Source organism: Mesorhizobium sp. LCM 4577, from assembly GCF_001854795.2.
GTDB classification, from domain to species: Bacteria; Pseudomonadota; Alphaproteobacteria; order Rhizobiales; family Rhizobiaceae; genus Mesorhizobium; species Mesorhizobium plurifarium.
This window is the reverse complement of sequence record NZ_MDDU01000056.1, coordinates 1-110,614: the sequence shown is the minus strand read 5'-3', so window position 1 is coordinate 110,614 and position 110,614 is coordinate 1. Positions and strand designations below refer to the sequence as shown.

Below are 110,614 nucleotides of genomic sequence, written 5' to 3'. Positions count from 1 at the left end.
CCGGCCCGCTCCTGCTCGATCCCCGCGGCGTCGCCCAGGCCGTTGATGGTGACGTTGGCGCCTTCGGCGGCGAAGGCGCGCGCGATTGCGAGGCCGATACCGCTGGTCGAACCGGTGACGAGCGCATTCTTCGAAGACAGGGAACCCATGGGAGATCTCGCGACAGGAGGACAGGAGGGAAGAGTATGAAGGCAGACAACCCGGAAGGCACACGATTTGTGCGCCGCAGCATCACAATGCCACACCCATATGTCGGCGCTGTTACAGCGCCGTGACTGCGTTTGCCGGCTCCAGGAAGCGCCGTCCTGGCGCTGACACGGCACTGTCATGCTGCCATGCAACATATTTGCCAGCGCATTCGCGCGGGGTCATTTCAAACCTGTTTTGGGGCACCAGCCATGGAAATCGCCGACGTCGTGAAGCGCGCCAATGCGATGCCGCTCACCAACCCGTCCTTCCCGCCCGGCCCTTATCGTTTCTTCGACCGCGAATACATCATCATCACCTACCGCACGACGCGCGAGGCGCTGGAGGCGGTCGTCCCGGCGCCGCTCGAGATCGACGAGCCGCTGGTCAAATACGAGTTCATCCGCATGCCGGACTCGACCGGCTTCGGCGATTATACCGAGACCGGCCAGGTCATTCCGGTGCGCTACAAGGGCCAGCACGGCGGCTATGTGCACTCCATGTATCTCGACGACGACGCGCCGATCGCCGGCGGCCGCGAGCTCTGGGGTTTCCCGAAGAAGCTCGCCAGCCCCAAGATCGTGCATGAGGGCGAGGTGGTGGTCGGCACGCTGCATTACGGCAGCGTGCTCTGCGCCACCGGCACCATGGGCTACAAGCACCGCGAGGCCGATCACGACCAGGTGCTGGCCTCGCTCGCCGCGCCCAATTTCCTCATCAAGATCATCCCGCATGTCGACGGCAGCCCGCGCATCTGCGAGCTGGTCCGCTACTATCTCACCGACGTCACGCTGAAGGAGGCCTGGACGGCGCCCGCCGCGCTCGACCTGCGCCCGCATGTCATGGCCGATGTCGCCAAGCTGCCTGTGCTCGACATCGTCTCGGCCGTTCACTTCACCGCCGACCTGACGCTCGGACTCGGCGAGGTCGTGCATGATTATCTCGCCGACCACGGCCGATCGGCTGCCGGCGCGAAGGAGTTGGAGAAAGCCGGTGCTTGAGCGTACCCGCAACAAGGCGGTTGCCGCCACCATCCAGGAAATCACCGCGCAATATGACCGCATCGCCCTGGTCTTCCAGGGCGGCGGCGCGCTCGGCGCCTATCAGGCCGGCGTCTATCAGGCGCTTRCCGACGCCGGCTGCGAGCCGACCTGGCTTTCCGGCGTCTCGATCGGCGCCATCAACGCCTCGATCATCGCCGGCAACGAGCCGAGCCGCCGCCTGCAGCGGCTGGAGCAGTTCTGGCAGACGATCTCGGGCCGCAAGATCTGGGCCTATACGCCCGAAGGCGACGTGTATCGCGATATCCGCAACCAGACCTCGTCATTGATGACGATGACCATGGGCCAGCCCGGCTTCTTCAAGCCGCGCAGCCCCAACCCCTGGTTCCAGCTCTCGGGCGCGGAAGGCGCCACCAGCTTCTACGACACCGCCGAGCTCAAGGACACGCTGGAAAGCCTGATCGACTTCGACGTCCTGAACGACGGCAAGAAGCGGCTGAGCGTCGGCGCGGTCAATGTCAGGACCGGCAATTTCGTCTATTTCGACACCGACAAGGTGCGCATCGGACCTGAGCACATCATGGCGAGCGGCGCGCTGCCGCCGGCCTTCCCCTCGATCCGCATCGAGGGCGAGTATTACTGGGATGGCGGCATCGTCTCCAACACGCCGCTGCAATATCTGCTCGACCAGGAGGAGGACCGCTCCTCGCTGGTGTTCCAGGTCGACCTGTTCAGCGCTCGCGGCGTGCTGCCGCGCGGCATGGCCGACGTCCTGTCGCGCCACAAGGACATCATGTATTCCAGCCGCACGCGCCAGAACACCGACAACTTCCAGCGCATCCATGCGCTCAAGATGAAGCTGCTCGACGCGTTGAAGCGCGTGCCGCCGGACCAGCTCAAGGACGGTGAGAAGGAGCTGATGGCCGACTATTCCGACGCCGGCGTGGTCAACATCGTCCACCTGATCTACCAGCACAAAGGCTATGAAGGCCACGCCAAGGACTATGAGTTTTCCGGCACCTCGATGCGCGAGCACTGGGAGATGGGCCTGGAAGACACCGAGCGCACCCTGCGCCACAAGAAATGGCTGATGCTGCCCGACAACGCCGACGGCGTCACCATCCACGACCTGCACCGCGAAGACCCGACGTAAGGTCCGCGACGGGCCGTTCCATCGACAGGCACCCCTCGTCGAGTTCCGTCACACACCCCTCTGTCCTGCCGGACATCTCCCCCGCAAAGGGGGAGATCGGATGTTGCGCGGCATTCGCCAATTGTCGACGTCGAAAGGGGGTGCAGCGCCTGAGCTGCCAATCTCCCCCTTGCGGGGGAGATGGCCGGCAGGACAGAGGGGGGTGCTGTCCCGCCAGCGTTTTGAGGGTGGGCATCAAACAAAAGGCAGCGCCGGCGACCGGCGCTGCCTTGTTTGGAAACGCTTCCGCCGCTCAGAACACCTGGCGGAAGATCACGAACAGCACGAAGGCCAGCGCGATCGAGCAGGGCAGCGTCAGCACCCAGGCCAGCAGAAGGTTGCGCACGGTCGACCACTGCAGCCCGGAGCCGTTGGCCGCCATCGTGCCGGCGACGCCGGACGACAGGACATGCGTGGTCGAGACCGGCAGGCCGAGGCGGTCGGCCATGCCGATGGTGATCATCGCCACCAGCTCGGCGGCGGCGCCCTGGCCATAGGTCAGGTGGCTCTTGCCGATCTTCTCGCCAACGGTGACGACGATGCGCTTCCAGCCGACCATGGTGCCGAGCCCGAGCGCCAGCGCCACGGCGATCTTCACCCACAGCGGAATGAACTTCGTCGCGTTGTCGACCGCCTTGTGGTAGTCGGTGACCGCCTTCAAATCGGCGTCCTGCATCGGCAGCAGTTTCTTCTTGTCGATCAGCTTCAGCGCTTCGCCGATCAGGTAGATGTCGTTGCGCGCGTTGCTGACCAGATCGGTCGRCACCTTCTCCACCGTGGGATAAGGACCAAGCTCGGCAGTGGTGTTGTGGATGTAGGTCTGCAGCGCGAGCGTGGTCTGATCATTCCAGGACTTGCTGCGCACGGCTTCCTGCACGGCCGCCTTGGCGGCATTGGCATCCGCGACGGTGACGCCGGGCTTGACGTATTTGCCCAGCGCCTGTTCGACGGCGACCGATGCCGATTTGTAGGCGTCGAGATAGTTGATATCGGGCGTGCGGTTGAGCGCGTAAGCCGTCGGCACCACGCCGATCAGGATCAGCATGATCAGGCCCATGCCTTTCTGGCCGTCATTGGAGCCATGCGCGAAGCTGACGCCGGTGCAGGTGAAGATCAGCAGCGCGCGGATCCACCATGGCGGCGGCGTGTTGCCCTTCGGCGCCTCGTAGAGCGCCGGGTTGCGCACCAGGAGCTTCATGGCATAGAGCAGCGCCGCGGCAGCGAAGAAGCCGACGATCGGCGAAACCAAAAGGGTGGTGCCGACATTGGTCGCCTGACCCCAATCGACCCCGCTCGTGGCGCTTCCCGCCGGAGCCATGAACTGGTTGGCGAGGCCGACGCCGATGATCGAGCCGACCATCGTGTGCGAGCTCGAGGCCGGCAGGCCAAGGAACCAGGTGCCGAGGTTCCACAGGATGGCGGCGACCAGAAGCGCGAACACCATGGCGAAGCCGGACGACGAGCCGACCTGCAGGATGAGCTCGACCGGCAGCAGCGACAGGATGCCGAACGCCACCGCGCCGCTAGAGGTCAACACGCCGAGGAAGTTGAAGACGCCGGACCACATGACCGCGAATTCGGCCGGCAGAGAACGCGTGTAGATGACGGTGGCGACCGCGTTGGCGGTGTCGTGAAAGCCGTTGACGAACTCGAAGCCGAGCGCGATCAGAAGCGCGATGCCGAGCAGGATCCACGGCACCGTCTTGGCGATGGCCAGATCCTGGCTGAGCGCATAGCCGACATAGATGATGCCGACGAGCACCAGCACGCCGAAAGCCGGCAGGAACCATTTGGCCCCGCCCGATTGTTCTAGGGGATGATCCGGTCTCGGGATCCCCGCCTCACTGGAAACTGCGTCCACCATTGTCCCACTCCATTTGCATTGCAGCAAAGAACCGGGAAGGACGCTATGTCCGTAGGATGAAGCTGGTGTGACGCTCTTAACCGTTTGGTCACCACCAAACAGTTTGGTCACCACCAAACAGTTTGGCCACTGCCAAACAGTTTGGTGGCTATCCGGCTATCTTCAGGAGCGAGGACACAAGCAGCTTGTGCTCGTCTTCCGAAAGCACGTCTGAATCGAACAGATTCATGCTGCGCATCCCCTCGATGGCGAGAAAGCAGACCAGCAGCGAGCCGAGGTCCTGCGTCTCCCCCTTCAGCCGTTCGAACAGCTGGTGTTTGAAGGCCTTTATCGGCGTCAGGAAATCGGGATCCTCCGCGATCGCCGAGAATATCCAGGACGCCGACGGTTTCGGCTGCTCGCAGTCGTCGGCCGACAGCTTGATATAGGCCGAGAGCACGCTTTCGTGGCCGGCCTCGGCGGCGCGTGCGTCCAGCGCCTTCTGGAAGTCGCTGAGATAGCTTTCGACCAGCCCCTGCATCAGCTTGGCCTTGGTCGGGAAATTGTAGAGCAGCCCGCCCTTCGATACCCCGGCGCGGCTGGCGACCGCATCGAGCGACAGGCTTCCCGGGCCTGCCTCGCGCGCAACGTCGGCGGCGGCGGCAAGTATCTTTTCGCGTGAGTTTGCCCTGGGTGCTCTCATCGCGCCTCCCCCTACATTAGCCTAGGCGGAATTGACAAGACCGTCCAGCCGGTACAGTAAGGCGCGCCATTTGAAATCGGGACCTGTCGTCGATATGTGTCCCGGCATCGATTGATTTGCCGGTTGCCGGCTCGAGGGGACCATCCGTGAAGCGCTTTTTCATCATCGCCGGATTCTTGCTGCTGCTCGCCTTGGTGTGCGTCGGCATCGTTGGCTTCAACTTCATGCGCGACGCCGGCATCAAGCAATTTTTTGCCACCATGAAGCCGCCGGCCGCTACGGTCTCGACCGTGATCGTCAAACCGGCTGAGTGGACGCCCGGCGTCGAGGCGATCGGTACCGTCAATGCTGTGCGCGGCGTCGACCTTACCGTCGAGACCAGCGGCATCGTCAAGGACATCCTCTTCCACGCCAACCAGAAGGTTGCCGCCGACGCGGTGCTCCTGCAACTGGACGACGCGGTCGAGAAGGCCGATCTGGTGGCGCAGAAGGCGCAGGCCGCCTCGGACCAGGCGGCGCTGACGCGCGCGATCGAATTGCAGCGGCGCGGCGTCGGCACGGATGCGACGCTCGACGCCGCGCGCGCCGCGGCGGACGCCTCGGCCGCGCAGGTCAACAAGCTGCAGGCGGTGCTCGACCAGAAGCAGTTGTCCGCGCCCTTCGGCGGCACGGTCGGCATTCCGCGGATCGATATCGGCCAGTATCTGGCCCCCGGCAACTCGGTCGTGACGATCCAGGACCTGGACACGATGCGGGTCGACTTCACGGTTCCCGAACAGCAGTTGCCGCTGCTCAAGATCGGCCAGACCATCAAGCTCGGCAGCAGCCTCGCCGACATGTCATTTGCCGGCTCCATCCGCGGCATCGATCCCAAGATCGACCCCGCGAGCCGGCTGGTCTCGATCCGCGGCGAGGTCGCCAATCCCGAAGGCAAGCTGACGCCCGGCCAGTTCGTCCAGCTTCGCGTCGAGCTGCCGCAGGAAAACAACGTCATCTCCGTGCCGCAGACGGCGGTGACGACGAGCCTCTATGGCGATTATGTCTTCGTGGTCCAGCCGGCCAAGCCCGCCCAGGGTGCCGCTGCCGCGCCGGCGAAGCCGGATGAGCAGAAGGCCGGCGCCGATAAGGCATCCGGCGACACCGCCAAGCCCGCCGACGGCGCCTCGAAGCCGKCCGACACAAAGCCGGCCGATAAGGCGGCCGGCGACGCCGCCAAGCCGGCCGAGGCCGCGCAGCAGCCGGCGCTCACCATCTCGCAGGTGTTCGTGAAGCTCGGCCGCCGCAACAACGGCATGGTCGAGATCGTCGAGGGCCTCAAGGATGGCGACCAGGTCGTAACCGCCGGCCAGAACCGGCTTTTCAACGGCATGTCGGTTGCCGTCGACAACACCATCGACCCCAGCAAATCGGCGAACAAGCAGGTTCAGCAATGAGCTTTTCCGACCTCTTCATCCGCCGGCCGGTGCTCTCGACGGTGCTGGCTTGCATGATCCTGCTTCTGGGCTTCCAGGGCATCTTCGGCTTGTCGATCCGCCAGTATCCGAAGGTCGACGAGACGGCGATCACCATCACCACGGCCTATCCGGGCGCCAGCGCCGACCTGATCCAGGGCTTCATATCGGCGCCGATCGCACGCGCCGTCGCCTCGACCGAAAACATCGACTACGTCACCTCGTCCAGCCGTCCGTCCTCCAGCACGGTCACGGTGCAGATGAAGCTCGGCTCCAATCCGGACGTCGCGCTCGCCGAGGTGTTGTCCAAGGTCCAGGGCGTGCGCGGCACCTTGCCGGACGCCTCCAAGGATCCGGTCATCGTCAAGGGCACCGGGCAGCAGTTCGCGATGATGTACATCTCGATGCAGAACCCGAACATGACGAAGGAGCAGCTCACCGAATATATCGAGCGCGTCATTCGGCCCCGCATCTCGACCGTTGAGGGCGTCGCCGACGTCCAGATCTTCGGCGCCCAGGAATATTCCATGCGCATCTGGATCGACCCGGTCCGGCTCGCCGCGCGTGGCGCGACGGCGGTGGACGTGCTCACCGCCATAAACAACTCGAACTTCCTGTCGGCGCCAGGCAACACCCAGAACGAATATGTGGTGTCCTCGATCACCGTGCACTCGACCCTGCAGACGCCCGAGGCCTTCGCCCAGCTCCCGATCCGCTCGACGAACGGTGAGGTCGTGCGCCTGCGCGATGTCGCGCGTGTCGAGCTCGGCGCGGAGAATACCGACACCAGGGTGAGCTTCAACGGCAAGCCGGGAACCTTCCTGGCCATCTTCCCGACGCCGGCGGCGAACCCGCTGACGACGGCGGCAGCGCTCACCAAGCTCGTGCCGCAGATCCAGGACACGCTGCCGAAAGGCATGACGATCGAGATCGTCTACGAYGCCACCGGCCAGATCAGCGCCTCGATCGAGGAAGTGTTCAAGACCATCGGCGAGGCGGTCGCCATCGTCATCGTGGTCATCCTTCTCTTCCTCGGCTCGTTCCGCTCGGTGATGATGCCGATCGTCACCATCCCGCTGTCGCTGATCGGCGTCTGCTTCCTTTTGTTCGCGGTCGGCTACTCGATCAACCTTCTGTCGCTGCTGGCCATGGTGCTGGCGATCGGCCTTGTCGTCGACGACGCCATCGTGGTGGTGGAGAACATCCACCGCCACATGGAGGAGGATCACATGTCGCCGATGCAGGCGGCCTTCAACGGCATGCGCGAGATCGCGACGGCCATCGTGGCGATGACCATCACGCTGGCCGCCGTGTTCGCCCCGCTGGCCTTCACCGGCGGCCTGACCGGCGCGCTGTTCCGTGAATTCGCGGTGACGCTGGCCGGCTCCGTGGTGCTGTCGGGCCTGATCGCCATGACGATCACGCCGATGATGTCGGCGCGTTTGCTGAAGCCGGGCCAGCACGGTCGTTTCCAGCGCATCGTCGACGGCACCTTCGCCCGCGTCGAGCGCGTCTATGAACGGGCCGTCACCGCTTCGCTCAGGAACCGGCCGGTGACGCTGATCATCGTCGTCGCGCTTGTCGCCCTCACCGGCTTCATGTTCACCAAGACATCGACCGAGCTGGCGCCCGAAGAAGATCAGGGCTTCCTGCTGTCGCTGGTGACCGCGCCGCGCTATGCGACGTCGGATTACACCGAGACCTACGTCAACCAGATCCTGGGGCTCGTGAGGGACATCCCGGAGACCCGCGCGCAGTTCTCGGCCGTTGCCTTCGGCGGCGCCACCAACAGCGCCTTCGTCGGTTTTGCCTTCAAGGACTGGGCGGACCGCAAGCGCAATTCGAAGGAACTGCAGGCCGACATCACCGCACGGCTCGCCAAGGTCGCCGGCGTGCAGGCCTTCGTCTTTGCGCCGCCGACGCTGCCTGGTTCCGGCGGCGGCCTGCCGATTTCCATGGTCGTACGCTCCACCGGTGACCCCTCGGAAGTCTTCGACCAGGCGGAGAAGATCAAGAACAAGGCGCAGGCCTCGGGCCGCTTCATCGTCGTGCAGAACTCGATGGCCTACGATGCGCCGCAGGTGACCGTCACCATCGACCGCGAGCGCGCGGCGGCGTTGAACCTGCCGATCGCCGATATCGGCAACACGTTGACGCTGCTTGTCGGCGGCGCCGAGGTGGCGCAGTTCGATCGTGATTCCAACAGCTACGACATCATCCCGCAGGTGCCGCAGGAGTTCCGCGACAATCCCGAGAAGCTCGGCGAATATTTCGTCCGCAGCGTCGACGGCAAGATGGTGCCGCTGTCGGCGGTCGTGAAGATTTCGACCAACGCCTCGCCCGCGGCCATCGAGCAGTTCAACCAGTTGAACTCCTCGACGATCTCGGCCCTGCCTCTGCCCGGCGTGACCACCGGCGACGGTCTGAAGGTGCTGGAGGATATCGCCAAGGAGACACTGCCCGACACCTTCTTCGTCGACTATTCGGGCCAGTCGCGGCAGGAGAAGGAACAGGGCAACACCATCCTGATCGCCTTCGCGGCGGCCGTGATCGTGATCTACCTGGTGCTGGCGGCCCAGTTCGAGAGCTTCCGCGACCCGCTGATCATCATGATGGCGGTGCCGCTGTCGATCTTCGGCGCGATCGTGCCGCTCAACATCGGCCTGGGAACGCTCAACATCTACACCCAGGTCGGCCTGATCACGCTGATCGGCCTGATCACCAAGCACGGCATCCTTTTGGTGGAATTCGCCAACCAGCAGCGTGAGATCCACGGCATGCGGCGCCGCGATGCCATCATCGCTTCGGCCAAGGTGCGCCTGCGGCCGATCCTGATGACCACGGCGGCCATGGCGCTTGGCGTCGTGCCGCTGATCGTCTCGAGCGGCGCCGGCGCCGCGGCCCGTTACTCAATGGGCCTGGTCATCTTCACCGGCATCCTGGTCGGCACCATGTTCACGCTCTTCGTCGTGCCGATGTTCTACACCTTCATCGCCAGCAAGGACCTGCCGCATCTCGCCGAGAAGCCCGATCCGAAGCTGATGCCGGCGCTGCCGACCTAGAGCAATTCCAGGAAAAGTGTGAGCGGTTTTCCGTGGGAATTGCGTAAAACAAGGAGATAGAGCGGTTCGCCGTTTCTGTGAAACGGTGAACCACTCTAAGGCGGCAAACGAAGCGAAAAGCAAAAGAGGCCGGAAATTCCGGCCTCTTTTTTTGGCGGTTGCCTCACGGCTTCGGCGCTGAGCAATTCCAGGAAAAGTGTATAACGGTTTTCCGTCAGGAATTGCGTCTCAAAAATTACGCGGAAGGCGGCAACCTGCCAGCTACTTTATCCCGGCGTTACTTCACGATCACGATGCTGGTGTTGCCGGGGCCGAAGACCTCGACGAGCTGGTAGAAGTCGGCCGCCGCATCGGGATGCAACCGCACGCAGCCATGCGAGGCAGGACGGCCGAGCCGGCTGATGGCGTAGGTGGCGTGGACGGCATAGCCGCCGCTGAAGAACACCGAATGCGGCATCGGCGCATTGTCGTACTTCTTCGAATACCACATCTCATGCATGCGGGTCGGCTTGAACGAGCCGGTCGGCGTGATGTGGCCCCTCGCGCCGGTCGACACCTTCCAGGTGTAGGTCGGACGGCCGTCGACCGTGACTTCCATGATCTGCTGCGACAGCGAAACCTTGGCGACGATCTGATTGGCGTGGGCGGCGTTGCCGGCGCCGAACAGCAGCGCCGCACCGGTGAGCGCGGCGGCGGTGATATTGATGAGCTTGGCTGAAATGGCGGTGTGCATGACGATCCCTCTCTGTTTCTTGCCGGTCGCGCCGGCTTCAATTCGATGGGGGTCTTATCGTGTCCGCCCGTTTCAGGCCTATTTCGCTTGACGCTCGTTTCTGTTTCGAATTCGTTTCTAAATATTAAGGAGGGTCTGGCCGGACGGACTGCGGACCGCTTTCGGGGGCGCCGAGATCAGGCGTCGCACAATGAGCTTGGATCAAAAACGAAAGTTCATTTCAGGCGTATATGAAAGGCTGGGACCCACTTTCGAAACCAATTTGCAACAAAATGCGTCTCCGGCGGCATGATCTGGATACAGGCCGGCGGCAGATTTGACGCAACGGGAACAGACATCTGCAAACGAAAATGGGCAGGAAATCGAAACCCCGCTCCTGGCTTCTCGGGATCAGCGTCGCGGCCATCGTGCTCGGCGGCGCCGGCTCGGTGGCCGGCAACCCGGCGACGACGCCGGCGGCGATGAGTGCCGGCGAGGTTTCGACACTGCACATGGCTCTGTTCATCGCCACGGTCTGGATTGTTTCCAGCCTGCGCGTCCACCGGCTGAAGGCCCTCTGGCGGGTCGGCCGTCGGCTGATGAGGACGCGCGGCCCCTCCGGCTACTTGCTGCCGAGAGGACCGAAGGCCCGCGCCGCAGCGGGGGGCTCCGTCAGCGGCGCGGGCGCTTCGGGAGGTTCCTGAAGCACCGGCAATATCGAGATTGGGGATAGGACATGAAGACGAAACTTGCCGCTTCGGTGCTTTCCGCGCTGCTTTACGCGCAGGGCCTGCTCGGCTTCGCCGCGCTGGCGACGGTGCTGCTGAAGGAGCGCGCCCCGGCCGGGATAACCGTCAGCGCCAACGTTCCAACCGGACCCTCGGTCGTCATGGTGCGCTGAACGCCAGGCGCCGGACCCAAATGATCACCGCTTTCGGGAATTCGATGCTCGATAGCCTCGCCGATCTTGACTCACTCATTGCGCGAGAGCGGCGGATCGAAACGATAGCCGGCGCCGCGGATGGTGGTGATGGTCTCGGTATCGAGCTTGCGGCGCAGCCGCACGATGCGCGAATCGATCGAACGGTCGAAAGCGTCGGCGTTCTCGGCGGGCGCCGCGGCAATGATGTCGTCGCGCGTCAGCACCTTGCGCGGGCTCGCCAGAAACAGCTTGAGCAGCGCTACCTGCCCGGGGGAAAGCTGCTCCTCCGCGCCCGAGCGATGCATCACCATCGCCGACCGCAGATCGACGGTGGCGTTTTCCAGCACGATCAGTTCCCCGGCGGCCCTGCCGCGTCTCATCAGCAGGCCGCCGATGCGCGCTGCAAGCTCGCGCACATTGAGCGGACTTTCGATAACGTCGGCAGCACCGAGCTCAAGCGCCAGCACCTTGTCGACGAGGTCGCGCGGCCGGCAGATCAGGATGAAATCGGGACCGCCCTCGCCACCCCCGCCCTGGCTGCTGTAACGCCTGAGCAGCTCGCGGCCCTCGGCCTGGGTGACCTCGTCGCCGACCACCACGACATCGATGCCGCCGGCCGAAAGCAGCGTCTCCGCCTCCCAGGGCTGGCGCGCCTGCCGCACGTCGTGCCCGCGCCGCTCGAGATGGTCGGCGAGATCGCCGGCCACCACCTCGGCGACGGACACAAGCGCAATGACGGATCGTGCGGCCATTTTCTCCACCCCGCCACAGACAACTCGAGATGAGTGCTGGACATCATGTTTATACCCAATCTACTTTCTGCTGAAAGCGGGAGCGAGCGCGTCGTGAAGGCACGCATCATCGTCGTCGAAGACGAACCGGATCTGAGGGAGGCCGTGGCCGAGTATCTCGCAGCCAGCGGCTATGATGTCGTGACGGCCGAGAATGCCGTGGCGGCGCGCGCGCTGTTCGAGGCGCAGTCCTTCCACCTCGCCATCCTCGACATCGCCATGCCCGGCGAGGACGGGCTGTCGCTCGGCCGCTGGCTGCGCTCGAAAACGCCGATCGGCATCATCTACGCCACTGCCGCCGGCACCGCGCTCGACCGCATCGTCGGGCTGGAGCTCGGCGCCGACGACTACATCGTCAAGCCCTACGAATTGCGCGAGGTGCTGGCACGCGTGCGCAGCGTGCTGCGCCGCGTGCCGCAGCCGGCCGAGCCGCAGGCGGCTAAAGCTGAAGCCGGTAATCGCCGCTTCATGAATTTCGGCGGCTTCCAGGCCGATTTCGACGGTCGCCTGGTCATCGGCGCCAATGGCGCGGTCATCGAGATGGCCAAGAGCGAATTCGACGTGCTCGAGGTTTTCCTCACCCGCGCCAACCGGCTTCTGACGCGGGCGGCGATTTCGGAGGCGATCGGCTTCGTCGAGGATCCGGAATCCTCGCGCGCGGTCGACATCCGCATCATGCGGCTGCGAAAGAAGATCGAGGCCGACCCCGCCAATCCGAAATTCCTGCGCACGGTGCGCGGAGAAGGCTATATCTTCTCGCTGCCGAGCGGCGGCGAAGCCAACTAGGCAATTCCAGAAAAGTGTGAGCGGCTAGGCTCGGCGTCTTTGCCATAGCCTTCCATCCGGAATTGCGTCAAAACAATGCGATAGAGCGGCTCCCCGTTTCCATGAAACGGAGGGACGCTCTGAACGACCGACATCCGGGCCTGGAATGACCATGACTGCTGATGCAGCGCGCACCGATATGCATGGCTCGCGTCCGGGCGGCGCTGCGATGGCGGCTGTCCATGTCGTGCGCCGCCTGCGCGAGGCAGGCGACTGGCAGCGCGAGATGGACGACATATTGGGGACGATGTGCCGCAAGATGGATTGCCAGCGCGGCATCCTCTTCCGCCTGCGTGAATTGCCGGGCGAAGGCTTCGCCCAGTCCGTCGCCGCCTATTGGATCGACCCGGATTTCGGCGGCGAGCTCGCCTCGCCCACCGTCATCGTGCAGTCGATCATCAATTCGGATTCCTTGCTCGAGCGGCTGCAGGAAGACGAGCGGCAAGGCAAGATCTTCTCCGGCCACACGCGCGACCTCGACGGTTTCCTGCGGGCCGACTTCGAGAAGCAGAGCATCAAGTCGTTCCTGTCCGTCTCCGTTTTCGCGCATGGCCACCTTTGGGGCACACTGGCCATCAACGATTGCATCGCCGAACGCGAATGGACCGATGAGGAAGAGGCGACGCTGCACATCATCGCCTTGGCCATCGGCGACGCCATCGAGCGCTCGCCATCGGAAGCGCATGCCAGCGAGGTGATCCGGCGCACCATGCTGCAGGCCTCGCTCGACGCCATCATCGTCATCGACGAAACGGGTTCGATCATCGAGTTCAATCCCGCCGCCGAGAAGATGTTCGGCTTCCAGCGCAGCGCCATCCTCGGCAAGGACCTGCTCGATACCATCGTTCCGGTATACTACCGCAAAGGCTATGCCTCGGGCGCCGAATACATGGCCGGCCGCGGCGCGCCGATGGTCGRCCAGCGGCTCGAAACCGTCACGCAGAACGCCGCTGGCGAGATCTTCCCGATCGAGCTGACGGCGACCGAGATGYGCGTTGCCGACCGCCGCCTGATCTTCGGCTCGATCCGCGACCTGCGCGAAAAGCTGCAGGCCGAGGAGGAGATCAACCGACAGCGCGAGAAGCTGCACCAGAACGAGAAGATGGCGGCGATGGGCTCGCTGCTTGCCGGCGTCTCGCACGAGCTGAACAACCCGCTGGCGGTGGTGGTGGCGCAGTCGACGCTGCTGCATGAATTCGCCGGCGACCCGCAGACCAAGGTACGCGCCGAGAAGGTGCGCGCCGCCGCCGAGCGATGCGGCCGCATCGTCAAGAGCTTCCTGTCGATGGTGCGGCTGCACCCGACCGAACAGGCCGAGACGGATCTCAACCAGGTGATGCGCTCGGCGCTCGAAGTCACTGCCTATGGCGCGCGCTCCAGCGGCATCATCATCGACACCGACTTTGCCGACGGGCCGCTGCTTGCCATGGCCGACGCCGACCACATCACGCAGGTGGTGGCCAACTTCCTCATCAACAGCCAGCATGCGCTGGCCGGCGTGACCGGCGAGCGGCACATCAAGGTGCGGACGTTCCGCAACGAGCACGGCAATCCGGGCTTCTCCGTCGAGGACAACGGCCCGGGCATTCCCGAGGCGATCCGCGCGCGCATCTTCGAGTCCTACTTCACCACCAAGCCGGTCGGCGTCGGCACCGGTATCGGCCTGTCCATCTCGAAATCGATCGTCGAGCGCCACCACGGCAGCATACGGTTCGAGGAAGTGCAGCCGAACGGCGCGCGTTTCGTCGTGCAGTTGCCGGCGATCGCGGGCGGCGGCGCCACGCCTGGCGAAGGGCCGGCGCGTTCGAGCGGGCTGCGCCATGCGCTGGTGATCGACGACGAACCGGACGTCGCAGCCTCCTTGTCCGACATACTCGAACTGATGGGCGTGAAGTCGCGCGTCGTGGCAAGCTGGACATCGGCGGCCGACGTGTTGAACGGTCACATGCCGCCGGACATCGTCTTTTCCGATCTGCGCATGCCTGGCATCAGCGGCATTGCGATCTACCGCGAACTGCTCGGGCAGCAGCCCCCGCTCGCCAAGCGCTTCGTGCTGGTGACCGGCGACATGATCGGCGCCAAGGCCGAGATCGAAGCGCTGCCGCCGCAGCAGCGCCCGCACATCCTGGAAAAGCCTTTCTCGACGCTCGACGTCCGCGGCATCCTATCGACCGTCGCCGACGAAGCCGCCGCCACAGCCGACAACGGCGCCCACATCTGAATCTAAGTTGACTGGCCCAAAGCCGGCGCGGCGCTATCCAAAACCTGAACTCACGCCGCCGCAGGCTCGGCCGAGATTCAGGTCAGGCTGAGTCGAAAATTGTGCCTTCCGAGAACCGGAGCGGAGCGTACTTGAGGTACGCGAGCACCGGAAGCGCAGAAAGGCGCAATTTGCAGACCAGCCTCACCTGAATATCGACCGGGCCTAAAAAAGAGGCTCCCGTCCGACTTAGCGGCGGGAGCCTGACTGGAGCGCAGGAGGGTGCGCTCAGGGGAGCTCTTAAAAAATGTTCGGCGTGTTGGTGAGCGGCGCGGCGTTGGCGATCATGCGCACCGCGCGCTCCCGGTGCCGGCCGGACTGCTCGGCGATGGCGCGCAGGCAATCGAGGCTCTCGGCGCCCCAGTTCTGGCCCTTGCAGGCAAAGTCGACCGCGGATTCCGGCAGACGGGCGGTCTTGAGCGTGGTCTGYGCGCCCTCGACGACGTTGGCGGGCGGATTGATCGAGGCGAAAGCCGGGCCTGAGGCGGGTGCCGCCAGCATGCCGACGAAGGCGCAGGCGCCGATCATCATGAACATCGCCATCGGATGATCGCTGGCGCGCTGGCGCAACGCCAGCTTCGGCCGGCGGTCGTTGCGTTCCGGTCCATGCAGGCGGCGATCGGCATCGGCGGTACGAACTTTCGCAAACATCGCTGTTCCCTTCGTTATCTTTCTTTTGGCTATGAAACGAACTTAATCGCGCCATGTAACGGACGGATGATCGCGGCGATTGTCTGTGTAACAGGATTGCAACAGGCACCGTCCGCGGCGGTATCCCAATCCGCTGCAACCATTCGATCGGCCATCGAAGCTGGTCGGCGCAGATATGCCCCTGTCGCGCCCGGGCGACTGTAAGCAGCCTCACACAGCGGTGCCTCTAATCGAGCGTGTCGCAGCCGTCAGCCGCACGCTCGGCATCGATCGAAAACATGCCCTCCTCGAGGCAGGCGTCGGCGCTCGCAACCGCCGTTCCGCTTCCTCGATTAAGACCCGGATTTTCCGTGATTTTTCCGGTTCAGGCAAGGTCGACCTTGTCACCATGGAATTTTCACATTTCCGCAAACCATTGCATTTCAATGGGAAATATGCTTATATTGAATGACTATTCAACAAAAGAAGAGCCTGCCCATGAACCCGCACCTCCGTGACGTGGCGATCCCCAACGATTGGGACCGGCGGGGTTTGCCGGGGTGGAGCTACCATTCCAACGCCCTTCTCGAGCTTGAGAAGGAATATGTCTTCCGCAATCACTGGCAGATCGCCGGCCATGTCTCCGACGTGCCGAATCCGGGCGACTATCTGACCATGGACGTCATCGGCGAGCGCGCGCTGATCGTGCGCGGCAAGGACGGCATCGTGCGCGCCTTCAACAATATGTGCCGCCACCGCGGCAGCCGCGTCGTCGCCGACAGCCAGGGCACTTGCAAGAACGCGCTTGTCTGCCCGTTCCATGGCTGGGTCTACAATCTCGATGGCACGCTGCGAGGGGCCGCCCGTCCGCGCTCCTTCCCCGAGCTCGACAAGACCGAGTTCGGCCTGATGCCGCTCGACCTCGAAATCTGGATGGGCTTCATCTTCATCCGCTTCCGCAAGGGCGGCCCGCAGCCTCCGGTGGCCGAGCTGCTCAAGCCGATCGAAGCCGAGATGGCGCATTACAACGTAGCCGACATGGTGCCGTCCTGGGGCATCTGGACGCAGAAATCGCCGGTCAACTGGAAGTCGGTGCGCGACGTCGACAATGAAGGCTATCACGTCGCCATGGCGCATCCGGCGCTGCAGGACCTCTATGGCGCGACCTATTTCGACGAGCCCTTCGTCAACGGCGTGTCGCGCTCCTTCGCCACCTACAATCCGCATGCCGGCCGGCGCTGGAGCGTGCGCGAGTACATCAAGCTCGCGCCCGAGGCCACGCATCTGCCGGAACATCTGCGCAAGGCCTGGATCTATTACGGCATCTTTCCCAACAACGCGCTGTCGATCATGCCGGAATCCGTCCAGTTCTATCAGGAGTTCCCGCTGTCGACCGGAGAGACGCTGCTGCGCGGCGCGGTCTACCGCTACAAGGACGAAAGCAGGGAGCAGGCGGCCGCGCGCTACCTCGCCTATCGCATCGACCGCGACACGATGAACGAGGACGTGCAGCTCTCGGTATGGTCGAACGAATCCATGCTGTCGGAGGCCTTCGAGGGCTTTTATCTCTCCGACCTCGAATATGGCGTGCGCACCCACCACGACCATCTGCGCAGGCAGATCCCGGTGCTGAACCTGGAGACGGCGCCCGAGGAAAAAGACATGTGGGGATTGAACGACGCGCTGCGGTCGAGGGGGTAGCTCCTCTCCTTCTCCCCGTTTCACGGGGAGAAGGTGCCCGAAGGGCGGATGAGGGGCAGCGCCAGCGTCCCGCGATTGGCTACCCTCATCTGACAGAGCCATCGTATGACTGAAATCTTGCAAACCGCCCACGGAGGCCGCGAGGCTATCGTCTCAGACGGATGAGTCCCCATACGCGGCCAGCCGCCAACGTCGGCGCCGCCCCTCATCCGCCCGTTGGGCACCTTCTCCCCGTAAACGGGGAGAAGGAAAGGGCTAATCACCCCCTCCACGCCCCTTCCTTCCTGAGATCATCCATGGTCCGCGAAATGCCTTCGCGCAGGATCGCCACCATATCGTCGACCTGCTCTTTGGTGATGATCAGCGGCGGCGACATCACGCACATGTTGATCAGCGGCCGCACCAGAAGGCCGAGCTCGTGGCAATGCGCGTCGATGCGCTTTCCGACATCCTTGTCGAGCTGCAGCGCGTCCTTGCTCTCGCGATCGGCGACGCATTCCACGCAAGCCATCAGGCCGACGCCGCGCACCTCGCCGACCAGCGGCAGCTCTTCCAGCGTCTTGAGCCGCGCCTGGAAATAGGGCGCGATCTCGCGCGTGTGGGCAAGCACGCCCTCTTCCAGCAAGTCGAGGTTCTTCAACGCCACCGCGCAGCCGATCGGATGGCTGGTATAGGTCAAACCATGGCCGAACAGCGCGTCGGGATGGTTGGACCTGCGCAGCTCTTCCAGCAGCCGCTCCGAGATGATGACGCCGCCGAGCGGGAAATAGCCCGATGTGACTCCCTTGGCGAAGGTGATCATGTCCGGATCGATGCCAAACACGTCGCCCGAGGCAAAGACATGGCCGAGCCGCCCGAAGCCGGTCACCACCTCGTCCGAGACATAAAGGATATCGTTCTCGCGGCAGATCTCGCGGACGCGCTTCAGATACCCGTCCGGCGGCACGACGACGCCGCCGGAAGCCTGCACCGGCTCGCCGACAAAGGCGCCGATGCGCTCCGCGCCGACACGCGCGACGGTATCGCGGAACTGATCGACGAGGAAATCGGTGAAGGCGGCGATGCTCATCTCCTTCGGCCGCCGGAACGGATCGGGCGAGGACAGCTTCACCACCAGCTCGTCGGCGCCGTCCATCCAGTCGCGGTCGCGCGGCCGGCCGTTGAGCGAAGCCGACAGATAGGTCGAGCCGTGATAAGCGCCACCGCGGCTGAGGATCAGCTTCTTCTCCGGTCGTCCCCGCACATTGTTGTAGAACTGCATGAAGCGCAGCGCCGTCTCCACCGCCGACGAACCGCCGGTGGTGAAGAAGGTGTGGCTGAGATCGCCAGGTGCCGCATCGGCGATGCGCCGGGCGAGCTCGGCCGAGGGCGCGTTCATCGTGTACCACGGCGTGTTGTAGGAGAGCGCCATTGCCTGGTCGTACATGACCCTGGCCAACTCCTCGCGGCGATGGCCGACATTGATGCACCACATGCCGGCCGGGCCGTCGATCAGGCGCTTGCCTGCGGCGTCGGTGATATAGATGCCGTCGCCCTCGCCGATCAGCGCCCGCGCCTCGTTGCCGACCGAGCCGGCATAGGGCCAGGGCTGGACGAGATGGCGCTTGGCGAGCTCGACCGCGTCGTCATCAGGTCCGATGAGTTCGCTTGCCTTGATCTTGCTTTGAGCCGCCATTTTCGCCTCGCATCGCCAGGTTGCCAAATTTTCACCGAATATCAAACGGCGCGGAAAGCCGTGGGAATTCGGCTTTTCATCACCTCATTTTGAATATCCGTTCAATCAATATCGCAGAAATAGCGCTTGATTTCAATCGGCGGATGCGCTCATGATGAAAGAAAGCCGGCAAGCCAGGGAGCGATCGCGCTCCAAGCATAATTCGGGAACAGGCGACCGGCTCACGAATGGGAAGGCCGCATGGCGGGACAGTCCGAGCCAGCTACCGAAATCACGCCTGGAGCACTGCAATGACGGTTGCGGCGGAAGGGTCGCCCCCGTTGCGCTTGGCGGGATCCAGACGAAGTCCCCTTCTGCAGTCGGAAGCCGTCCAGGGCTTTGCCCTGATCAGTCCCACCTTCGTCTACGCCCTTATTCTCCTCGTCCTGCCGATCCTGGTCGTCATCGCCCATTCCTTCTGGACGCAGAACTATCTCACCATCGACCACACCTTCACGCTGGAGAACTACCGGATCGCGCTGACCGAGCCGATCTATCGCGACCTGCTCTGGCGCTCGCTCTACATCTCGCTGACGGTCAGCCTGCTGACGGTGGCGCTTGCCTACCCGATCGCCTATTTCATTTCCTTCCATGGCGGCCGCCACAAGAGCCTGTGGCTCTTCCTCATCACCATCCCGTTCTGGACCAGCTACCTGCTGCGCGTGATGTCGTGGAAGGTAATCCTCGGCTACAACGGCGTGCTCAACTCCGGCCTGATGGGCCTCGGCATCATCGACGAGCCCTCGACGGCCCTGCTCTACAATTCCAGCGCCGTCATCATCACGCTCACTCATGCCTGGGCGACCTTCGCCATCCTGCCGATCTTCGTTTCCCTGGAGAAGGTCGACCGGACCCTGGTCGAGGCGGCGACCGACCTCGGCGACGGGCCGCTGCGCTCCTTCCTGCGCGTGACCCTGCCGCTGTCGGCGCCCGGCGTCATCTCGGCCGCGTTGATCGTCATGATCCCCACCGTCGGCGACTATGTCACGCCGAAGCTCGTCGGCGGCAAGGACGGCGTCATGATCGCCAACGCCATCCAGGCGCAGTTCGGCAAGGCGTCGAACTGGCCGCTGGGCGCGGCGCTCTCCGTCACCACCATGATCATCGTCTCGCTGATGGCCGGCGCCACCGTGCTGGTCATCCGCGCCCTGCAGAGGCTGGCGCGATGACGGCGATAAGACGTTTCTTGCCCGGCTGGCTTTCGACTTACGCCGTCCTCTATCTGCTGTTCCTCTATCTGCCGGTGATCTTCCTGCCGATCTTCTCGATCAACACGGCGGCGACGCCCAAATTCCCGCTCTCGGGCGTCACCCTTCACTGGTACGAGGACCTGCCGCGCACGCCGGCGCTGATCGACGCCACCTGGAACAGCCTGATCGTCGGCATCTCCGCCTCGATCCTGTCGACGGTGCTGGGCATCCTCGCGGCCCGCTCGATCACCCGCTACCGCTACCCCGGCCGCCGCGCCATCAACGGCCTGATCATGGCGCCGCTGGTGCTGCCGGAGGTGATCGTCGCCATCTCCATGCTTTTGGTCATGCTGCAGCTCGGCCTCAGCCTGTCGCTCTTCACCGTCGTGCTCGGCCATGTGCTGGTCTGCATCCCCTATTCGATGACCGTGCTGACCTCAGGCTTCGAAGGCTTCGATCGCAGCCTGGAGGAGGCTTCCGCCGATCTCGGCGAGAGCGCCTTCGGCACTTTCCGGCGGGTGACGCTGCCCATGGTAGCGCCGGCGATCATCTCCAGCCTGCTCGTCTGCTTCACCATCTCGCTGGACGAGTTCATCATCGCCTTTTTCCTCACCGGCACCGAGGCGACGCTGCCGATCTACATCTGGGGCCAGCTGCGTTTCGCGGCCAAGCTTCCAGGCGTGCTGGCGCTCGGCACCTTGCTGCTCTTCGCATCCTTCGTGCTGATGACGATTGCCGAAATCCTGCGCCGCCGCGCGGCGAGACGCACCCAGAACGAGGGAGGCCTCTATGCTTGAGCGGGTCCAATCCGAGCGTGTCCAAGCCGACCGGACCATGATCGAGATCCGCGACGTGACCCGCAGCTACGGATCGTTCAAGGCGCTGGACAACGCCTCGCTCTCGATCCGCGAAGGCGAGTTCTTCTCGCTGCTCGGGCCTTCCGGCTGCGGCAAGACCACGCTGTTGCGCATGATCGCCGGCTTCGACACGCCGACCAGCGGCTCCATCGCCGTCGATGGCCAGCCGATGGACGGCATTCCCGCCAACCGCCGCCCGACCAACATGGTCTTCCAGAGCTATGCGATCTTCCCGCATCTCAATGTCGAGCAGAATGTCGCCTATGGTTTGAAGCGGCTGAAGCTGGAGGCCGGCGAGGAGAAGCGCCGTGTCGAGGAGGCGCTGGCGCAGGTGTCGCTGACGGGCCTCGGCAAGCGCCGTGCCACCGAGCTTTCCGGCGGCCAACGCCAGCGCGTGGCTTTGGCCCGCGCCCTGGTCATGCGCCCCAAGGTGCTGCTGCTCGACGAGCCGCTTTCGGCGCTCGACAAGAAGCTGCGCGAGCAGATGCAGGTCGAGCTGCGCCGGCTGCAGCAGGCGGTCGGCATCACCTTCGTGCTGGTCACGCATGACCAGTACGAGGCGCTCGCCATGTCGGACCGCATCGCGGTGATGTTCGGCGGCCGCATCGCGCAGGTCGCCTCGCCCAAAGAGATCTACCAGCGCCCGGTCAACCGCCAGGTGGCCGATTTCCTCGGCGGCATGAACTTCGTCAAGGCCGAGATCGTCGAGGAGAACGGCGCTTCGCTGGTGCTCGACACGCTGGGCTTCGGCCGCGTCAGGACCGACAAGCCGAAGGCGTTCGTGCGCAATGGCGGCGCGGCGACGCTTGGCATCCGCCCCGAGCGGCTGCGCGTTTTGTGGGACAATGCGACGGCGAAGTTCGAGGTCGCCGGCAAGGTCGTCGAGCGCCACTATTTCGGCGAGATCACGCATCTGATCGTCGAGATACCGGGGCTCGAAAAGCCGCTCTCGGTCACCGAGACCAACGATTTCGGCGCCGACGACATTCCGGTCGGCGCGCCGATCCGCCTCGCCTATGATCCTGAAGCTCTGGTGGCGATGGCCGACTGAATCTTGCCGGCCGCGATGCGGCCGGCGACGATCGCGCCTTCGACATAACCCGGGAAAGACGGCGAGAGCTCCGAAGCGGCGAAATAGACCGGCGGCGCGCCGGCCAGGATGACGCGCTCGGCATCGCGCGCCGTCACGTCGATGATGAGGTCGCTATAGGCGCCGCCGCTCCAGCGGTCATGCGTCCAGTCGCGCGCGCTGAAATCGACGATGTCGGCGGCCTCTGGCCCGAGCGCCAGGACAAGCCTCGCTGTGATTTCCGCCCGCAACGCCGCCGCGCTGACCGGATGCCAGCGCAGCGCCAGCGGTCCGCCGACAAAGACGACAAGCGCGGCGTGGTCGGCATCCGTGCTGGCGTCGCAGGCAAACAGGCCGGGCTGATCGCGCCACATCACCATGCCGCACAGGCCTTGCTCGCGCCAGAACGGCTTGGCGTAGCGCACCAGGATCTTGATCACCGCGCCGCTCTCCCAGACGCCGAGCGCGCTTGCGAGCTCCGCCGGCAAAGCCGGCGCGAAATCGAGCTTCGCGGCCGTCGCCGGCGGCAGCGCGATCAGGACCTCGCGCGCTTCGATCGTAGCCGCGCCGGTGCTGACGCGAACGCCTTGCGGGGCGCGCTCGACACGCGCCACCGCTTCGTTCAGTCGTAGCCGGTCGCCGAGCGCGGCGGCGAGGTCCTCGGCCAGCAATTGCATGGTGTCGCCCAGAAAATACTGCAGCTCGAACACCTCGTTGGTGATGCGGCGGTCATTGTCGATCAGGTACCAGAGCGGCACCCTGTCCAACGCCAGGCACCACAGGCCCTCGATCATCGAACAGAAGGCTGCCTTGGCGTCAGCCGTGTCGCTCTGGCGCTCGAGCCATGTCGCGACGGTCAAGCCGGCGATCGACGGATCGTCCGGCTCGATCTTGTTCATCCGCTCCCGGATCGCCATCGCGACCTGGTAGGTCCGTTCGGCTTCGTCGACCGACATCGACGGATGAGTGATGAACTCCCCTTCGATATAGGTTTCGACGAAGGTCTTGCCGCGTGTCTTGGCCATCGCCATCAGCTCGGGCATGTCCTGGCACAGGAACTGGCCGCCGCTGTCGATCAGCTCGCCGAGCCCGTTGCGGACGGCCTCCACCCTGCCGCCGACGCGCTCGCGTGCTTCAAGGACAAGGAAATCGATGCCGGCGCGCTTCAACTCGAGCGCGGCCGACAGGCCGGTGAAGCCGGCGCCGACGATGACGACGTCGGTTCTTTCGATGCCGCTCTTCAATAGCCGGCCTTGATCTTCTCGAACTCGGCGACCATGCGCTGCTTGAGGTCCGGCGCAACCGGCTGCTGGAACAACGTTTTGTCGAGGAACTTGTCGAGATTGTCGAAGCCGCGCTCGGTGAGCAGCTTCTGGTCCATCGCCGCCATGCCGGCGCTGTTGCCGTGGCCGTAGCCGAAGGTCTTCACCATATACTCCGAAACACCCGGAGCGTTGACGGCGCTCAGGAAATCATAGGCCTGGTCGAGCTTGCCCGGCGCATCCTTGAGCAGCACATAACCGCACACCCAGGTCGAGATGCCTTCCTTGGTGTCGCGGTTCATGGCGATCGGCATGCCCTGGCCCTTCAACGTCACATAGGTCTCGTTCCAGCCCCAGACCAGATCGACTTCATTGCCCGTGAAGGCCTGGTTGAGGTCGGTATCGTCGGTCCAGTAGAAGCGGACATTCTTGTGCACGTCGCGCAGGAAGGCGGAGGCCTGTTTGAACTGCTCGTCAGTCATCTTGGTCCAGTCTTTCAGGCCGATGACCAGGCTCGCCAGCGCATAGGCGTCGTCGACATTGTCGCCGATGGTAACGCGGCCCTTGAACTTCGGGTCGGCGAAGATCTTCAGCGACTGCGCCTCCTCCGCCGTAACCTTGTCGGTGCGGTAGAGCAGCGAGGTGTTGCCCCAGTCGAAAGGCATGAACCAGGCCTTGCCGTCGGCGGTGGTGGCGAGGTCCTTCATCGCCATGATGCCCGGGTTGAGGTCCTTCCAGCCGACGATCTTCGAGGTGTCGAGCGGCTGCAGCAAGCCGGCCTCGCGCCATTTCACCACGCTTTGCGAGCAGGGGTGCGCGACATCGGCCTTGAAGCCGGCGCGCATCTTCTCGAAGGCCTCGTCCTCGTCGCCGAAGAAAGAGAAGGTCGGCTCGGCATTGTATTTGGCGGTGTAGACCGGATGCAGCAGCGGATCCTCGTAGCCGGACCAGTCGAAGACGACGAGGTCGCCGCCGCCTTCGGCAAGCGCATGGGCGGAGCCAGCGCCGACGGTGACGACGGCAGCCAAGGCAAGACGGCGAAGCATGGTTTTCATGGCGCGAGAAACTCCCCCATCGCGGACGATGGGAGGAAGTTAGGAGAATTCAGAAGCTTTGGCGAGCCCGCTCACTTTGCTCTGCTTGGCAAGTAAGCGGGCCGCTAGAATTCAGCTCAATAGCCGGCTTTGATCTTCTCGAATTCGGCGATCATCTTCAGCTTGAGCTCGGAAGGCAGGGGCTGCTGGAACAGCGTCTTGTCGACCCATTTTTCGACGTTGTCGTAGCCCTTTTCCTTCAGCACCGCCGGGTCGACGCCGGCCATGCCCTTGGCGTTGGCCTGGCCGTAGCCCCAGTCCTTGACCAGCGTCTTGGCGACTTCGGGGTCGTTGACCGCATTGAGATAGTCATAGGCCTTGTCGATGTTGCCCGGCGCGTCCTTGAACAGCACATAGCCGCACACCCAGGTCGACATGCCCTCGTCGGTGTCCTTCTTGGACTTGATCGGCACGCCGGCCTTGACCGACTGCACCGTCGCGTCGTTCCAGGCCCAGGCGAGATCGACCTCGCCGCCGGAGAGCAGCTGCACGATGTCGGTGGTGTCGGTCCAGTAGGAGCGGACATTCTTGTGCACCTGGCGCAGGAAGTCGGACGCCTGTTTGAACTGGTCGTCCGTCATCTTGGTCCAGTCCTTGAGCCCGATGGCGAGGCTGGCCAGCGCGTAGGCGTCGTCGACATTGTCGCCGATCGAGACCCTGCCCTTGTATTTCGGATCGGCGAAGGCCTTCAGCGACTGCACGTCCTTCTCGGCGATCTTGTCGGAATTGTAGGTAAGCTGGGTGTCGCCCCAGTCCCAGGGCATGAACCAGGCCTTGCCGTCGGGCGTGGTGGCGAGGTCCTTCATCGCCATGATGCCGGGATTGAGGTCCTTCCAGCCGGCGATCTTCGAGGTGTCGAGCGGCTGCAGCAGCCCCGCCTCGCGCCACTTCACCACGCTCTGCGAGCACGGATGGCCGAGATCGGATTTGAAGCCGGAGCGGATCTTTTCGAAGGCCTCGTCCTCGTCGCCGAAGAAGGCGAAGGTCGGCGAGTCGCCGTTCTTCTCGACATATTTGCCGTGGAAGCTCGGATCCTCATAGCCGGACCAATCGAACACGATCAGGTCCTTGTCGGCGGCGACGGCGAACGCCACCGCCGAAGCCGCGATCACGCTCCCAAGCGCCAGGGTCAGTGTCAGGCGTCGGCTGAGTTTCTTCATGCTGTTCCATCCTCTTTTGGTTGCCGGTCTTGTTTGGCCGGCTGTTGCTAACCGTAATGTTTCGGAAAGGCGGCGGCCAAAAACGCGTTCGCCGCCTGCAATGCGGTCTCTCGCGTGGTGTCCTCCGTCCCCATCATCAGCCGCAGCCACAAGCCCTCGAGCATGGCGCTGAGCGCCAGCGCGATGACCTGGGGGTCATAGCTGTAGTCGCCGCTTGCCTTGAGCGTCGTGCAGAGATCGATGAAGACCTGCTGGTAATAGGCGTCGCGCGAGCTGCTCAGCGCCTGGTAGGTCGGCCGCGACTTGGCCTCGCCCCAGAAGGCGAGCCAGGCGGCGAGCTTGCGCTTGTTGCAGATCGAGCGGTCGAAATCGGCCCACACCAGCTGCCGCAGCTGCCTCGCCGGATCGTCGCCCGCCTTCTGCAGGGCGGTGCGCCAGTGCGCCGAATACTCGTCATACATGTGCTGCAGCGTGGCGATGAGCAGCTTTTCCTTGCTCTCGAAATGGAAATTGACGATGCCGCGCGACAGGCCCGCGCCGTCGGCCACGTCGGCCATCGTCGTTTCGGCATAACCGCGCTTGGCCAGTGAATCGATCGTCGCCTCGATCAGCTGCAACCGCCTGACCTCCTTCGAGGCCTTGCGGCCGCGCTTTTCGGCGTCGCCTTTTCGTGCCGATTCAGCGACGTTGTCGGTGGCAGCTGCTGTCTTCATAAGGGTGACGGTCTCCAGCATCGCCGGCTATCCAACCGGCTTCCAACCGCGCAGATGAGTGGGGCGGTGCTCGCCACTGTCAAGCACCTTCTGCATCGCCTCCCAGGTCTTGATGTTCTTGTCGACATAGGCCGCGCCGACCGCTGCCGCGGCCTTCGCGTAGAGCGGCCCCTTGAGCCGTGCCAGCTCCTCCCGCGCCACCTCGCGGTACCACGGATTGCGGTCGCGCACGGCGATGCCGGTGAAGCCGGCGCGCCGCATCGCTTCGGCATAGCGCGCCGGTGAGGCCATGGCGAAGGAGAGCCCTTCGGCCGCTACATAGGCCTTCATCTCAGGCGACGGCTCCGCGTCATGCCCGATCATCCAGTTCGACGCGGCAAACACCCCGCCCGGCTTCAGCACGCGGAAGATCTCGGCGAACAGCGCGTCCTTGTCCGACACATGCAGCAGCGCGTCCTTGGAGAAGACCACGTCGAAGGAAGCATCCGTGAACGGCAGCGGCCCCGGCGGCGCCTGGACAAAACTGACACGATCCTCGAGGCCTTGCGCTGCCGCTCTTCGCCTTGCCTTCTCGATCACCGGCCTTTCGACGTCGAAGCCGGTGGCTCGAGCCGCGCCGTGCGTTGCCACCAGATGCAGCGTGATGCCGCCGGCGCCGCAGCCGATATCGAGGATCGTCTTGCCCTTGAGCGAGAGGCCTTCGACCACCCGGTCGACCTCGTCCGGCCCACCCGGCGACAGGTAGCCCTCGCCCCACAGCGCTTCGAGGAAGCGAATGGCGGTGTCGTCATATTCCGGCTCGGCGTCAGYCGTTTCGATCATCGGACCCTCAACCCCAAATGCCGATGCGGATCAGTCCAGAATGTCGGCAAAGCGTAGCGCATCAACAGGAAAACGCAACATCATTTGTTGAACATTCATTCAAAATGGCTAGACAAAAATCCGTGATCCGTGCCAAATTCGGGCAATCGGGGAACAAAAGCACAGAGCAATTCCAGGAAGAGCGTGAGGCGGTTCTCCACCCGGAACTGCACAAAAACAAGACGATAGGGGCGACCGAATGAAGGTTGAGCGCGCATGAAGGCATGGGACGCGATCGTCATCGGCGGCGGCCATAACGGGCTGGTCAACGCCTGCTATCTGCAGCGCGCCGGGCTGGACGTGCTGGTGGTCGAGAAGAACGACTGGGTCGGCGGCGCGGCCACCAGCCGCGAGCTGACGCCGGGCTTCCTCTATTCCAACTGCTCCTATGTCTGCTCGCTGTTTAGGCCCGAGATCATGCGCGACCTGGAGCTGCCGCGCTTCGGCCTGCAGGTGATCTCCTATGAAGGCGGCGCGGTGTTCACGCGCGACGGCGACTATCTCGCCAACTATCGCGACCATGACGCGCATCGCCGCGAGTTCGCCCGCTTCTCGAAGCGCGATGCCGAGGCCTATGACCGCTACTCGCGCGACGTCACCAGGCAATGTCGCTTCATCCAGCCGCTCTTGATGCGCACCGCCCCCGACCCGACCAGTTTTCGGCCGCGCGACCTCGGCGAGCTCATCTATCTCGGCAAGAAATTCGCCGGGCTTTCAGCCGAGGAGCGGGCGCTGACCCTGCGCTTCTGGACGATGTCGATCTCCGACTTCCTCGACGAGTATTTCGAGACCGACGTCATCAAGGCGAACTTCGCGCTCTCCGGCATTATCGGCACGGCGCTCGGGCCGATGTCGCCCGGCACGGCCTATGTGCTGCTGCACCATTACATGGGCGAGGTCGACGGCTCGGTCGGCGCCTGGGGCTATGCGCGCGGCGGCATGGGCGCCGTCACCAAGGCGCTGGCCGCCTCCTTCAAGGCCTCCGGCGGCACCATCCGCACCGGCGCCGAGGTCGACCACGTGCTGATCCGGAACGGCAAAGCCAAGGGCGTGGTGCTGGCCGGCGGCGAGGAGATCCACGGCAAGCTCGTGATCTCCAACGCCGACGTCAAGCGCACCTTCCTGAAGCTGGTCGAGGAGAAGGAACTGCCCGATATCTTCCTGCGCCGCGTCCGGAATTTCAAAATCCGCGGCTCGTCCGGCAAGGTCAACATCGCGCTGGATTCGCTGCCCGAATTCCCTGCTCTGCCGAAGGACTCGCCGGTCTATCGCGCCGACATGCATTTCACCGATTCCATCGAGCGCATGGAGCGCGCCTATGACGACTGGAAGGCCGGGCGCTGGTCGGTCGATCCCTTCCTCGACATGATGATCCCGACCACGCTCGACCCGACCATGGCGCCGCCGGGAAAGCACTTCATGAGCTGCTTCGTGCAATATGCGCCGCCGAAGATCGACGGGCGTGACTGGACCGATGCCGATCGCGACGGCTTCGCCGAGAGCGTGATTTCCCAGATCTCGCAATATTCGCCCGGCTTCCGCGACCGTATCGTCCATATGGAAGTGCGCACGCCGCGCGAGATCGAGGCCGAGGTCGGCCTCACCGAAGGCAACATCTTCCAGGGTGAGCTCACCTTCGACCAGTTGCTCTTCAACCGCCCGGTGCCGGGCTACGCGCAATACCGCTCGCCGGTCGGCGGCCTCTATATGTGCGGCTCCTCCACCCATCCGGGCGGCGGCGTGATGGGCGCGCCCGGACGCAACGCCGCCGCAGAGATCCTGCGCGACCTCGCCAAGCCAACCCTGCATATGAGCCCGGCCCATGACGTCATCTGATTTGAACCGGGACGCCATCGTCATCGGCGGCGGCCATAACGGCCTAGTCGCCGCCGCCACACTGGCGAAGTCGGGTCGCAAGGTGCTGCTGCTCGAAGYCGGCAACGAGGTCGGCGGCGCCGCGCGCACCGAGGAATTCGCGCCGGGCTTTCGAGTCTCCGCGGTTGCGCATCTGCTCAACCGCCTGCATCCCGACGTGGTGACGACGCTGGAGCTGGAGCGGCACGGGCTGACGATCGAGCGCGGCGACTTCGTGCCGTCGGTGGCGCTGTCGAAGGACGGCCCGCTTACGCTGCACGGCGCCTATGGTGAGGTGCTGACCGGGGCCAGCTCGGCGGAGCAATCCGCCTGGAAAGAGCTGCGCGCGCAATTGCTGCGCTATGCCGGCGTGCTGAAGTCGTTCCTGTCGCGCAGGCCGCCGGACCTCGGCGACATGTCGCTCGCCGAAATGACCGGGCTCGGCCAGACCGCGCTGGCGCTGAAGCGGCTCGGCAAGGAAGACATGCGCGACTTCCTGCGCGTGCTCCTGATGAATGTCTACGACCTGCTCGACGAGCAGCTTTCCGACGACCGGCTGAAGGGCCTGCTCGCCTTCGACGCGACGCTGGGCAGCCACCTCGGCCCGCGTTCGCCGACCTCGCTGCTCGGCCTCTATTACAGGCTTTCCGGCGAAATCGGCGGCCTTGCCGGCGCGCAGATGCAGCCGAAAGGCGGCATGGGTGCCGTCGTCGCCGCCATCCGCGCGGCGGCGGAAAAGGCCGGTGTCTCGATCCGCCCGGCTTCGCCGGTCGCCAGGGTGATCGTCGAAAAGGGCCGCGCCGTCGGCGTCGTCACGCAGGACGGCGAGACGCTGCGGGCAAGGACCGTCGTTTCCGCGGTGAACCCGGCGACGACGATCCTCGATCTCGTCGGCCCGCGCGAGGTCGATACCGGCTTTGTGCGCAAGGTCCGGAATATCCGCATGAAGGGCGATGCGGCGAAGCTCCATCTGGCGCTTGACAGGCCGCCGCAATTCTCAGGCGTCGACGCCGCCGGCCACAAGGGCCGCCTCGTCATCGCGCCTTCGCCCGACCATGTCGAGCGCGCCTTCAACCCGTCGAAATATGGCGCGTTCTCGCCCGAGCCGGTGATGGAGATCACGCTGCCCAGCCTGGCCGATCCATCGCTCGCCCCGTCCGGCGCCTGCGTGCTGTCGGCCGTGGTGCAATACGCGCCCTATGCGCTGAAGGAGGGCTGGGTCGCCGGCAAGCCGCGCTTCCTCAAGGCTATCATGGCGCAGCTCGAAGCCTACGCGCCTGGCATCGGCGCGACCGTGCGCCACGCCGAGCTTCTGACGCCCGCCGACATCGAGGCACGCTACCGCATGCCGGGCGGCCACTGGCACCATGGCGAATTGCAGGCCGACCAGATTCTGATGTCGCGGCCGGTCTCCGGCTGGTCGGGCTACGACACACCGCTCGAAGGGCTGTTCCTTGCCGGCGCCGGCTCGCATCCAGGCGGCGGCATCTCCGGCGCGCCCGGCCTCAACGCCGCGCGCCGCATCATCGCGATGAGGGCATGAGATGATTTCGCTATTCACAAACGCTGCGCTCTACGGCGCCCCCCTCTGGCCTGCCGGCCATCTCCCCCACTTGGGGGGAGATGAGCAGTTCGATTTGTCGGCGCCCTTTCTGCAACGCCGGAGATTGGCGAAATCGCCGGCGACGGCCAATCTCCCCCCTTGTGGGGGAGATGTCCGGCAGGACAGAGGGGGGCGCGAAGGAATGCCGTCATGAATCGTCATGTGAAAATCAACTCCGCGCGTACAGCCGACCAATCCCACTTCCGCACTTTGCGCATGGGCACACCGTTCCAGCCCCGCATCGACGCGCTGGGGCTGAAGCAGGACTGGTACAATTGGGCCGGCTACCGCGCGCCGCATTCGCTATGGGACGAGGAGCTCGAATATTTCGCCATCCGCAGCCAGGCCGCACTCTTCGATATCTCGCCGATGACCAAATACCGGATCGAGGGCCCGGACGCCGAGGCCTATCTCGATCGCGTGACCTTGCGCGACGTGACCAAGCTAAAACCCGGCCGGGTCCACTACACCGCCTGGTGCGACGACGAAGGTTTCGTCCTGGACGACGGCACGCTGTTCCGGCTCTCGCCGACGCGCTTCCGGCTGTGCTCGCAGGAGCGGCATCTGCCTTGGCTGCTGGACAGCGCGATCGGCTATGAGGTCAGTGTCGAGGAAGAGACGGAGGCTGTCGCCGGCTTGGCGCTGCAAGGACCGACCTCCTTCGCCATCCTGCGCGAAGCCGGTTTCGCCGGTGTCGAGCGGCTGAAGGTCTTCGACCTCGCCGAATTCGCGCATGACGGCGCTACCGTCGCCATCTCGCGCACCGGCTTCACCGGCGATCTCGGTTACGAGCTGTTCGTGCCGGCTGACAAGGCGTTGAGCCTGTGGGACCGGCTGATGGCGGCCGGCGAGCTGCGCGGCATCCGCGCCATCGGCTATACCGCGCTGAACCGAGCCCGGTTGGAAGCCGGCCTGATCGTCGCCAATGCCGACTTCACCACCGCCGAGCACGCCATCCGCGCCGACCGCTTGCGCATGCCCGACGAGATCGGCCTCGGCTTCATGATCGATCCGGACAAGGGACACTTCAACGGCCRCCGCGCCATCCTCGAAGCGCGGGCGAAAAAGAAACTGCGCCACGTGCTGGTCGGACTTGAGATCGAAGGCAACATCCCGGCCGAGCATGCCATCGTCTATTACCGCAAAAGCCAGGAGATCGGATTGGTGAGCGCGGCGATGTGGTCGCCCATGGCCAAGCGCAACATCGCGCTCGCCTCGCTGCGGCGACCCTATGGCGAAACGATCGTCGACGACCTCTGGGTCGAGATTTACGCCACGCGCGAGCTGCAGTACCAGAAGCTGATGAAGAAGGCGAAGGTGGTGCCGCGTCCCTTCATCAAGCTCGACCGCCGCACCGCCAACCCGCCCGCGGATTTCTGAGATGGCAAGCGAAGCGGAAGACCTGGAGACGGAAGCCGCCGAGCAGTGGGAGCTGGTCAACACGCCGCTTGGCGAGATGTGGTCCGGCCGCACCCGCTACGCTGCGGCGATGTTTTTCTTCAAGCGCGGCGAGATGAACGCCGAGACGCTGGAGGTCTACCGCATCTGCGCCCGGCTCGACGCGGAAAACCCCTTGGCGATCATCCGCGCCCGCGGCGTCGGTCAGGAATGGCTGAAGCGCATGGGCTACGGTCAGTAGTCCCGCTCAACCTATTGTGCGCTCCAGCACGCTCAACCAATTCCGATAAGCGATCTTCTCGATCAGAGCGCGGCCGAAACCGCGCGCCGCCAGCGCGTCGATGAGCTTGGGCAGGCCGGCGACGTCGCCGATGGGGGCCGGGATCATGGCGCCATCGAAATCGGAGCCGAGACCGACGCCGTCCTCGCCCAGCGCCTGCAAGAGCGAGTCGATATGGCGCACCATGATGTCGATGCTGGTGTCGGCATTCATGCGGCCGTCCTCGCGCAGGAAGCCGGTAGCGAAGTTGAGGCCCACCATGCCGCCCGATTCGCGGATCGCGCCGAGCTGCCAGTCGGTCAGGTTGCGCGAATGACCGCAGATCGCGTGCACGTTGGAGTGGGTGGCGACCAGCGGCGCGTCGCTCAAGCCCGCCACGTCGCGAAAACCCTTCTCGTTGAGATGCGACAGGTCGATCATGATCCTGAGCTGGTTGCAGGCCTTGACCAGCGCCTTGCCGGCATCGGTGAGGCCGGGCCCGGTATCGGGCGAGGATGGGAAGCGGAACGGCACGCCATTGCCGAAGGCATTGGGACGGCTCCAGACGATGCCCAGCGAGCGCAGGCCCGCGGCATGCAGCACGTCGAGCATGGCGAGCCCGGGATCGATCGCCTCGACGCCTTCGATGTGGAACACCGCCGCGATCGAACCCTTGGCCATCGCGTCACGTACATCGCCGGCGCTACGGCAGACGGTCAGCGCGCCAGCGCGCTCCAGCCGAAACAGGATCGAAGCCATGCCGATGGTCGAGGTGATCGCCTCTGCCTGCGGCAGTTCCGGCGGCAGGGGCTCGTTGTCGCTCGGCGCCGGCGGCACGGCGCTGCGCTTCGACTTCTCGACCGGCGGCGGAAAGATCGCGAACATGCCGCCGGCAAAGCCGCCCTTCCGGGCGCGCGGCAGGTCGATATGCCCGCCCGGTGTCCCCTCGATGAACAGCTTTTCGACATCGGCTTCCTTCGACTGGTAGAGCCGAAGCAGCGTGTCGTTATGTCCGTCGAAAACGGGGATCAGGTCGGTATCGGTCATCAGGGGAGCCATTCAAATCGGTGACGGGCGGGACGACGGGTTTCGTCCGAAGCGAACCGCCAACTTAGGCAAGATGACCGGGCGGTGCAAATACGAAGGTTGACCCTTTTCCTCTTCCCCCTGCGGGAACTGAGGAACTGAGGAATTGAAGAAGCGACGTCACGTCGGACGCTGAGCTTTTTTCTAAATTCCCCAGTTCTTCAGTTCTTCAATTCCTCAATTCCTCAATTCCCACAAGGGGAGAAGGTAACGCCGTGCTTACTGCTTCAGCACATCCGCCCATTCCGGATGGCGGCGGAACTGGGCGTTGGCGAAGGGGCAGAGCGGGATGATCTTCTTGCCGGCGGCGCGCGCATCCTCGACGGCGCGGGTGACGAGCCGAAGCCCGGCGCCCTGGCCGCGAAAGGCGTCCGGCACCTCCGTATGATCGATGATGAGCTGGTGCTCGCCGATCTTGGTGAAGGTCATCTCGGCCTCGGCGCCGCCGGGTCCGCGCAGCACATAGCGCCCCTTGGAGCCGTGGTCTTCCAGTTCGATCTCGGGCAGTTGGTCAGCCATTTAGTTGCCTCCTTCGGCAGCCGGCGCCGGGGCAAAAAGCCGCCGCGCCGCTTCGATTTCATTCGGCCGAACCTCATGCCCGCCGTCGTGCCATTCCACTGTGGCATCGGCGCCGTCGGCGCGCAAATAGGCCTCGAGCCGCGACGTCAAATTGGGCGGGCAGATCGGATCGCGCCTGCCGGCCGTGATCAGGATGCGCCGGCCGGCAWGGCTGCCCTGCACCTGCGGTTCGAACGGGATCAGCGGATGCATCAGCGCCGTGGCATCGAACAGGCCGGGCTCGGCGAATACCACCGAAGCCAGGATATTGGCGCCGTTGGAATAGCCGAGGCCGAACACCGCCGAGGGCTTTGCCGCCTCGACATGCGCCTTGACGAAGCCCGCCATCTTCGCCGTCGCCCGCGTCAGGTCGTCCATGTCGTAGACGCCCTCGCCAGTGCGGCGGAAGAAACGCGCGGCGCCATGCTCCGAGACATCGCCGCGCGGCGAGACGATCGTCGCCGAAGGCACAAGATCGCGGCCGAAACCGAGAAGCTGGTTCTCATCCGCGCCCGTGCCGTGGAAGACGAAGAGCAGCGGGCTGCCCGGCGAACCGGGCAGCACCTTGTGGATGTAAGCGTCCTTGCTCATGGCTCAGTCTTCCAGCTTCTGCAGATGTTCTTCGAGGTAGGGCCGCAGATGCTGATGCTGCGTCGGCAGCTTCAGCGCCTCGCCGAGATGCGCGGTGTCCTCGTCGCGGTCGAAACCCGGTTCGTTGGTCGCCACCTCGAACAACACGCCGCCCGGCGTGCGGAAATAGATCGCCCAGAAATAGTCGCGATCGATGACCGGCGTCACGCCATAGCCCGTGTCGACAAGGGCCTTGCGCACTTCGAGCTGCTTGGCGCGATCCTCGACCGCGAAGGCAACGTGATGCACCGAGCCGGCGCCGAGATTGGCAAAGCCGGCGCCAGGCAGCGATTCGATGTCGACGACATCGGCGCCATTGCCGTTCTTGATCGCCAGCCGACGTATATTGCCGGACTTGTCGACCTCCTCATAGCCCATGAACTTCAAGAGTTCCTCGGTGGCGCCGCCATCCTTGAGCCGCAGCGAGACCGAGTGGAAGCCACGGATCGCCTCGTCGCCGGGAACACCGCCCTTGACCCATGGCGCTCTCTTGTCGGCCTTGTCCTCGACCAGCGCGAAGCTGTCGCCGTCCGGGCCGGTGAAGGTCAGCCGCTTCTCGCCAAAACTTTCCGTGCGGGCGACATTGCCCACGCCTTCGTCGGCGAAGCGCTTTTCCCAATAGGCGAGCGTGCCCTCCGGCACGGAGAACACCGTCGTGCCGACCTCGCCCACGCCGTGCCGACCCTTGCCGATATCGGGGAACGGGAAATAGGTCATCACCGAACCCGGCGTGCCGACCTCGTCGGCATAGTAGAGGTGGTAGACGTCCGGTGCGTCGAAATTGACTGTTTTCTTCACCCGGCGCAGGCCGAGCTTCTTCGTGAAGAACTCATTGTTGCGACGTGCGTCGCTCGCCATCGAAGTGACGTGATGCAGACCCTGGATCTGATTGAGCATGATCGTGCTCCTTCCCGTGTTCTTGTGCGGCCCTCGCCGCTGTCCACGCCAATATGAGGATGGGTGGGCCGGCGGCAAAGCGGGCAAACACAGAATGGACTGTGTCATAAAAGTGAACGATCGTTCAAAATATGTTCACCAATCTATCACCGGCATTGACTTGCAACGCCGGTGATTTCCGTTCCATCTGGGCGCTTCCATAAGGAGACGATCTTGGACCATCCGACGAGCCGCCCGAACGTCCTCCTCATCACCTGCGACCAGTGGCGCGGCGATTGCTTGTCGGCCGCCGGCCATCCGGTGGTGAAGACGCCGAATGCGGATGCGCTTGCCGCGGAAGGCGTGCTTTTCCGCCGCCACTACGGCGGCGCAGCACCCTGCTCGCCGGCCCGTGCCTGCCTCTATACCGGGCTCTATCAGATGAACAATCGCGTCTGCCGCAACGGCACGCCGCTCGACGCGCGTCATGGCAACATCGCGCTTTCGGCGCGCGCGGCGGGCTACGACCCCACTTTGTTCGGCTACACCGATGTCTCGCTCGACCCCCGGCAACTCTCGCCCGAGGATCCGCGGCTGCGCAGCTATGAAGGCGTGCTGCCGGGCTTCACCGTGCGCCAGGCGCTGCCGGAGCATCAGAAGCAGTGGCTGTCATGGCTGCGGGCGCAAGGCGTCGACACAAGCGCCGGAAGCCCCGGCATCCACCGTCCGGCCAGCGGCCAGGACCAAGGCGATGTGACCAACGCGCCGCCGGTCTATTCGAAAGACCAGACGCCGACCGCTTTCCTGGCCGGCGAATTCATTCGCTGGCTGGGCGAGCAGGAGGAGGGCGCGCCATGGTTCGCGCATATCTCCTTCATCAGCCCGCACCCGCCTTTCATCGTGCCGGAGCCCTACAACAGCATGTACGATCCGGCTGAAGGTCCCGCCTTCAAGCGCGCGGCAAGCTGGCAGGCCGAAGCTGCGAACCACTCCTATCTCGCCTACGATCTCGACCGGCAGAAGCGGACAAAATTCGTGCCCGGCAGCGAAGGCAAGGTGGCGGAGTGGAGCGAGGAGAATTTCCGCCGCATCCGCGCGATCTATTACGGCATGATCTCCGAGGTCGACGCGCAGCTCGGCCGCGTCTGGCAGGCGATCAAATCAGCGGGCGCCTGGGACGACACTGTCATCGTGCTGACCTCCGACCATGCCGAGATGATGGGCGACCATTTCATGCTCGGCAAGGGCAGCTTCTTCGACGCCAGCTATCACATTCCGCTGATCATCCGCGATCCGCGGCGCAGCGCGACAGCCGGCGTATCCGTCGATCGTTTCACCGAGGCCGTCGATATCTTCCCGACCTTGCTCGACGTGACCGGCGCCGCGCCGCAACGCCATCTCGACGGCCGCTCGCTGGTGCCCTGGCTCGACGGCAAGGGGCCGGAGACCTGGCGCGACGCCGCGCATTGGGAATTTGATTTCCGCACGGTCGCCAAAGGCGAGGCCGAACGCCATTTCGGTATCGAATCGCGCGCCTGCAACCTCGCCGTTATCCGCACGGCGGACTTCGAATATGTCCATTTCGGCGGTGGCCTGCCGCCGCTTCTGTTCGACCTGTCGAAGGATCCAGGCGAGCTTAACAATGTCGCCGAAGATCCATCCTATCTGCCGGTGCGGCTGGAGTTCGCGGAAAAGATGCTCGCCTGGCGCGCCGCGCATCTCGACCAGTCGCTGGCCTTGGCGGAACTGACAGAAGATGGAGTGGTCGGGTACGTGAGTAGGCAGTAGGCAGTAGGCAGTAGGCAGTAGGCAGTAGGCAGTAGAATATCCCTTGCCGCCCGGTGGCTTACCAACTCATTTTTCGCCTACTGCCTAATCCCTACTGCCTATTCCCTTACTTCAGCATCATCCGCTGCTGATCACGGTTGGCGGCATAGCTGCTCTTGTCGTAGGCCGTCTGCGCCTGCAGCTGTTCCTTGGTGAAGTTGGTGTAGAGGTACTTCTTGCCGTTCTTGTCGGTCATGAATTTGAGCTTGTCCATGCCGATCGCCACTTCCTTGGCGCCGATGCCGAGGAAACCGCCGACGTCGACAATGACCGCGTCGGGCTTTTGGTCCGGCGTCAGCACGACGTCGCCGATCGAACCGATCTTGGCATCGTTGGCGCCGTAGACCGTCGTGCCCTTGAGGTCGTCGACGCGCATGTTGCCCATCGGCATCTCGGTCAATGTCGATTTGTCGATGGATGCGGTCTTGGTCTGGTCGGTTGCCGCAGTGCCGCTATCGGCAGGCTTGTTCTCGGCCGTGCTCTGGGCTGGCGGTGTCGCAGGTTTATTCTCGGCCGTCGACTTGGCGGGCTCCGCCGGCTTCGCTCCCTTATCCGAGGTCGTATCCGAAGACACTACCGCGGGCGTGGTTGCGGCCGGCGCATTATTCGCGGCCGTCGTCGTCGAGCCGGGCGCCGGATCATAGGCCTTGCGGTCGAACTCGGCCTGGGCCTGCAGCTGCTCCTTGGTCGTCTCGGCCACCAGCCAGCGGTCGCCGTTCTTCTCCGCCCATTTTGCCTTGGCGAAGTCATAGGTGACATTCTTGGTGCCGATGCCGAGGAAGCCGCCGACGCCGATCACCAGCGATTCGGCCTTGCCGTCCTTGGCGAGCACGATGTCCTTCACGTCGCCGATCTTCTGGGCGTCGTCCGCGGTGCCGTTATAGACCGACTCGCCCATGATGTTGGTGGCGAGGTTGCCCTCCGCCTTCTTCACCGGCTCGGCCGGGGCGGCCGCCGGGGCCTGCGTCGTGTTGTTGGCGGGCTGCGTGGCGTCGGCCGACTGCGCCGGGGCCGGATCGTAAGGCTTGCGGTCGAAGGCCGGCAGAGCGTTCAGCTCATCCTTGGTCGATTTGGCAACCAGCCAGCGGTCGCCATTCTTCTCGGCCCATTCGAGCTTGCTGTAGTCGAAGGCGACGTCCTTCTTGCCGACCCCCAGGAATCCACCGACGCCGATAATGGCGGATTTGGCATTGCCGTTGGAATCGAAGACCACATCATCGACCTTACCAATGTTCTGGGCGTCATCACCGGTGCCGTTGTAGACGGACTCGCCGATGATGTTCGTCATCAGCGCGCCGTCCGAGCGTACGACCGGAGCCGGGTTTTCGGCTGCTGGGGACTGTGGGGACGGAGCGGGCGTCGTCTGTGCAAAAGCGCCGGTCGCAAGCAGCGTCGCGATCGCGGTCGTCGCAAAAAGGGTGCGGATCATCATAGTCTCTCCTCGTGCCTGATCTATGCATTGCGCTCCCTCGCCCAACCTCAGAACGGCGAGTCGGGAGCGGCAGTGTCGACAGGATCACAACGTTGTGACCGGGGTGTTGTTCCAAACCACAACGCGCTCACCCGGTTGCCCCTGGGGCTCCGGCGGAACTTTTGCGGCCGCACCGTCGTTTCCGCCGCGRCAGAGGTCTGCCGGCTCAGATCGACGGAGAGGTGCATGCGGTTTGCTGCGGTGCTGAACCAGGACGGCGGTACGCTCCGCACCATCGACATTGAAGCATTTTCCGAACAGTTGCGTCAGACACTCGAGGCATCGGGACATTCGGTCGAGGTCGACATCGTCGCCGGCCGCGATGTCGCCGCAGCGCTGCAAAGGGCGATCGCCAAGCGCAATATCGATGTCGTTCTTGCCGGAGGCGGCGATGGCACGATTTCCACCGCGGCGTCCCTGCTCATGAACAAGAAAAAGGCCCTGGCCATCTTGCCCGCCGGCACGATGAACCTCTTCGCGCGCGGCTTGGGCATTCCGCAGACATTGGGAGCGGCGCTGCAGGCCTTTGCCGATGGCGAGGTGATCGCCGTCGATATGGCAAGCGCCAACGGCCAGCCTTTCGTGCACCAGTTCTCGGTCGGCATGCATGCCAGGATGGTTCAGTTGCGCGAAAAAATGGATTTTGGCTCGCGTCTCGGAAAGATGCGAGCGTCCATCCGCGCCGCCTGGGAGGCGATCAAGAACCCGCCGGCGCTTAAGGTGAGCCTGAGCGTCGGCAAGGCCGAGATCGTCACCCGCACGACCGGCATTGGCATTTCCAACAACCTGTTCGGCGAAGGCCACCTGCCCTATGCCGACAATCCGGCGGGCGGCGTGCTCGGCATCTATGTCAGCGTCGCGCGCCGGCGTCATCATCTGGCGAAGCTTTTGCTGGACATGCTGCGCGGCAGATGGCGCCGGAGCGCGCATGTCGAGGTTCATCAGGCTGACAAGGCTGTGCTGAAGATCTACTCTCCGGTCAAAAAGGTTCGCGCCGTCATGGACGGCGAGTTGATCCGGTTGGCGCGCGAAACGACGATCGAAATCCACCCCGGCGCCCTGAACGTCCTCGTTCCCTCGCGCGGCATCAGCGCAAAGGCGGCGTGAACGGAAAGCGCTCTTCAGGGTTGCGAGGTCGGTTGGGCAGGAGCGGGACCCTGCTCGGTGCCGGGCGGCTGCGGTACATGCTGCGCGCCGGAATTGGGCGACTTTATCAATTCGCCGTAAATCTCGACTGCACCCCATGCAATGAACGCCAGCAAGAGGCCGGCGATGAGTATCCTCAAGGCGTGCCAGCCCCAGTGTCCCTGACGGGCTTTGTCTTCAGGAACGATCTTGGTCATGATTGGCCTCCATGTTGCGTGGTGGCGGGTGTTTCGGGCATGGCACGGTCGGGTAACGGGTCCTTTACGTGAAGGTTCCCGACCGGCTGGCATCGCTTTCGCGATCATTGGGATGGAATGAGGCCAGCGCGCGCTTCAAGCCTTGAGAGCAGGTCAGCGCTCAGCAGAATGCGTGAGGCGGACGCCAGCCTGAGAAAGTCGAACAGCCTAATGCATGTCTTCCGGCGCGCGCGGCTTGGGCTTGGCGTTCTCGCGATAGATGGCGTAGGCGACAACTGCCAGGGCGGGCGCGATGACGGCGCCCAACCCGGCCTTGCTCCTGGCAAGGGCCGGAAGCAAGGCAAGTGCCGCGGTGACGCCCAGCGCGGTCATATCGGCCTGCCGCCGCCGCGCGCGCCGCCTGCTGCGCATGCTCGTCGTCAGCTTGTGAACGACAAGGATGAGCCCGGCAATCACCAGGAACCCTATGCCGAAGCCGAGGCAGGTTGCCAGCGGTCCATAGCGCGCCGCGAGCCAGATATACGCGGCGCCGATGAGGAAGCCGACACCGCACAGGGCAAAAACGGCGGCAAGTCCGTAAAGGATTGCCGTCATCCGAGCTCTTTGCAAAGCGGCCATTGCCTCGCCCGAGGCAAGGGCCGAGATCAACGAGACAAGCGTCCCCATCTGAGACTAGCGGCGGGAAAGCAGGGCGAACAGGAAGCCGACACCCGCTGCGATCGCCAGCGACGTCATCGGCTTCTCGCGCACTTTGGCGATCAGCTGCGCTTCGATATCCTCGGCGCTGCCCCGCATGCTCTCGAAGGCAGCTTCGCCTTGCGCACGCAACTGTTCGACGCCCTCCGAGGCAGCGCGACGGGCCGCGCCATAACCGTGTTGGCCGGTCTTGGCGAGTTGCTCCGTGAGTTTCTGGATATCCGCTTTCAATTGCTCGATATCAGCCTCCAGGTCGGCGGTGGTCGCTTCGTCCGTCGCGGATTTGCCGGCTGCGGTTGCCATCTCTAACTCCTTGCGTTTGCTTGGATTTCAACGTCTGTTCTGCATCAAAGTTCCCGATTCGACGGCTCGAGCCGACCTAGATCAGCGGCCGCCGTTCCTCGCCGAGCCCCTCCCAGCGCGCAAGCTTCTTCAGTCCGTCATGGTCGATCACTTCGCAGCCGCCATCTCGCCACAGAACGAGCTTGCGGTCCATCAGCTTGCGGATCGTCTTGTTGGTGTGGACCAGAGAAAGGCCGAGCGTGTCGGCGATATGCTGTTGCGTGATCGGGATTCGCGGCGTCTTGCCATTCAGTCCGGCGCTGCGCGCCCGGCTGGCGATGAAGGCGATGAGGTAGGCCGCTCGCTCGAGCGCGGTGCGGCGGCCGATACTGAGCAGATTCTCGTCCAGCATGCGTTCCTCACGCGACGCGATCCAGGTGATGTCATAGGCAAGGCCGGGATGGTTGCGATAGAGTTCCTGCAGTTGGTCGCGCTCGAAGACGCACAGCAGCATCGGCGACAAGGCTTCGACGGAATGCTGCATCTCGCCCATCACGCTTCCCTGCAGGCCGATGAGATCGCCAGGCATGGAATAATTGAGGATCTGCCGGCGCCCGTCGGGCAAGAGCTTGTAGCGGAACGCCCAGCCCGACAGCACGGTGTAGAGATGTGCGCTGTGGCTGCCTTCGACCAGTATTGTCGCCCCTTTGTCGACGGCGAGTTCACCGCGCTTGAAAGCGCTCACGAACTCCAGCTCCTGTTTTTCGAACGCGCGAAAAACAGGCAATGGCCGCAACGGGCACTCTTCGCAAGAATATTGACGGCTCGCAGCCGGATGTGCGCTTTGGCTGGACATTTCGACCCCTCTTCGAAATCCCTGCCCCTGTGGGCGCAAGGAAACGCTTGAAACCGCCGGGGGTTCCGCGAGGCTTGGACTCCTGTCTCTTTTGGCCACGTCTTTTTTAAATGACATGGCGACGAATTCCGAGCATGAGTGCGGCCCTGCCGAGGAGACACCGATAAGTGCCAGCACTGCTTGACGGACTGCGTATCCTCGTCCTGGAAGACGAGTTCCTGATCGCGATGGACGTCGAGCAGCTTTGCCGCGACCACGGCGCCGCCGATATCACGATCGCGCGCACGCTCGGCGAGATCGACGGGCAGGCGCTGCCCGCGCGTTTCGACGTGGCGGTGGTCGACCTGATGCTCGGCGAGGTTTCGACCCTGGATTTCGCCGCCCGGCTCCGCCGCGAGGGCATACCGTTCGTATTTGCCTCCGGCTATTCGGATCCGGACGAGGTCAAGGACGCGTTCCCGGACGTCCAGCTGGTCACCAAGCCTTACTCGGGCGACGATCTGATCGAAGCCCTAGCCATGGCCTGCGGCCGGATCGCCCCGGCCTGAGGCTATCCTTGCAATCGGAATCGTAACGATGATCGGCTCAAGCCGCGTTCGAACCTGTCACCTGCGCCGAGATCGCATCGGGCCCGAACTCGTCCTCTCCGGAAATCTTGAGGATCTCCTGCAGCCTTGCGCGCGCCCGGCTGACGCGGCTCTTGATCGTTCCGACCGCGCAGCCGCATATCTCGGCGGCTTCTTCATAGGAGAAGCCTGAAGCGCCGATCAGGATGATGGCCTCGCGCTGGTCCTCGGGCAGTTGCTCGAGCGCGCCGCGGAAATCCTTGAGGTCGAGCTGGCCGTGCTGAGCCGGGTGGACGGCAAGCCTGGCCGTCATGATGCCGTCGCTGTCCTGCACCTCGCGGCCGCGCTTGCGCATCTGCGAATAGAATTCGTTGCGCAGTATAGTGAACAGCCATGCCTTCAAATTGGTGCCCGGCTGGAAACTCTCATGCTTGTCCCAGGCCTTGACCAGCGTTTCCTGGACGAGGTCGTCGGCCCGGTCGGCATTCTGCGTCAGCGACACGGCAAAAGCGCGCAGGCTCGGGATCGCACCGAGCAGCTCGGTCTTGAAGCTCTGGGATACCGCCGCCATGCCTCAGTCCTTTTTCTGGGCGGGTTCGGCCTGTTCCAGCTGGCTGAGCAGCTGAGCGAAGCGGTCCGGCACATGGTCCGAGACCAGCTCGTCATAATACTGCTTGAGCTTGCGCGCGATTTCGGAGTTCGCCCCCAGCGGGTTGCCATCCCCGTTCCGATGCCTTTTTTCGGCATCAGCCATCTGCTTTTTTGACATTTCTTTCATAGTAGCCCTAATTTCCAGCACCCGAACCGCTCTTCGACTGCAAACCACAACGCAAGCGGAATCCTCGTCTGGTCGCCCATCCCGAACCCCCGAAACGCCCGCTTTGTAATTTAGTTCCACGGCCGGCGGAACTTTTTCCGGAAGCCGGCGTTTGATTTTTCGGGGCGTGCAATCAGCGTGGCCTTCAACGTGCAACGTCATCTGAGGGAGACGTCAATAATGAGTTTGTCAGCTACCATCGCCCCGCATCTTCCGTTCCTGCGCCGCTTCTCGCGGGCGGTATCGGGATCGCAGGAGAGCGGTGACGCGCTGGTCGCCGCGATGCTGGAAGCCATCATCGCCGATACCAACATCTTCCCCGAAGCCTCGAGCGACCGCATCGCGCTCTACAAGGTTTTCGCCAGGCTGTTCACCTCCGTGGCCATCCGCGTGCCGCAGGAACAGGCTCAGACCGCCTGGGAGCAGCGGGCCGCGGCCAATCTGAATGCGCTCGCGCCCCGTCCGCGCCAGGCTTTCCTCCTGGTTGCCGTCGAAGGCTTCAGCGAGGACGAGGCGGCGGAAATCCTCGACGTCGGGGAGGAAGAGTTCTCGGAGCTGCTGGCCCAGGCAAGCAACGAGATTTCCCGCCAAGTGGCGACGGACGTGCTGATCATCGAGGACGAGCCTCTGATCGCCATGGATATCGAGGAGATGGTCGAAAGTCTCGGCCACCGCGTGGTGGGCACGGCGCGCACGCATGCCGAGGCAGTGGCCCTGTTCGGCAAGACGCGGCCGAAAATGGTCCTGGCCGACATCCAACTCGCCGACGGCAGCTCGGGCATCGAAGCCGTCAACGAAATCTTGTCCTCGACGCCGGTGCCGGTGATCTTCATCACCGCCTTTCCGGAACGCCTGCTGACCGGCGAACGCCCCGAGCCGGCATTTCTGGTCACAAAGCCCTTCAATCCCGACATGGTCAAGGCTCTGATCAGCCAGGCCCTGTTCTTCGATCGCCAGGCCAAAGCCGCCGCCTGAGCCTGCCGAAGCCAAGATATTTCAAGATATTTGGACCCTCATGCGCGGCTTTTTCGCCGCGCGTGACGCTTGCCCGTTTGCGATTTGAAAAGCCTTCGAGGGGGATCGTCTTTTTCGGCAAATGGTGGAACAAACGACACCGAGCCACGTTCTTTTCCCGACAGAAGAAGGAGACGCATCATGCTGTACTGGGCGCTCGTATTCCTCGTAGTTGCGATCATCGCCGGCGCGCTTGGGTTCGGCGGCATCGCCGGCACATCGGCGGGCATCGCGCAGATTCTGTTCTTCATCTTCCTCGCCTTCCTGGTGATTTCGCTCATCGCTGGCCTCTTCAGGAGAGCCTGACCGCAACACTGGAAGCCGCACCCCTCAAACGGTTTCCAGCCACCGCCGGACGGCGCCTCGAAAGAGCACCGTCCGGCGGACCGTTTTTGAGGGACCCTGCGGTCGCGGGGGCGGGTGGCCCGCGGAACCAGTTGCGGATTGATCCGTTCAAGGACCGAGCGCGGGAATATATTTCCAATGTCTTCCGAGGGTCCCACGAAAGACGAGAAGCAGAACGGCGAAGTGATAGCGATGCATCCCTCGGAGAGCGGGATGCAGCTGGGGCGGGCCCTGCTTCATGCCCTGCACAATGCCGGGATCTCGGTTCTCTACCAGGACCGGCAGATGAAGACGGTCTGGGCGCGCAACATGAGCGCGCCTTGGGCGTCCGAGACGGCCGACGGCAAGGATTTGCTTTCGCCGGTGCAGGCCAAGCGCATAGAAGCGGCCAAGCTGGGTGTGATCGAATCCGGCAACGCGGATCAGCTCGAGCTCAGCATTCCGGGAAGCCAGGGCGTCCGCTGGTTCCAGCTTTGGATCGATGCCGACCGCGGGGAAGCCGGCGACGTTCTTGGCGTCGTCACGACGATGGTGGAGACGACGGAGCAGAAACGCCGCGAGCAGACGCTGAAGGCATTGCTGCGCGAAGTCAGCCATCGATCGAAGAATCTCCTGGCCATCATCCAGAGCATCGCCACGCAGACCGGACGCTATACGGAGACGCTCAGCGACTTCCTGGCGCGGTTCCGCGGCCGGTTGCAATCGCTCGCTTCCTCGCAGGATCTGGTCACATCCTCCAACTGGCGAGGAGCGGCGCTGCAGGAGCTCGTATCGGGCCAGGTCGGCCGCTACAGCAGCGATCTGGCCAAAAGCCTGCGGTTCACGGGCGAAAATCCCTACCTCAATCCCAACGCGGCCCTGCATATCGGCCTGGCGATGCATGAGCTGGCCGTGAATTCCGTGAGCTATGGCGCCTTGTCCCGGCCGGACGGGCATGTCGAGGTGCGCGCCCGGCTCCATCCCGAAAACGGAACCTCGCCCAATCTTTTGCTGACCTGGACCGAAGCGATCGGCGACGCCCCGCGCAATGAGAAGCGCTTCGGCAGCGTGGCGCTGGAACGCGTCGTGCCGATGTCGCTGAATGGCTCCGCGACGCTGGAAATCGGCAAGGACCGCATGGAATACCGTCTCACCGTCCCGCACGGGAATTTCGAGACGGATTGATCATGCCGCCGATGGCGCGAGAGCAATTCCAGGAAAAGTGCGTCGCTGTTTTCCGTTCGGAATTGCGGTAAAATCGAGCCTTGCCGGCAAAGCGTCTTAACCGGCTGTTCACCATAAAGTCCGATTCTGTGTTCCCGGCCAACAATACGCCGGACACCCATCCGCGCCCCGGCGTGCGACCTGGGAGACTGACATGATGGTTGCCGACATGAACAGGCTGGAACAGGCCGCCCGCGTCTCGATGAGCGGCTTCCAGGATGCCGAGCCGCCGCCGGCGCGATCGTCGCATCTTTCGCTCCGCCTCGGCGCGATCGCGCTTCTGGCGGCTGTGGCCTTGGCCGCGGCCTGGCAATTGTTCTGACCCCGCGCGGGATCGAGACAGAACCTTGAAGCGCCGCCTGTATCCGTTCGACGCGACGCCTTGAAATCCAGGCCCGGAACTTTCGTTCGCCGAGAATCGTTGTGTGCGGCGAGAGGTTTGGAGCCATGGAACACATCGCCGCATTGCTTTTCGTCGTCGGCTGTTCGAGCACGATGACCGATTGCCGGGAACTTCAAGTGCCCGTCAGCGTCTTTGAGAGCGCTGAGGCCTGCGTCGCCGAATGGCCTTTCGCCCTCGGCGACCTGCAGGGTCAGGCCCCCCACATCATCGGCAAGTGCCTTGCCGTCGATCCGGCGCTGGAAGACGATTACGATCAGATCGTCTGGAACGTGCGGTCCGACGGCACGCTGGTCGCGTCTTTGGAGGTTTCCGGCATGCTTGTCGCGTCAAACAGCGCGCGCCCCGAAAAAGACTATCTTAAACAACAGTAAGATCGGGCAGGCAAAGCCCGTTTTTTCGTGATAAATGGCTGTTGGCACTGCCAAAAGTGAGGACAAAAGTGAGGAGCAATTCTATGCGGAAGATGATCATTGCCATGGTTGCCGTGGTCGCCGTCAGTGGCTGCACCACGACCGAGCAGGACGTCGTGGGCGGCGGCCTGATCGGCGCCGGCGTGGGCGGTCTGGTCGGCGGCGGCAAGGGTGCGCTGATCGGTGCGGCCGTCGGCGCCGGGTCGGGCCTTCTGGTTCGCAACCTGCGCAACGGCTATTGCCAGTATCGCGATCATCGCGGCCGGATCTACACGGCTCGCTGCAACTAGTTCGGTACCTGAGAGAGACCGGAGGCCGGCAGCCGGCCTCCGGTTCCCCTCGGATTAAAATGCTGATTCGCCAGCCAAGAACTTTTGAGCCGCTCACGCGGCCAGCGGGATCCTGATTTCCACCTTCAGTCCATCGTCACGATAGTCGCGCGCGATCGTGCCATGCAATTCACGCGTGACATTGACGTCTATCAGCTTGGTGCCGAAGCCGGTCTTGGCCGGCGCTTCCAGGTTCTTCTGGCCCGTTTCGCGCCAGTTCAAGAGCAGCGTCCGCTCGCGACCGCGCCCCTCAATGCTCCAGTCGACCTTGAGGGCGCCCACCGAATTGCCGGCTTCGCCATATTTCAGCGCGTTGGTGGCGAGTTCGTGGAAGGTCAGCCCGAGCGCTTGCGTCGTCGTCTCGTCGAGCAGCACCTCCGGCCCCGACAAGACCCCTTCGGGAAGATCCTTGCCGAACACCTGCCCGAGTTCGATGCGCAGCAGGTCGCCAAGATCGGCTTTCTGCCAGCGCGAGCGCGTCAGCATGTCCTGCGATGCGGCCATGGCCTGGAGGCGCGCCGAGAACGAAGCCGAAAACTCCTTGACGTCGGTGGCTTGCGAGGCCGTCTGCCGCGCGATCGCCAGCACGCGGGTGATCGAATTCTTGATGCGATGCTTCATCTCCTGCAGGATCAGGTCCTTTTCCAGCAGGCTCTTTTCGGTCGCCTCGTGCAGCGCCGATTTCGCCTCATAGGTGCGCTCCTGGTAGCGCGCCACCAGCGCGATGGCGCCGGCAAGCAAAAGGCCGAACAGCCCGAGCATCACCGGAATGGCGCGCGAGGACGGCGGTTCGAAAGCGCTTGTCGGCCTGAACAGCACGGTCCAGGGCCGGCCCGCGACGACGATATCGCGACGCGCCAGAAGCTTGGCCCCGATGCGTTCCGCCGGCGGCGCTTCCGAACGGAACAAGAGATTGCCGGCTTCGGGCTTGCCGTCATAGACCTCGACGTTGACCGGCAGCAGCGGCGAATGGCTGAGCGCGACCTGGAACAGGTCCTGCGCGCGGAAGGCCGCGTAGAGAAAACCGGCGGTGGAGGAGCGGCTTGCATTGATCACTTCGGGCGCGGTTTCGACGTTCAGCCGCACGAAAACCAAGAACCCGGTGAAGGTCTGCGCCACGCCGGCGCCCTCGCCGAGCTGGACGACGCCGCTCGCATGCTGCTGGTCGTCGGCCATCGCCTTTTCGATCGCCGCGCGCCGTACCGGCTCGGTGAACATGTCGAAGCCGATGATCGATTGGTTGGACGTATCGAGCGGCTCGAACAGCACGATCGGCGTGCGCCATTGCTCGGTCGTTGCGGGATAGATCGGGTGCGCCGACCCAAGATCGTGCAGGATATCGCGTTCGACCGCCGCCTCGTCGCCGGCCTTGGCGAGCCTCAGGAAGCCGATGCCGCGCAGCCCGGCGAAATTGTCGTCTATATCGAGCGCGGTGAAGAAGGCCTTGAATTCACCGCGCGTGATGTCGCCGTTGCGGGCATCGAACAGCGCCTGCGTCGAACGCAGCAGCGACAGATGCAGGTCGATGCGGCTCTCGATGCGGCTCAGCGCGTCGTCGGCGGTGCCCTCGAACTTGATCCGAGCCGCCTCCTGCGTCGCGAAATAGGCGAACCCCGCCATCGTCAGGCTGATCAGCGCGACGGCGATGAAGGCGACGATCGGAAAGAGCTTCTTCAAATCAAGGATGCGGCCCGTGGACGGTCGACGACCTTTATGGGCAAGTCTCCGCGTCAACACAATGGCGCGGTCAAATCATCGCTGCGGCTGGCATATCATCCAGCCATTACTTAGCCGGCTATCGGTTCGCCTTCATGCCGCGATCTTCAGCGCGCCTGGACCCGGAATCGCCCCTGGCGGGCATTTACCGAGGATGATCATGCCGAGCACCTCGTCCTGGGTGACATCGGTCGTGCGCGCGGTGCCGACCACCTGGCCGTTCTTCATCACGCAGACCCGGTCGGCGARCTCGAAAACGTCATGGATGTCGTGGCTGATCAGGAAGATGCCGATGCCGTCGGCCTTGAGCTGCTTGACCAGTTCGCCGACCTGCGCCGTCTCCTGCGGGCCGAGCGCCGCTGTCGGCTCGTCCATGATCAGGATGCGGGCGTTGAACAGGATCGCGCGCGCGATCGCCACCGACTGCCGCTGTCCGCCCGACAGCTTGATGACCGGTTCCTTGAAGCGCTGGAAACGCGGATTGAGCCGGCCCATCACCTTGCGCGCCTCGGCTTCCATGGCGACGTCGTCCAGCGTGCCCCAGCCGGTCATCAGCTCGCGGCCGAGGAAGAGATTGGCGGCGGCATCGACATTGTCGGCCAGCGCCAGCGTCTGGTAGATCGTCTCGACACCGTATTTCTTGGCGTCGCGCGGGTTGGHGATCGAAGCCTCCTCGCCATTGATGAAGATCTGTCCGCTATCGCGCTTGTAGGCGCCGGACAGGATCTTGATCAGCGTCGACTTGCCGGCGCCGTTGTGGCCGAGCAGCGCCATCACTTCGCCGGGGAAAAGATCGACCGACGCATCGTCGACGGCGCGGATGCCGCCGAAGGCGATCGAGATATTGCGCATGTCGACCAGCGGAACGCCGGCAGGAGCGGATTTTTCAGCCATGTTGGATCTCTCCCTGATCAAACGCGCTTGCGATAGAGTGTGTCGAGCCAGACCGCGACGACCAGCACGGCGCCCACGACGATGCTCTGCAGCGGCGAGTCGACGCCAAGCAGCACCATGCCGGACTGCAGCGACTGCATCAGAAGCGCGCCAAGCATGGCGCCGAGCACGGTGCCCGAACCGCCGGCAAGCGAAGTGCCGCCGATGACGGCCGCGGCGATGACCAGCAGCTCGTCCAGCGTTCCGAGCACATTGGTGGACGAATTCTGCCTGGCCGACGAGATCGCCGCCGCGATCGTCGCCAGCACGCCCATGATCATGAACACCTTCATGGTGATCCAGCGTGTGTTGATGCCGGCGAGGTTGGCCGCTTCCGGATTGCCGCCGATGGCGAAGACATAGCGGCCGAAGCGCGTGCGCTTGGTGACGAAGGTCATGATCAGGCCGACGGCGACCGCCATCAGCACCGGAATGGCGATGCCATGCGCGATGAACAGCCCGCCCTCGGGCACGGTGATGTTGTTGGCTGCGGCGTAGCGGTTCACGATGCCGACCGGCCACGGGTAGGAGTTAGCGAGCCACACCGCGCCCAGGATGATCGCGCAGGTGACCGTGGCAAGCAGCGTCTCGGCCCATACGGGACGCAGCGGGAAGCGGAAGCGCTTGCGCTGCACGCGGCCGTTGAAATGCATGAAAATCACGGCCAGGCAGGCGACGATGCCGACGGCCCAGCTCCATTTGGCGCCGATCGAGCCCGCCGGGCCGCCGCCCATCAACTGGAAGGTGGCGTCGAGCGGCGCAACGGTCTGGCCGCTGGTGACCCACCAGGCAGCGCCCCGCCATACCAGCAATCCGCCCAGCGTGACGATGAAGGCCGGCACTTCGAGATAGGCGATGATGAAACCCTGGAAGGCGCCGATGATGAGGCCGAGCGCCAGGCCGATCAGCAATGCCAGGATCCAGATCCACGGGTTGCCGAGCTCGAGCCCGACGAAGCGAACCAGGAAATGCACCTGGGCGAAGCCCATGACCATGCCGATCACCCCTTCGGCCGATCCGACGGACAGGTCGATGTTGCGCATGACGATGACCAGCACCATGCCGGAGGCCATGATCGCCACGGCCGAGGTCTGCACCGACAGGTTCCAGAGGTTGCGCGGCGTGAGGAAGGTGCGGCTGTCGAAGTCGAGCGGGTTGACGCCAAGCCGCAGGCTGGAGATCACATGCAGCCCGACCCAGATCAGCAGCAGCGCGCCGATCATGCCGAGCATGCGGGTGTCGAGCTCGGTCGCCTTCAGGAACCGGGCAACGGCGCCGAGTTCGGATGCCCGCGCAGTGTCTGCCGGTGTGGTAGACGTCGTGTCGGTCATGATGTCCTCCCGCCGGCTTGCCGTCTGACGCGGATACCGAAATCGAGCCTAAAAACTATCCGCGCGGGGCGGAAACACAAATCTTTTTGAGAAAACGCCGCGGCTTCAAAGCAATCCCAGGAAAAGTGCGTAGCGGTTTTCCGTTCGGGATTGCGGTAAACAAGGAACAGGAGCGGTTCATTGAACCGCTCCTGCCGCGGCGCAAGGATTTTGATCGAGAGCCGGCAGACTTAGTTGCAGACCTTGACGCTGCCGGCGGGCACGCCCGCGCAGACTTCGTCCTTCTTGATCCAGCCGGCGTCGATGACGACGTTGAGATTGTCCTTGGTGATCGCGATCGGGGTCAGGAACAGCGACTTGACGGTGTTGCCGCCGGGCGTCGTGAAGTCCTTGGCGCCGGCGATATCGCCCATCTTCTTGCCGCCGGCGAGCTGCGAGGCGATCTCGGCGGCGTTCTTGCCAAGCTCGCGCGCGTCCTTCCACACCGACACGGTCTGCGTGCCGAGCGCGATGCGGTTGAGCGCCGCGTGGTCGCCGTCCTGGCCGGAGACCGGAACGGTGCCGGCCAAGCCTTGCGCCGTCAGCGCCGCGACGACGCCGCCGGCGGTGCCGTCATTGGCCGCGACGACCGCGTCGACCTTGTTGTCGTTGGCGGTCAGGAACTGCTCCATGTTCTTCTGCGCGTTGGCGGGCAGCCAGCCGTCGGTATAGGCCTCGCCGACATTCTTGATCTTGCCGCTGTCGATCGCGTCCTTCAGGACTTCCATGGAGCCCGAGAACAGGAAGTCGGCGTTCGGATCGGCGCCAGAGCCCTTGATGAAGACGTAGTTGCCTTCGGGCTTCACCTTGAACACCTCGCGGGCCTGCATGCGGCCGACTTCCTTGTTGTCGAAGGTCAGGTAGAACACGTCCTTGTTCTCAATCAGGCGGTCGTAGCCGACAACCGGGATGCCTTCGTCGAGCGCCTTCTGCACTGCCGGACCGACCGCCGAAGCGTCCTGCGCAAGGATGATCAGCGCGTTGGCGCCCTGCGAGATCAGGCTTTCGACGTCCGTCAGCTGCTTGCCCGGATTGGACTGCGCGTCGGCCGAAATATACTTGTCGCCGGCGGCCTCGATGGCGGCCTTCATCGCCGCTTCGTCGGTCTTCCAGCGCTCTTCCTGGAAATTCGACCACGAGACGCCGATCACCTTGTCCTTCGCCTCGGCGACCGACGCCAGCGTCAGCGACATGGCAACGCCCGCCAGGATGGCGGCTGCGAATTTCTTCATGATATCCTCCCTGCGCCCGTATGGCGCGACCCAGACTGGCCCGAAGGCCGGCACAGAGGCTTTTTTTCGAGCCTCGAAAAAACACTGATCCAACGCTGTGCCGCTGTCAACTCGGATTCTGATGGTTTTTGAGGTGCCGCGAACTTTTTTTCGAGCTCCGCAATAAATAATGACAGCGTCGGCTGCTTCTGCCAGTATCCCTAGCATGTCACCGGCGGCCCATGGCATCATCAAGCCGTGATGACCAGGAGGAAATACTTCAGCCAATGTCGGTCGGAATCCGCCACGACGATCTGCGCCGGCGCAACCGCGCCATGGTGATTTCGGCCGTGCGCCGCGCCGGTCAGCCATCGCGGACGGAGATCGCGGCCACCACCGGGCTCAGCCACTCGACCATTTCGGCGATTTCCGCCGATCTGATCCAGGAAGGCATTCTCACCGAAAGCAAGGCCAGCGAGCCGACGGCGTTGAAACGCGGCCGGCCGCAGATCGGCCTGGCGCTCAACCCCGAAGCCGCCGCGGTGCTGACCGTGGTGTTGTCGCTGAACTTCCTGTCGGTCGCCGTCATCGACTATGCCGGCCAGGTGATTGCCGAGGAGCAGCAGCGCCTGGACACACTTGTCATGCCGCGTGAAGAACTGATCGGCGAATGCATGGCGATCGTCCGGCGTCGGTTGCAGGATCCCGACCTCGACGTCGGCAGCGTCGCCCGCATCGCCATGGGTATCCAGGGCATTACCGATTCCCACGCGCGCGCCATGCTGTGGTCGCCGATCACGCCGCTGACCGACATTCCTTTTGCCGACATCCTCGAGAGGGAATTCGGCATTCCAGCCACCATGGAGAACGACTGCAACATGATGGCGGTGGCGCTGCAGTGGCGTGACCCCAACCGCTATCGCGACAATTTCATCGCCATTCTGTTGTCGCACGGCATCGGCATGGGCCTAGTGCTAAAGGGCCAGTTGTTCACCGGCACACATTCCTCCGGCGGTGAGTTCGGGCACATGATCCACCGTCCGGGCGGCGCGCTTTGCCGCTGCGGCCGGCGCGGCTGCGTGGAGGCCTATGCCGGCAACTACGCCATCTGGCGCAGCGCCATGGGCATAAGCGAGGATGCCGCGCCGACGGACGTCGGCGACGCCGACATGCGCGCGCTTGCCGCGAAGGCCCGGCTCGAGGAAGGTCCCGAGCGGGAGGCCTATCGCCGGGCCGGCGAGGCGCTGGGCTTCGGCCTCGGCAGCCTGTTCGCCCTCATCGATCCGGCGCCCGTCGCCATGGTCGGCGTCAGCGCGGCCGCCTTCGACCTGATCGAGCCGGCGCTGAGGAAGGCGATCGCCCAGACCGCCGGCGGCCAGCATTCGGAATCGATCTCCTTCGACACCGAGCCGAACGAGCTGCCGCTGATCCGCGAAGGCTGCGCCATGCGCGCGCTGACCTTCGTCGACCAGGAGATTTTCGCGCCGGGGGTTCAGGCAAGAGCGGGCAAGCACGTCGCTTGAGCCACTTTGAGTGATCGTTGGTTTCGAGTGTCCCGCTGGACACCGGAGATTAGCGAAGGCCCCGAAGCTTCGTCATTCCAGGGCGGAGCAGGAGCGAAGCTCCGTCGCGGAGACCCTGGAATCCATTCCGTTACCTCGGACGTCGGGCGCAGCCGAGCAGAATTCTGCGCCGCCGCAGCGCGTCGACGTCACGGAATGGATCCTCGGGTCTGCGCTGCGTCGCTACGCTCCTTGCTCCGCCCGTCGATGACGAAGCACGACCGTCCCGGCTACTCGCCAACGCATGCGATCCGGTAGCGGACGCGTCATTCTGCGAACGGCGAACCTAATCCTCCCGGATCGCATAGCCCGCCCCGCGGATGGTGCGGATGACGTCGGGCATGCGGCCGTTGTTGACGGCCTTGCGCAGGCGGCCGACATGGACGTCCACGGTGCGCTCGTCGATATAGATCGTCTCGCCCCAGACATTGTCGAGCAGCTGGCTGCGCGAGAACACGCGGCCGGGGTGGCGCATCATGAATTCGAGCAGCCGGAACTCGGTCGGGCCGAGCCTGATCTCGCTCTTCTTGCGGTAGACGCGATGCGATTCGCGGTCGAGCACGATGTCGCCGACCTTGAGCACGCTGGACAGCACCTCAGGCTTTGCGCGGCGCAACAGCGCCTTGACGCGCGCCATGAACTCCGGCGTCGAGAACGGCTTGACCAGATAGTCGTCGGCGCCGGTGGACAAACCTCGAACCCGATCGCTCTCTTCACCGCGCGCGGTCAGCATGATGATCGGCAGCCGCTCGGTCTCTGGCCGCATCCTGAGGCGCCGGCAAAGCTCGATGCCGGACACCGCCGGCACCATCCAGTCGAGCACGAGCAGGTCGGGAACGTTTTCCTGAAGGCGGATTTCGGCCTCGTCGCCGCGGGTCACCACTTCGACCTGGTAACCCTCGGATTCGAGATTGTAGCGGAGCAGCACCCCCAGCGGCTCCTCGTCCTCCACCACCATGATGCGTGGCGCGATCATCGGGGTAACCTTTTCCGTCAGGCCGCCGGCGCCGACATTGCCGTCTCGTCCTGCTTCGGACGGTTGGCGGGCAATTGCGTGCCGGTCAACACATAATAGGCGTTCTCGGCGATGTTGGTCACATGGTCGCCGATGCGCTCGAGGTTCTTGGCGCAGAACAGAAGATGCGTGCAAGCGGTGATGTTGCGCGGATCTTCCATCATATAGGTCAACAGCTCTCGGAAGACGGATGTGTATTTGACGTCGATGCGTTCGTCGTCGTTGCGAAGCTTGGCCAGCGCCGTGGCATCGCCCACCGTGTATTCCTGGATCACGCCCTGGACCTGGATCAGCACCATCTGCGCCATGGAATCGATCGAATGCGTGAGGTCGCGCGGCGCGGCGCTGACGCCGACCGAGCCGACGCGCTTGGCGATGTTCTTGGCGAGATCGCCGATGCGCTCGAGGTCGCCCGCCATGCGGATCGCTCCGACCACGCTGCGCAGGTCGTCGGCCATCGGCTGGCGCTTGGCGATCAGCGTGATGGCGCGGTCGTCGAGCTCGCGCTGCCTTGCGTCCATGATGGCGTCGTCGGAGACGACGCGCTGCGCCAGCGCATTGTCGCTTTCGAGCAGCGCCCTGGTCGAGGCGCCGACCATCGAGGCGGCAAGGTCGCCCATGTCGTTGATGAGCCGGCTGATCTGCCTCAGATCCTCGTCGAAGGAGGCGACGGTATGTTCGGCCATGATGATGTCCTCGTATGTCTTCAGCCGAAGCGGCCGGTGATGTAGTCCTGGGTGCGCTTCTCGCGGGGCGAGGTGAAGATCTTCTCGGTCCGGTCGAACTCCACCAGCTCGCCCAGATACATGAACGCCGTCTGCCGCGAGACGCGCGCCGCCTGCTGCATGTTGTGGGTGACGATGACGATCGTATAGTCGGCCTGCAATTCGTCGATCAGCTCCTCGATCTTGGCCGTCGACAGCGGATCGAGCGCCGAGGCCGGCTCGTCGAGCAGGATGACCTCGGGCTTGACCGCCACGGTGCGGGCGATGCACAGGCGCTGCTGCTGGCCGCCGGAAAGGCTGAGCCCGCTGGCGTTGAGCTTGTCCTTGACCTCGCTCCACAGCGCGGCGCGCTTCAGCGCCTGCTCGACGCGGCTGTCCATCTCGGCCTTGCTGATCTTCTCATAGAGCCTGACGCCGAAGGCGATGTTTTCGTAGATCGACATCGGGAACGGGGTCGGCTTCTGGAAAACCATGCCGATCTTGGTCCTGAGCAGGTTGAGGTCCTGCGAGCGGTCGAGGATGTTCTTGCCGTCGAGCAGCACCTGGCCTTCCGCGGTCTGCTTCGGATAGAGCTCGTAGATGCGGTTGAGCACGCGCAGCAGGGTCGACTTTCCGCAGCCCGACGGGCCGATGAAGGCCGTCACGCTGCGCTCCGGCAGGGACAGGTTGATGTCCTTCAGCGCCTTCGACTGGCCATAGTAGAAGTTGAGGTTCTTGACCTCGATCTTGGCCTTCTCGACGGTCGTCTCGGCTACGTTCAGGTCGGTGGACAACATCGGTTTCATCTGTCCTCTCTGCGTCCGGTCAGGCTGCGGGCGAAGATGCTCAGCCCGAGAACCGTCAGGGTGATTATGAGTGCGCCCGTCCAGGCCAGCTGCTGCCATTCCTCGTAAGGGCTGAGAGCGAACTGGAAGATGGTCACCGGCAGGCTGGCCATCGGGGCATTGAGATTGCTCGACCAGAACTGGTTGTTGAGCGCGGTGAAGAGAAGCGGAGCCGTCTCGCCGGAGATGCGCGCGATTGCCAAAAGGATGCCCGTGACGATGCCGGAGAGCGCCGCGCGGTAGGCGACGGAGCGGATCACCACCCAGCGCGGCGCGCCGATTGCCGTGCCCGCTTCACGCAGCGCGTTGGGCACAAGGTTCAGCATGTCCTCGGTGGTGCGCACCACGACGGGGATCACCAGGATCGACAGCGCGACGGCGCCGGCAATCGCGGAGAAGTGTCCCATCGGCCGCACCATCAGCTCGTAGACGAACAGGCCGATGATGATCGAAGGCGCCGACAACAGGATGTCGTTGATGAAGCGCACCACGGTGGTGAGCCTCGAGAAGCGTCCGTACTCGGCCATGTAGGTGCCGGCCAGCACGCCGATCGGCGTGCCGACGACAATGCCGATGACGGTCATCACGATGCTGCCGTAGATGGCGTTGAGCAGGCCGCCGGCATCGCCGGGCGGCGGCGTCATTTCAGTGAACACGGCCAGGTTCACCCCGGAGAGCCCCTTGTAGAGCAGGGCGCCGAGGATCAGCGCCAGCCATGCCAGGCCGATGCCGGCCGCGATGACGCACAGCGCCATCATCACGGCATTCTTGCGCTTGCGGCTTTGGTGAAGCGATTGGGCAGTCGACATCGGTCAGGCTCCCGTGCGGCTATCGATGCGCAACAGCATGTAGCGTGCGAGCGCGAGGATGACGAAGGTGATGATGAACAGGATCAGGCCGAGCGACACCAGCGAGGATGTATAGAGATCGCCGTCGGCTTCGGTGAATTCGTTGGCGATGGTCGCCGAGATCGTCGTGCCCGGCGCAAACAGCGAGGCGCTGATGCGGTGCGCGTTGCCGATGACGAAGGTGACGGCCATCGTCTCGCCGAGCGCGCGGCCGAGGCCGAGCATGACGCCGCCCATGATGCCGACGCGGGTGTAGGGGATGACGACGCGCCGGGTCACTTCCCAGGTCGTGCAGCCGATGCCGTAGGCCGATTCCTTCAGCACCGCCGGCACCGTGTCGAACACGTCCTTGGTGATCGAGGTGATGAAGGGCAGCACCATGATGGCGAGGATCAGCGACGAGGTCAGCAGGCCGATGCCATAGGGCGGACCGGCAAACAGGCTGGAGAGGCCCGGTATGCCGTGGAAGAGACCGATGATGAAGGGCTGCACCGTCGTCTGCAGGAACGGCGCGAAGACGAACAGGCCCCAGATGCCGTAGATGATCGAGGGAATGCCGGCGAGCAACTCGACCGCGATGCCGATCGGGCGGCGGAGCGGGCGCGGGCAAAGCTCGGTCAGGAAGACGGCGATGCCGATGCCGATCGGCACGGCGATGAGTATGGCGATGGCCGAGGTGACGATGGTGCCGTAGATGGGCGCGAGCGCGCCGAAATTCTCGGTGACCGGGTTCCAGGATTCGGTGGTCAGGAAGGAGAAGCCGAATTTCGACAGCGCCTGCCACGAGCCGGCGACCAGCGAGATCGCGACGCCGCCGAGGAGAACCAGCACGAGGATGGCGGAAAGACGCGTGGCCGTCCGGAAGAACATGTCGGTGACGGCGAAGCGGCGCACCGTCGCTTCCCTGGTCCGCATGGCGGATGATGTCGCAGCTTCGGAAACGGCTGTCATTGAGCCCCTCGCATTTCGAAAGAGACAGGAGGGCGCCGGAAGCGCCCTCCCTTGTTCGTCAGAATTACATGCCGGAATAGAGCGGCTTGCCGTTCGCGTCGACGATGTCCTTGCCCCACATTTCCTCGACGCTCTTCACGACGGCGTCGGGCATCGGAACATAGTCCAGGCTGGCGGCCAGCTCGTCGCCCTTGGCGTAGGACCAGGCGAAGAACTTGAGCGCTTCGGTCGTGGCCGCCGCGTCGTCGGGCTTCTTGTAGACGAGGATCCAAGTGGCCGAGGTCATCGGCCAGGTTTCGGCGCCGGCCTGGTTGGCCAGGATGACGCCGTAACCCGGCTGCGAGTTCCAGTCGGCGTTGGCCGCGGCGGCCGAGAAGGCGGCGGCCGTCGGCTCCACCTTCTTGCCGTCCTTGTTGATCAGGTCGGTATAGGTGAGCTTGTTCTGCTTGGCATAGGCGTATTCGACATAGCCGATCGCGCCGCCGGTCTGCGRGACGTTGTTGGCGACGCCTTCATTGCCCTTGGCGCCGATGCCCACCGGCCATTCGAGCGCGGTGTTGACACCGACCTTCGACTTCCAGTCGGCGCTGACGTCGGCCAGGTAGTAGCTGAAGTTGAACGTGGTGCCCGAGCCGTCCGAACGGTGGACGACGGCGATCGCCTGGTCGGGCAGCTTGACGTCGGGGTTGAGCTTCTTGATCGCTTCGTCGTTCCAGTTGGTGATCTTGCCGGCGAAGATGTCGGCCAGCGTCGGACCGTCGAGCACCAGTTCGCCCGGCTTGACGCCTTCGAGGTTGACGACCGGAACGATGCCGCCCATCACCATCGGGAACTGCGCGAGCCCGGTGGAGTCGAGATCCTCGCCCTTCAGCGGCGCGTCGGAAGCGCCGAAGGTCACGGTCTTGGCCTTGATCTGCTTGATGCCGCCGCCGGAGCCGATCGACTGATAGTTGAGACCGATGCCGGTCTCCTTCTTGTAGGCGTCGGCCCACTTCGCATAGATCGGATAGGGGAAGGTGGCGCCGGCGCCGGAGATGTCGGCAGCCATCGCGGCGGCCATGCTAAGGGTTGATGCCGCAGCCATTGCAATCGCAACGGCCGCCGAGCGGATGAAATGTCTCATGTGGCCTGCTCCTGTTCGGAAGATGGTCTTTCGGCACCCGTTCTATCGGCGCCCGGTGAGCGCAATAGCCCTCGATTATTACAGTCGCATGACAGTTTCGTGTCAGCCCGGTAACGCCTGAAAAGGGGGTGCCTGGAGAGGCCCGCGGCGGCCCCGAAGGACCGGCCGGAGTTTGCCGCGGAAATCAGCAACTTGTCTGGCTTTTGAAGCAAAATTTATCCCGGCGGCCATGACCATGGCCGCCGGGAAATAAAATCCGGACGAGAGCGCGTTGCCTGAATGCCAGAGCGGATCATGGCCTGGCCATCGCCGAAAACAGGTCCGTTGGGGTAGAGTCGACGCTGTTCCTTGTTGGCGGTCGCTGCTCCCGCCCGTAACCGAAGAGCGGAATCAACAGCCACATTGTCCGAGCTTGGTTTTTGCTTTGGTATGGTGCGATCGCACCATACGCATGCGTCAGTCTCTTGCCGCAGTCCTGCCCGCCAAATTCGTTCTAAAGCGCGTCGCAATCTTTCAGATTCGCTCCATGCGCTTTAGGTTTTTGATTTTGCGCATGTCTTTATCCCGAAACCGGTTCCCACTTTCGGGAGACATGCTTTAACCGGCGTTGCGCCGGGTCTCGACGTCCGAGCCCAGCCAGCGATCGAGCTTTTCGAGCAGCGCCCGCGGACTGATCGGCTTTGGCAGATAATCGTCCATCCCGGCCTCCAGGCAGCGTTCACGGTCGCCCTTCAGCGCATGCGCGGTGACGCCGACGATCGGCACATGCGTGCCCATATCCTCCTCGAGCCGGCGGATGGCGCCCGTCGCCTCCAGTCCGTTCATTTCCGGCATCGACACATCCATCAGGATCATGCGCGGATTGAGCCTGCCGAAGGCGTCGAGCGCCTTGCGGCCGTTGCCGACGATCTCGAAGCGGTAACCGGTCTCGCCGAGGATCTGGGTGAACACCAGCTGGTTCACCTCATTGTCCTCGGCGACGAGGATGTCGAGCCCGCGCTCCGCGTCGGTTGGGCGTGGACGCGCCCGCACCGGCGGCGGCTGCAGCATGGCGCGCTCCGACGCCGCCGCCTGCGCCGGCGCGGCTTGCGGAAGGCTGTTGCCAACGGCGGGTTGCGCCGCGGCGCTGCTGTGGCGATGGCGCTGGATGGTCGCGACCAGCGTCTCCAGGAGGATGGAGGAGCGCGCCGGCTTGATGAGCTGCGCATCGATGCCGAGGTCGCGATAGGCCGTGTTGGCCAGCGACTGGTCGACGGAGGTCAGCATGATGATGGGCGTATGCGCCAGGCCCGCCGTGTTGCGCACGATGCGGGCCATCTCGGCGCCGGTCATGCCGGGCATCTGGTAGTCGAGCACCACGCAGTCGACCGGCACGCCATAGGCGGCGGCGGCAATCAGCACCCTCAACCCCTCGGCGCCGCTTTCGGCCGCGCAGGAATCGAACGTCCACGATGCCATCTGCTCGCTCAGGATCGAGCGGTTGACGGCGTTGTCGTCGACGATGAGAACGCGCGCGCCCGTGACGTCGACCGGCATGATGCGCTGTCCGCCCTGCTCGGCCCGGGGCAGCGTGACCGTGAACCAGAAGGTCGAGCCCTTGCCCTCGGCGCTGTCGACGCCGATCTCACCGCCCATCATCTCGACCAGCCGCGAGGTGATGGCAAGGCCAAGCCCGGTGCCTTCGTGCCGCCTGGTCGAGGAGGTGTCGACCTGGCTGAATTTTTCGAACACCAGCTTCAGCTTCTCTTCCGGAATGCCGATGCCGGTATCGGTGACCGATATGGTGAGCCTTGTTCCCGCCGGAACCCGCTCACCGGTGACATCGACCAGGACATGGCCTTCGTCGGTGAATTTCACGGCGTTGCCGAGCAGGTTGGTGACGATCTGCCTGACGCGGCCGACATCGCCGACGAACTGGCCGTCGAGCCCCGGCTGGATGCGGACGATGAGCTCCAGGTCCTTCTCCTTGGCGCGCGTCGACACCAGCGTCGCCACATCCTCGATCGCCTCGGCGAGGTTGAAGGGCGCCGGGTCGAGCACCAGCTGGCCGGCGTCGATCTTGGAGAAGTCGAGGATGTCGTTGATGATGGTGAGCAGCGCGTTGCCGGATTTGACGATGATGTCGGTGAACGTCTTCTGCTTCGGATCGAGGTCCGACTTTGCCAAAAGCTCTGCCATTCCAAGGACCCCGTTCATCGGCGTGCGGATCTCGTGGCTCATATTGGCGAGAAATTCCGACTTGGCCCGGTCGGCGAGCACGGCGCGCCGCTGTGCTTCGCTGAGCTCGGCCTCGCGCTGCTTGAGCTCGGTGATGTCGGTGGTGGAGCCGATGAGATAGAGCGAGCCGTCCGAGGCGATCATCGCGCCCTTGCGCGCGAACTGGTGCCTGACGCTGCCGTCCGGCATCGTCACCGTTTCCTCGATCTCCTGCGTTTCGCCGGTGCGCAGCACGGCAAGGTCGCCGGCGACGAAAGCTTCGCCGTCCGCGCCGAAGATCTCGACGTCGGTCTTACCGATCGCTTCTTCCCGGCTGAAGCCGGTGAGGTCGCACCAGCCCTTGTTGACGTAGAATTGCCTGAGGTCCGAGCGTTTGGCGTAGATCGACACCGGCACATTGTCGATGAGGCTGCGGAACACCTCGTTCTCGCTCATGCTTTGCTTGAGCGCCTGTTCGCGCGCCTTGACGTCGGTGATGTCGGTGCTGGAGCCGACCAGATGCACCGAGCCGTCGGTCGCCACCAGCCGGCTCTTGCGCGTCATCAGCTGCCGCACCGTGCCGTCGCGATGGGTGACGGCCTCCTCGACCTCGCGCCCCGCGCCGGTCGCCACGACTTCGGTGTCGTCGCTGCTGAAGCCGTCCGCCTCTTCCGTCGCGAAAAGCTCACGATCCGTCTTTCCGAACACCTCGTCCTTGGCGAGGCCGGTCAGCGCGCACCAGGCCTTGTTGACGAATTCTATGCTGAGATCGTCGGCCTTGATGAAGGCGGCGACCGGCAGTTCGTCCATGACGTGCCGGTAGAGATCGATCTGGCGCATGGAGTCGCGCAGGGCCTTCTCGCGCGCCTTGATGTCGGTGATATCGACGCGCACGCCGATGAACGTGCCGTCGTCGGTGCGCATGTCATAGACCTGGTACCAGCGCCCATCCGGATTGAGGCGCTCATAGGAAGAGTTCGGCAAACGGTACCGCTCGAGCATGGCGTCCAGCCAGCGCTCGGTGTCGACGCCATACAGACCGTCGATTTCGGCGTCGCCGCTCGAGCGGAAATAGCCGACCGAATGGCCGAGAGCCAATGCCTCTCGAAAAGTGCGGCCCGGCTGCCAAGCCGGCTTCAGCGCCGGCAGCGTGTCCTGCAGCTTGCGGTTGGCGAAGACGAAGCGATCGTCGCGATCGTAGATGATGACGCCAGCCGGCAGCGACTCCAGCACGGCAGCGAGGTTCCTGCGCGCGTCCTCGGCCTCGGTCTCGCGCTGTTTCATGTCGGTGATGTCGACATAGGAAATCAGCCGCTTGCCGCCGGGAAGGGGCGCCAGCGAGGCGATCAGCGTGCGGCCGTCCTTGCGCGGCAACTGCCTCGACCCCGCGGCGCCAGCCCGGATTTCGGCCTCCCGCTCAGCCACATGGCTTTGCCAGGCATGTTCCTCGCCGCCGAACGGATCGGCCTCACGGCTGGCTTCCATGAGGTCGCGAAAGCGACTGCCGGCCGGAGCGCGTCGCGGATCGATCTTCCAGAAGTCGTAGAATGCCCGGTTGACCACCTCCGCCCGCAATTCGGCATCGAGAACGATGACGCCGATTGGCATCGAATCGACCATCAGGTTCAGATCGGCAAGCGCCGCCGCAGTCCCGGCCATATCGTGGATATCACCGGGAAGGGCCCCGTTGCCGCGCATATCCGCCTTATCGAAACCCCGCGCGCTGTCCGCCCCGACAGTTCCGTCCGTATCCGCCATTGCCACCCCCAAGGCCGAACCGTGCCGGTCCGTCGGCGGAATGTGCCCGACAAGCATTAACGATCCGCTAACCATAATGATTGCAACCACGGCCGCCCGATGCCGTTGAAATAATTTCCGTCATGGCRCCGGCTGCGGTAATCCGCCCGTTGGCGAACAAGGCAACGACGCATATAAGGTGCCTGAGGTGTTGCTAATGTTCGGTCGAATCACGGCTTTCATCCTGTGCCCGGCGCTGCTTGCAGCGGGTGGCTGCGCGCGCAGCGACGACGGCACGGTGATCGTTCCGAGCCGGATGGATGTCAGGCGTGTCTGGGACAGGGCGCCGCCGGGAACGACCGCGTCGCGGCAGATCGCGTCGGACGTGTTTCCCCTGCCGCCGAGCCTGCCGCAGAGCCCCGCTGTGCGGCGCCATTCCAGGTCCGCTCCGGCGAGGCCCTCCTACAACCGGGATCTGCCCGATCAGTCTGCCGACGGGCAGAACCCCCTGACCTGCAGGAATGTCGGCGAAAACGGGAAGCGCTACCGCGTCGTCTGCGAGTAGCTTTGCCTCAATCCGCCGGTCGATGCCCGCTCGGCGGCTTGCCTCGATACGGATACCTCACGACCGGGGGACGGCGGGATCAATTCGCTGGGAAGAAAGCCGGCCCGACTATGCGCACCGGCTTTGCATCTGACGGAGCAACCGCCTCGGACCGTGCGATCGAGCTGGCGGCATTCGCTTCCGCGCCCCGAGCGCTGCTCGACGGAATATCCGAGACCGTGCCCAGATCGGGCCTTGATGTCGGCAAGGGAATGACGGCGTTTTCCATGTTACCCGGCGTCACCGTGCGCGCCCTGAGCTCGGCCACGCGCTCGGAGTAGCGCTTGAGGTCGCAGGCCTTGAATTCGACGGCGTCGCGATAGCGGAAGGCGGTTGGCAGCTCGGTATAGGGCTTGCGCGTGTCGACCGCCACCATCTGGTCGGTCTCGAGGCTCGGATCGTTCAGCGTATAGAGATCGACGCCCGCATCGTCGCAGATGTAGCGGCATTGATCGACCGTATCCTTGAGGTCCCTGGCCCGCGCGAATTGCGAGTTCGGCGCCGGGAAGAAATAGCCGTCGGAGAGGCGGACGCAAAACAGCAGCGCGTTCCCGCCGGACGCCGGGGCGGAAGCCTCCGTGTCGGACGCCTGCTGGGGCGCCTGCTGCCGCTTGGGCGCCGCCTGACAACCGAGGGCGGCGTATCTCGCCTGCAACGCGGAGGAGTCGCGGCCGGAATTGCCGATGCTGGCGATCCGGCGCTGCACCTCGGTCCGGCTCCGCACGAGATCCCCGCAGGCATTGAAGAAGCCCCCGACGGCGCTGCTGGCGGTGCATCGGCGCTGCCTCTCCAGCCCTTGGATCGCGGCAAGCTGGCGCCGCAGTTGCGCAAGCTCGGGGCTCGCCGAGTCACGACCGCTGGACAGTATCTGCCTTCTCAGCGTCGAGCAAGAATCGGCATAAGAAACCTGCGTCATCGCCAAGATCGCCGTGACCATCAGGAATGATATCTTAAGGAACCGCAACCTCGTCATCGGGCGCCACCCTTGTTCGAAAAACGAGTTCGACTTGATCGATGTCGGCTAATTGAGAAAATACTCATGTATATAAAGGTTAGGCTGAGCCTCTGTTATATGGAATAATTGTTATTCTCGATTTTGTGAAGCAAATATTACGGTTTAATCTCAAGATTGAGACAGTAGCCGAAAAACCATCTTCGACCCGGCTGCGACGGCGGCACGATCACGGATCGCTGATGAAACCTTTGACCGGCGATGGACGTTGTTGGCGTTGATGTAACCCGTGCAGCGCAGAGGAGACTGAAGATGTCCGTTCACTTCACCGTCTCTGGCCTGACCAGGAACCTGATCCATTCGCTTGGACTGGATTATGAGCAGGCGCCGAGACCCCTTACCCCTGAACAAAACCTTCTGCTGGATTGCTATCTGGCCGGGCAGATCCCGGACTCCGCCTGGAGCGACTATGTCTTCGAGATGCCTGAACTGGAAAGGCACGCCGAGGTCAGGCGCGCACGCGGTTTAGCCTGAAAGCACTCCCGGAAAAGTGCGAGCATGTCTCCCAAAAGTGGGAACCGGCTTCGGGACAAAGACATGCGTAGAATCAAGAACCTAAAGCGCATGGAGCGAATCTGAAAAATCGCGACGCGCTTTAGGCTCGGCGCCTTCACCGTCACGTTCGGTCCGGAATTGCGTCAGGTCAGCCTGCCGCTTACTTCTTCGGCGAGTTGAACTGCAGCGTGAAGACGTTTCCGGCAATGCCTTGCGCCAGCGAGGGCGAGAAGCTGAGCGGCAGACAGTCCTGCATGGCCTTGGTCGCCGCGTCGACATAGGCCTTGCGCGCCTTRTCGTCACCGCCGACATGGATGGCGGTTGTCTTCGGCGGCCCGATCAGCGAGCCGTCGCGCTTGAAGCTGAAGCTGAGCGTGACCGAGGAGTTGTCGGTATTGGCCGGCGGTGTCCAGCAGGCGAGCAGGGCGGCGCCGACCTCGTTCATGCTGTTGAGCGATGCGGCGGCCGATGGAAAGGGCACAACCGACAACGCCCCCGCTATCACCAGAAATCTTGCCGTGTTCATCGCAGGTCCTCGTCGCCGCCGCTCCGCCCCCCTGACAGCATCGTACGATCCATGACGAGGATGACAATAGGATTTCAGCCCGCCTGTCGGCAGCGCAATCATACTGTCGTGATTTCCGCGCGATGGCCATGAAAAGCAAAAGGCCGGCACGCAGCCGACCTTTCCCTTGCCTCGTCATGGCGCCAGTACATCCGTGGTCGCGGCGAGGACTGGACCCAGTAGACAGGTCTTGGGTAAACGAAACCTTAACGCGAGGGCCGGCTAAGCCCTGGCCTGCGATCTCACATGCGCGATGTAGCCGCGCACGTCGCCGGCCGGCTCCGAATAGGCCTTGCCGAGCTTCTTCTCCAGCRCCGCCATGTATTCCTTCGCCCAGCCGGGCAGCGCGTAGTCGATGACAGCCAGGAATTCGAGCGTTGCCGCCAGCCTTATATCGGCGATCGACGGGTTGTTGCCGCCGATGAACGGTTTGCCGTCGCGAAAGAAGGAGTGAAACACCTCGAGCGGCTCGGCGATGGYGGCCATCGCCGCCTTCTGCGCTTCCGATTTCTTGTCGGGATGGGCGTCGCTGTGGCCGACCTCGCCGGCATATTGCGGAAAGCCGAGCGCCGGATAAGTCGCGCGCGCCACATAAGGATAAAGTGTGCCGACCAGGTAGAACATGGCGCTGTCGATCATCGCCCGCTTTGCCGGCGCCTTCGGATAGAACTTATCCAGCCCATGCTTGTTGGCGAGATACTGCATGATGGCGCAGCTTTCCCACAGCACGCCGCGCGGCAGGCCCTTGTCCTCGATCATCGGCGTCAGATGCGCCGGATTGCGCGCCAGGAACTCCGGCGAACGCGTATGGCCCCAGGCGTCGGTCTCCGCCGGATCGAGCCCGGYCGCCCGCGCGAACACCCGCACCGTCATGTTGTTGACGCTCGGCCTCAGCATGCTGAGCTTTATGCCGGGCTTCCTGGCCGGCTTCGCTTTGGCCTTGGGCGCGGTTTTTGCCGTCGCTTTAGGCGCGGTTTTTGCCGTCGCTTTGGGTGCTGCCTTTGCAGTCACCCTGGCGGTGGTTTTCGCAGCCGCTTTCGGCGCCGCCTTGGCTGCGGGTTTCCTTACGCTCTTCGTTGCAGCTTTTGCCATGTCGGTCCTCCCTCTGACCTTGTTAATAAGGATTTTTCGGCGCCCTGCTTTCGGACAATGTTTCACGCGACCGCTCGACCAGCGCCTGGATGGCGTCGGCCAGATGCAGCTCGGCGATGTTGTAGTCGCCGCGCGCCACACGGACCTTGTGCGCCTCCATCAGCACGTCGGCATGGGTGAAGCCGGCCGGCGGTTCGAAGCGGTAGGAAGCAAGCTCGATCAACAATCCCAGCGGATCCTCGAAATAGATCGAGTCCATGAAGCCGCGGTCCTTGACGCCGCTGTGCTTGATGCCGCGCTCGTCGAGCCGCGCGACCGCCTGCAGGAAGGTGACCCGCGACACCGAGAACGCGATGTGGTGGACGCAGCCGATATCGGTCGGCGTCCGCCGTTTGACGGGGGTGCGGCTCTCGTCGGTGAAGACGGTGATCAGCCGCCCGTCGCCCGGATCGAAATAGAGATGGCTTTCGCTCGCCTTGTCGAGATTGGGCTGTTCGAAGATGAAAGGCATGCCGAGCACGCCCTCCCAGAAGTCGATCGAGGTCTGGCGTCCGGCGCCGACCAGCGTGATGTGATGAACGCCTTGCGACTGCAGCTTCCGCATTGGCTCCTCCCGCCTGCGCTTGTTCCCGGTGCCTGGCCGCGCAACGATCAGCCCTAGGCACGCGACCGCCGCCCGGTTCTCGTTGCGCTCCGTATTCCGCATCCTGTCGGATCGCGGCCGGAGCGTCGATGAGGGGATGCTAATTCAATCCGGGACGTTGCGCCAGAAGCACCGGTCTTTCACTGCGCCTGGGAGTCGCCGTCATCCGCGATGATGCGGATCGGTCGCTGCCGTCCGCTTTGGGTCCGGTTGAGGATCGCGGCCAGGCATTCTCTCGACTCATGGCCCCAGCTCTGCCCTTTGCAGGCGGAGGCGATCCCCGGTCCGGGCGCGATGCGCTGCTCCTTGCCGGCGGTGTTGACGGCAAGCGAACCCGGATCACGCGCGGCTGACGAAGTAACGCTTGCCACCGAAGCGATGGCGATGGCTATCAGGCAGCAGCCGCACCCGACCAGCGCGGCCAGCCGCCCGGAGAACCTCTTCGGCGGCTGTGGGGAACGTCTGTCTGTCGCGTTCATCTTACTCAAGCACCATCGCGGGCGTCCTACCCCTCAGGTCAGGATCCAGGCCACGGTCCTGCCCGTATCGGTCGGGACACCGCCGATTCCGGCGGACAGATGAGGCGAAATGGCACCCATCGGCACATCCAGAATATGCGCGATCGCCCTGAGGGTTTTGGTGGAGGCAGTCTTCCCAGAGCGCTCTATCTGCGACAGCATGCTCGGGGTTATCCCGGCTTGAGCGGCGAGCTGCCGCCCGCTCAGGCCGCGCAGGATCCTGACGGCGCGGACCGGGTTCTCGCCGGCGGCAATCTTGTCGAGGATGCGCTTGGGCAAAGGACTGTTGGGGGCAGGTTCGTCAAGGTCGGCCACACCGGCCATCGCGGTCCGCTTGAGCATGCGGAACTGCGATTCCGGCAACACCACCATGCGCTCTTTGGCGCCTGGATGCTTGATGAACTGGACATTTAGCTTCATGTCAGCCGGCCTTTGGGTTGGCTTGCGGCACGGTTCGAGACGTGGCCTGAATCACTGGAACGTAAGGAGCATGACGATCAGCAATGAGATCGACAGGACCGTGGTTACGGACAGAACCGCCAATATCTGAAAGCTGATCGGCAACTGCCGAAACCGTTTCCACGTCCACCGTTCCTTTTCCCAGTGCTGAAATCGCGGCAACCACTGCTCCCTTGGTCCGAGCCCGCTGCGCCGACGAACCGGGCAACGATCAACCACGTCGACAGGTTGCCGATATCGACGAACTGCTATCTAGCGCCTTCAGACTGGGAAGTGACATCTGCCGAAAGTCAGGGATGATATGACGAAAGTCATATTCGTTTGCGGCCGGTTCGGGCTTACGTCAAAGTGGACTGCCGCGCCCTCGGCTGTTTTTGCGAGAACAAATGATCGATATCGGCACAGAATTACTGCCGGCCGCGCAAGCGGAAGTCATCGGGCTTGCTGTTTTGCGGGCTGACAGGACAGTCCAGCAAAAGGTGGGGCGCCTGGTCGAGTGGCTCCCTGCCCTTGGCGCGGACTGCTGCCTGTGCACGCTGCTGGTCGGAATGGAGGCGGAAATGGCGGCCTTGTCCGAGGGACGCCGCGATGTGATCGCCTTGTCGGGTGTGCGGGCCGAGCTGCCGGGGCTGGACCGCCCCGTCACGGCAGTCATCCTATGGAACGGCGATCAATCGCACTACGTCGTGATCGCGATGCCCGACTTCACGGCGCGCCAGGCCGAGATCATGTTCGAAAGCGAGCGGCGCGCCCGGCGCTTGATGGAACAACAGCTCGAAGCCGCCAACTCCGAGGTGCGCTTCGCTTCGCTCGCCCGCACGCGGCTGCGCCTGGCGCGCGACCTGCATGACACGCTCGTGCATTCGATCATCGCATTGCTGACCCAGATCCGGCTGACGCGGCATTTTCTGGCGACCGATCCTGCTCGCGTCTCGGACGGGCTCGCGATTGCCGAGGAGGCCGCGATAAMCGGCTTGGCGCGGGCGCGCGACGCCATCGCCAGGCTCAGGATGCCCGACGACCTCGAGCCGGGTTCGGATGTCGAAGAGATGCTGTCGGACTTCGCGCGGCAGACCGGCATCGAGGTCTCCACGCGGATCGACGATGGAGCCCGTGCCGGTTTGCAGGATCACGCGACGACGATCAGGCGCATCGTCGGCGAGGCGTTGCGCAACGTCGAGGCGCACGCGAAGGCGCGGCAGGTCCGGTTCGACGCGGCCGTGGAGGAAACGGAAGCTGGCCGAAGCCTTGTTGTCGATATCCGCGACGACGGAAGCGGCTTTGACGGGACCATCTCCAAACAGGGGCATTTCGGGTTGATTGGAATGGCCGAATTTGCCGAGCTCGCGGGGGGACGATGCGCGGTGGAAAGCGCACCGGGAGCGGGTACGCTGGTCCGGACCTCCCTGCCCCTGACAGTATCGGCGACGAACGAACGACCCAGCGGCGGCGAGCGTATCGCCAGATGACCGATCCGCACTCCAAACCCGAAAGGATACGCGTGTTGATCGCCGAGGATCAGACATTGATCCGGGAAGGCCTTGCCACGCTGCTTGCGCAGCAAAACGACGATTTCGAAATCGTCGGCGCCGCCGCCGATGGCGAGCAGGCGATCGAGTTCGCGCGCCGCTACCGTCCGGACGTCGTCCTGATGGATCTGCAAATGCCGCGCGCCGACGGCGTCACGGCGACCCAGCGCATCCTGCGCGAATTTCCAGGCACCGGCATCGTGGTCCTGACCACGTTCGAGACCAACGAGCTGATTTTCGAGGCCGTGAGCGCCGGAGCCAAGGCATATCTGTTGAAGGACTCCAGGATCGACGAGATCGCGGCGACGATCCGGACCGTGGCGAACGGCCAATCCGCGCTTTCACCCGCTGTTGCCGCGAAAATTCTCCAGGAATTCAAGCGGTTGCGCCCGCGGCACGCCCCGGCGAGYGTGTCGATCCGCAACGACCTCACCGCGCGTGAGAACGAAATCCTGAAACTGATCGTCGAAGGCAAGAGCAATGGCGAGATCGGCGCGCAGCTGCATCTGGCCGAGGGTACGATAAAGAATTACGTCAGCACGATCCTGGAGAAGTGCGGCGCCAAGAACAGGACCGAGCTGGCCATAAAAACGATAGGCTGAACGATCTTGCGGGCTAACGCGCGTTCCCGGGGGCCTGTCCGGCATGGCGACGGCAGGGCGACCGAGCGCTCAGAAAGGCCCGCGGCTCGGGGTTTTGGGGGAAGCCACGGGCAGTCTGGTTGCCTGAGCTCCTGCTCTTGGCGGCAGGTCTGGGAATATGGCCGCCGATGCCTCTCGACGGCTAGCTCTTTACCGGATTGCGAGCTTCGATTTCACGAAGCGCCAATATGGTCAGAACCATTTCGGCGCTGCCGATCGACGGGCGAGGCGCAAGCAGGCCCACGAGCGCGTTGAGCTGCTCGGTATCCATTTCGGCCAGATGGCCTTTCACGGTCAGCATGGTCTCGTCGAGCGCCGTCAGCAATTCCGCAACGATCTTCATTGTCCGAAGCTTTGCCACATGGTTCGCGACCTTGTTGAAGGCGGAATACTGTGCCGGAGGATTTCCGCTGGTCGGTCGCGAAGGCTTGCGGACCAAAATGAGGATAGGCGATGCGATACGGCCCGTCCTGCGCCCGGCCGCATCGAACGATCCCGTTATTTTCTCGCGAGCAGGTCGCGGATCTCGGTCAGGAGCTGCACGTCGGCCGGCGGCGGGGCCGCGGCAGCGGCAGGCTTCTCGCGCTCCAGCCGCTTGCGCAGATTGTTCACCGCCTTGACCATCAGAAAGATGATGAAGGCAAGGATCAGGAAATTCAGCACGACCGTGATGAATGAACCATAGGCGAAGACCGCGCCCTCTTTCTTGGCATCGGCCAGCGTGGCCGAATGGACGTTCGAGGACAGCCCGAAGAAGTAATTGTTGAAGTCCAGCCCGCCGAAGATCGCGCCGACGATCGGCATGATGATGTCGTTGACGAGCGAATCGACGATCTTGGAGAAGGCGGCGCCGATGATGACGCCGACGGCCAAGTCCATCACATTGCCCTCGGAAATGAATTCCTGGAATTCTTTCAGCATCCCCATCTCCTCTTTTAGGGGCGTTTCACCGTTCCACGGAAACGGCGAACCGCCCTATCTCCTTGTTTGGACGCAATTCCGGACGGAAGTTTACGGCGCAAGCGCCGAACTTAACCGCACGCACTTTTCCTGGAATTGCTCTGCCCCATTTGCCTGTTTGCGCCGTCAGGCGAAGACGCTCTCGCGCCTGAAATGCTTGACGAGCAGATAGTAGAAGACCGCGCGATGTTTGTTGCGATTGGTCCGGCCGTACTGGTCGACGACCCTGGCGAGCCCCGCATCCAGGCCGGCATCGTCGGCCAGCCCCAGTCTTTTGACGAGGAAATTCTTCTTGACCCGTTCCAGTTCCTCCTTGTCCGAGGCCGAGACGGTGGATGCATCCTTGTCGTAGATCGCCGGGCCGCAGCCCTTCGTCACTTTCGTCAGGAGATCCATGTCCGCCGTAAGGCCGCACTTGACCCTCAGGTCCGCCGCATATTTGCTGATCAGCTCGTCTTGCTTGCTCACACGTTTGCCCTCTCGTTTCCAGCTGGACAGCGATGCTGCCGTCGAGCCGCGCGGCCTGGTTGCCGCGAAGTCATCTCTTGATTGTCTTGCCGCCCGTAGGTGTCAGCTGTTGCGTGTCGCAAGCACGCCGTCGGGGCTAGCCTTGTCGACGGCCGCCGGAAGATGCTGAGCCAGGACGCCGGCCACCTGATCCAGAGGAATCCCGAACTGGCTCGCCAGTTGCTGCWGGCGCTGATCGCCGAGCGCTGCCTTGATCTCGTCGGGCGCGATCGGAAGATTTGCGGCGTTGGTGCTCAGCCAGGATTCGACGCGGTCGCCGAGACCTGACTTCTGCAGCATGGCAAGCACGCCCTGGTAACCGCCGACGCTGGTCAGCGCATCGGCCAGGAGGTTCGAGCCTCCGCCCTGCTGCCCGCCCTGCAATGCGCTTTGCAGACTGTCCAAAAATCCCATCTGGGAACCTCCCGTCGAAAAATCACATCCGCCGTCGCGCAGCGTTCAGGCGTGATCTATGCCGTTTCGCGGGATTGCGACACTTGACGAAGGTCAGGACCGAAGATGACGAAAGTCACATTCGGCGGCAGCCTGATCGCACTTGAACCAGGCGTCGTTCCTGCCACGCTCGTTTGTGGTAAGGGGCGGATAAGCTCGGTCCGACCCGGGTCGTAGGACGACTGGCGTGAGCCTCGTCATTGCGGTAGGTGACGATGGACAGGGCTGCGTAAATGCCACGCCCGACGCTCGACAGCCGACGACGGCAATAAGTCGGTTGCCTGTCACACGAATTAGGATTTGATATAACGGTCGTCACAGTGTCAGTGAGCGTGAGAGCCGAGGAAAGAAAATGAAAGCCGCCGAGCAAGCCGCAAAAGCCGCGGATGGAGCTGTCTCCGCCAATGGGTCGGAAGCCACGATCCATGCCGAGGCCACGATCGATCAGGTTCGCAATCTCCTGTTCGGAGGCGCGCAGCGATCGCTCGAAAGCAATCTGGCCGGTCTGYGCGAGGAGATGCAGGCCAGCATCAAGCAGCTCCAGGCGGACTTTGCGAAGGAGCTCGCGGCACTGCAGGCACACGTCCTGGAGCTCGAGCGGGAGACCGAACAGAAGCGGCTCGCCTCGCAAAGGGACATCGGCGCCGCGATTTCGGACCTTGGAGCGACCATCAGCGGGCTAGGATCCGGCCGCGCGGGAAAGTAGCATGACGTCCGCCGCCGGCCAGAACCGTGAGATCGAGCAGCTTAGAAAACTGCTCTTTCAAACGGAGGCGGCGCGTCTCGAGGCGCTGGGAGCGGACGTCCTTCTCCTTCAGCAATATATCGGCAGCCCCGAACGGCTCGAAACCGCAACGGCCGACATCCTCGTCGCCGCGTTGGAACGCGCCGAAGTCGTTCGGCCGCGCGAGCTGGCCAATGTCATCGCGCCGTCGGTAGTCTCCGCGATCCGCAGCGAGATCAGGAACTCGCGCGACCTCATGGTCGACGCGCTCTACCCGATCACGGGCCGGCTGGTCAGCGCGGCCGTGGCGAACGCCTTCAAGGAACTCGTCGCGCGGCTGGAGCAGCGCCTCAATGCGCTCACATCGACGGAACTGTGGATCGGGCGCATCAAGTCGCTGGCGACGGGCCGTCCGATCAGCGAGTTCGTTCTGGCAAACGCCAGTCCGCCGCGCGTCAACCGGCTGCTGATGATCGAGCGCGGCAACGGACGCCTCGTCGCGGACTGGAAGCGCGACGAGACCTCCGACGAGCGCGCCGACCTGCTGAGCGCGATGGTGGCGGCGATCCTGGAATTTTCCGTCCAGGCCCTGGCCGGCGAAGGCAATCTGCAGCAGCTCGATTTCGGCGGACGCGAGATCGTGCTTCGCGCTTCGCCCCGGTTCATCCTGGCGGCGGAATGCATCGGCCCCCTTCGCCCGATCGACAACGCCAGGATCAATTCGCTTTTCTTCGACACGATCGAGAGCATGGACGGCGGCAAGGACTGCGATGCCGCCACGCTGGCTTCGCTGGCCACCTCCATCGAAGCCGATCCCGCCGCCGAGCCCAAACCGCGTCGGGGCGGAAAGGTCGCCCTGTTCGTGCTCGCGGCTCTCGTCGCCGCCGGGCTGGCATGGCTGGCGAGCGTCTATTGGAGCCGCACCATGCTGGAACGCCGCACCAACGATGCGCTCCAGGAACTGGCCGGCAAGGAACCGCTGCTGGAAACGTTCCCCCTGCGCCTGGATTTCGACCACCGCAATCGCAGCGTCTCGGTCTCCGGCATAGAACCAAGCCAGGTGCGGACGGCTCCGCTGATCGACGCCCTGGCCAAGGCCGCTGCGCCCTATCAGGTGGTCGGCCGGATTGGCGTCGTGCCGGGCATGGAACAGTCGGCGGCGCTGCGTGCCGATATCGACGCCCTGCGCCAGTCGGTGACCGGTCTCCAGGCGGGCATCGACGACAACCGGCGGGCGATCGCCGAGCTGCAACAATCCCTTGTCGGCCTGCGCAAGTCCGCCGGCGAAACCGGCGAAGCGCTCGCCGGCCAGCGGCAGTCTCTCGCGGGCCTGCAGGCCCGTATCGACCGGACGCGCGGGCCGAGCCAGGAGGAGCTGCAATCCCTTGCCGGCCTGCGGGCGGGCATCGACGAGATACGCGCGGCGATGGCCGAGGAAGCAAAAACCAGAAACCAGCAATACGAGGCGGTGCGGTCGATAGCCGACAGCCCCGCCGAGCGGCTCGATCGCTTCATGGCCTCGACGGCGATCTTCTTCGGCACGAACGACGCGTTTGCCGATGACAAACAGGCTGAGCAACAGATCCAAGATCTGGCCGGACTTCTTGCCGGCAACGACCTGAGAATCCGGATTGTCGGCCACGCGGACGATACCGGGACGGAATCGACCAACCGCGTGGTTGCCCGCAAGAGAGCCGATCAGGTGGTGCGCAAATTGGTTTCGCTCGGGATCGAGCCATCGCGATTGTTCGTGGTCTCGCGCTCGTCGTCAGTACCGATCTCCGACGTGCCGAGCGAAGGGAACCGCCGGGTCACCTTCGAAAACGTGTTCCAAGCCGAGCGCCTTCAGTGATGGTTAGCGCAAAGGTCATGCTGCTGGGTGACATGGGCGTGGGCAAGACCTCGATCATGTACCGCCTCGTTCATGATCGTTTCGACGGCGAATACAAATCCACGCTCGGCGTCGAGGTGCTGAGCTACGACGTTCCGGCCGATCCGCTTCGCGGGGGCGAGGCGGCTCGCCTTGTTTTATGGGACACCGACGGCGATTTCGGGACGCGTATCTTCGACACCGTCTACGTGACCGGCGCGTCGGCGGCGATCGTCGTGTCGGACGTGACGCGCCCGCAAACGGTGACGCGCATGGTCGAACTGGTTCGCAGCTTCGAGACGCGATTTCCAGGCAGGCCATACCGGGCGCTCGTGAACAAGATCGATCTCGCCGAAGCCCCCGGCAGCGCCGAAGAGATCGGCCAGCTGCCGCGATCGAGCGTCAAGTTCGTGAGCGCCAAGAACGGCGAGGGTATAGTGGACGCCTTTGCCGAACTCGCCGAAACGATACGGCGTCGGCAGCTGTAAGTTGGAACCGCCGCGGGTCGTCGGAGGAGCACCAGACGCGTTGTGAGTGACGGCCCTGCCAGCGGAACCACCTGGCCGCCCGAATCGTTTCTGCCTATGGCTCTCGCCGACGACATCCAAATGGCGGAACGGCACGTCCTGCTGGCCGAGCAGCACATCAGGCGCCAACGGGCGCGGATAGCTGCCCTGAAGCGCCATCGGCTACCGAGGGGAAAGGCATCCAACTTTCTGCAGTTGCTCGAGGATGCACAATCGATGCATCTCCAACACCTGTCGATGTTGTTGGAGCGAGCATCACGCGAAAGAACCGCAGCCGAATCCGCAGCCGCCGTCTCCCTTGGTGCGGAATGACCAGCCTCCCGGACTCTTCGAAAGTCGGTTTTGGAAGCTTGGTACGCCCAAGGGGAATCGAACCCCTGTTCCCGCCGTGAGAGGGCGGTGTCCTGACCGCTAGACGATGGGCGCGCTCAAGAACCGGCTACATAGGCTGGCGGCCGGGAAAAAGCAACTGAGCAGATTCCGGAAAAGTGTCGTACGGCTTTCCGGTAAGAATCTGCGACAGAACAAAAGACCTAAGCGGGCCGGGTCAGCCCTGCCGTTTCGGCTCGATCAGGTCCCAGAGATTGCCGTGGAGATCGGCAAAGACCGCCACCGTGCCATAGGCCTCGTGGCGCGGCGCCTCGCGGAACTCGACGCCCTTGGCGAGCATCGCCTGATGGTCACGGGAAAAATCCTCGGTCTCGAGGAAGAGGAAGACCCGGCCGCCGGTCTGGTTGCCGATGCGGCTTGCCTGCTCCTCGCCGGATGCCTGCGCCAGGAGCAGCCGTGCTCCCTGGCCATTCGCCGGCGCGACGGTGACCCAGCGCTTGCCGCCGCCAAGGTCGACATCCTCGATGAGCACGAAGCCGAGCCRCTCGACATACCAGCGAACCGCCTCGTCGTAATTGGCGACGACGAGCGCCACGGTCGCGACGCTGCGGCGTTCGGCAAAGCCGCTTATTTGTTGCGGGCTCATTTGTTGCGGATCGCGAACTGGCCGACGATGCGGCGCTCGGCAATGTCGTAGACGAAGACCGAATGGCTGCCGTCGGCAAGCTCGGCGTCGATCGACAGGCGGTTGCCGGAGAGCGACTGGCTGATCACCTTGGCGCCGACCGGAAGCACGATGTCGCCCGAGAGCGGCGCGCCGGCCGGAGCCTGGACATCGCCGGCGGGCGCCGGTCCGGCCACCGGCGCGTTGCGGGCTTTGTAGACAAGCGCCCCGATCACCACCATAAGGGCGAGGAACAGAAGGCCGAGATTGACGATCATGAAGCGGACGAGCTTGCGGCGCACGTTCTCGGCCGCGGGGTCGAGCGGCTTTTCCTCATCTTCTTCGGCGATCGGCCGGGCCATGGCTAAACAATCCGCAATGGGTTTCGATGAGCGCTCATAACGAAGAGACCCCGATATTGATAGAGGACGAATTGGCGGACGAGGAATCCGGCGAAGCCGTCGTGCTGGAAGCCGATGCGGACGCCGCCGGCCAGCGCCTCGACCAATGGCTCGCCGCCAAGCTCGGACCGGAGCTGTCGCGCAGCCGCGTGCAGGCGCTGATCCGCCAAGGCGCCGTCTCTGTCGCCGGCAAGCAGGTGCTGGARACCAAGCGCAAGCTGATAGTCGGTGAGCGGGTCGAGATTCTGGTGCCGGCACCTGAGCCGGCCGAGCCGCAGGGCGAGGACATCCCCCTCGATATCCTCTATGAGGACGACGAGCTGATCGTCATCAACAAGCCGGCGGGGCTGGTCGTCCATCCCGGCGCCGGCAACTGGACCGGCACGCTGGTCAACGCGCTGATCCACCATTGCGGCGATAGTCTCTCCGGCATCGGCGGCGTGAGGCGGCCGGGCATCGTGCACCGGCTGGACAAGGAGACCAGCGGCGTCATGGTGGTGGCCAAGACCGACCGGGCGCATAAGGCCCTGTCGGAGGCCTTTGCCGACCATGGCCGCACCGGCGACCTCGAGCGCGCCTATCTGGCGCTGGTCTGGGGCATCCCGCAGCGGCCGACCGGCACGATCGACGCTGCGCTCGGCCGCGCCGCCGACCGCGTCCGCCGCGCGGTGGTGCCGGAAAGCCGTGACGATGCCCGTCATGCCGTCACGCATTTCAGCGTCGTCGAGCGCTTCGGCGAGGCACAGCAGGCTTTCGCCACCGCGAGCCTCGTCGAATGCCGGCTGGAGACCGGCCGCACCCACCAGATTCGCGTCCACATGGCCCATATCGGCCACCCCGTGATCGGCGACCCGGACTATGGCCAAGCCTTCCGCACCAAGGCCAACCGGCTGCGGGAACCCTTGAAAACCAAGGTCAAGGCCTTTCCCCGGCAGGCCCTGCACGCCTGGCTCCTTGAATTCGAGCACCCGACCACCCATCTAACGATGAGGTTCGAAGCGCCGATACCGGGAGACATGGAGGAACTCGTCGGCGACTTCCGGAAACTTTGAGACGACCCGCCACGAACAAGCTGCAAACCAGCCATCAAAAAACCTGACCGGCGTTGTTCACTTCAGCGTGACAGACTGTTTAGCGTTGAACAAATGCCTGTCTTTTCTGGTTTTGTTCCTATATATACAGGTTGTCGCGGATGAGCCTTTGGCATCCGTGACGAATGCCCGCCGCTTCGGGGGCATCCACTCCAAAGAGAGAGGGGCGCTATCATGGCCCAATCATTACCCAGTATCGTTTCCGGTGAAGGCGGTCTCGCCCGCTACCTGGAAGAAATCCGCCGCTTCCCGATGCTTCAGCCGCAGGAAGAGTACATGCTCGCGAAACGCTACGCCGAGCATCAGGACACTTCGGCCGCCCACAAGCTCGTCACCAGCCATTTGCGGCTCGTCGCCAAGATCGCCATGGGCTATCGCGGCTACGGCCTGCCGATCGGCGAGGTGATCTCGGAAGGCAATGTCGGCCTCATGCAGGCCGTGAAGAAATTCGAACCGGAGCGTGGTTTCCGGCTCGCCACCTATGCCATGTGGTGGATCAAGGCCTCGATCCAGGAATACATCCTGCGCTCGTGGAGCCTGGTCAAGATGGGCACCACCGCCAACCAGAAGCGTCTGTTCTTCAATCTGCGCAAGGTGAAGGGCAAGATCCAGGCGCTCGACGAAGGCGACTTGAAGCCCGACCAGATCGCCGAGATCGCCACCCGCCTCAATGTTTCCGAGGCCGAAGTGGTGTCGATGAACCGCCGCCTGTCGGGCGACGCTTCGCTCAACGCCCCCATCCGGGCGAGCGAAGGCGAGTCCGGCGAATGGCAGGATTGGCTGGTCGACGACCACGAAAGCCAGGAAGAGATGCTGATCGAGCAGGACGAGCTGGAAAACCGGCGTGCCATGCTGTCGGGCGCCCTGTCGGTCCTCAACGAGCGCGAGCGGCGCATCTTCGAGGCGCGCCGCCTCGCCGAGGAGCCGCTGACGCTCGAAGAGCTGTCGGCCGAGTTCGACATCAGCCGCGAGCGCGTGCGCCAGATCGAGGTGCGCGCCTTCGAGAAGGTGCAGGACGCGGTCAAGGCCGCCGCCAAGCGCCAAACCCAGGCGCTGCGCACCATCGAAGCGCAGCCGGCGGCTTAACCAAAGCTCGATATCGAAAAGAAAAGGCGGCGCTTCGGCGCCGCCTTTTTTGTTTGGCGAAGGTGGCGAATTAGCCCTTTCTCCCCGTTGAACGGCGAGAAGGAAGAGCTACGCCGAGGGCTGCTTGGTCTTCCTCAGATACGGCAGCACCGTCTCATAGGCACCGAAGCGCTTGATCGCGTCCTCGTTGGAAACCGCGGCGGTGATGATGACGTCGTCGCCCTGCTTCCAGTTCGCCGGGGTCGCCACCTGGTGCTTGGCGGTCAGCTGGATGGAATCGATGACGCGCAGGATCTCGTCGAAGTTGCGGCCCGTGGTCATCGGATAGGTCAGCACCAGCTTGATCTTCTTGTCCGGGCCGATGACGTAGACCGACCGCACGGTGGCGTTGTCGGCCGGCGTGCGGCCCTCCGAGCTTTCGCCGGCGCCTGCCGGCAGCATTTCATAGAGCTTTGCGACATGGAGGTCCTTGTCGCCGATCAGCGGATAGTTCACCGTATGGCCGGTGGCGGTCTTGATGTCGGCCTGCCACTTTTCGTGGCTCGACACCGGATCGACCGAGATGCCGATGATCTTGACGTTGCGCTTTTTGAAGTCGCCTTCGAGACCGGCCATGGTGCCGAGTTCGGTGGTGCAGACCGGGGTGAAATTCTTCGGATGGCTGAACAGCACCGCCCAGCCGTCGCCGATCCAGTCGTGGAACTTGATGGTGCCCTGCGTGGTCTCGGCCGTGAAATCCGGCGCGATATCGTTGATACGAAGACTCATGGCCTATCCCTRCCCTTTTTGAAAAATTGTAGCCGGCTTTGCGGCTGGCCGTCGCCGGCTCCAAACCCTAGCACCATCGCGGCGTCGGTAAAACGCCGCGCACGATGGCCGCGGCCCTCGCGGAATAAAAATTTTCGTCGCCACTAGTGATCCGCAGCAGGATTTTCTACTTCCGATAGAGGATAAGCCGCTCAGGCTTTCTTTATCGCGAGTGTCGCCGCGAGATCTTCCATGCGCTGCGCCAACGCGCCGAGCGCGGTCGTGAGCACGCTGTCGCTCTTGTCGGCCTTGGTCAGCGCCTCGTCGCGCGTCTTGCGCAAGGTGAGCACCTCGCTCTCCATGCCCTTGACGCGCTTGGTGAGCTCCGAGAGCTCGTCCATCACCATGATGCCGGCCATGACGGTGAGCCTCTGGTCACCGATCTCGCCGAAGGAATCCTTCAGATGCGAGACATAACGGTCGAAGCGCTCGGCAAGGTCGATCAGATGCTCTTCCTGGCCCTCGTCGCAAGCCATCCGGTACTGCTTGCCGTCGATGGAAACCGTGACCTGTGCCATTGCCTTACCTGTCCAGAACCGCGCGGATGGTTTCCATGGCGGTCACCAGCCGCCGCGACACTTCCTTGTTGGCATCCTCCAGCCGTTCGGCGCGCGCTTCGGAATTGTCGAGCTCCTGCGCCAGGCGCGAGCGGTCGGCGTTCATGCGCTGCACCTCGGCCTCGGCTTCCGAATAATCGCGCTCATGCTCGAGCTTCGCCGCCACGGCGTTTTCCAGCCCTTCCATGGCCTTGCCCAGCCTGGCGATGACTTCCTTGAGGGTCGTTTCCCCGGTCATGGCCTCGTCCTATGCCCTGCCCATCACCGAATCGCGCGCATTCAGAACGCGTTACCTCGGAAAGATTAGGCGCCGGGTGAAGGGCGCGTCAACAAAGCTCTCGCGACTGTCCCCCGCTATCGCTAATGTAAGGCGCTCGATGCCATCGCGAGCCCAGCAAAATCCGTCCCGATTTGTTGACTAAAAGGCCGCGCCTGCTATGTGTCGCGGCATCCTTTTCCAAGGGTTCTCCCCAGGCTCCAACCCACTTCCGGAGGAAGCATGACCTCGCGTGAACAACATGATCGGATGGCCAACGCGATCCGTTTCCTTTCCAYGGACGCCGTCGAGAAGGCGAATTCCGGTCACCCCGGCCTGCCGATGGGCTGCGCCGATATCGCCACGGTTCTGTTCAGCCGTTTCCTGAAATTCGACGCCAAGGCGCCGCACTGGGCCGACCGCGACCGCTTCATCCTGTCGGCCGGCCACGGCTCGATGCTGCTCTACTCGCTCCTCTACCTCACCGGCTATGAGGACATGACGATCGACCAGATCAAGAATTTCCGCCAGCTCGGCTCCAAGACCGCCGGCCACCCCGAATACGGCCATGCCGCCGGCATCGAGACCACCACCGGTCCGCTCGGCCAGGGCCTCGCCAATTCGGTCGGCTTCGCGCTCGGCGAGCGCATCATGAACGCCGCCTTCGGCAACGACCTCGTCAACCACTACACCTATGTGCTGGCTGGGGACGGTTGCCTGATGGAAGGCGTCTCCCAGGAAGCCATCGCGCTGGCCGGACATCTGAAGCTCAACAAGCTGATCGTCTTCTGGGACAACAACAACATCTCGATCGACGGCCCGGTCTCGCTAGCCGACAACACCGACCAGGTCGCCCGCTTCCAGGCTAGCGGCTGGAACGCCAGCCACATCGACGGCACCGATCCGGAAGCGATCGCCTACGCCATCGAGGCGGCGCGCCATTCCGACAAGCCGACGATGATCGCCTGCAAGACCACCATCGGCTTCGGCGCACCGACCAAGGCCGGCACCAACAAGGCGCATGGCTCGCCGCTCGGCGCCGAGGAAATCGCCGGCGCGCGCAAATTCTTCAACTGGGAGTCGCCGCCCTTCGAGATCCCGGCCGACATCCTCGACAGCTGGCGCGCGGTCGGCAAGGGCGGCGCCAAGGCGCGCGCCGACTGGGAAGGCCGCCTGGCCAAGGCCGAGCCGAAGCTGAAGGCCGAGTTCGAGCGTCGCCTCGCCGGCAAGCTGCCGTCGAATTTCGACGCAGTCATCGCCGACTACAAGAAGAAGCTGTCGGCCGACAAGCCGAAGGTCGCCACCCGCAAGTCGTCGGAAATGGCGCTGGAAGTCAWCAACGGGGCGGTGCCGGAGACCATCGGCGGCTCGGCCGATCTCACCGGCTCCAACAACACCAAGACCAGCCAGACGAAGAACATCACGCCGGACGACTACGGCCAGCGCTATGTCCATTACGGCATTCGCGAGCACGGCATGGCGGCGGCGATCAACGGCCTGACGCTGCATGGCGGCCTGATCGCCTATGGCGGCACCTTCCTGTGCTTCTCCGACTATGCCCGCCCCTCGATGYGCCTGGCCTCGCTGATGGGCATCCGTTCGATCTTCGTCATGACGCATGATTCGATCGGCCTCGGCGAGGACGGCCCGACCCACCAGCCGGTCGAGCACCTGGCGGCACTTCGCGCCATCCCGAACCACAATGTCTTCCGCCCGGCCGACGCGGTCGAGACCGCCGAATGCTGGCAGATTGCGCTGGAATCGGAAAAGACGCCCTCGACCCTGGCGCTGACCCGCCAGAACCTGCCGACCGTGYGGACCGAGCATTCGCAGAAGAACCTCTCAAGCCAAGGCGCCTACGAGCTTGCCGCCGCAAACGGCGAGGCCGTGGTGACGATCTTCGCCACCGGCTCCGAGGTCGAGATCGCGCTCGGCGCGCGCGACCTCTTGGAAAAGCACGGCCATCCGACCCGCGTCGTCTCGGTGCCCTGCTTCGAGCTGTTCGACCAGCAGAGCGACGACTATCGCGCCAAGACCATCGGCAACGCCAAGGTGAAGGTCGCGATCGAGGCCGGTATCCGCCAGGGCTGGGATCACCTGATCGGCACCGACGGCATTTTCATCGGCATGCACGGTTTTGGCGCCTCCGGCTCGATCGAGCAGCTCTATCCGCATTTCGGYATCACCGCCGAGGCCGCGGCCAAGGCGGTCGAAACCCGCCTGCACGGCAAGTAGGGATTGGCTCGGGCCCGGCAAAGCCGATTGACGGCTCTGCCGGGCTGGACCAACCTAATCGATTTAAATGCGACGTTCTGCGGCTGGATTCTTGCGCCTTCCGCCGTTATGAAACTGTGGACCATCCGCTTTCCAGCCCCCAAGGGAGAGAACAATGACCGTCAGAGTTGCCATCAACGGATTTGGCCGCATCGGCCGCAACATCCTGCGCGCCATCCATGAATCCGGCCGCAAGGACATCGAGGTTGTCGCCGTCAACGACCTCGGCCCGGTCGAGACCAACGCGCATCTGCTGCGCTACGACAGCGTGCATGGCCGCTTCCCGCATGAGGTGACCGTCGACGGCGACCAGATCTCGGTCGGCAAGGAGAAGTTCAAGGTCACCGCGATCAAGGATCCGACCCAACTGCCGTGGAAAGAGCTCGGCATCGACATCGCGCTCGAATGCACGGGCATCTTCACCGCCCGCGACAAGGCCGCCGCGCATCTGACCGCCGGCGCCAAGCGCGTCATCGTCTCGGCCCCGGCCGAAGGCGCCGACCTCACCGTCGTCTACGGCATCAACCACGACAAGCTGACCAAGGACCACATCGTCATCTCGAACGCGTCCTGCACCACCAACTGCCTGGCGCCGCTGGCGGCCGTGCTGCACGAGACCGTCGGCATCGAGAAGGGCATGATGACGACGATCCACTCCTATACCGGCGACCAGCCGACGCTCGACACCATGCACAAGGACCTCTACCGCGCCCGCGCCGCGGCGTTGTCGCAGATCCCGACGTCGACGGGCGCCGCCAAGGCGATCGGCCTCGTGCTGCCCGACCTCAAGGGCAAGCTCGACGGCATCTCGATCCGCGTGCCGACCCCGAATGTCTCGGTCGTCGACTTCAAGTTCATCGCCAAGCGCTCGACCACGCCGCAGGAGATCAACGAGGCGCTCATCGCCGCTTCGAAGGGCAAGCTCAAGGGTGTGCTCTCGGTCACCCATCACCCGAATGTGTCGATCGACTTCAACCACGATCCGCATTCCTCGATCGTGGCGCTCGACCAGACCAAGGTCATGGACGGCAACTTCGTTTCGGTCCTGTCCTGGTACGACAATGAATGGGGCTTCTCGAACCGCATGGGCGACACCGCCGTCGCCTTCGGCAAGACCATCGCCTGATCCAGGCGCGCTTCAGAGTTTTGAAACGCCCGGCTTGGCCGGGCGTTTTTTATCGGCCGGCTGAGCCAAAAAACATGCTGTTGCCTTGCACTGGTCATGTCTTCGCCCCACTCTCCCGTAAATCGACAAATGAGAGGGACTTGAGGGGCACTGGCGGATGGAGCATGCGATCTATCTCGTGACGCTGGTCGGCACGGCGCTCATCGTCGCCGCCGCGTTTTCGAGCCTGATCGCCTTCCGTTTCGGCGCTCCTTTGCTGCTCCTCTTCCTCTGCATCGGCCTTGCCACCGGCGTCGACGGCCTCGGCATCGAATTCGACAATGCGCGGCTGGCTTATTTTGCCGGCTCACTTGCGTTGGCCATCATCCTGTTCGATTCCGGTTTCGGCACGCCGCTCAACGCGCTGCGCCAGGCGGCCGGGCCGGCGCTGTCGCTGGCCACGATCGGCGTCATCCTCACCACCGGCATCTTCGGCGTGGCCGCCTATTATCTGCTTAACCTCAACTGGCTCGAATCCTCGCTGCTCGGCGCCGCCGTCGCCTCGACCGATGCGGCCGCCGTGTTCTTCCTGCTGCGTGCCGGCGAAATCCATCTGCGCGAGCGCGTGCGTTCGACGCTCGAAGTGGAATCGGGCACCAACGATCCGATCGCCATCTTCCTCACCATCACCCTGGTCGAGATCATCGCCGCGCATGCGAACCCTGAAGCCAATGTGCTGGCCACCAACCTTTTGCTCGGCTTCCTCGCCAATATGGGGGTCGGTGCCATTATCGGCGTGCTCGGCGGCTTTGGCATCGTGCGTCTTGTCGAGCGGCTCAATCTCGACCATGGCCTGTTGCCGATCTTCGTGCTGACGCTCTCGCTGATGGTGTTCGCGGCGGCCGGCGCAATCGGCGGCTCGGGCTTTCTCGCCGTCTACCTTGCCGGGCTGATCGCCGGCAATTCGGACATCCGCGCCGTTACCATCCTGAAGCGCTTCCAGGACGGCATGTCGTGGCTGGCGCAGATCATCATGTTCCTGATCCTCGGCCTGTTCGCCACGCCCTCGCAGTTCCCGGCGATCCTGGTGCCGGCGATCCTGCTCGGCCTGTTCCTGATCTTCGTGGCGCGGCCGTTGGCCGTCTGGCTCTGCCTGATCCCTTTCCGCCTGCCGCGTCCCGAGGTCGCTTTCGTCTCCTGGGTCGGCTTGCGCGGCGCAGTCTCGATCCTGCTGGCCATCACGCCGCTGCTGGGCGGCCTCGAGCATGGCCGCCTGATCTTCAACGCCGCCTTCATCATCGTTCTCGTGTCGCTGGTGGTCCAGGGCTGGACGGTCGGTCCGCTGGCGCGGCGCCTGGGCCTCATCGTCCCCGCGCGCCTCGGGCCGCTGGATAAGGTCGAGCTCGAACTGCCGGGCTCGGCGCATCACGAGCTGCTCGCCTATCGCGTCGCGCCCGGCAGCCCGGTGGCGCGTGGCGAGCGCATCCCGCGCTGGGCGAGACCCTCGCTGGTTTTGCGCGACGGGCGCTCCATGCGCTTCCAGGACATGGGCAGGCTCGCCGCCGGCGATCAGGTCTACATCTTCGTGCCGGACCGCTACCCGCGCCTGCTCGATAAGCTGTTCGCCAGCCGCGCCGTGGTCGATCCGGAGGACGCCGACTTTTTCGGCGCCTTCGCCGTCGATCCTGCCCGCTCGGCCGCGGAGCTGGAAGCCGCTTATGCGCCGGGCCTGACCGAGGCCGAACAGAAACTCACCGTCGCGGCGCTCGTTACCGAGCGGCTCGGCGGCCGCCCCGAATATGCCGACCGCGTGGTGATCGGCCCGATCGAGCTGATCGTGCGCGACGTCGACGAGAAAGGCAGGATAACGGGACTCGGCCTGTCCTTCGAGCCGACGGCGCCGGTTGCGCGCGTGCCGGTTTTCCTGAGCGCCGGCGAGATCGTCGACCGCATCGCCGGCTTCATCCGCAACCGGCGTAAGCCGGCCGGGACGCCTGCCGTGGAGGTCCCGGCCGAAGCCGCTCCAGCGCCCGAGTCCGCGGTGCAAAAGGCAGCAGGAGAGAGCTGACGTCACACAACGACATTATTTTTGCGCGCGCGCCGTAACGCCACCCTTGCATCGTCCCCGGTGCGGGGTAAGGTCGCCGCGTTTTCGCTAATGCAATTCCGGGCAAGGTGTGGGCGGTTTTCCGTCCGGAATTGCGTCAGGGCACCAGGAAGGAACGAGAATGGCCGGCTTCAAGACACTCGATGATATCGGCGCCGTCGGCGGCAAGCGCGTGTTGGTGCGCGTCGACCTCAACGTTCCCGTCGCCGACGGCAAGGTGACCGACGCCACCCGCATCGAGCGCATCGCGCCGACCATCGCCGAGCTCTCGAAAAAGGGCGCCAAGGTGATCCTGCTGGCGCATTTCGGTCGCCCGAAGGACGGTCCTTCCGCCGAGTTCTCGCTGGAGCCGATCGCCCGCGCGACGGCGCAAGTGCTCGGCCGTCCGGTCGGCTTCGCCGCCGACTGCATCGGCGACAAGGCTGCCGAGGCCGTCGCGGCGATGAAGGACGGGGACGTGCTGCTGCTCGAGAACACCCGCTTCCACAAAGCCGAGGAGAAGAACGAGCCGGGCTTCACCGAAAAGCTCGCCGCCAATGGCGACATCTATGTCAACGACGCCTTTTCGGCCGCGCATCGCGCGCATGCCTCGACCGAAGGGCTGGCGCGTCATTTGCCCGCCTATGCCGGCCGCACCATGCAGGCCGAGCTCGACGCGCTGGAAAAGGGCCTCGGCAATCCGGTACGGCCGGTTGTGGCCATCGTCGGCGGCGCCAAGGTCTCGACCAAGATCGACCTTTTGATGAACCTCGTGAAGAAGGTCGATGCGCTGGTGATCGGCGGCGGCATGGCGAACACCTTCCTGGCCGCGCGCGGCACCGATGTCGGCAAGTCGCTCTGCGAGCATGACCTCGCCGGCACTGCGAAACAGATCATGATCGAGGCGGCCGAGGCCGGCTGCGCCATCATCCTGCCCGCTGACGGCGTGGTCGCCAGGGAATTCAAGGCGGGCGCGCCCAGCGAGACCGTCGCCATCTCGGACGTGCCGGCCGACGGCATGATCCTCGATGTCGGCGCAAAGACCGTGCAGAGCGTCAACGACTGGATCGACCGCGCCGCGACGCTGGTCTGGAACGGCCCGCTCGGCGCTTTCGAGATTGAGCCCTTCGACCATGCCACGGTGGCGGCGGCAAAGCATGCCGCGGCCCGCACCAAGGCGGGCAAGCTTGTCTCGGTCGCCGGCGGCGGCGACACGGTGGCCGCGCTCAACCATGCCGGCGTCGCCGACGATTTCACCTATGTCTCGACCGCCGGCGGCGCCTTCCTCGAATGGATGGAAGGCAAGCCGCTGCCCGGCGTCGAGGTGCTGAAGCGGTAAACAGTCCGCGAACGGCGGAAACGCCCGGATTTTCAATCGATTCTAGCTTTCCGGCGTCATTCCTTTGGCGGTAGTGTTCTGCTAGCGCGGAACAAACGCAGCGTAGGAGATCACCCATGAGCGAACGTCTCGAAGATATCGCCGCCGCGATGGTGAGCGGCGGCAAGGGCCTTTTGGCTGCCGATGAGAGCTCCGGCACCATCAAGAAGCGTTTTGACGTCATCGGCGTCGAGTCGACCGCCGACAACCGGCGCGACTATCGCGAGATGATGTTCCGCGCCAAGGAAGCGATGTCCAAATACATTTCCGGCGTCATCCTCTATGACGAGACCATCCGTCAGAAGGCCGCCGACGGCACGCCGCTGGTCGACATCATCAAGGCGTCCGGCGCCATTCCCGGCATCAAGGTCGACCTCGGCGCCAAGCCGCTGGCCGGCTTTCCCGGCGACACCATCACCGAGGGCCTCGACGGGTTGCGCGAGCGGCTTGCCGATTATTACAAGCTCGGCGCCCGCTTCGCCAAATGGCGCGCGGTGATCGATATCGACACCAGCAAGGGCGTGCCCTCCGCCACCTCGATCGGCTCCAACACCCATGCGCTGGCCCGCTATGCAGCACTTTGCCAGGAGGCCGGCATCGTGCCGATCGTCGAGCCGGAGGTGCTGATGGACGGCGCCCATTCGATCGACACCTGCTACGACGTCTCCAAGACGACGCTGGTCAAGCTCTATGACGAGCTCTACGCGGCGCGCGTCGTCCTGGAAGGCTCGATCCTGAAGCCCAACATGGTCATCTCCGGCAAGAAATCCGGCAAGACCGACAGCCCCGAGGAAGTCGCCGAGAAGACGATCAAGCTGTTCCGTGAGGTGGTGCCGGCGGCGGTGCCGGGAATCGCGTTTCTCTCCGGCGGCCAGGAGGACGAGGAGGCGACCGCCAACCTCAACGCCATCAACGCCATCGGCCCGCACCCCTGGAAGCTCACCTTCTCCTATGGCCGCGCGCTGCAGGCAGCACCCCAGAAGGCATGGAGCGGCAAGGCCTCGAATGTCGCCGCCGGCCAGGCCGCCTTCACCCACCGCGCCCACATGAACCATCTGGCAGCACTCGGGAAATGGCAGCCGGCGCTGGAGAAAGCGGCCTGACGCAACTCCCCTTCATGCCTTGAGAACCCGGGCCAGTGGCCCGGGTTTTTGTTTTTTGCCAGCCGCATCCCTACCTGATGCAGCGAAACAGCGGCGGCTGTGTCGGGTTGAGCCGATGTCGAACGTCCTTGGCAGGAGAGGACAGGAGATGGTCATGCAACGCAATGCCGTGGTTTCGCGCGAAGATTGGTTCGAAGCGCATCGCAAGCACCTCGAGCGCGAGAAGGAACTGACACGGTTCCGCGACCTTGTCGCCGCCGAACGGCGGCAGCTGCCCTGGCTCAAGCTGCGCAAGGATTACGTTTTCGAAACCGAAGCGGGGCCAAGGCGTCTTGGCGACCTGTTCGCCGGCAAGAGCCAGCTCATCGTCTATCATTTCATGATGGCGCCGGGTTGCGATCACCGTTGCCAGGGCTGCTCGTTCCTCGCCGACCATATCGACGGCGCCGACCGGCATCTGAAACATCATGACGTCTCGCTGGTCGTGGTCTCGCGCGCACCGCTGGCCGAGATCCTGCCTTACAAGCAGCGCATGGGCTGGAAGTTCGACTGGGTGTCGTCCTATGCGTCGGACTTCAACTTCGACCTGCAAGTCTCCTTCACCGACAAGCAGATCGCTACCGGTGAAACCACGTACAATTTCGAGAAGCGTCCGCTGCGGTCGAAGGACCTGCCCGGCACCAGCATCTTCTATCGCAACGAGTGCGGCGACATTTTCCTCACCTTCCTGTCGCGCGCCCGCGGCGGCGACGCGCTGATCGGCGCCTATCATTATCTCGACATGACGCCGAAGGGCCGCGACGAGACGGGCCCGTATCACAACCTGATGGACTGGGTCCGCCTCCACGACGAATACCAGGACAAAAGTGAGGAGCGGCCGGACTGCTGCGCGTAATCGGCCTCGTTCACCTCGGACGAAACATGCGCTAATGGCTTTGCCTCTACGGTAACGGAACCGCCATGCAGCGCCTGCTTGCCCTTCTCACCTGGCTCGCCTTCCCGGTCTATGTCTGGCAAGGCCTCGGCGTGCGGCGGCGCACCACCCGCATGCTGCCGGCGCGAGGCCCGGTCCTGCACGAAATACCGGGCAAGGCGCCGCCGGTCGCCTTGCTGGTCCTGGGCGATTCCTCGGCAGCGTCGGTCGGCATCGAGCAATCCGAATACGGCCTTGCCGCGCAGCTTGCCGGCCTGATCGCCGAACGCACCGGCAGCGCCGTGCGCTGGCGCGCGGCCGGCTTCAATTCGGCGACCTCTGGCCAGATCCGCGATTATGTCCTGCCCAACCTGTCGGCCGATCCCTGGACGCATATCGTGCTCGCCATCGGCACCAACGACACCAAGAACTTCCATTCCGTGCCGCGATTCAAGAAGGAGTTCGGCGGCCTGCTCTACGCGCTGCGCGCCAAATGGCCGGAAGCGCGCGTGGTCTGGTCGCCGGTGCTGGAATTCACCCGCGCGCCGGCAATGCCGCCGCTCCTCGGCAAAATTCTCGAGATCCGCGCTGCGGAAATGAACCGCATGGGCGTGCGGCTCTGCAACGAGCGCGGCGCCATTGCCGCCGCGCGGCTGCCGATCACCAATCCCGAAGCCGGTTTCGCGTCTGACGGCTTCCACGCCTCGGAAGCGGGCTACAGCGCCTGGGCGGAGCATCTGCTGGATTTCGTGCTGGGCGAGGAAGCAGCCTGACAGCTCGGCCGCGTTTAAGCCCAATGCCCCAGAACCGCCGCAAGCGAGATCGCCGCCATCGCCAGCAACGCCAGCTTCCAGAAATCGCCGCGCCGCTTCAGCCCCGGCCATCCCAGCGRCTTGATGACCTGGATCAGCATGATGCCGATGATGACAAGGGCGAGCAGTTTCGTCATGCCGCCTTTGACCAGCAACGATGGCGGCTGTCAAAGCCGTTTCTCGAGGCGCCCTCCGGGCAAGGCATTCCTGACAAATCGGGTTCATCCAGGCCCTGCGAGGGGGCTCCGCACCGCCTTCTTCGGCACCCTGCCAACCTCCTGACAGACTGCTGTCAGGAGGGGTGTGCGATACTCTTCTCATCGAAAAGAGAGGAGTGAGGTCATGAACGGTTTTACCATTCTGCGCAGCGTGCAGCACTATGTCGGCAGGATTCGCACCGTGCGCAACGAGATCCGCACCCAGCGTTTCCTGAACACCTTGCCGGCAGACATCCGCAAGGACATCGGCTGGCCGGACCTTTACAACGGCCGCGTGCGCGAAAACTGAAATTTCGCCGCCGCGACTTGGATTGTGGCGGCATCGCGCCCAGATGTAATGCGGCCAGTGATGTTGAGTTCAGGGAAAGAAGCCTTGTCTGTCGATGGTTTCGCCGCAGCCTCCTGACAGCATGTTGTCAGGAGGCATGCGGTAGTTGGAACGGCTTCGATCCTGACAGTGACGAACATGAACCGGCGATCCGGAGTGATCCGCGTATGGTGAAAAGCTGGAACGACAGGCTGAACACGCCGGGCATCAACGGCATCAAGCCGTCGCCGCGCACGGTCGGCGATGTCGTTGAAGGCCAGTCGATGCTGGTGCCGACCGCGCGCCAGGTCGACGACTTCATCCGCTCGATCCCCGAAGGGGTGGAGATGGATGTTCGTGCGGTGCGCACCGCTCTGGCCATCGAGCACGGCGCCGAAGTGACATGCCCAGTCACGATCGGCTATCATCTTCGCACCGTTGCCGAGGCCGCCCATGAGGATCTCGAGCGCGGCATGGCGCTGAGCGACGTCGCGCCGTTCTGGCGTGTGCTGGGTGCCGGGACGCCGACCACGGGCAGACTGTCCTTCGGAGCGAAATTCGTTGCCGCGCAGCGTAAGCGCGAAGGGCTGAAGCCATAAACCCCGGGGGAGAAATCGATGCGCCGCGCCGACAGGCTTTTCCAGATCGTGCAGCATTTGCGGGGTGGCCGGCTGGTCACCGCGCAGAAGCTCGGCACGTGGCTCGAGGTTTCCGAGCGCACCATTTACCGCGACATAGCCGACCTGCAGTCGACCGGCGTGCCGATCGACGGCGAAGCAGGCGTCGGCTACATGATGAGGGAGGGTTTCGACCTTCCGCCGCTGATGTTCACGCGTGACGAGATCGTGGCGCTGGTGGCCGGCGCGCGCATGGTGCGCGCCTTTGGCGGCGCGGCGATGGCAAGGGCCGCCGACGAGGCGCTGGTCAAGATCGGCGCGGTGCTGCCCGATACCGAGAAGGACCGCATCGCCCGTACCGAGATCCACACACCGATGTGGGTGGTGAGCGACGCCGCGCGCGAGGCGATCGACCTGATCGAACGCGCCGTGGAGAAACGCCAGGTCCTGACCATCGACTATTCCGACGAAGCCGGCCGCGGCACCGCGCGCGACATCAGGCCGCTCGGTCTGTGGTTCTGGGGCAAGGTCTGGACGTTGGTTGCCTGGTGCGAGATGCGCGACGACTTCCGCGCCTTCCGCATCGACCGCATCGCCTCGGTCGTCATTGCCGGCCGCATCTTCAAGCCGGAGCGCGGCAAGCAGCTCGCCGATTTCTACCGCGCCGTCGAGCGCTCGGAGGATTACGGCATGGCGCCCGACCGCGCCGCACGGACGTGACTTCCCAAGCCATTGTCCAACAAAAAAGCCCGCTCGAAAGCGGGCTTTTTTGTTGGTCGCCGAGAGGCTTACTCCTGATCGTCGTCTTCGTCCTTGTCCTTCGACTTAAGTGCCGAAAGCTTGGCGAAGACGGCGTTGGCATCGAGCTCCTGGTCCTCGTCCTTCGGCTTCTCCGGCGTCGGCACCAGCCGTTCGGTGAGTGCGGCCGGCAGCAACGTGTCGCCGACGGGCTGCGGCTGCTCGCGGCCGCGTGAGGCACGGTTGACCTCGAGGTCGAGGTCGATCTGCGAGGTGAGGCCGAGCGTCACCGGATCCATCGGCTGCAGGTTGGCCGAGTTCCAGTGCTTGCGTTCCCTGATCTGCTCGATCGTCGACTTGGTGGTGCCCACCAAACGGGCAATCTGCGCGTCCTTGAGCTCGGGATGGTTGCGCACCAGCCACAGGATGGCGTTCGGCCGGTCTTGGCGCTTCGACAGCGGCGTGTAGCGCGGACCCTTGCGCTTCGATTCCGGCACCCGCACCTTCGGCTCGGACAGCTTTAGCCGGTAATTGACGTCTTTCTCGCCGCGCGCGATCTCGTCGCGCGTCAGCTGGCCGGTGATGATCGGGTCCATGCCCTTGATGCCCTGCGCCGACTCGCCGTCGGCGATCGCCTTGACCTCAAGCGGATGCAGCCCGCAGAACTGCGCGATCTGCTCGAAGGAGAGCGCGGTGTTGTCGACCAGCCAGACGGCGGTCGCCTTGGGCATCAGCAGCGTATTGGCCATATCAAAAATCCTTCTCGTTCGCCCGCGTTCCCGCGCGGGCGGTGGTTTAGAGCCACCAAAATGGGAAATTCGCGGTTTGTATAAACGCTCCCTCCGATTTTCGCAATGTTTTTGGGAAGGACCCGATTCACAGCCCTGAAAAGACAAAACCCGCTGGACGGGGTCCAGCGGGTTCGGAACCGGAAACGAAGCAAGCGTCTCGACGGCTCTGGCTTTCAAGTCCCAGCCCGGCCTGACAGTCGGGCTGCGTCCGATTACACCGCCTGGCGGGCGATGCGCTCGATGTCGGCGCGGTTGATGCCGAGGTCGCTCAACTGACGGGCATTGAGCTTGTTCAATTCGCGCACGGTCTCGTTGTACATGCGCCACTTACGGAAAGCACGGATCGGGTTCATTTGAATTTCTCCAGTCGTTTGATGAAATCGTTTGATGCCGTGTAAATAGGCATGACTGCCCAAGAAATGAACGGACGCTTTTGCATGGCCGCAATGCGTTTTGTGCATTGCACCATTAAGGATTCGTTCAGCTTGGAATGGGGACAGGCGCCACCCCAGGATGGGTCGAGATTCAGGTCAGGCCGAGTCGAAAATGGTGGACTTCGAGAACCGGAGCGGAGCGTACTTCCGCATGTCCCGGAAAAGTGGTCCTCCGGTTTTCCTATAAGGACATGCGGCAGCTGGAACTACGTGAGCACCGGAAGCGCAGAAGGCCGGCATTTGCAGACCGGCCTCACCTGAATATCGACCCATCCTAGCCGACGTCGAGGACGATCTTGCCGATATGCTCGCCCTCTTCCATCCGCTCATGCGCCCGCCAGGCTTCGGAGAGCGGAAAGATCATGTCCATGACGGGTGCCACCTTGCGCGTGCCGAGCATCGGCCACACCTGGGCCTCCAGCGCGGCCGCAATCGCCGCCTTGAACTCGACGGTGCGCGGCCTGAGCGTCGAGCCGGTATGGGTCAGGCGCTTCACCATCAGCGTCGCGAAATTGGTGCTTGCGACGGCGCCGGCCTGCACGGCGATCTGGACGATGCGCCCCTCGACGGCCGCGGCTTCGTAATTGCGCGCGACATAGTCGCCRCCGACCATGTCGAGGATGACGTCGACGCCTTTCTTGTCGGTCGCGTCCTTGACCGCGGCGACGAAGTCCTCCTCGCGATAGTTGATCGCCCGGTGGGCGCCGAGCCTCAGGCAGGCGTCGCATTTCTCCTTGCTGCCGGCGGTGGTGATCACAGTGGCGCCGAAGGCCGAGGCGAGCTGGATGGCGGTGGTGCCGATGCCCGACGAGCCGCCATGGACGAGCAGCGTCTCGCCCTTCTTCAGGCCGCCGCGCTCGAATACATTGTGCCAGACGGTGAAATAGTTCTCCGGCACGGCGGCGGCCTCCGAATAGGTGAAGCCGGCCGGGATCGGCAGCACGCTGCCGGCATGGACCTTGACATATTCGGCATAGCCGCCGCCCGGCGTCAGCGCGCAGACCCGATCGCCGATGCGCCAGCGCGATATCTCGTCGCCAAGTGCTGCGATTTCACCGGCCACCTCGAGTCCAGGCAGGTCCGAGGCGCCAGGCGGCGGCGGATAGGCGCCCTTGCGCTGTTGGACGTCCGGCCGGTTGACGCCGGCCGCATGCACGCGGATCAGCACCTCGCCCGGGCCGGGGACAGGCACGTCGCGCGTTTCCGGCTTGAGCACCCTGGGACCGCCGGGCTGCGAGATCGCGATGGCTGTCATCTTCGCCGGAATCTTGTGATTGTTCGCCATGGCTGTCCCGTCTCCTCGAATCCTATCTTGAGTGGTTTGCATCGGCGCCCCTGCCCTATGTATGCTGATTGCCAAATCAGGCAAATGGCCAAGTAAGGGAGAAGCGACGATGGCGATCTTCGACGACGAACCCAGGAAAAAGCCGCGCCCGCACGAGATCGGCCAGGACCTGTCGCTGCTTTCGGTGGACGAATTGTCCGAGCGCATCGCGATACTGCGCGACGAGATCGCCCGGCTGGAAGAGGCACGGGCCGCCAAGGGGGCAACCAAATCCGCGGCCGAGGCGCTGTTTCGTAGAGGATAGTTCCGCCGGCGTGCCAGTCCGCCCCGGAAAAGCCTGATTGCGACTGCCAGACGCTGAAACAGACCTGCGCCCGAAATTCCAGCCGGATCAGCCCATGTTTGCAACCTACAGACCGATCCTCTCGCTGCTTCGCGGCACGGCGTTCCTGCTTGCCGCATCCGGCCTGCACGGGCTGCTGCTGCCGCTGCGCGGCCAGGTGGAAGGCTTTTCGACCGCATCGCTCGGCCTGATGGGCACGGCCTGGGCCGGCGGCTTCGTCACCGGCTGCTTCTTCGCGCCGCGGCTTGTTCGCCGTGCCGGCCATGTCAGGGCTTTCGGCGCCTTCGCCGCGTCCGGCGCGATCATCGCGCTGCTCACCGGCCTCATCATCGACGAATATGTCTGGATCCTTTTGCGCGCCTTCACCGGCTTCACCATGGCCGGTGCCTTCATGGTGATCGAGAGCTGGCTGAACGAAAAGGCCACCAACGAGAATCGCGGCACCGTCTTCGGCCTCTACATGATGGTCACCTATGCCTCGATCATGGGCGGCCAGATGATCGTGGCCGGYGGCGACGTGCGGTCGGCGTCGCTGTTCATGATCACCGGCATCCTGTTTTGCCTGTCGCTCATTCCGACGGCGGTCTCGACCCAGTCGCATCCGAAGCCCCTGCAGGACGTGAAGCTCGACGTCAAAGGTCTCTACGCCAATTCGCCGGTGTCGGCGGTGGCTTGCCTCCTGATCGGCATCGCCAACGGCGCCTGGGGCACGCTCGGCGCCGTCTATGGCGCCCGCATCGGCATCTCCACCGCCGAGATCGCGCTGATGATGAGCCTCGTGGTCATCGCCGGTGCCGCCATGCAGCTTCCGGCCGGCCGGCTTTCGGATACAACTGACCGCCGCTTCGTGCTCGCCGGGGCGGCCTTCGGCGCGGCGCTGGTCGCGGTGCTGATCTTCCTGTTCGCGCCACGTTCAGGCGTCTTCGTCATCGTGATGACCGCCGCCTATGGCGCCTTCGCCTATACGCTCTATTCGATCGCCGTCGCGCATGCCAACGACCACGCCCGCGCCGAGGACTTCGTCAAGGTTTCCGGCGGCCTGCTGCTGCTCTACGGCTTCGGCACGATGATCGGCCCGCTTTTGGCCGCCGCGCTGATGGGTTCGGTGCGCCCGGAGGGGCTTTTCCTCGCAACCGCACTCGCCCATCTCAGCCTCGCCGGCTACACGCTCTTGCGTATCCGCGCCCGCGCGCCGGTGCCGATCGAAAACCGCGATGCCTTCAAGACGCAACCCGCGGACCGCGCGGTCACGCCGGAAGCAACGCGGCTCGATCCGCGCAGAAAGGTTGAAACCAATAGTTGAGATTCGCAAGACTTTGCCTCACAAATAAAGGCATGATGTTTTCTGACGCCTTCGTGGCGATAGCCGATCCCAATCGGCGCTATCTTTTGGAAGAACTCCGGCGCGGCCCGAAGACGGTGAACGAATTGGCGGCCGGATTGCCCGTCTCGCGCCCGGCGGTTTCCCAGCATCTGAAGGTCCTGCTCGACGCCGGCCTGGTCAATGCCAAGGCCGAAGGCACAAGGCGCGTCTACGCCGTCAGCAGCGCCGGCTTCCTCAGGCTCAATATCTGGCTCGACCAGTTCTGGGAAACAGCGCCGGGGGAATAGTTTTTGGCCATCGATGCATGTCGCTCGGAACCGCAGTGCTTCTGAGACATGCATCGAACAAAAGCGCGACACGCCTTGACTGGCGGCGTCAGGTCGCAAGCTCCAGCGCCGCCCCAAGCGCATCGAGCAATTCGCCGGTGCCGTGCTCGCGGGTGGCCGGTGAGTCGATGCCGTCGAAGAAAGCCCCCTGCTCCGTCAGGATAARCCGCGTTCCCTTGCCTTCGGCGACGAGCTCGATCGTCGCGAGCGACACCGAGACCCGGGTTTCACCGAACAACAGCTCGTAACTGTAGACGATGCGCCGGTTGGGCACGATGTCCTGATAGACCGCGTTGTAGAAATGCATCTGCCCATCGCTGGGACAGCCGGCGTTTACCTCCTTGCCGCCGACGCGGAAATCCATCTCATGCCGGCTCGGCATCGGATTGTCGGGATCGACGAACCAGCGCTTCTTCGCCGCGGGATCGCTCAGCGCGAAATAAACCTTCTCCGGCGCCGCCGGATAGACGCGCTCGAGGACGAAGGTGGAATGGACGACGGATCGTTCGGTCATGACGGGGCCCTTCAGCTTTCATCTTTGGTTTCGGCGAGGAAATCGCCGAGGCGGTCGAGCCGACGCTCCCAGGCGAGCCGCCGCTCGTTGATCCAGCGCTCGGCGGCCCGGAGCGCCTGCGGCTCTATCCGGCAGGTCCGTACCCGGCCAAGCTTTTCGGTCCTGACCAGGCCGCTTGCCTCGAGCACATTGAGATGCTGGACGACGGCCGACAATGACATCGCCAGCGGTTCGGCCAGTTGGCTGACCGATGCCGGCCCGCGCGACAGACGGTCCACCATCTGGCGCCGCGCCGGATCGGCAAGCGCCTGGAACATCAGGTCGAGCTGGGCAGGATCGTGCAGCATCGCGCCCTAGCCGTTGTTGTAGGGGAAGAATTTGAAATAAGGTCCCGCTTCCTCGATGACGCGGGCGAAGGAGGGACGCGCGAGCAGCCGGTCGTGGTAGCGTTTCACCGCCGGGAACTTGTCGCCGAACGGCTCGACCTTGTTGGCGTAGAACAGCGCCGGCGAGGCGGCGCAGTCGGCCATGGTGAAGGTCTCGCCCACCGCCCAAGTCTTGTCCTGCATCTCCTCCTCGACAATGGCGTAGGAATTGCGCAGCTGCGCGCGGGCCTCCTCGACGCCGAATGGATCGGTCTCATCCTTTGGCCGCAACCTGTCGCCGACGATCTTCTGCATCGGATGCTGCACGTAGAAATCATAGAAGCGATCGGCCTGGCGGACTTGCAGGGCGAAGTCGACATCGGCGGGAATGAGCTCGACCGGTCCCGGATAATGCGCGGCGAGATATTCGACGACGATGGTCGATTCCAGCACCGTCCGGTCCCGGGCGTCGTCACGCAGCGCCGGCATCTTGCCGGTCGGCGACACCTTCAGGAAGGCGGCGCGGGAAGCCTCGTCGCCGAGGTCGACGATGACCGGCTCGAACGGCGTGCCGTTCTCGTAGAACGCGATCAGTGGCTTCCAGCAGAACGAGGCCAGCGGGTGGAAATGCAGCGTCAGGGACATTCTCGCTCTCTTTCGCGCTCGGGCAATACTGAAGTGGTCACTTAACTATTATCGCAGACCCGTTGAGTCAAGCCGGAGCCTCCACGCCTAATGATGCGCGACGATGGCGTCGACGATCTGCGGCCAGTCGTTGCGGTGCAGTTCGTGGCCGCTACCTTCGACCTTGACCAGCCTTGCCCCTGGAACCGCCTTGGCGAGCGCCTCGCCATGCTCGATCGGGAAAAGCGGATCGGCGGTGCCATGGATGACGAGCAGCGGCGCGCGCAGATCCCGCACCGTCCGCTGCGGGCCGCCACCCTTGAGGAGGAAATGATTGGTCGCGCTGGCGAGGCCGCCGGAGCGATCGTAGTCCGCCTCGATCATCGCGCGCGTCCGTTCCTCGTCGAACGGATGGCGCGTGCTGGCGATTGCTCGGGCGTCCTTGACCATGAAATCGAGGACCTGCCCGCGGTTCGACCAGTCGACGTCGCCACCCTCCGCCGAATGCTCCTTATAGGCCTCGGTCGTTCCGGGCAGGCCGGACGTATCGACGCCGAGCGGCGAGGAGGAGATCACGGTGAGCGAGCCGACGCGTTCGGGATATTTCAGCGCCACGCTTTGCGCGAGCATGCCGCCCATCGACATACCGACGACATGCGCCTTGGCGACGCCATGGTCGTCGAGCACCCGCATGGCGTCATCCACCATGTCCTCGAACGTGTAGGTCGGCGCTCCGAGCGGATATTTGGTCGATAGGCCGGTGTCGCGATTGTCGTAGCGGATGACGAAGCGACCGCGCCCGGCAAGCTGCCGGCAGAAGGCTTCCGGCCACCACAGCATCGAGGCCATGGCGCCCATGATCAGAAGGATCGGCGGATCTTGCGGACTGCCGAAGCTTTGCGAAACGATGTCGGGGCGCTGCGTTGCGGCGGTCATCTGATCCTCCAATCTGATTGCGTTTTGCAATCAGTTGCACGGTAATCAAACCGATATCATAATGCAACTGGTTTTTCTGGAGAGAGTGCCATGAGCATCGACCGTCGGTCCGGTTGCCCCATCAATTTGTCGCTCGAAGTGTTCGGCGACCGCTGGAGCCTGATCATTCTGCGCGACATGATCTTTGGTGGCCGGCGTCACTTCCGCGAGCTGCTCAACGGCTCGCTGGAAGGCATCGCCTCCAACATCCTGGCCGACCGGCTGAAGCGGCTGATGGAGCTCGGCCTGCTGACCAAGGCCGACGACCCCAGCCACAAGCAGAAGGCGATCTACAGCCTGACCGAGATGGCGATCACGCTGGTGCCGATCATGGCGCAGCTCGGCGCCTGGGGGCGCGTCTGGCTGCCGGTCACGGAAGAATTGTCGATCCGCGCCGAGCTCTTGGAAAAGGGCGGCCCGCCGCTATGGGAGCAGTTTATGGACGAACTGCGCCACGAGCATCTCGGCGCGCCGTCGAAGACGCCGCCCGGCACGCCGACCGTGCGCCAGCAACTGCGCGCCGCCTACGAGGCAGTGGTCGCGCGAAAGGCTGAGGTGCCGTCAGTTTAGGTTGATATCCCGGCTGGCCGACCGCATCGACACCGAGAAGCCGGCCAGCACGTCGAACAGCGCGATGATCATCAGCGTGAAGAAGACGGAGTGCGCCGCGCCCTTCACCAGCAGGAATTCGACCAGGAAGGCGATGAAGACGAGCGTCGACAAAAGGTGATCCAGGATCGAGGCATTGGTCGTGCGCACCGATTTCGAGATCTCGATGAACAGGAAGATCAGTCCGATCAGCACCATCAGGTCGCCGAGCGTCATCGAGAACACGCCRCCCGACATCATGCGGAAGGAAAACATCTCGGTCATCCACGGATCGTCGCCGCCGCCGAACAATCCCAGCAGGCCGAGATTGTAGAGGACGAAGGGCACGATCAGCAGCGGAACAGCACCGAACATCTGGGCGACTCCAATGGGGCACCCTTTTGTAAAATCCGCCGCCGGCGCGTCGTCAAGGGTTTTCGCCGGCGACGGCGAACACGCTCTAAGACCTAATGAAATAACGATGTCAGCCGGTTGCCCTGGCTTTTCTGCAGCTTGTGCGCCCCAGATCTCCACCAACCAGGGCCACACGCAAAAAGACCGGCCAAAGGCCGGTCTTTTGAAAGTCTCAAACCGTGGAAGCTTCTCAGCTTTCCTTCGGCTCCAGAACCTGGCGGCCGCGATACATGCCGGTCTTCAGGTCGATGTGATGCGGGCGGCGCATTTCGCCGGAATTCTTGTCCTCGACATAGGTCGGGGCCTTGAGGGCGTCGGCCGAGCGGCGCATGCCGCGCTTCGACGGAGAGGTTTTTCTTTTTGGAACGGCCATGGATATGCTCCACTACATGGTCAAAATGCCCCGGCAACCCTCGCGAAAGGGCCGCATCGAGGCCATAATCTGAGAAAGTCGGGTGCCTATACACGCCTTGCGCCGTTTTGGCCAGCGCTGGCCGCGAATTTTTTTGAGCCGGCGACGCTTCGGCCTAATCCAAGCATCCCACATAAGCGCCGGACCTGCTGGCGCGCCGCTCGATCAAGCTCGCGAGCCGCCGCAATCCCGGCCCGGGCTTTGCCGGATTGCGCGCGATCGGATTGGGCAGGCTGACGGCGAGCAGCGCCGCCTGCCGTCGCGACAATTGCTTGGCCGAGACGCCGAAATGGTGCCGCGCGGCGGCCTCGATGCCGTAGATGCCCGGCCCCCATTCGGCGATGTTGAGATAAATCTCCATGATCCGCCGCTTCGACATCACCGCGTCGAAATAGACGGCCAACGGCAGCTCGACCACCTTGCGCACGCTGCCCAATGGCCGCGACCAGAGGAAAAGGTTCTTCACCGTCTGCATGGTGATTGTGGAGGCGCCGCGCGTCGCCTCGCCCGCCAGCGCGTCGTCGACCACGCCGCGCAATTCGCCGAGATCGACGCCGCGGTGGAAGCAGAACTGCCCGTCCTCCGACATGATCACCGAATGCGCCAGCACCGGCGCCACGTCGTCGATCGACACCCAGCGCCGGTCATAGCCGGAAAAAGTCACGAGGTCCTTCAGCATCAGCGTCGAGACCGGATGCACGAAGGACGGCAGGTAAAGGAAGGTGAGCACGGCCGGTATGGCCGCCAAAACGATGGCGACGACCAGGCAACGCCGGGCGATGCGCTTCACACCGGCGCGGTTCAGGCGCCGACGTCGCGCCATGTCCAGCCCTTCGCTTCCATGTTCGACGATCGGTTCCGTCAAGCCGTCCCACCCGTGCCTCGCCCCCATCGGCATAAAGGCGCGCGCCTGCTTGCGCAATGTCTGAGTGTCGGCTACCGGTCCCGGCCATGAGCAAAGACGACCGGATCGCCTTCGAAACAGCGCTTTTCATGCGCGCCGCCGCCGTCGAGACGGAGCTGCGCCGGATCCTCGACGCGCGTCCGCTCACCGGCGAGATCGCGCGGCCCGAGCGCCTGATGGCGGCGATGCGCCATGGGGTGCTCAATGGCGGCAAGCGGCTGCGGCCTTTTCTGGTCATGGAGAGCGCCGCGCTGTTTTTGGCCGACAATGACGCCGCGCTGCGCGTCGCGGCGGCGCTCGAATGCGTGCATTGCTATTCACTGATCCATGACGACCTGCCTTCCATGGACGACGACGATTTGCGGCGCGGCCAGCCGACGGTGCACAGGGCCTTCGACGAGGCCACCGCGATCCTGGCCGGCGACGYGCTGCTGACCTTGGCCTTCGACATCATCGCCGACGAGGCGACCGCGCTGCCGGCCGAGCGCCGCGCCACCCTCGTTCTCGCCMTTGCCCGCGCGGCCGGCGCCGGCGGCATGGTTGGCGGCCAGATGCTGGACCTCGAGGCAGAGCGCAAACGGCCGGACGAGGCCGGCATCATCACCTTGCAGGCGATGAAGACCGGCGCACTGATCCGCTTCGCCTGCGAGGCCGGCGCGATCGTCGCCGGCGCGCCGCCCGCAGACCGCGAGCGGCTGGCGGAATTCGGCTCGGCGATCGGTCTTGCCTTCCAGTTGGCCGACGACCTGCTCGACCTCACCGCCGACGCCAAGCAGATGGGCAAGGCGACGAACAAGGACGCCGCCGCCGGCAAGGCGACGCTTGCCGCGCTGCATGGGCCCGACTGGGCGCGCGGCCAGCTCCACGGCCTGATCGACCAGGCGCATGCGCTGCTCGAGCCCTATGGCGATGCAGCCGGATTGCTCAAGCAAGCCGCGACCTTCGTGGCGACGCGCAGCAGCTGAACCCTAGCGCGGCTGGCGGCCGATGCCGGCCGACAACGGCGCCCATTGTTCGCTCTCTCCGAATACTGCTGTCGATGGATGGGTAATTATCCGGCGTCCACGACAATCTATATCCGCTCCAGGACAACGAAACTGAGACCGGTCCGCGCCGGCAATCTTCAGAGCCGTGAAATCCAACCCGGAAGGAACCTGGAAATGCCCTTCGCCAACTTCAAGATGCCTGAGGCCGCCCTCACCAAAACGCAGAAGGAGGACCTCGTCCACAAGACCACGCAGATGTTCGTCGACTATTTCGGCGAGGGCGTGCGCCCCTACACCATGGTGCTGATCGAGGAAGTTCCCGACGGCGGCTATGGCCGCGCCGACGAGGTCTTCATTCTTCCCGACGCCTACCGGGCCAAGGATAGTGCCTGACCAGAGCATGATCCCGAAAAGTGGGAACCGGTTTTCGGAGAAAGATCATGCTCCAACAAAGAGTTAGATCGTGAGGGCGATTCAACGAAACGCCATCACGATCTTGGACCGGGCGAGTCGCTTGCCGAGCGGCACGCCCAACCTTCCGTGTCGGAGCCGATACTCGCTTTCCCCTGGATCAGTCGCGGTTCGGCAAGCTCCGCAGGAATTCGATCATCGCGGCGTTGACMTCGTCCGGGCGCTCCTGCTGGGTCCAGTGCCCGCAGCCGGGCAGCATCAGTGTATCGCGGATTTGAGGGACGAAGTTCCTGAGATTGGCCAACAGTTGATCCATGCCGGGGAAGGCGACCACCAGGTCGCGGTCGCCTGCCATATAGAGCGCGGGAACCTTGATCCGCGCGCCCGCAAAGGGCGCCATCAGTTCCCAGTTCCGGTCGATGTTGCGGTACCAGTTGAGACCTCCGGCGAAGCCGGCGCGCTGAAACTCGCCCGCGTAGAAATCGACGTCGCTCTCGCTGAGCCAGCGCGGCAGGCTTGCAGGAACCTCGACGGCTTGCAGGAGGCCTGCGCCGTGCGGGACCATGCTGATGCCACCGCCCGAAGCATCTCCCGATACCGCGTAAAGCATGCTGCGCACCGTGGCCCGGGGGTCGCGTTCCAGCTCTGCCTCGGCAACGCCGGGCTGTTGGAAATAAAGCTGGTAGAACTGGGAATCCGCCGTTCGCGGCATGAGGCTGGTCGGGCGCGCATTGGCGCGCGGCCGGAACGGCACGCTGAGGCCGATGACGGCGTGGAAGCGGTCCGGTCGCAGCAGCGCCGCATGCCAGGCGACGACCGCGCCCCAGTCGTGGCCGACGATGACGGCGCTGGGAACTTCAAGGGCGTCGAGAAGGCCCACCATGTCGCCGACCAGATGAAAGAGCGTGTATTGATCGATCGCTTCCGGCCGATCGCTCTTGCCATAGCCCCGCATGTCGGGGGCGATGGCGCGAAAGCCTGCCGCCGCGAGCGCCCTCAACTGATGGCGCCAGGAATACCAGGATTCGGGAAAGCCGTGGCACAACAGAACCGGGGGGCCGTCTCCGTGCTCGGCGATGTTGAGGCGGATGCCGTTGGTCGCAACTATTCGCTGTTTAGGTTCGCTCACGGCCGCTTCTCATGCTCGCGTTTCCACCTCCGATCAATGGCGGAAGGCCGGACGCCGCAACGGGTGGCCGAGCCGACGGAATGCCAAGTTTCGGAGGCGCGCATCTTCCATTGACTGTCTCAGGGGCGGTCGCGGCAGTCAATGTCCGACATGGTCGCGGAGCGCCAAGGCGTCCATGCACTTGAATAGTTCTGGTGATGTGCAAGCGTTCGTGCAAGATCGCCGACGGACAACGAGGAGATGCCCGGAACCGATGCTTAGACTGCAAGCCTGGCTGGCCGATTACTGGGTCATCGGTGCAGGGTTCATGGCCGCATCGTTTATAGCCGTTGCACCCATTGTATCGCTTTCGCTGCCGGTGTTCCTGATCTTCCTGCACAGCCCGTTTTACATGGTCCATCAGGTCGAAGAGCACACCGGCGACCGCTTCCGCGAGTTCGCGAACGAGAATGTTTTCGGCGGCCGAGACGCCCTTACCGTCGCCTCGGTTCTCATCATCAATCTGCCGTTTGTCTGGGGCATCAACCTGCTGGCTCTTTACGCGGCGTTCCTATGGGGACCCGCTTGGGGCCTGGTTGCGCCTTACATCATGATCGTGAACGCGCTCGCCCACCTCGTCACATCGGCGCGGCTGCGCAAATACAATCCCGGCCTCGTCACCAGCATCGTTTTGTTCTTGCCGCTGAGCGTCGCCACGATCTGGACGATTGGGAGAACGGCAGGCCTTGTCCCGCAAATGATCGGCGCAGCTCTCGCGATCCTGCTTCACCTGGCGATCATCGCAGTGGTGACTGTCCGATACCGCTCTCTCGCCAACGCGTAGCATCTTCAGCAACGTCAGCGCAGCCGGCCGGCCGATCAGCCTTGATCCCCGGCAAAACGGCCCTTTGTCCTTAATGGCACTACATTCACGCTGGCCGGCTGTTCGGGCTCCGCGCTCTGCGCGGCCGCTTCGATATCGGCCCGCGGCAGGTAGATCGTCACGGTCGTGCCCTTGCCAACTTCGCTGTCGATCGTGACCGCGCCGCCGGACTGCTGCGCGAAACCGTAGACCTGTGCGAGGCCGAGGCCTGTGCCCTTCTCCGGCCCTTTGGTCGTGAAGAACGGTTCAAAAACCTGCGGAAGCAGGTCTGGCGCAATTCCGATGCCAGTGTCGGTCACCCTTAGCGCGACGAATTCGCCTTGCAGGCCGGCCGCGTTATCGCCGCTCGATAGCAGCATGTTCTCCGCCGTGATCGTTACCAGGCCACCGTCAGGCATGGCGTCCCGCGCATTGAAGGCAATGTTGACGAGACCAAGCTCCAGTTCGCCAGGGTCGACCTTCACTGGCCAGGTTTCGGGTCCGACTGCGGCGACCAGCTTCACCGATTTGCGCATGGAACCCGCTATCATTCCGCGAACGGCTTCCACCCGCTCTGCCAGCGATACGACCTCGGCGCGGGCGGCATGCTTGCGCGAGAAGGCCAGCAACTGGCGCGTCAATCCGGCGCCGCGCTCGAGCGCAAGCTCCACGGATTCGGTCGCCTGCTTCATTTCGGGATCGACGCCGGCGTTCTTCACCTTACGGACGTAGCTGTCGACCACCGTGAGCAGATTGTTGAAATCATGCACGATGCTGCCGGTCAATTGACCGAGCGCATCCATTTTCTGGGCATGAGCGCGTTGCGCTTGCGCCTGCCGGAGTGCGACCTCCGCATCGCGTCGACCGGTGATGTCGCGCGTGATCTTGGCGAAACCGATCAGTTCTCCTCGCTCGTCGCGGATCGGATCGATCACGACATTCGCCCAGAACAGCGTCCCGTCCTTGCGGACGCGATGGCCCTCGGTTTCGAAATGTCCGTCGCGCGTCGCCGTATAGAGCGCGCGGCCAGGTAACCCGGCGGCGCGGTCATGCTCCGTGTAAAAACGGGAGAAGTGCTGACCGATGATTTCTTCGGCCGTATAACCCTTGATGCGCTCCGCACCGGCATTCCAGCTGGTCACCAGCCCGTTCGGATCAAGCATGAAAAGTGCATAATCGGTCACGCCGCTCACAAGAAGGCGGAACTGGCGCTCGCTTTGACGCAAAGCTTCGTGCGCCGCACGGCGTTCGGTGATGTCGCGGGTAACTTTGGCGAATCCTTCAAGCTGGCCTGCTTCGTTATGGATCGGCGTAACGACGACCGATGCCCAGAAACGGCTGCCGTCCTTGCGTACGCGCCARCCCTCGCCTTCGTACCGCCCGTTCTGCATGGCCGCTTCGAGGACGCGGAGCGGCGTGCCTTTTGCGCGTTCTTCACGGGTATAGAATTTGGAGAAATGCTGCCCCACGATTTCCTCGGCGGTGTAGCCTTTCAGCCGCTCGGCGCCAACGTTCCAATTGGTGATCATACCGCTTGGATCGAGCATGTAGATGGCATAGTCGGTCACGCCATCGACCAGGATGCGGAAGCGCCGCTCACTCTGCAGCAGCGACTGATGCGCGGCCACCCGCTCGGTGATGTCTCGCGTGATCTTCGCGTAGCCCAGAAGACGGCCGTTTTGGTCCACGACCCGTTGAACAACGCTATTCGACCAGAATCTGGTCCCGTCCTTGCGCACCCGCCAGCCCTCGGCCTCGTACCTTCCCTCCTCCTTTGCCGCGGCAAGCATCTTGTCAGGAACGGCGTTCGCCTGATCTTCGGCCGTGAAGAAGCGGGAAAAATGCTGCCCCAGGATTTCCGTGGCCGAATAGCCCTTTATTTTCTCGGCCCCGGCATTCCAGCTGGTGATGAAGCCATCTGCATCGAGGGTATAGATCACATAATCGGCAACAGCGTCGATGAAGAATTCGAGGCGATGGCTGTCGGAAAGATATTGCGCGTCGGTTGTGATCAGTGGCATTGTCCAACCCGCGTTCTACGCTCGCATTAAGCAGGGGCGTCCAGCAGCATAGGCGGCCCTATCCGGCATAGCAACAAGCTTGGGCCAATGGCGACATATTCATCTGCATTCGCATCCAATCTGAGAAATCCGGGCTATTTGTACAGCTTTGCTCCGGAGAACGAGCCTGGAGACGACGACGAGAATCCCGTCCCCCATGAACTCGGATCTGCCGAGCATGACGAACTCCCGTATAGGGTCGAGTTGTGGAACGCTGCCAAGAACGGCGTCGAACAAGTTCTTGCTGTCACGGCCAATGCCAGCATCGGCTACGCCGCTTACTACGCAGCGACGCGTGAGCATCCGGACCGCTACATCACTTTGCGACACAAGAACAATTTCGTTTCGAGATGGAACGGTCCGACGAATTAGGCAGAGGCCTGTCTATGACACGGAGCGCCAACCCTTCCCGTCCGGCTGAAGCGCTACCCTATCGAATCGAACTCTGGCACGCCGAAAGCCACGAAGTCATCGAACGGGTCCTCGCACGCGCCGTTACAGCCCAGCTTGCCCGCGCCATTTTTCAGGCCGCGAGAGAAGAGCATCCTCAACGGCGGATCACGCTACGCAAGGGAAACCATATCCTCTCCGACACGTCGGATTGATGATCAGCCGTCCGATTTCAAAGCACTGCCCGGCAATGCGCTCGGTCTAGCTTGTCGCGAAGGGGTAGGTCGCCTCCGTATTAAGAAGCTGCGACAAAGTCCGCCCTCCACCTCCAACGAAATCTTAATGTAAATCAAGCGTAATCCCGGCCATTAAAATTATGCGTATGTGTTGGGGTTGCGCATGCCGGAATACTCTTCCTTCCTCCGGTCGATCCGGGTTCGCTACATTTCGGGACTGCTTGTCTTCGCGCTGGCCTCCGCCGCCGTCATGTTCGCCCTCAACCGTGTGAATTCGTACCGCCACGAGGTCGATGCTCTCAGCGGCAATTTCGTCATCTTCGCCCGCGACCTGCGCAACGCCACCAATTTCGCCGAGACGACCGGCACCGCCTGGCGCAGCGAGACGCGCGACGCGTTGACCGCCGCCGCCCGCGGCCATTCCGAACGCCTGATGGCCGAGATCGGCATCCTGAACGCCGAGCTCGCCGCGATCAGGCCGCGGCTGTCGAAGGGCGCCCTCAACACGCTGGACACCGCTTCGGTCAATGGCGACCTGTTCTGGTCGGCGCGTGACATGGTGCGCAACTTCAACCTGATGTCGGCCGCCCAGAAGGTCGACGAATGGAGCTACCGCGAGATCCGCAACCAGAACGACCTGTTCGCCCAGCCTATGCTGGTCAAGGTGCGCACAGCGCTCGATGACGAGCGACGCCTCGCCGACGCCTCCAACGACCGGCTGCTCCTGTGGGCGAGCGGCCTGCTGATCGCCGTGATCGCCATTGCCGCGGTTCTGATCTTCCGGCCGATGGAGAATGCGATCCGCCGCGCCTTCGCCGAGAGCGCCGCATCCTTGTTCAAGGCCGAGGCCGCCGACCGTGCGAAATCCGAATTCCTCGCCAATATGAGCCATGAGATCCGAACGCCGATGAACGGCGTGCTCGGCATGGCCGAGCTGCTTGCCAAGACCGAGCTGACGCCGCGCCAGAAAACCTTCACCGACGTCATCGTCAAATCCGGCAACGCGCTGCTCACCATCATCAACGACATCCTCGATTTTTCGAAGATCAATGCCGGCCAGCTGACGCTCGACCCCGCCCCTTTCCGCCTGGCCGAAGCGGTCGAGGATGTGGCGACGCTGGTGTCAGCGCGCGTCGCCGAAAAGAACCTCGAGCTCATCGTGCGCGTCGATCCGCGCTTGCCGGCCTTCGTCGTCGGCGATGCCGGGCGCTTCCGCCAGATCGTCACCAACCTGCTCGGCAACGCCGTGAAGTTCACCGAGAAGGGCCATGTGCTGGTCGATGTCGGCGGCGATGTCGTCGACGGCGTGGTCCAGCTCAAGGTCCGCGTGGAAGATACCGGCATCGGCATCCCGGCCGAAAAACTGCAGAACGTGTTCGAGAAATTCGCCCAGGTCGACGGCTCCTCGACTCGCCGCCATGAAGGCACCGGTCTCGGCCTCGCCATATCCGCTCGTCTCATCGACCTGATGGGCGGCAAGATCGGCGTCGAAAGCGAGATCGGCCGCGGCTCCGTGTTCTGGTTCGTCGTGTCGCTGCCGACGCATGACCAGCAGTCGCGCGACGAGCTCGTGCCGATGGATGTCACCGGCGCCCGGGTGCTGGTCATCGACGACAATCCGGTCAATCGCGATATCCTGCTGGAGCAGCTCAGAAGCTGGAGCTTCGACTGCGCGGCCGCCGAAAGCGGCGCCGTCGGCCTCGCCTTCCTCGACCGCGCCTGCCAGCTCGGCGCCTCGGTCGACTGCATCATCCTCGATTACCAGATGCCCGGCATGAACGGCGCCGACGTCGCGAGGGCGATTGCCGCCGACAGCCGGCTTTCCTCCATTCCGGTCGTGCTGCTCACCTCGGTCGACCAGGTCGATTTCGGCAGGATGGTCATCGATTTCGGCATCGTCGCGCATCTCACCAAGCCGGCGCGTTCGGCGGTGCTGCTGGGCACGGTGATTTCCGCCATCCAGAAGGCGCGGACGCAGGGCGCCAAGGCGCATTTCGTGYGCGAGCCGGCCGCAGTCCAGGCGGCGGCGCCGGCCTTCACCGTCATCCGCGGCCCGGCCGTGCCCGTGCCGGCGGCGCCGGAATCGATCGCCACGCCGAGCGGTCCGATCGATATCTTGATCGCCGAGGACAATGACGTGAACCAGCTGGTCTTCGGCCAGATCCTCAACGGCTTCGGTCTCAGCTACCGCATCGCCGGCAATGGCCGCACCGCGGTCGAGATGTACCGCTCGCTGCGCCCCCGGCTGGTGCTGATGGACGTCTCCATGCCGGAAATGAACGGCTATGAGGCGAGCCGCGCCATCCGCGCCATCGAAGCGCGGGACGGCGACCACACGCCGATCATCGGCGTCACCGCGCATGCGCTGAAGGGCGATCGCGAAAAATGCATCGAGGCCGGCATGGACGACTATCTGCCCAAGCCGGTCTCGCCCGACCGCCTCGGCGCCAAGATCGGCACCTGGCTCAGCGAGACGGTGGCGGCGAAGACGGCGTGAGCGCTTTGCCGAACGAGGGCAAACTCTCGATAAAGATCGACTGCCGAGTTCCCGCCAACCCCCCTCTGGCCTGCCGGCCATCTCCCCCGCAAGGCAGGGCTGTCCGGGGAAGGTCGCAGGTGAATCGAAATGCCGCATGTGCATGCCCCGTAAGACGGGGATTTTCCGTCTACCTTCTGGTTGTCGA

The 110,614-nt window shown here is 63.9% G+C and carries 118 protein-coding genes and 1 tRNA gene (1 of these 119 cut by a window edge); 55 read left to right on the top strand and 64 right to left on the bottom strand.

Annotated elements, in window-relative coordinates:
* Positions 1 to 149, bottom strand: partial view of a 3-hydroxybutyrate dehydrogenase gene (locus tag LCM4577_RS33720; protein ID WP_071074910.1) — the 5' portion only. 640 nt of this gene lie to the left of the window's left edge; only the first 149 of its 789 coding nucleotides appear in the window; its start codon is at positions 147 to 149; its stop codon lies beyond the left edge, outside the window.
* A gap of 249 nt (positions 150 to 398) precedes the next feature.
* Here LCM4577_RS33720 and LCM4577_RS33715 point away from each other — a divergent pair, with 249 nt between their 5' ends.
* Together LCM4577_RS33715 and LCM4577_RS33710 are read left to right on the top strand one after the other, a co-directional pair.
* The gene (locus tag LCM4577_RS33715; RefSeq protein WP_071074909.1) at positions 399 to 1,187 is read left to right on the top strand and encodes an acetoacetate decarboxylase; all 789 of its coding nucleotides are present in this window, start codon (positions 399 to 401) and stop codon (positions 1,185 to 1,187) included.
* Positions 1,180 to 2,340 (top strand): patatin-like phospholipase family protein, encoded by a 1,161-nt coding sequence (locus LCM4577_RS33710; RefSeq protein WP_071074908.1) that lies wholly within the window; start codon positions 1,180 to 1,182, stop codon positions 2,338 to 2,340. Before LCM4577_RS33715 ends, LCM4577_RS33710 begins: the two co-directional genes overlap by 8 nt.
* A gap of 292 nt (positions 2,341 to 2,632) precedes the next feature.
* Here LCM4577_RS33710 and LCM4577_RS33705 read toward each other — a convergent pair whose 3' ends face one another.
* Together LCM4577_RS33705 and LCM4577_RS33700 are read right to left on the bottom strand one after the other, a co-directional pair.
* Entirely contained in the window at positions 2,633 to 4,243 is a 1,611-nt protein-coding gene (locus tag LCM4577_RS33705) for an inorganic phosphate transporter (protein WP_071074907.1), read from the bottom strand.
* Between the two features lie 148 nt (positions 4,244 to 4,391).
* The gene (locus LCM4577_RS33700) at positions 4,392 to 4,925 is read right to left on the bottom strand and encodes a TetR/AcrR family transcriptional regulator (protein ID WP_071074906.1); all 534 of its coding nucleotides are present in this window, start codon (positions 4,923 to 4,925) and stop codon (positions 4,392 to 4,394) included.
* Between the two features lie 146 nt (positions 4,926 to 5,071).
* Here LCM4577_RS33700 and LCM4577_RS33695 point away from each other — a divergent pair, with 146 nt between their 5' ends.
* Complete coding sequence (locus tag LCM4577_RS33695; protein ID WP_244508502.1) at positions 5,072 to 6,358, top strand: efflux RND transporter periplasmic adaptor subunit; 1,287 nt, start codon at positions 5,072 to 5,074, stop codon at positions 6,356 to 6,358.
* Complete coding sequence (locus tag LCM4577_RS33690; protein ID WP_040989348.1) at positions 6,355 to 9,438, top strand: efflux RND transporter permease subunit; 3,084 nt, start codon at positions 6,355 to 6,357, stop codon at positions 9,436 to 9,438. Before LCM4577_RS33695 ends, LCM4577_RS33690 begins: the two co-directional genes overlap by 4 nt.
* Positions 9,439 to 9,715: 277 nt before the next feature.
* Here LCM4577_RS33690 and LCM4577_RS33685 read toward each other — a convergent pair whose 3' ends face one another.
* Entirely contained in the window at positions 9,716 to 10,171 is a 456-nt protein-coding gene (locus LCM4577_RS33685) for a L,D-transpeptidase (RefSeq protein ID WP_071074904.1), read from the bottom strand.
* Between the two features lie 350 nt (positions 10,172 to 10,521).
* Here LCM4577_RS33685 and LCM4577_RS33680 point away from each other — a divergent pair, with 350 nt between their 5' ends.
* Both LCM4577_RS33680 and LCM4577_RS33675 read left to right on the top strand, forming a co-directional pair.
* Positions 10,522 to 10,854 carry a hypothetical protein gene (locus LCM4577_RS33680; protein WP_040989350.1) on the top strand — a complete coding sequence of 111 codons (333 nt, stop codon included), beginning with the start codon at positions 10,522 to 10,524 and terminating at the stop codon, positions 10,852 to 10,854.
* Between the two features lie 32 nt (positions 10,855 to 10,886).
* Entirely contained in the window at positions 10,887 to 11,051 is a 165-nt protein-coding gene (locus LCM4577_RS33675) for a hypothetical protein (protein ID WP_164772557.1), read from the top strand.
* A 71-nt stretch (positions 11,052 to 11,122) separates the two neighbouring features.
* Here LCM4577_RS33675 and LCM4577_RS33670 read toward each other — a convergent pair whose 3' ends face one another.
* Entirely contained in the window at positions 11,123 to 11,824 is a 702-nt protein-coding gene (locus tag LCM4577_RS33670; RefSeq protein ID WP_040989351.1) for a response regulator transcription factor, read from the bottom strand.
* Between the two features lie 93 nt (positions 11,825 to 11,917).
* Between LCM4577_RS33670 and LCM4577_RS33665 the strand changes: the two genes are divergently transcribed.
* On the top strand, positions 11,918 to 12,649 hold the full coding sequence (locus LCM4577_RS33665; protein ID WP_041000470.1) for a response regulator: 732 nt from the start codon (positions 11,918 to 11,920) through the stop codon (positions 12,647 to 12,649).
* 151 nt (positions 12,650 to 12,800) lie between these two features.
* A complete protein-coding gene (locus LCM4577_RS33660) occupies positions 12,801 to 14,909 on the top strand; it encodes an ATP-binding protein (RefSeq protein WP_071074968.1) in 2,109 nt (702 codons plus the stop codon).
* A gap of 279 nt (positions 14,910 to 15,188) precedes the next feature.
* On the opposite strand, the gene LCM4577_RS33655 is transcribed toward LCM4577_RS33660, so the two are convergent.
* Positions 15,189 to 15,599, bottom strand: coding sequence for a hypothetical protein (locus LCM4577_RS33655; protein WP_041011254.1), 411 nt, complete (start codon positions 15,597 to 15,599; stop codon positions 15,189 to 15,191).
* 175 nt (positions 15,600 to 15,774) lie between these two features.
* On the opposite strand from LCM4577_RS33655, the gene LCM4577_RS33650 reads away from it, so the two are divergent.
* Positions 15,775 to 16,050, top strand: a complete 276-nt coding sequence (locus LCM4577_RS33650) for a hypothetical protein (RefSeq protein WP_131803556.1) — start codon at positions 15,775 to 15,777, stop codon at positions 16,048 to 16,050.
* 26 nt (positions 16,051 to 16,076) lie between these two features.
* Positions 16,077 to 17,279 (top strand): SRPBCC family protein, encoded by a 1,203-nt coding sequence (locus LCM4577_RS33645; protein WP_071074966.1) that lies wholly within the window; start codon positions 16,077 to 16,079, stop codon positions 17,277 to 17,279.
* A 259-nt stretch (positions 17,280 to 17,538) separates the two neighbouring features.
* On the opposite strand, the gene LCM4577_RS33640 is transcribed toward LCM4577_RS33645, so the two are convergent.
* Complete coding sequence (locus LCM4577_RS33640; protein WP_071034441.1) at positions 17,539 to 18,954, bottom strand: aminotransferase; 1,416 nt, start codon at positions 18,952 to 18,954, stop codon at positions 17,539 to 17,541.
* Positions 18,955 to 19,244: 290 nt separating this feature from the next.
* Here LCM4577_RS33640 and LCM4577_RS33635 point away from each other — a divergent pair, with 290 nt between their 5' ends.
* The 3 genes from LCM4577_RS33635 to LCM4577_RS33625 are packed head-to-tail and all read left to right on the top strand — an operon-like array spanning position 19,245 to position 22,091.
* Entirely contained in the window at positions 19,245 to 20,162 is a 918-nt protein-coding gene (locus LCM4577_RS33635; RefSeq protein WP_071074902.1) for an ABC transporter permease, read from the top strand.
* Entirely contained in the window at positions 20,159 to 20,980 is an 822-nt protein-coding gene (locus LCM4577_RS33630; protein ID WP_041000243.1) for an ABC transporter permease, read from the top strand. Before LCM4577_RS33635 ends, LCM4577_RS33630 begins: the two co-directional genes overlap by 4 nt.
* 37 nt (positions 20,981 to 21,017) lie before the next feature.
* A complete protein-coding gene (locus LCM4577_RS33625; RefSeq protein ID WP_040985026.1) occupies positions 21,018 to 22,091 on the top strand; it encodes an ABC transporter ATP-binding protein in 1,074 nt (357 codons plus the stop codon).
* Here the strand turns inward: LCM4577_RS33625 and LCM4577_RS33620 are convergent.
* From LCM4577_RS33620 to LCM4577_RS33600, 5 genes are all read right to left on the bottom strand, one after another.
* Positions 22,055 to 23,353 carry a flavin monoamine oxidase family protein gene (locus tag LCM4577_RS33620; protein ID WP_071074901.1) on the bottom strand — a complete coding sequence of 433 codons (1,299 nt, stop codon included), beginning with the start codon at positions 23,351 to 23,353 and terminating at the stop codon, positions 22,055 to 22,057. The two genes, LCM4577_RS33625 and LCM4577_RS33620, sit on opposite strands and share 37 nt — an antisense overlap.
* Entirely contained in the window at positions 23,350 to 24,426 is a 1,077-nt protein-coding gene (locus tag LCM4577_RS33615) for an extracellular solute-binding protein (RefSeq protein ID WP_071074900.1), read from the bottom strand. Before LCM4577_RS33615 ends, LCM4577_RS33620 begins: the two co-directional genes overlap by 4 nt.
* A 116-nt stretch (positions 24,427 to 24,542) precedes the next feature.
* Positions 24,543 to 25,625 carry an ABC transporter substrate-binding protein gene (locus LCM4577_RS33610; RefSeq protein ID WP_041011248.1) on the bottom strand — a complete coding sequence of 361 codons (1,083 nt, stop codon included), beginning with the start codon at positions 25,623 to 25,625 and terminating at the stop codon, positions 24,543 to 24,545.
* A 47-nt stretch (positions 25,626 to 25,672) separates the two neighbouring features.
* Positions 25,673 to 26,359 (bottom strand): transcriptional regulator BetI, encoded by a 687-nt coding sequence (betI, locus tag LCM4577_RS33605; RefSeq protein ID WP_071074899.1) that lies wholly within the window; start codon positions 26,357 to 26,359, stop codon positions 25,673 to 25,675.
* A 6-nt stretch (positions 26,360 to 26,365) separates the two neighbouring features.
* Positions 26,366 to 27,160, bottom strand: a complete 795-nt coding sequence (locus LCM4577_RS33600) for a class I SAM-dependent methyltransferase (RefSeq protein ID WP_071074898.1) — start codon at positions 27,158 to 27,160, stop codon at positions 26,366 to 26,368.
* A 255-nt stretch (positions 27,161 to 27,415) separates the two neighbouring features.
* Between LCM4577_RS33600 and LCM4577_RS33595 the strand changes: the two genes are divergently transcribed.
* From LCM4577_RS33595 to LCM4577_RS33580, 4 genes are all read left to right on the top strand, one after another.
* Positions 27,416 to 29,035 (top strand): NAD(P)/FAD-dependent oxidoreductase, encoded by a 1,620-nt coding sequence (locus LCM4577_RS33595; protein ID WP_071074897.1) that lies wholly within the window; start codon positions 27,416 to 27,418, stop codon positions 29,033 to 29,035.
* Entirely contained in the window at positions 29,022 to 30,596 is a 1,575-nt protein-coding gene (locus LCM4577_RS33590; RefSeq protein ID WP_071074896.1) for an NAD(P)/FAD-dependent oxidoreductase, read from the top strand. Before LCM4577_RS33595 ends, LCM4577_RS33590 begins: the two co-directional genes overlap by 14 nt.
* A 210-nt stretch (positions 30,597 to 30,806) precedes the next feature.
* Positions 30,807 to 32,036 (top strand): aminomethyltransferase family protein, encoded by a 1,230-nt coding sequence (locus tag LCM4577_RS33585; RefSeq protein WP_071074895.1) that lies wholly within the window; start codon positions 30,807 to 30,809, stop codon positions 32,034 to 32,036.
* Between the two features lies 1 nt (position 32,037).
* The gene (locus LCM4577_RS33580; protein WP_071034421.1) at positions 32,038 to 32,295 is read left to right on the top strand and encodes a hypothetical protein; all 258 of its coding nucleotides are present in this window, start codon (positions 32,038 to 32,040) and stop codon (positions 32,293 to 32,295) included.
* 6 nt (positions 32,296 to 32,301) lie between these two features.
* Here the strand turns inward: LCM4577_RS33580 and LCM4577_RS33575 are convergent, their stop codons facing one another.
* The 4 genes from LCM4577_RS33575 to LCM4577_RS33560 form a co-directional block, all read right to left on the bottom strand.
* Entirely contained in the window at positions 32,302 to 33,360 is a 1,059-nt protein-coding gene (locus LCM4577_RS33575; protein WP_041000222.1) for a dipeptidase, read from the bottom strand.
* Between the two features lie 258 nt (positions 33,361 to 33,618).
* Positions 33,619 to 33,918: a GNAT family N-acetyltransferase gene (locus LCM4577_RS33570; protein WP_071034417.1), complete on the bottom strand. Its 300-nt coding sequence runs from the start codon at positions 33,916 to 33,918 to the stop codon at positions 33,619 to 33,621.
* The gene (locus LCM4577_RS33565) at positions 33,919 to 34,548 is read right to left on the bottom strand and encodes an alpha/beta hydrolase (protein WP_071074894.1); all 630 of its coding nucleotides are present in this window, start codon (positions 34,546 to 34,548) and stop codon (positions 33,919 to 33,921) included.
* Positions 34,549 to 34,551: 3 nt separating this feature from the next.
* Positions 34,552 to 35,484: a VOC family protein gene (locus LCM4577_RS33560; RefSeq protein ID WP_040985045.1), complete on the bottom strand. Its 933-nt coding sequence runs from the start codon at positions 35,482 to 35,484 to the stop codon at positions 34,552 to 34,554.
* Between the two features lie 213 nt (positions 35,485 to 35,697).
* On the opposite strand from LCM4577_RS33560, the gene LCM4577_RS33555 reads away from it, so the two are divergent.
* Positions 35,698 to 37,251: an alkaline phosphatase family protein gene (locus tag LCM4577_RS33555; protein ID WP_071074893.1), complete on the top strand. Its 1,554-nt coding sequence runs from the start codon at positions 35,698 to 35,700 to the stop codon at positions 37,249 to 37,251.
* A gap of 106 nt (positions 37,252 to 37,357) precedes the next feature.
* On the opposite strand, the gene LCM4577_RS33550 is transcribed toward LCM4577_RS33555, so the two are convergent.
* Entirely contained in the window at positions 37,358 to 38,719 is a 1,362-nt protein-coding gene (locus tag LCM4577_RS33550) for a PRC-barrel domain-containing protein (protein WP_071074964.1), read from the bottom strand.
* A gap of 228 nt (positions 38,720 to 38,947) precedes the next feature.
* On the opposite strand from LCM4577_RS33550, the gene LCM4577_RS33545 reads away from it, so the two are divergent.
* Positions 38,948 to 39,868 carry a diacylglycerol kinase family protein gene (locus LCM4577_RS33545; RefSeq protein WP_041000213.1) on the top strand — a complete coding sequence of 307 codons (921 nt, stop codon included), beginning with the start codon at positions 38,948 to 38,950 and terminating at the stop codon, positions 39,866 to 39,868.
* Between the two features lie 14 nt (positions 39,869 to 39,882).
* Here the strand turns inward: LCM4577_RS33545 and LCM4577_RS33540 are convergent, their stop codons facing one another.
* The 4 genes from LCM4577_RS33540 to LCM4577_RS33525 form a co-directional block, all read right to left on the bottom strand.
* Positions 39,883 to 40,104, bottom strand: a complete 222-nt coding sequence (locus LCM4577_RS33540) for a hypothetical protein (RefSeq protein ID WP_040985048.1) — start codon at positions 40,102 to 40,104, stop codon at positions 39,883 to 39,885.
* 207 nt (positions 40,105 to 40,311) lie between these two features.
* A complete protein-coding gene (locus tag LCM4577_RS33535; RefSeq protein WP_071034403.1) occupies positions 40,312 to 40,770 on the bottom strand; it encodes a phage holin family protein in 459 nt (152 codons plus the stop codon).
* Positions 40,771 to 40,776: 6 nt separating this feature from the next.
* On the bottom strand, positions 40,777 to 41,103 hold the full coding sequence (locus LCM4577_RS33530) for a YqjD family protein (protein ID WP_071034401.1): 327 nt from the start codon (positions 41,101 to 41,103) through the stop codon (positions 40,777 to 40,779).
* A gap of 76 nt (positions 41,104 to 41,179) precedes the next feature.
* Entirely contained in the window at positions 41,180 to 41,938 is a 759-nt protein-coding gene (locus tag LCM4577_RS33525; protein ID WP_040985052.1) for a Crp/Fnr family transcriptional regulator, read from the bottom strand.
* A gap of 167 nt (positions 41,939 to 42,105) precedes the next feature.
* On the opposite strand from LCM4577_RS33525, the gene LCM4577_RS33520 reads away from it, so the two are divergent.
* Positions 42,106 to 42,486, top strand: a complete 381-nt coding sequence (locus tag LCM4577_RS33520) for a response regulator (RefSeq protein ID WP_040985055.1) — start codon at positions 42,106 to 42,108, stop codon at positions 42,484 to 42,486.
* 37 nt (positions 42,487 to 42,523) lie between these two features.
* On the opposite strand, the gene LCM4577_RS33515 is transcribed toward LCM4577_RS33520, so the two are convergent.
* The gene (locus tag LCM4577_RS33515; protein ID WP_040985057.1) at positions 42,524 to 43,075 is read right to left on the bottom strand and encodes an RNA polymerase sigma factor; all 552 of its coding nucleotides are present in this window, start codon (positions 43,073 to 43,075) and stop codon (positions 42,524 to 42,526) included.
* 3 nt (positions 43,076 to 43,078) lie between these two features.
* Positions 43,079 to 43,282 (bottom strand): NepR family anti-sigma factor, encoded by a 204-nt coding sequence (locus LCM4577_RS33510; protein ID WP_040985060.1) that lies wholly within the window; start codon positions 43,280 to 43,282, stop codon positions 43,079 to 43,081.
* 219 nt (positions 43,283 to 43,501) lie between these two features.
* Here LCM4577_RS33510 and LCM4577_RS33505 point away from each other — a divergent pair, with 219 nt between their 5' ends.
* The 6 genes from LCM4577_RS33505 (at position 43,502) to LCM4577_RS33480 (ending at position 46,986) form a co-directional block, all read left to right on the top strand.
* Entirely contained in the window at positions 43,502 to 44,296 is a 795-nt protein-coding gene (locus LCM4577_RS33505; protein WP_040985062.1) for a response regulator, read from the top strand.
* Positions 44,297 to 44,476: 180 nt separating this feature from the next.
* Positions 44,477 to 44,641 (top strand): DUF1328 domain-containing protein, encoded by a 165-nt coding sequence (locus LCM4577_RS33500; RefSeq protein WP_018429836.1) that lies wholly within the window; start codon positions 44,477 to 44,479, stop codon positions 44,639 to 44,641.
* 177 nt (positions 44,642 to 44,818) lie between these two features.
* Positions 44,819 to 45,844: a sensor histidine kinase gene (locus LCM4577_RS33495; protein ID WP_040985065.1), complete on the top strand. Its 1,026-nt coding sequence runs from the start codon at positions 44,819 to 44,821 to the stop codon at positions 45,842 to 45,844.
* Between the two features lie 193 nt (positions 45,845 to 46,037).
* Positions 46,038 to 46,205, top strand: coding sequence for a hypothetical protein (locus LCM4577_RS33490; protein WP_198540285.1), 168 nt, complete (start codon positions 46,038 to 46,040; stop codon positions 46,203 to 46,205).
* Between the two features lie 125 nt (positions 46,206 to 46,330).
* A complete protein-coding gene (locus LCM4577_RS33485) occupies positions 46,331 to 46,657 on the top strand; it encodes a hypothetical protein (RefSeq protein ID WP_071034394.1) in 327 nt (108 codons plus the stop codon).
* Positions 46,658 to 46,740: 83 nt separating this feature from the next.
* On the top strand, positions 46,741 to 46,986 hold the full coding sequence (locus LCM4577_RS33480; protein WP_027166589.1) for a YMGG-like glycine zipper-containing protein: 246 nt from the start codon (positions 46,741 to 46,743) through the stop codon (positions 46,984 to 46,986).
* Positions 46,987 to 47,079: 93 nt separating this feature from the next.
* On the opposite strand, the gene LCM4577_RS33475 is transcribed toward LCM4577_RS33480, so the two are convergent.
* The 4 genes from LCM4577_RS33475 to xylF all read right to left on the bottom strand — a co-directional run bounded on the left by LCM4577_RS33475 (position 47,080) and on the right by xylF (position 52,276).
* Positions 47,080 to 48,702, bottom strand: a complete 1,623-nt coding sequence (locus LCM4577_RS33475) for a CHASE domain-containing protein (RefSeq protein ID WP_071074892.1) — start codon at positions 48,700 to 48,702, stop codon at positions 47,080 to 47,082.
* Between the two features lie 132 nt (positions 48,703 to 48,834).
* Positions 48,835 to 49,635, bottom strand: a complete 801-nt coding sequence (locus LCM4577_RS33470; protein WP_071074891.1) for an ATP-binding cassette domain-containing protein — start codon at positions 49,633 to 49,635, stop codon at positions 48,835 to 48,837.
* Between the two features lie 17 nt (positions 49,636 to 49,652).
* On the bottom strand, positions 49,653 to 51,005 hold the full coding sequence (locus tag LCM4577_RS33465) for a sugar ABC transporter permease (RefSeq protein ID WP_071074890.1): 1,353 nt from the start codon (positions 51,003 to 51,005) through the stop codon (positions 49,653 to 49,655).
* 230 nt (positions 51,006 to 51,235) lie between these two features.
* Positions 51,236 to 52,276: a D-xylose ABC transporter substrate-binding protein gene (xylF, locus tag LCM4577_RS33460; RefSeq protein ID WP_071074889.1), complete on the bottom strand. Its 1,041-nt coding sequence runs from the start codon at positions 52,274 to 52,276 to the stop codon at positions 51,236 to 51,238.
* Positions 52,277 to 52,542: 266 nt separating this feature from the next.
* Between xylF and LCM4577_RS33455 the strand changes: the two genes are divergently transcribed.
* Positions 52,543 to 53,778, top strand: coding sequence for an ROK family protein (locus tag LCM4577_RS33455; RefSeq protein ID WP_041011234.1), 1,236 nt, complete (start codon positions 52,543 to 52,545; stop codon positions 53,776 to 53,778).
* Between the two features lie 325 nt (positions 53,779 to 54,103).
* Here the strand turns inward: LCM4577_RS33455 and phoB are convergent, their stop codons facing one another.
* The 7 genes from phoB to LCM4577_RS33420 all read right to left on the bottom strand — a co-directional run bounded on the left by phoB (position 54,104) and on the right by LCM4577_RS33420 (position 63,257).
* Positions 54,104 to 54,793 carry a phosphate regulon transcriptional regulator PhoB gene (gene phoB, locus LCM4577_RS33450; protein WP_010911896.1) on the bottom strand — a complete coding sequence of 230 codons (690 nt, stop codon included), beginning with the start codon at positions 54,791 to 54,793 and terminating at the stop codon, positions 54,104 to 54,106.
* Positions 54,794 to 54,810: 17 nt separating this feature from the next.
* Positions 54,811 to 55,518 (bottom strand): phosphate signaling complex protein PhoU, encoded by a 708-nt coding sequence (gene phoU, locus LCM4577_RS33445; RefSeq protein ID WP_040985076.1) that lies wholly within the window; start codon positions 55,516 to 55,518, stop codon positions 54,811 to 54,813.
* A 20-nt stretch (positions 55,519 to 55,538) separates the two neighbouring features.
* Positions 55,539 to 56,342 (bottom strand): phosphate ABC transporter ATP-binding protein PstB, encoded by an 804-nt coding sequence (pstB, locus tag LCM4577_RS33440; RefSeq protein WP_041011233.1) that lies wholly within the window; start codon positions 56,340 to 56,342, stop codon positions 55,539 to 55,541.
* Complete coding sequence (gene pstA / locus LCM4577_RS33435; protein WP_071074888.1) at positions 56,339 to 57,190, bottom strand: phosphate ABC transporter permease PstA; 852 nt, start codon at positions 57,188 to 57,190, stop codon at positions 56,339 to 56,341. The genes pstB and pstA overlap by 4 nt, the downstream gene beginning before the upstream one ends.
* A gap of 3 nt (positions 57,191 to 57,193) precedes the next feature.
* Positions 57,194 to 58,180 carry a phosphate ABC transporter permease subunit PstC gene (pstC, locus tag LCM4577_RS33430; RefSeq protein ID WP_071074887.1) on the bottom strand — a complete coding sequence of 329 codons (987 nt, stop codon included), beginning with the start codon at positions 58,178 to 58,180 and terminating at the stop codon, positions 57,194 to 57,196.
* Positions 58,181 to 58,244: 64 nt separating this feature from the next.
* Positions 58,245 to 59,303 carry a phosphate ABC transporter substrate-binding protein PstS gene (gene pstS / locus LCM4577_RS33425; RefSeq protein ID WP_071074886.1) on the bottom strand — a complete coding sequence of 353 codons (1,059 nt, stop codon included), beginning with the start codon at positions 59,301 to 59,303 and terminating at the stop codon, positions 58,245 to 58,247.
* Positions 59,304 to 59,900: 597 nt separating this feature from the next.
* Positions 59,901 to 63,257, bottom strand: coding sequence for a response regulator (locus tag LCM4577_RS33420; RefSeq protein WP_244508499.1), 3,357 nt, complete (start codon positions 63,255 to 63,257; stop codon positions 59,901 to 59,903).
* Between the two features lie 196 nt (positions 63,258 to 63,453).
* Between LCM4577_RS33420 and LCM4577_RS33415 the strand changes: the two genes are divergently transcribed.
* Complete coding sequence (locus LCM4577_RS33415; RefSeq protein ID WP_064745076.1) at positions 63,454 to 63,801, top strand: hypothetical protein; 348 nt, start codon at positions 63,454 to 63,456, stop codon at positions 63,799 to 63,801.
* Positions 63,802 to 63,880: 79 nt separating this feature from the next.
* Here LCM4577_RS33415 and LCM4577_RS33410 read toward each other — a convergent pair whose 3' ends face one another.
* Positions 63,881 to 64,756 carry a DUF2865 domain-containing protein gene (locus LCM4577_RS33410; protein ID WP_244508498.1) on the bottom strand — a complete coding sequence of 292 codons (876 nt, stop codon included), beginning with the start codon at positions 64,754 to 64,756 and terminating at the stop codon, positions 63,881 to 63,883.
* A gap of 348 nt (positions 64,757 to 65,104) precedes the next feature.
* Here LCM4577_RS33410 and LCM4577_RS33405 point away from each other — a divergent pair, with 348 nt between their 5' ends.
* Complete coding sequence (locus tag LCM4577_RS33405; RefSeq protein ID WP_071034470.1) at positions 65,105 to 65,326, top strand: hypothetical protein; 222 nt, start codon at positions 65,105 to 65,107, stop codon at positions 65,324 to 65,326.
* 181 nt (positions 65,327 to 65,507) lie between these two features.
* Here LCM4577_RS33405 and LCM4577_RS33400 read toward each other — a convergent pair whose 3' ends face one another.
* The 6 genes from LCM4577_RS33400 to LCM4577_RS33375 all read right to left on the bottom strand — a co-directional run bounded on the left by LCM4577_RS33400 (position 65,508) and on the right by LCM4577_RS33375 (position 68,754).
* Positions 65,508 to 65,873 (bottom strand): hypothetical protein, encoded by a 366-nt coding sequence (locus tag LCM4577_RS33400; protein ID WP_040985088.1) that lies wholly within the window; start codon positions 65,871 to 65,873, stop codon positions 65,508 to 65,510.
* Positions 65,874 to 66,134: 261 nt separating this feature from the next.
* Positions 66,135 to 67,004 carry a glutathione S-transferase family protein gene (locus LCM4577_RS33395; RefSeq protein ID WP_071074883.1) on the bottom strand — a complete coding sequence of 290 codons (870 nt, stop codon included), beginning with the start codon at positions 67,002 to 67,004 and terminating at the stop codon, positions 66,135 to 66,137.
* 22 nt (positions 67,005 to 67,026) lie between these two features.
* The gene (locus LCM4577_RS33390) at positions 67,027 to 67,608 is read right to left on the bottom strand and encodes a VOC family protein (protein ID WP_040985269.1); all 582 of its coding nucleotides are present in this window, start codon (positions 67,606 to 67,608) and stop codon (positions 67,027 to 67,029) included.
* A 179-nt stretch (positions 67,609 to 67,787) separates the two neighbouring features.
* Positions 67,788 to 68,126 carry a hypothetical protein gene (locus LCM4577_RS33385; RefSeq protein ID WP_071074882.1) on the bottom strand — a complete coding sequence of 113 codons (339 nt, stop codon included), beginning with the start codon at positions 68,124 to 68,126 and terminating at the stop codon, positions 67,788 to 67,790.
* 33 nt (positions 68,127 to 68,159) lie between these two features.
* Positions 68,160 to 68,585: a helix-turn-helix domain-containing protein gene (locus LCM4577_RS33380; protein WP_071074881.1), complete on the bottom strand. Its 426-nt coding sequence runs from the start codon at positions 68,583 to 68,585 to the stop codon at positions 68,160 to 68,162.
* 1 nt (position 68,586) lies between these two features.
* The gene (locus tag LCM4577_RS33375; RefSeq protein ID WP_157900527.1) at positions 68,587 to 68,754 is read right to left on the bottom strand and encodes a hypothetical protein; all 168 of its coding nucleotides are present in this window, start codon (positions 68,752 to 68,754) and stop codon (positions 68,587 to 68,589) included.
* A 256-nt stretch (positions 68,755 to 69,010) separates the two neighbouring features.
* On the opposite strand from LCM4577_RS33375, the gene LCM4577_RS33370 reads away from it, so the two are divergent.
* On the top strand, positions 69,011 to 70,093 hold the full coding sequence (locus tag LCM4577_RS33370; RefSeq protein ID WP_071074880.1) for a sensor histidine kinase: 1,083 nt from the start codon (positions 69,011 to 69,013) through the stop codon (positions 70,091 to 70,093).
* Between the two features lie 32 nt (positions 70,094 to 70,125).
* Entirely contained in the window at positions 70,126 to 70,755 is a 630-nt protein-coding gene (locus LCM4577_RS33365; protein ID WP_244508508.1) for a response regulator transcription factor, read from the top strand.
* A 181-nt stretch (positions 70,756 to 70,936) separates the two neighbouring features.
* Here the strand turns inward: LCM4577_RS33365 and LCM4577_RS33360 are convergent, their stop codons facing one another.
* The 4 genes from LCM4577_RS33360 to LCM4577_RS33345 all read right to left on the bottom strand — a co-directional run bounded on the left by LCM4577_RS33360 (position 70,937) and on the right by LCM4577_RS33345 (position 72,717).
* Positions 70,937 to 71,137: a hypothetical protein gene (locus LCM4577_RS33360; protein WP_071074878.1), complete on the bottom strand. Its 201-nt coding sequence runs from the start codon at positions 71,135 to 71,137 to the stop codon at positions 70,937 to 70,939.
* 155 nt (positions 71,138 to 71,292) lie between these two features.
* Positions 71,293 to 71,715 carry a large conductance mechanosensitive channel protein MscL gene (mscL, locus tag LCM4577_RS33355; protein WP_071074877.1) on the bottom strand — a complete coding sequence of 141 codons (423 nt, stop codon included), beginning with the start codon at positions 71,713 to 71,715 and terminating at the stop codon, positions 71,293 to 71,295.
* 165 nt (positions 71,716 to 71,880) lie between these two features.
* Complete coding sequence (locus LCM4577_RS33350; protein WP_041000181.1) at positions 71,881 to 72,222, bottom strand: DUF2853 family protein; 342 nt, start codon at positions 72,220 to 72,222, stop codon at positions 71,881 to 71,883.
* Between the two features lie 102 nt (positions 72,223 to 72,324).
* Positions 72,325 to 72,717: a YidB family protein gene (locus LCM4577_RS33345; protein WP_274535016.1), complete on the bottom strand. Its 393-nt coding sequence runs from the start codon at positions 72,715 to 72,717 to the stop codon at positions 72,325 to 72,327.
* A gap of 349 nt (positions 72,718 to 73,066) precedes the next feature.
* Here LCM4577_RS33345 and LCM4577_RS33340 point away from each other — a divergent pair, with 349 nt between their 5' ends.
* Genes LCM4577_RS33340 through LCM4577_RS33330 form a run of 3 tightly spaced genes read left to right on the top strand, consistent with a single transcriptional unit; the run spans position 73,067 to position 75,796 of the window.
* On the top strand, positions 73,067 to 73,420 hold the full coding sequence (locus LCM4577_RS33340; protein ID WP_071074875.1) for a hypothetical protein: 354 nt from the start codon (positions 73,067 to 73,069) through the stop codon (positions 73,418 to 73,420).
* Position 73,421: 1 nt separating this feature from the next.
* Positions 73,422 to 75,290: an OmpA family protein gene (locus tag LCM4577_RS33335; RefSeq protein WP_041011223.1), complete on the top strand. Its 1,869-nt coding sequence runs from the start codon at positions 73,422 to 73,424 to the stop codon at positions 75,288 to 75,290.
* Positions 75,290 to 75,796, top strand: a complete 507-nt coding sequence (locus tag LCM4577_RS33330; RefSeq protein WP_041011222.1) for a GTP-binding protein — start codon at positions 75,290 to 75,292, stop codon at positions 75,794 to 75,796. Before LCM4577_RS33335 ends, LCM4577_RS33330 begins: the two co-directional genes overlap by 1 nt.
* A 390-nt stretch (positions 75,797 to 76,186) precedes the next feature.
* On the opposite strand, the gene LCM4577_RS33325 is transcribed toward LCM4577_RS33330, so the two are convergent.
* The 3 genes from LCM4577_RS33325 to LCM4577_RS33315 all read right to left on the bottom strand — a co-directional run bounded on the left by LCM4577_RS33325 (position 76,187) and on the right by LCM4577_RS33315 (position 77,191).
* A tRNA-Glu gene (locus tag LCM4577_RS33325) sits at positions 76,187 to 76,261 on the bottom strand.
* A 121-nt stretch (positions 76,262 to 76,382) separates the two neighbouring features.
* Positions 76,383 to 76,796 (bottom strand): VOC family protein, encoded by a 414-nt coding sequence (locus tag LCM4577_RS33320; protein WP_071074961.1) that lies wholly within the window; start codon positions 76,794 to 76,796, stop codon positions 76,383 to 76,385.
* A gap of 11 nt (positions 76,797 to 76,807) precedes the next feature.
* Positions 76,808 to 77,191 (bottom strand): hypothetical protein, encoded by a 384-nt coding sequence (locus LCM4577_RS33315; RefSeq protein ID WP_040985178.1) that lies wholly within the window; start codon positions 77,189 to 77,191, stop codon positions 76,808 to 76,810.
* A 26-nt stretch (positions 77,192 to 77,217) separates the two neighbouring features.
* Between LCM4577_RS33315 and LCM4577_RS33310 the strand changes: the two genes are divergently transcribed.
* Together LCM4577_RS33310 and rpoH are read left to right on the top strand one after the other, a co-directional pair.
* Positions 77,218 to 78,282, top strand: a complete 1,065-nt coding sequence (locus tag LCM4577_RS33310) for an RluA family pseudouridine synthase (protein ID WP_040985180.1) — start codon at positions 77,218 to 77,220, stop codon at positions 78,280 to 78,282.
* Positions 78,283 to 78,495: 213 nt separating this feature from the next.
* Entirely contained in the window at positions 78,496 to 79,407 is a 912-nt protein-coding gene (rpoH, locus tag LCM4577_RS33305) for an RNA polymerase sigma factor RpoH (protein WP_071074874.1), read from the top strand.
* 108 nt (positions 79,408 to 79,515) lie between these two features.
* On the opposite strand, the gene LCM4577_RS33300 is transcribed toward rpoH, so the two are convergent.
* The 3 genes from LCM4577_RS33300 to LCM4577_RS33290 form a co-directional block, all read right to left on the bottom strand.
* On the bottom strand, positions 79,516 to 80,175 hold the full coding sequence (locus LCM4577_RS33300; RefSeq protein ID WP_071034335.1) for a peroxiredoxin: 660 nt from the start codon (positions 80,173 to 80,175) through the stop codon (positions 79,516 to 79,518).
* Positions 80,176 to 80,366: 191 nt separating this feature from the next.
* On the bottom strand, positions 80,367 to 80,732 hold the full coding sequence (locus LCM4577_RS33295; RefSeq protein ID WP_040985184.1) for a cell division protein ZapA: 366 nt from the start codon (positions 80,730 to 80,732) through the stop codon (positions 80,367 to 80,369).
* Between the two features lie 4 nt (positions 80,733 to 80,736).
* Complete coding sequence (locus LCM4577_RS33290) at positions 80,737 to 81,009, bottom strand: DUF4164 domain-containing protein (RefSeq protein WP_023763725.1); 273 nt, start codon at positions 81,007 to 81,009, stop codon at positions 80,737 to 80,739.
* A gap of 261 nt (positions 81,010 to 81,270) precedes the next feature.
* On the opposite strand from LCM4577_RS33290, the gene tkt reads away from it, so the two are divergent.
* The 7 genes from tkt to LCM4577_RS33255 all read left to right on the top strand — a co-directional run bounded on the left by tkt (position 81,271) and on the right by LCM4577_RS33255 (position 90,659).
* The gene (gene tkt / locus LCM4577_RS33285) at positions 81,271 to 83,262 is read left to right on the top strand and encodes a transketolase (RefSeq protein WP_071074873.1); all 1,992 of its coding nucleotides are present in this window, start codon (positions 81,271 to 81,273) and stop codon (positions 83,260 to 83,262) included.
* Positions 83,263 to 83,416: 154 nt separating this feature from the next.
* Positions 83,417 to 84,427, top strand: coding sequence for a type I glyceraldehyde-3-phosphate dehydrogenase (gap, locus tag LCM4577_RS33280; RefSeq protein WP_041000169.1), 1,011 nt, complete (start codon positions 83,417 to 83,419; stop codon positions 84,425 to 84,427).
* A gap of 157 nt (positions 84,428 to 84,584) precedes the next feature.
* Positions 84,585 to 86,474 (top strand): potassium/proton antiporter, encoded by a 1,890-nt coding sequence (locus LCM4577_RS33275; RefSeq protein ID WP_041011217.1) that lies wholly within the window; start codon positions 84,585 to 84,587, stop codon positions 86,472 to 86,474.
* Between the two features lie 160 nt (positions 86,475 to 86,634).
* Positions 86,635 to 87,831 (top strand): phosphoglycerate kinase, encoded by a 1,197-nt coding sequence (locus LCM4577_RS33270; protein ID WP_071074872.1) that lies wholly within the window; start codon positions 86,635 to 86,637, stop codon positions 87,829 to 87,831.
* 116 nt (positions 87,832 to 87,947) lie between these two features.
* Entirely contained in the window at positions 87,948 to 88,973 is a 1,026-nt protein-coding gene (locus LCM4577_RS33265; protein WP_071074871.1) for a class I fructose-bisphosphate aldolase, read from the top strand.
* A gap of 154 nt (positions 88,974 to 89,127) precedes the next feature.
* A complete protein-coding gene (locus LCM4577_RS33260; protein ID WP_071034354.1) occupies positions 89,128 to 89,868 on the top strand; it encodes a thioredoxin family protein in 741 nt (246 codons plus the stop codon).
* 65 nt (positions 89,869 to 89,933) lie between these two features.
* Positions 89,934 to 90,659, top strand: a complete 726-nt coding sequence (locus LCM4577_RS33255) for an SGNH/GDSL hydrolase family protein (protein WP_071034323.1) — start codon at positions 89,934 to 89,936, stop codon at positions 90,657 to 90,659.
* 14 nt (positions 90,660 to 90,673) lie between these two features.
* Here LCM4577_RS33255 and LCM4577_RS33250 read toward each other — a convergent pair whose 3' ends face one another.
* On the bottom strand, positions 90,674 to 90,835 hold the full coding sequence (locus tag LCM4577_RS33250; RefSeq protein ID WP_116390247.1) for a hypothetical protein: 162 nt from the start codon (positions 90,833 to 90,835) through the stop codon (positions 90,674 to 90,676).
* Between the two features lie 205 nt (positions 90,836 to 91,040).
* Between LCM4577_RS33250 and LCM4577_RS33245 the strand changes: the two genes are divergently transcribed.
* The 3 genes from LCM4577_RS33245 (at position 91,041) to LCM4577_RS33235 (ending at position 92,560) form a co-directional block, all read left to right on the top strand.
* On the top strand, positions 91,041 to 91,205 hold the full coding sequence (locus LCM4577_RS33245) for a hypothetical protein (protein WP_116390243.1): 165 nt from the start codon (positions 91,041 to 91,043) through the stop codon (positions 91,203 to 91,205).
* A gap of 206 nt (positions 91,206 to 91,411) precedes the next feature.
* The gene (locus LCM4577_RS33240; RefSeq protein ID WP_071074869.1) at positions 91,412 to 91,822 is read left to right on the top strand and encodes a hypothetical protein; all 411 of its coding nucleotides are present in this window, start codon (positions 91,412 to 91,414) and stop codon (positions 91,820 to 91,822) included.
* An 18-nt stretch (positions 91,823 to 91,840) separates the two neighbouring features.
* Positions 91,841 to 92,560, top strand: coding sequence for a YafY family protein (locus LCM4577_RS33235; RefSeq protein WP_027166621.1), 720 nt, complete (start codon positions 91,841 to 91,843; stop codon positions 92,558 to 92,560).
* Positions 92,561 to 92,628: 68 nt separating this feature from the next.
* On the opposite strand, the gene LCM4577_RS33230 is transcribed toward LCM4577_RS33235, so the two are convergent.
* From LCM4577_RS33230 to LCM4577_RS33220, 3 genes are all read right to left on the bottom strand, one after another.
* Positions 92,629 to 93,327 (bottom strand): DUF1013 domain-containing protein, encoded by a 699-nt coding sequence (locus LCM4577_RS33230; RefSeq protein ID WP_041011213.1) that lies wholly within the window; start codon positions 93,325 to 93,327, stop codon positions 92,629 to 92,631.
* A 254-nt stretch (positions 93,328 to 93,581) separates the two neighbouring features.
* A complete protein-coding gene (locus LCM4577_RS33225; protein ID WP_071074868.1) occupies positions 93,582 to 93,722 on the bottom strand; it encodes a DUF1127 domain-containing protein in 141 nt (46 codons plus the stop codon).
* Positions 93,723 to 94,077: 355 nt separating this feature from the next.
* Entirely contained in the window at positions 94,078 to 95,088 is a 1,011-nt protein-coding gene (locus tag LCM4577_RS33220) for an NAD(P)H-quinone oxidoreductase (protein WP_040985203.1), read from the bottom strand.
* A gap of 109 nt (positions 95,089 to 95,197) precedes the next feature.
* Here LCM4577_RS33220 and LCM4577_RS33215 point away from each other — a divergent pair, with 109 nt between their 5' ends.
* From LCM4577_RS33215 to LCM4577_RS33205, 3 genes are all read left to right on the top strand, one after another.
* On the top strand, positions 95,198 to 95,392 hold the full coding sequence (locus LCM4577_RS33215) for a DUF1192 domain-containing protein (RefSeq protein WP_040985205.1): 195 nt from the start codon (positions 95,198 to 95,200) through the stop codon (positions 95,390 to 95,392).
* A 94-nt stretch (positions 95,393 to 95,486) separates the two neighbouring features.
* On the top strand, positions 95,487 to 96,734 hold the full coding sequence (locus LCM4577_RS33210; RefSeq protein ID WP_040985207.1) for an MFS transporter: 1,248 nt from the start codon (positions 95,487 to 95,489) through the stop codon (positions 96,732 to 96,734).
* A 32-nt stretch (positions 96,735 to 96,766) separates the two neighbouring features.
* A complete protein-coding gene (locus tag LCM4577_RS33205; protein WP_040985209.1) occupies positions 96,767 to 97,042 on the top strand; it encodes a helix-turn-helix transcriptional regulator in 276 nt (91 codons plus the stop codon).
* A gap of 88 nt (positions 97,043 to 97,130) precedes the next feature.
* On the opposite strand, the gene LCM4577_RS33200 is transcribed toward LCM4577_RS33205, so the two are convergent.
* From LCM4577_RS33200 to LCM4577_RS33185, 4 genes are all read right to left on the bottom strand, one after another.
* Positions 97,131 to 97,595, bottom strand: a complete 465-nt coding sequence (locus LCM4577_RS33200; protein ID WP_071074867.1) for an SRPBCC family protein — start codon at positions 97,593 to 97,595, stop codon at positions 97,131 to 97,133.
* An 11-nt stretch (positions 97,596 to 97,606) separates the two neighbouring features.
* Complete coding sequence (locus LCM4577_RS33195; RefSeq protein WP_041011211.1) at positions 97,607 to 97,942, bottom strand: helix-turn-helix transcriptional regulator; 336 nt, start codon at positions 97,940 to 97,942, stop codon at positions 97,607 to 97,609.
* Positions 97,943 to 97,948: 6 nt separating this feature from the next.
* Positions 97,949 to 98,605: a glutathione S-transferase family protein gene (locus tag LCM4577_RS33190; protein ID WP_071074866.1), complete on the bottom strand. Its 657-nt coding sequence runs from the start codon at positions 98,603 to 98,605 to the stop codon at positions 97,949 to 97,951.
* 87 nt (positions 98,606 to 98,692) lie between these two features.
* Positions 98,693 to 99,520: an alpha/beta fold hydrolase gene (locus LCM4577_RS33185; RefSeq protein WP_083354938.1), complete on the bottom strand. Its 828-nt coding sequence runs from the start codon at positions 99,518 to 99,520 to the stop codon at positions 98,693 to 98,695.
* Between the two features lie 90 nt (positions 99,521 to 99,610).
* Between LCM4577_RS33185 and LCM4577_RS33180 the strand changes: the two genes are divergently transcribed.
* Positions 99,611 to 100,129: a helix-turn-helix domain-containing protein gene (locus LCM4577_RS33180; protein WP_071074864.1), complete on the top strand. Its 519-nt coding sequence runs from the start codon at positions 99,611 to 99,613 to the stop codon at positions 100,127 to 100,129.
* Here LCM4577_RS33180 and LCM4577_RS33175 read toward each other — a convergent pair.
* The 3 genes from LCM4577_RS33175 to LCM4577_RS33165 form a co-directional block, all read right to left on the bottom strand.
* A complete protein-coding gene (locus tag LCM4577_RS33175) occupies positions 100,121 to 100,522 on the bottom strand; it encodes a hypothetical protein (protein ID WP_040985222.1) in 402 nt (133 codons plus the stop codon). The two genes, LCM4577_RS33180 and LCM4577_RS33175, sit on opposite strands and share 9 nt — an antisense overlap.
* Before the next feature lie 229 nt (positions 100,523 to 100,751).
* Entirely contained in the window at positions 100,752 to 100,934 is a 183-nt protein-coding gene (gene rpmF / locus LCM4577_RS33170) for a 50S ribosomal protein L32 (protein ID WP_006203806.1), read from the bottom strand.
* A 154-nt stretch (positions 100,935 to 101,088) separates the two neighbouring features.
* Positions 101,089 to 101,796, bottom strand: a complete 708-nt coding sequence (locus LCM4577_RS33165) for a biosynthetic peptidoglycan transglycosylase (protein ID WP_198541121.1) — start codon at positions 101,794 to 101,796, stop codon at positions 101,089 to 101,091.
* Positions 101,797 to 101,924: 128 nt separating this feature from the next.
* Between LCM4577_RS33165 and LCM4577_RS33160 the strand changes: the two genes are divergently transcribed.
* Together LCM4577_RS33160 and LCM4577_RS33155 are read left to right on the top strand one after the other, a co-directional pair.
* Positions 101,925 to 102,842, top strand: a complete 918-nt coding sequence (locus LCM4577_RS33160; protein WP_071074863.1) for a polyprenyl synthetase family protein — start codon at positions 101,925 to 101,927, stop codon at positions 102,840 to 102,842.
* Positions 102,843 to 103,037: 195 nt separating this feature from the next.
* The gene (locus LCM4577_RS33155) at positions 103,038 to 103,256 is read left to right on the top strand and encodes a 4-oxalocrotonate tautomerase family protein (protein ID WP_071034295.1); all 219 of its coding nucleotides are present in this window, start codon (positions 103,038 to 103,040) and stop codon (positions 103,254 to 103,256) included.
* 178 nt (positions 103,257 to 103,434) lie between these two features.
* Here the strand turns inward: LCM4577_RS33155 and LCM4577_RS33150 are convergent, their stop codons facing one another.
* The gene (locus LCM4577_RS33150) at positions 103,435 to 104,403 is read right to left on the bottom strand and encodes an alpha/beta fold hydrolase (protein ID WP_071074862.1); all 969 of its coding nucleotides are present in this window, start codon (positions 104,401 to 104,403) and stop codon (positions 103,435 to 103,437) included.
* A gap of 253 nt (positions 104,404 to 104,656) precedes the next feature.
* Here LCM4577_RS33150 and LCM4577_RS33145 point away from each other — a divergent pair, with 253 nt between their 5' ends.
* Positions 104,657 to 105,226 (top strand): HXXEE domain-containing protein, encoded by a 570-nt coding sequence (locus LCM4577_RS33145; protein ID WP_041011202.1) that lies wholly within the window; start codon positions 104,657 to 104,659, stop codon positions 105,224 to 105,226.
* Positions 105,227 to 105,261: 35 nt separating this feature from the next.
* On the opposite strand, the gene LCM4577_RS33140 is transcribed toward LCM4577_RS33145, so the two are convergent.
* Positions 105,262 to 107,265, bottom strand: a complete 2,004-nt coding sequence (locus LCM4577_RS33140; RefSeq protein WP_071074861.1) for a PAS domain-containing sensor histidine kinase — start codon at positions 107,263 to 107,265, stop codon at positions 105,262 to 105,264.
* 87 nt (positions 107,266 to 107,352) lie between these two features.
* Here LCM4577_RS33140 and LCM4577_RS33135 point away from each other — a divergent pair, with 87 nt between their 5' ends.
* Together LCM4577_RS33135 and LCM4577_RS33130 are read left to right on the top strand one after the other, a co-directional pair.
* Entirely contained in the window at positions 107,353 to 107,676 is a 324-nt protein-coding gene (locus LCM4577_RS33135; RefSeq protein ID WP_041011201.1) for a hypothetical protein, read from the top strand.
* A 417-nt stretch (positions 107,677 to 108,093) separates the two neighbouring features.
* On the top strand, positions 108,094 to 110,427 hold the full coding sequence (locus tag LCM4577_RS33130) for a response regulator (RefSeq protein WP_071074859.1): 2,334 nt from the start codon (positions 108,094 to 108,096) through the stop codon (positions 110,425 to 110,427).
* Positions 110,428 to 110,614: the final 187 nt, after the last annotated feature.

Excerpts from the sequence above, each read along its gene's own strand:
- LCM4577_RS33715 (WP_071074909.1), top strand. The coding sequence starts at position 399 with ATGGAAATCGCCGACGTCGTGAAGCGCGCCAATGCGATGCCGCTCACC.
- LCM4577_RS33700 (WP_071074906.1), bottom strand. The coding sequence starts at position 4,925 with ATGAGAGCACCCAGGGCAAACTCACGCGAAAAGATACTTGCCGCCGCC.
- LCM4577_RS33685 (WP_071074904.1), bottom strand. The coding sequence starts at position 10,171 with ATGCACACCGCCATTTCAGCCAAGCTCATCAATATCACCGCCGCCGCG.
- LCM4577_RS33680 (WP_040989350.1), top strand. The coding sequence starts at position 10,522 with ATGGGCAGGAAATCGAAACCCCGCTCCTGGCTTCTCGGGATCAGCGTC.
- LCM4577_RS33675 (WP_164772557.1), top strand. The coding sequence starts at position 10,887 with ATGAAGACGAAACTTGCCGCTTCGGTGCTTTCCGCGCTGCTTTACGCG.
- LCM4577_RS33670 (WP_040989351.1), bottom strand. The coding sequence starts at position 11,824 with ATGGCCGCACGATCCGTCATTGCGCTTGTGTCCGTCGCCGAGGTGGTG.
- LCM4577_RS33650 (WP_131803556.1), top strand. The coding sequence starts at position 15,775 with ATGCCCCTGTCGCGCCCGGGCGACTGTAAGCAGCCTCACACAGCGGTG.
- LCM4577_RS33645 (WP_071074966.1), top strand. The coding sequence starts at position 16,077 with ATGAACCCGCACCTCCGTGACGTGGCGATCCCCAACGATTGGGACCGG.
- LCM4577_RS33640 (WP_071034441.1), bottom strand. The coding sequence starts at position 18,954 with ATGGCGGCTCAAAGCAAGATCAAGGCAAGCGAACTCATCGGACCTGAT.
- LCM4577_RS33635 (WP_071074902.1), top strand. The coding sequence starts at position 19,245 with ATGACGGTTGCGGCGGAAGGGTCGCCCCCGTTGCGCTTGGCGGGATCC.
- LCM4577_RS33630 (WP_041000243.1), top strand. The coding sequence starts at position 20,159 with ATGACGGCGATAAGACGTTTCTTGCCCGGCTGGCTTTCGACTTACGCC.
- LCM4577_RS33625 (WP_040985026.1), top strand. The coding sequence starts at position 21,018 with ATGATCGAGATCCGCGACGTGACCCGCAGCTACGGATCGTTCAAGGCG.
- LCM4577_RS33615 (WP_071074900.1), bottom strand. The coding sequence starts at position 24,426 with ATGAAAACCATGCTTCGCCGTCTTGCCTTGGCTGCCGTCGTCACCGTC.
- LCM4577_RS33610 (WP_041011248.1), bottom strand. The coding sequence starts at position 25,625 with ATGAAGAAACTCAGCCGACGCCTGACACTGACCCTGGCGCTTGGGAGC.
- betI (WP_071074899.1), bottom strand. The coding sequence starts at position 26,359 with ATGCTGGAGACCGTCACCCTTATGAAGACAGCAGCTGCCACCGACAAC.
- LCM4577_RS33595 (WP_071074897.1), top strand. The coding sequence starts at position 27,416 with ATGAAGGCATGGGACGCGATCGTCATCGGCGGCGGCCATAACGGGCTG.
- LCM4577_RS33580 (WP_071034421.1), top strand. The coding sequence starts at position 32,038 with ATGGCAAGCGAAGCGGAAGACCTGGAGACGGAAGCCGCCGAGCAGTGG.
- LCM4577_RS33575 (WP_041000222.1), bottom strand. The coding sequence starts at position 33,360 with ATGACCGATACCGACCTGATCCCCGTTTTCGACGGACATAACGACACG.
- LCM4577_RS33570 (WP_071034417.1), bottom strand. The coding sequence starts at position 33,918 with ATGGCTGACCAACTGCCCGAGATCGAACTGGAAGACCACGGCTCCAAG.
- LCM4577_RS33560 (WP_040985045.1), bottom strand. The coding sequence starts at position 35,484 with ATGCTCAATCAGATCCAGGGTCTGCATCACGTCACTTCGATGGCGAGC.
- LCM4577_RS33550 (WP_071074964.1), bottom strand. The coding sequence starts at position 38,719 with ATGATCCGCACCCTTTTTGCGACGACCGCGATCGCGACGCTGCTTGCG.
- LCM4577_RS33545 (WP_041000213.1), top strand. The coding sequence starts at position 38,948 with ATGCGGTTTGCTGCGGTGCTGAACCAGGACGGCGGTACGCTCCGCACC.
- LCM4577_RS33540 (WP_040985048.1), bottom strand. The coding sequence starts at position 40,104 with ATGACCAAGATCGTTCCTGAAGACAAAGCCCGTCAGGGACACTGGGGC.
- LCM4577_RS33535 (WP_071034403.1), bottom strand. The coding sequence starts at position 40,770 with ATGGGGACGCTTGTCTCGTTGATCTCGGCCCTTGCCTCGGGCGAGGCA.
- LCM4577_RS33530 (WP_071034401.1), bottom strand. The coding sequence starts at position 41,103 with ATGGCAACCGCAGCCGGCAAATCCGCGACGGACGAAGCGACCACCGCC.
- LCM4577_RS33525 (WP_040985052.1), bottom strand. The coding sequence starts at position 41,938 with ATGTCCAGCCAAAGCGCACATCCGGCTGCGAGCCGTCAATATTCTTGC.
- LCM4577_RS33515 (WP_040985057.1), bottom strand. The coding sequence starts at position 43,075 with ATGGCGGCGGTATCCCAGAGCTTCAAGACCGAGCTGCTCGGTGCGATC.
- LCM4577_RS33510 (WP_040985060.1), bottom strand. The coding sequence starts at position 43,282 with ATGAAAGAAATGTCAAAAAAGCAGATGGCTGATGCCGAAAAAAGGCAT.
- LCM4577_RS33505 (WP_040985062.1), top strand. The coding sequence starts at position 43,502 with ATGAGTTTGTCAGCTACCATCGCCCCGCATCTTCCGTTCCTGCGCCGC.
- LCM4577_RS33500 (WP_018429836.1), top strand. The coding sequence starts at position 44,477 with ATGCTGTACTGGGCGCTCGTATTCCTCGTAGTTGCGATCATCGCCGGC.
- LCM4577_RS33495 (WP_040985065.1), top strand. The coding sequence starts at position 44,819 with ATGTCTTCCGAGGGTCCCACGAAAGACGAGAAGCAGAACGGCGAAGTG.
- LCM4577_RS33490 (WP_198540285.1), top strand. The coding sequence starts at position 46,038 with ATGATGGTTGCCGACATGAACAGGCTGGAACAGGCCGCCCGCGTCTCG.
- LCM4577_RS33485 (WP_071034394.1), top strand. The coding sequence starts at position 46,331 with ATGGAACACATCGCCGCATTGCTTTTCGTCGTCGGCTGTTCGAGCACG.
- LCM4577_RS33480 (WP_027166589.1), top strand. The coding sequence starts at position 46,741 with ATGCGGAAGATGATCATTGCCATGGTTGCCGTGGTCGCCGTCAGTGGC.
- LCM4577_RS33465 (WP_071074890.1), bottom strand. The coding sequence starts at position 51,005 with ATGACCGACACGACGTCTACCACACCGGCAGACACTGCGCGGGCATCC.
- xylF (WP_071074889.1), bottom strand. The coding sequence starts at position 52,276 with ATGAAGAAATTCGCAGCCGCCATCCTGGCGGGCGTTGCCATGTCGCTG.
- LCM4577_RS33455 (WP_041011234.1), top strand. The coding sequence starts at position 52,543 with ATGTCGGTCGGAATCCGCCACGACGATCTGCGCCGGCGCAACCGCGCC.
- phoB (WP_010911896.1), bottom strand. The coding sequence starts at position 54,793 with ATGATCGCGCCACGCATCATGGTGGTGGAGGACGAGGAGCCGCTGGGG.
- phoU (WP_040985076.1), bottom strand. The coding sequence starts at position 55,518 with ATGGCCGAACATACCGTCGCCTCCTTCGACGAGGATCTGAGGCAGATC.
- pstB (WP_041011233.1), bottom strand. The coding sequence starts at position 56,342 with ATGAAACCGATGTTGTCCACCGACCTGAACGTAGCCGAGACGACCGTC.
- pstA (WP_071074888.1), bottom strand. The coding sequence starts at position 57,190 with ATGTCGACTGCCCAATCGCTTCACCAAAGCCGCAAGCGCAAGAATGCC.
- pstC (WP_071074887.1), bottom strand. The coding sequence starts at position 58,180 with ATGACAGCCGTTTCCGAAGCTGCGACATCATCCGCCATGCGGACCAGG.
- LCM4577_RS33420 (WP_244508499.1), bottom strand. The coding sequence starts at position 63,257 with ATGGCGGATACGGACGGAACTGTCGGGGCGGACAGCGCGCGGGGTTTC.
- LCM4577_RS33415 (WP_064745076.1), top strand. The coding sequence starts at position 63,454 with ATGTTCGGTCGAATCACGGCTTTCATCCTGTGCCCGGCGCTGCTTGCA.
- LCM4577_RS33410 (WP_244508498.1), bottom strand. The coding sequence starts at position 64,756 with ATGACGCAGGTTTCTTATGCCGATTCTTGCTCGACGCTGAGAAGGCAG.
- LCM4577_RS33405 (WP_071034470.1), top strand. The coding sequence starts at position 65,105 with ATGTCCGTTCACTTCACCGTCTCTGGCCTGACCAGGAACCTGATCCAT.
- LCM4577_RS33390 (WP_040985269.1), bottom strand. The coding sequence starts at position 67,608 with ATGCGGAAGCTGCAGTCGCAAGGCGTTCATCACATCACGCTGGTCGGC.
- LCM4577_RS33385 (WP_071074882.1), bottom strand. The coding sequence starts at position 68,126 with ATGAACGCGACAGACAGACGTTCCCCACAGCCGCCGAAGAGGTTCTCC.
- LCM4577_RS33380 (WP_071074881.1), bottom strand. The coding sequence starts at position 68,585 with ATGAAGCTAAATGTCCAGTTCATCAAGCATCCAGGCGCCAAAGAGCGC.
- LCM4577_RS33360 (WP_071074878.1), bottom strand. The coding sequence starts at position 71,137 with ATGAAGATCGTTGCGGAATTGCTGACGGCGCTCGACGAGACCATGCTG.
- mscL (WP_071074877.1), bottom strand. The coding sequence starts at position 71,715 with ATGCTGAAAGAATTCCAGGAATTCATTTCCGAGGGCAATGTGATGGAC.
- LCM4577_RS33335 (WP_041011223.1), top strand. The coding sequence starts at position 73,422 with ATGACGTCCGCCGCCGGCCAGAACCGTGAGATCGAGCAGCTTAGAAAA.
- LCM4577_RS33330 (WP_041011222.1), top strand. The coding sequence starts at position 75,290 with ATGGTTAGCGCAAAGGTCATGCTGCTGGGTGACATGGGCGTGGGCAAG.
- LCM4577_RS33315 (WP_040985178.1), bottom strand. The coding sequence starts at position 77,191 with ATGGCCCGGCCGATCGCCGAAGAAGATGAGGAAAAGCCGCTCGACCCC.
- rpoH (WP_071074874.1), top strand. The coding sequence starts at position 78,496 with ATGGCCCAATCATTACCCAGTATCGTTTCCGGTGAAGGCGGTCTCGCC.
- LCM4577_RS33300 (WP_071034335.1), bottom strand. The coding sequence starts at position 80,175 with ATGAGTCTTCGTATCAACGATATCGCGCCGGATTTCACGGCCGAGACC.
- LCM4577_RS33295 (WP_040985184.1), bottom strand. The coding sequence starts at position 80,732 with ATGGCACAGGTCACGGTTTCCATCGACGGCAAGCAGTACCGGATGGCT.
- LCM4577_RS33290 (WP_023763725.1), bottom strand. The coding sequence starts at position 81,009 with ATGACCGGGGAAACGACCCTCAAGGAAGTCATCGCCAGGCTGGGCAAG.
- gap (WP_041000169.1), top strand. The coding sequence starts at position 83,417 with ATGACCGTCAGAGTTGCCATCAACGGATTTGGCCGCATCGGCCGCAAC.
- LCM4577_RS33275 (WP_041011217.1), top strand. The coding sequence starts at position 84,585 with ATGGAGCATGCGATCTATCTCGTGACGCTGGTCGGCACGGCGCTCATC.
- LCM4577_RS33270 (WP_071074872.1), top strand. The coding sequence starts at position 86,635 with ATGGCCGGCTTCAAGACACTCGATGATATCGGCGCCGTCGGCGGCAAG.
- LCM4577_RS33265 (WP_071074871.1), top strand. The coding sequence starts at position 87,948 with ATGAGCGAACGTCTCGAAGATATCGCCGCCGCGATGGTGAGCGGCGGC.
- LCM4577_RS33260 (WP_071034354.1), top strand. The coding sequence starts at position 89,128 with ATGCAACGCAATGCCGTGGTTTCGCGCGAAGATTGGTTCGAAGCGCAT.
- LCM4577_RS33255 (WP_071034323.1), top strand. The coding sequence starts at position 89,934 with ATGCAGCGCCTGCTTGCCCTTCTCACCTGGCTCGCCTTCCCGGTCTAT.
- LCM4577_RS33245 (WP_116390243.1), top strand. The coding sequence starts at position 91,041 with ATGAACGGTTTTACCATTCTGCGCAGCGTGCAGCACTATGTCGGCAGG.
- LCM4577_RS33240 (WP_071074869.1), top strand. The coding sequence starts at position 91,412 with ATGGTGAAAAGCTGGAACGACAGGCTGAACACGCCGGGCATCAACGGC.
- LCM4577_RS33235 (WP_027166621.1), top strand. The coding sequence starts at position 91,841 with ATGCGCCGCGCCGACAGGCTTTTCCAGATCGTGCAGCATTTGCGGGGT.
- LCM4577_RS33230 (WP_041011213.1), bottom strand. The coding sequence starts at position 93,327 with ATGGCCAATACGCTGCTGATGCCCAAGGCGACCGCCGTCTGGCTGGTC.
- LCM4577_RS33225 (WP_071074868.1), bottom strand. The coding sequence starts at position 93,722 with ATGAACCCGATCCGTGCTTTCCGTAAGTGGCGCATGTACAACGAGACC.
- LCM4577_RS33215 (WP_040985205.1), top strand. The coding sequence starts at position 95,198 with ATGGCGATCTTCGACGACGAACCCAGGAAAAAGCCGCGCCCGCACGAG.
- LCM4577_RS33205 (WP_040985209.1), top strand. The coding sequence starts at position 96,767 with ATGATGTTTTCTGACGCCTTCGTGGCGATAGCCGATCCCAATCGGCGC.
- LCM4577_RS33195 (WP_041011211.1), bottom strand. The coding sequence starts at position 97,942 with ATGCTGCACGATCCTGCCCAGCTCGACCTGATGTTCCAGGCGCTTGCC.
- LCM4577_RS33190 (WP_071074866.1), bottom strand. The coding sequence starts at position 98,605 with ATGTCCCTGACGCTGCATTTCCACCCGCTGGCCTCGTTCTGCTGGAAG.
- LCM4577_RS33185 (WP_083354938.1), bottom strand. The coding sequence starts at position 99,520 with ATGACCGCCGCAACGCAGCGCCCCGACATCGTTTCGCAAAGCTTCGGC.
- LCM4577_RS33180 (WP_071074864.1), top strand. The coding sequence starts at position 99,611 with ATGAGCATCGACCGTCGGTCCGGTTGCCCCATCAATTTGTCGCTCGAA.
- rpmF (WP_006203806.1), bottom strand. The coding sequence starts at position 100,934 with ATGGCCGTTCCAAAAAGAAAAACCTCTCCGTCGAAGCGCGGCATGCGC.
- LCM4577_RS33165 (WP_198541121.1), bottom strand. The coding sequence starts at position 101,796 with ATGGCGCGACGTCGGCGCCTGAACCGCGCCGGTGTGAAGCGCATCGCC.
- LCM4577_RS33155 (WP_071034295.1), top strand. The coding sequence starts at position 103,038 with ATGCCCTTCGCCAACTTCAAGATGCCTGAGGCCGCCCTCACCAAAACG.
- LCM4577_RS33145 (WP_041011202.1), top strand. The coding sequence starts at position 104,657 with ATGCTTAGACTGCAAGCCTGGCTGGCCGATTACTGGGTCATCGGTGCA.
- LCM4577_RS33135 (WP_041011201.1), top strand. The coding sequence starts at position 107,353 with ATGGCGACATATTCATCTGCATTCGCATCCAATCTGAGAAATCCGGGC.